The organism is Aromatoleum sp. (assembly GCF_032027225.1).
In the GTDB taxonomy this organism is placed as follows: domain Bacteria; phylum Pseudomonadota; class Gammaproteobacteria; order Burkholderiales; family Rhodocyclaceae; genus Aromatoleum.
On sequence record NZ_JAVSMM010000003.1, the window covers coordinates 1 to 110739 of the forward strand.

Genomic DNA, 110739 nt, shown 5'->3' on the forward strand with positions numbered 1-110739 from the left:
ATTGACGTAACTGAACAGAGCGTTCTGTTTGTGGTCGGTGCCACGCATCGAGATTATTGATTTGTTGATTCGAATGGAATTATATCAGCCCTGAAATACCCGCCAATACTAGGATTTATCGTAAATCAACACCCTGCTAGGGAACGGACGCGTTCGCCTTGCCATTCCGAGGATATCGCTTAGTACGCGCCCTGGCCCCAGTCGGTTGCAGCACTCAAAATCCGAAGCACGTCAGCGCCGTGGCCCGCGCGAATCTCGTCGAGGGGCATGCGGCCGGCCAGCAAAGGCTCCGGGTACGTCAAGAAATCGTGCGCCTGCCATGCCCGGTGCTTCCCGAAAGCCGCCAGGATGTCCGGCAAGACCCGCAGGACACCGGGTTCGAACTGCCACCCCGGGTAGCGAACGCCTGACCTCCCGCCGCGTATCGACAGCGCCAGGACGTGACCGGCGAAACGCATGCGACGGAGGGTTCGCTTCGGAATCCCGGAGAACCGGGCCGCTTCTTTCGGTGACAACATCCCTCGGGCGCGAAGTTGCGCTCGTTGTTGTCGTCGGCCGCGAGCCAGTAGCGCGCGCTCAAGCCTCTTGCAATCCTGGTCGTCCAGGGACTCCTCATCGAGGTCGGTCCGGTCATTGTCCAGCATGTCGGTCTCGCTCTCGTCTGGGATGGCTACCGGTGCAGCCACTCGAGCTTCTTGCGCAAGTCCGCTTGCGCGGCGTTCGTGCCGAGCCCGAGAAGAGGGTCCGTGAGGGCAAGGTTGGCACGGTGCTCGTCTGCCCACCCCGCGTCGTTATCATCGACAGCGAGCCAGCGGGTATGGCGATGTCGCTGGACCGCGTGTCGAATTTGTTCGTAACGGGTCAGGTTGTCCCATCGACGCGGAGCCGTTTCGTACCACGTTGCCCCGACGACACGGCGTAGCAGGGACTCGGGCAGGTGCGAACGAGCGGCTTCGAAGCCCAGCACCCGCGCCCACGAGGTCGAGAGCACAACCTGGAGCGCCGGGTAGGGCGTGAGGAGGTGCTCCAAAATATCGGCCCATTCGAAAAGCCAGAAGCCGTCTGCGCGCAGAACGATTCGCTCTCCCTCGCGGTACACGGCGTCCGGATGGAGCACCCCGTCGTAGTCGAGGAAGAGCGTCGGGCGTTGTGGTTCTCGCTGCCGTATTCCCCCTTTGCTTGCCATTCCGGGTTCCCTCCTCCGTCGACTCCCGCTGAGTGTGCGCGTGGGGTGTCGGGAAGGAAATGCGGGATTGTCCTAACGTATTGTTTAAAATGTGTTTTTGTCAAGCAGTCGGACGACTGGAGTGCAAAGGTCGCGCTACCGGGGTGTCCCGTAGTGCGGGGTACAAGCATGCCTGCGCGGACGTGTGGAGCCGTCTTCCGCTCATGAGGCAGGCCGCCATGTGATGCCGTCCCATCAGCAGTTACTATACAAAATGGCTTTTTGTATAGTAACTGTCGTGAGTCTTACTCACCTGCCAGGTTCCGCGCGGAGAAGGCACCGTCGCTGGCGGGATACGATGTTGCGTTGGTGGCGACCTCAAGAGACGCTGTAGCCGAGCTGACGCTCATGCTTGAGGGCAAGGAGCACGACCTCAGTGGCCGAATGGGCATAGAGCACCACATGTTGCTCGACGACATACTCGCGCAGCTCAGGCAGCCCCGCCTGGGCCGCCAACGCGAGCACGCGCTCCGCCCGCATCCGGGCCTGCACCGAGTGTCCCGATAGGAAGCGGGCGGGTCGGCCGCTGGCTGGCGCCCAGGTGAGCATAGCGACCATCTCGCGCAGGCGGCTGCGCAGCTGACGAAACCGCGCTGGGGCGGACGTCTCGTCCTGCTCAGTGAAAAAGTGTCGTGCGTCGTCGAGATTGGCGAGGAAGTTCGGCGCGGCCTCGACCTTGGCGCGTTGCGGCAGGGTCATCGGTCGGTGGAGTCGGCCAAGGCCTGCATCAGCTCCGCGGCCGACACCCGCTCACCTGAAAGCACCTGCCGCAGTCCTTCTTCTGCCTCCTGCAGCAGGACAAGCCCGGCGTGCTCCGCCTCGAGCGCATGGTAGTAGTCGAGCTTGCGGGCATCGACCAGCGCGACGAAGCTCGAACCGTTCTTCGTGAGAATTTTTTCGGCACCCGCACCGACAACCTCTTCGGCGAGCTCTGTCAGGCGCGCGCGGGCCTCGCTAATCGGGACAATATCGCGGCTTCGCAAATTCATTACAGTATCCGTTAATGAATCCATTGACCCATTATAGTGCCCCGGCCAACAAAGTGGGAGCCGCGGTCGAGGATGCCGTCGCCCAGCAGGTGGTCGTTGAGTTCGTGGCGGAGGACGGCGGGACCTACACGCGGGCGTCGGTCCGCGCTCGAATCTTCTTCGACACCACCGGGTAGAACGGTACCCGCGGCCGAACGTCCCGTTGAGCTTCTCGAGGCACGGCGGCCGAACTTGGAGCGGCTGTTCGGTACTTTTCAAGCGCCCCCTGCTGTTCCACTTAGCTTTGCAGCGTGGAGGGCGAAGCACGCGCGCCCGGTTCCAGTTTCGACGATTCGCCTGATGCCCCCTGACGCGTCGAATTCGCGAGACAATTTCCGCAGAGGAAGTGAGGACCTGCAGTGGGGAGGGAGGCGCCAATGAGGACCGCAATCGGCAAAACTCGAGCTTCTGGTCGGATGTTCGACCCGACCCCACCCCCGGCCCGGGACGAAGGAGCTCAGTCGTACACGGGCAGTCCGCCGGTGTGCCCGGGCAACGGGGCCGTTGAGTACACTCAGCGGGGGTTCGAACAAGAGCGGCTGCGGCAGGGGGCGAACGATAAGCTGTGCGCGGCGCTGAACCGCTTTCACGAGGAGCACGGTTCGTTTGCCGCCGAATATTCGAATCTATGAATCGGTCAGGTCCGTCACGGCGGGCAGCGTCCGGAGCACGTCCGCGGCGAGGCCCACCCGTCCTCTTCGCGGGGCACACGGTCGCCCGGTAGTCGCTCCGCAGTAGCCGAAGTCATTCTGGGGTTGTTGGTCACGGTAGGGGTGGGGCACACATCGCGATGAGGGCGCCCCGCGGGCGCCCGGCGGGGGGTTGAAGTTGCGCGCTCACCTTCGGGTTCGCCTGACCAGCAGTCCGCTTCTACTTCCGCAGTGCGAGGATGAAACTGTGACCAAGCCCCTCGACCTTCGGGTCAGGGGCGAATTGAGATAAGCTGTCTGGGTCGGGCGCCCCATAGCGGACACCGCGGTGGCGTCCCGTTCCCGCAGGTGTTGCGCGGACAGCTTGGTGGGTGATTGCGACGTGATGGTCGGTCGGCCCTCATGCGGTCGGAGACCCCTTGGCGTGACTTCCGGGAGCGCGCCTTCATCTCGTCGAGAACCAAGAACGGGGAAAAGCCACGTCGTTTCACGGAAATTTTTTTGGCCATGAATTGCTTTATTTCGTGCCGATTGGCCAGGTTATGGTTTTCGAGGTTCGGCGGCGTGGGTGGAAGTGACTCCTCAGTGCGTTTTCAGGCCCGTTGGTGGTCGCGAGTTCGGTAGTTCTTGGCCACTTTATGCTTTATTCCGTGCCAGGAAATGCTTAACGGCACACTGGCCTCAGTCATTTCCGCCGTAACCCCTAGTGTTGGCGCGGGTTTCAGCCACTTGCAGTGGCACGGTCGGACAATCTCGACGTCATTATTCGCTCGCTGGCGCGGCGAATCCTCTCTTTTCTCCGTTTGAGCTGTGGCTGCTCGCGGCAGTCATCCATTGAAAATCAATAGATTGCAGGGTGGCGTTTGCGTCAACGATGCCAGCCGGTCTGACGGGCAAGACGAACTTTCGCCGATCTTATGCTGATCGGCCAACTGCTGGCACTCGTCGTTCCCGCAAACCAGTCAGTTGAAAGGCAGCTTCACTGGGAAACCAGCCGGGCATCCTGCGCACAGTATTCTTACAGCACATGTTCCAGCAGAAATCGGCGGGCAGCCCGCGAGGCCGCGCTAATACTGCTCGGATGCTGAATTCGGTAGCACTGAATCTTGCGGCCCAGCCGAAACTGCCATAGCTGGTCAACAGCAATGCCTTGGGCTCGGTAGTCTGCAAACTCGCTGCATACGCTGTGATCGCCTTTGTATGGAAAATAACGCTGGCGAAACTGAGCACTGCTGGCGCCATTAGCGAATATTATTATGTCCGGCTCGAGAACCTCGATTTGCGCTTTTAGCAGCCGCTCCGAGATTTCCAGCAATTCAGGAAAGTTCGCCCAACGCATTGGCGACCTGCTATTCCAAGCAAAGCTAAACAAATTCGCCCAAGCGATCCCATCGCGCTCATGCTGAGACGCCAAGGCTCGAAGCAGGTTGAAAAAACTAGCTCCTTTGTCTGGCGGGGCCGCAAGACACCGGAGTAAATGGACTTGTTGTTTGGCCATTGCCGTCTGTATGTAGTCGTCTAGTGTCCGGAACGGGGCTTCGCTGGATACCACATTCCAGCGTCGAGTCTCACGTCCGACTACCATTATTCGTTGCCGGGAGCGCTCATAGGCCACCGAAGTGCCGGGCAGGAAAAGGCCCGAGAGCTTCGCGAACTCTGCTTCATGGACCCGACTGCGGTCGAACCAGTGAAGCGGAACCTCCGAGAGAATTTTACGGTAGGCTTGGGTGAGGTTTTTCTGCATGCTCTCCATCGCATAAGGCTCGTTGCGGCAAGATTACCTCAATAGCATAAGACATCCTTGCGATCCAGCGTATACGAGCATCGCCTTGATCCGTGGCAGGCTAACGTTGGTCTTTGTCGCCCTGCTGCTGGCGGTCGCCAGCAGCATGAGACATTCCTAACAGGAGCCGGCTTTGGTCGTTACGCGTCGTACTGATCGAACAACGCCTCCTGCGCCGCCCAGTCCTGCGGCACTGCATGATTCTTGAGCCAAAGGAGGCTGAGCGTCTTCGGCTGCCTGCCCTCCAGAATCGCCCGCACCATCCGCGGCGACAACAGCGTGAGCCGCAGCAGCTCGTTGACGGTGGTGTGATGCAGCCCCTCGCGCCGCGCGATGTCGGTTCCGCTCTCGACCACTCCCTCGTCGATCAGCCGCTGCCAGTGAAACGCCCGCGAGAGCGCGGTGAGAATTGGCGCGTCGTGCTGGGCCTCGGCGGCCGGCGAGTGCGCCGCCGGAATCACGTGCTTGCGCCCGCCACGCCGCTTGATGCGGATCGGCAGCACGGTGCGGATGCGAACCCCCTCGACACTTTCCTGCTGCGCCTGGCCCGCCTGCTGGATCCTGGTCATGCCGTCGCCTCCTGTTCTTCTTCGAACTGCAGCAACTCGCCGCCGATCGTGTTCGCGCGCAGCTCACCGACCAGATCCCGCCAGCCCGGTTCGCGCCAGACGATCTCCAGCGTGTCCTCAGTGACGACCACTCGCTCGATCAGCAGCTGCACGATGCGCTGCTGCTCGGCGGCGAAGAGTTGTCGCCAAACATCCGCGAGATTGCGCAGCGGCAGCACGATGTCCGGTTCCGTGAGCTGCGGGTCGGCGCGGCGCGCCGCATCGCACACCGCCTGCGTCACTTCCGGCGCGAGCAAGGCGGCCTGGACTTGCGCCAAGACCATGTCCTCGATGGGTGCGGCCGGCAGCATCCCGATGGGGTGCTTGCCAGCACCATAGCGGAGGGTCCGGCGCGGCACGTAGTAACGGTAGCGGCGCCCGTTGGCCTTGGTTGTGAAGGACGGCTGCAGGCGCTCGCCGTCGGCGGTGAAGAGCAGGCCCCGCAGCAGCGCCTCATCGACCCGGCGCGCCCAGGTGTCGGTGCGGCGCACGTTCAGGTTCTCGGCGAAGATGGCCTGCACCGAGTTCCACAGCGCCTCGTCGATGATCGCCGCGTGCTGGCCCGGGTAGCTCTCGCCCTTGTGGCTGATCTCGCCGAGGTAGAGGCGGTTGCTGAGGATCTTGTGCACCCCCTGCTTCGAGAAGGGCGTGCCACGGCGCGAGGTAATCTTCTCGGCGGCCAGCGCGCGCACGAGATCGGTGGTCGAGCGTAGTGCGACGAAGCGCTCGAAGATGCGCCGCACGAGCTTCGCCTCGCCGGGCTCGATCACGAGCTGCCGCGCTGCGACGCGATAGCCCAGCGGCACGACGCCCCCCATCCACATGCCCTTGCGTTTCGAGGCGGCAATCTTGTCGCGGATCCTCTCGCCGGTCACTTCGCGCTCGAACTGCGCGAAGGAGAGCAGCACGTTCAGCATCAGCCGACCCATCGAGGTCGTCGTGTTGAACTGCTGCGTCACCGACACGAACGACACGCCGTGGCGCTCGAAGACTTCGACCATCCGTGCGAAGTCGGTGAGGCTACGCGTGAGCCGGTCGATCTTGTAGACGATCACGATGTCGACGCCACCGGCTTCGATGTCAGCCATCAGCCGCCGCAATCCCGGGCGCTCCATATTGCCGCCGGAGAAGCCCGGATCGAGATAGTCGTCGGCCACCAGCGACCAGTTCTCGGTGCGCTGGCTCACGACATACGCCTTGCCCGCCTCGCGCTGGGCGTCGATCGAGTTGAACGACTGGTCGAGGCGCTCGTCGGTGGACACCCGGCAGTACACCGCACAGCGCTTCCTTGTGACGATCGCACTCATCGTGCACCTCCGGTCTTCTTCAAGCCGAAGAACGCCGGTCCCGACCAGTGCGTGCCGGTGATCGTGCGGGCGACCGCCGACAGGCTGCGGTAGCGCTTTCCGTCGAGCTCGTACTGGCCGTCGGCGGTGACGAGCACGCGGTACTCGCGCGCGTCCCATTCGCGCACCAGCACCGCGCCGGGCATCAAGCGCACCTGCGGCCCGCGTCCGGTCTTGATCTTCGAATGGCGCTCGCCGCAGTCGGCCAGATGCGCCTTGACCTCGGCGGGCAGCCCGCCGTAGGCGAGCTCCTGCAGGCGGTACGCAAGCCGCGCTTCGAGGTAGCCGCGATTGACGCGGTTGGGCCGGCGGGGAAAATGCTGATCCCACAATGCCCATAGCTCGGGCATCGACAGATTGGGGAGCACCGCCACCTGCGCGGCGACGCTCGGATTGGAGGAGGGGGCTTTCATCGTCGTTCCCGGTGGTGGAGACGTGTCCATGAACGCGCTGTGGCCGGCACAAGCCAAGTCACAACGCGCTCTGCTGCGGAAGGCTGTCAGCTGCGATCGGCCTGGTAGGTGATGCGCTCGCCGCTCGCGCGATCGTTGATCGCCATGAAGGTGACGCCGTTCTCCCAGCGGCCGCAGGCGACCTCGGTGTCCTCGGCATCGATAGGCATGATCCAGCCGGTGATGCCGGCCGGAAGGGTCAGCAGATCCTCAGGACGGGCGATCAACCAGCACGGCCCACTTGCCGCCTGCGCCTCGATGAGCACCGCAGGATCGACGTCCGGGAAGTTCTCGCGCGAGAAAATCGGCCGCCACACCAACGGTGCGCCGCGCTCGAACCATTGCCGCACGCACTGCTCCATGTCGTTGCCGGTCGGCGCGATCGTCTTCCATTCGTAATCATGCGTCGTTGCGTCTTGCATCCTCGTCTCCTTCCCGGTTCAGCGGCGCCGGCCCAGCCAGCGGGCGATGCGGCTACGCTGCAGGTGCACCGCGTAGCGCAGGTACTCACGCGTCTCGGCGAGTGCCCAGCCCAGTCGCATGAAGCGGTCGTCGGGCTTTTGCCGGCGTGGACGGGGCAGCACCGTCGGCAGCGTCTGTGGCGGCCGCTCGGAGCCGAGCGGGATCGGCGGCACCTCCGTGAAGTGGATCCCGCCGCCATCCTCCGCGGGCGTGGTCACCATGACGTCGAGGTCGGGGGGCTGCACTGCATCGAGGACACGCTGCAGATCGGCCGCCGAGGCGCGGCCGGCAAGTTGGACGAACGCCGCCCGACGCGCGAACGGGTTGGTCTGGTCGAACTGGTCTCGCTTCAATTCCATCTTGTCTCTCCGAATGTCGAGGGGTGCCGGCTTTCCGCGATGCCTTTCGCGGTTCGCGCCGGCGGGCGTTACGTGGCATGGCGCATGGAGAGGCGTGCCTGAACGAACGACACGCCTGGAGGGGCGGCGATATGCCACGACTGCCGCCGCCCGACCCTGCAAGTCAGTTCGCCGGAACCTCGGCGTCGAGGCGCGTCTGGATGGCGCTGACGAGCTCGTGCGGAATCTCTACTTCGTAGCAGTGGGCCGACTGCGCGCGGTCGCACTCGTGCCGGCTCACGGCCGCGCGGGCGATCAGCTCGATCAACGCGGGCAGTTGCTCCTGAACGTCGATCTCGGCCACCGCGGCGCGGGCATGGCGGAAGGTGCGGCGCGCTTCGCGCCATTGGTCGGGGAGGGACTTCAACTCGGCGTCGAGGCGCTTTGCCTTGTCACACAGATCGGCGAGCGTGACGCGTGCGACCCGCAGTTCGGTGTCCATGCGCACGAGCGCCTCGGGCATCACGAACTCGCCGTCGCCAGTGATCATCGACTGGCTCGCTGCCTGCGTTTCCGCCGAGACGCCCGCCTCGATCTCGCCGATGTGCCGCTCGATCCGCGCGATCAGCGTGTGCGTTTTTTCGATCTCAGCCTGCAGGGCCTGCCGTTGCCGATTGAGACCGCCGAGCGCTTCCTTGGCCGCCGCGAGGCGGGCAGGGGCCTCGATGCGATCGCGCAGATCAGCCTGTTGCCGGTTCAGAGTCCACAGCGTGTGCTCCAGGTCACCGACGGCCTGCTGTGCGGCGTTTGCCGCAACACGTGCCGTCTTCTCGGTGGCGCTGATCGCAAGGCGCCCGGGGTGCTGCGCCTCCAGTTGGCGACTGGCATCCGCCCTGGCATCACGCTCATCCCTGGCCGATGCCAGTTCGGTTTCGGTAGCCTCGACCTGTTTACAAAGGTCGGCGTAGTCGGCCTGAAGCGTAGCGAGGTAGCCGGAAGTCTTCTTGCGAAAGGGATTGAGTTTCATCGGGTGACTCCTGTTCAGGGGGTGGGGTACTTGCGGGCGAGCAAGGCCTGCATCGCGCGCATCAGAACGTTGGCGGGGTTGGCCTTGACCGTGGGCGAGCGCCCGGTGGGCTGCACTGTGTGCAGGCGAAGAGTGCGAACCCCAGAGGGCTCGACGTACGGGCGGAGCGGGGTGCGATTACTCACGATGTTCTCCGTAGCGAATGCCGCGCTCTGCGCCGCGCGGCGTGGCGTTGGGGATGGATTCGGCAAGGGGGCGGCCCGCGACAATGCGCCAGAGCGCGCCTTCGCGGCCGTGGCCGAGGTGGGTGATTTCGATGCCCTTGGCGCGGTAGGCAGGGGCGATGCGGCGCAACTGATCGGCGAGCCCCTTCGGCGAACGAGGCCAAGTGCTGCGGTCGGCGATGTTCGGGTTGTTGAGTAACTCGTAGAGCTGGCCGGCGGTGCCCTGCCAGTTCCACGGCAAGATGCGCTCGGCCAGATACTTGTCGAGCACCTGAGCGACGGCATTGCTCTCGAGCGCCCGGTCGATGCCGGCCCGCACGAGTTCCGCGTACTGACGCTGGAACTCGCCCGGGGCGAAACCCAGTGCGCGGGCGACCGCTTCGCCGAGCCGCTCGTAGTCGGCCATGCGCTGCTTGTGGGTGAGCTTCACCGCGGGCAGGATCGCGAGCGCGGCCGAGAAGAGATCGAGCAGGGTGCCGAACACCTTGGGCCGGTCGCGCTCCCAGGCCGCCGCGGCATCGGCGTCATCCTTGCGCGCCTCGGGCGGGATGGTCGGCATGTCGATGTGGATGACCCGGTCGATGAGATCGGGCCGTGTGGCGACCACCGCGATGCCGTTGAGCACCACCGGGCGCTTGGTCTCCATCACGTGCTCTTCGCCGTTCGTATAGAGTTGGCGCGCCGCGAAGCCGCCGCCGGTGGCCAGGGTGCAGAAGGCATCCTGTTGCTCGGCGGTGAGGCCGGAGAGGTTCTCGTAGGAGACGAGCCAGCTGTTCGCGGCGGCGACGAAGATGTCCTCCACGGTTTTCGGGCGGCCGCGCAACATCACTTTGTTCGGATCGACGAGGCTCCGCAGGACGGACTGGGTGGTCGACTTGGCCGAGCCCTGTTCGCCGACGAGTTCCAGCACCGGGAACGGGGTGTCGGGGCGGAAGCAGTCGAGCAGCCAGGCGAGCACCATCACGCGGCGATCGGCGGGGACGTTCACATGGCGCCACAACAGGCCGATGTCGCCCTCCGGTTCAGGCATCGGTAGTGGCCGCATCGATTGCGTGCGGGTGAAGAGCACCGGCGAGCGATCGACGATTTGCCAGCCGTTCGGGGTCACCTGCACGGCCCGCCAGTGTTCGTCACATAGATCAATCAGGTAGCCGACCTCGTCGGCGGCGGCGCGCAGGTGGACTTCGACCTCGTCGCCATCGTTGATGCCCGCGGCGCACAGCGTGGCGAGCGCCGCCTTCATCGTCGTATCGGGCACCCCGGACTCGGTCGCCCGCCAGTAGGCGGCGCGCAGCCACGCCTCATAGCCGCTCGAGAGCACCCGCCACACTTCCTGGCGCTCAGCCATCGGGATCATCGCCACCGCCTTGCGGTCGGCATCATGGTGCAGGCGACAGTGCTGGCGCCCGAGTGCGACCAGTTCATCGATCGCCGAAGGCTCGTCACCGCCGTGTGGCAGTTCGTCGTGCACCAGCTTGTCGAGCAGCGTGATCGAGCAGTCGCGGTTGGTGGTCTTCGCCGCGTGCCGTAGCCGCAGGTAGGTGGGCAGATCGGAGGCCTTCAGCACGGTGAAGGCGCGGATGACGTCGTCTTCGGCGATCACACCGACGTCGTCTTTCAGGCGCATGAGCGCTTGCTCGATCACTTCGACCGGGTTGTCCTCGGGTGTGAGGGTGGCTTTGGCGGTGGGGCCTTCCGTGTTGGCCGCGTCCAACAGTGGGACATCACCGTCACCACCGTCACAAACATCACCGATGTGATCGTTGTGATGGTCGTGACGGTCGATCGCTACTGACTGGTCCGGGGAAAAGGGGGGCTCGGTCATGGCGCCATGCCTTCAGCGATCGCAGTGGATCCGCACGCTGCGATTCGTGACGCGCCCGGCAGCGACGGAGCAGGGTGCGGGAAACGACCGGATCATCGACGCACCTCGGCGCGCTTCGAGGCGGCGCGGCCGTGCGCTTCGCACGCTTCGATTTGTTCGAGCGGATACAGCACGCGGCCGACGACACGCAGGAAGCCCGGGCCGGTACCCCGGCGGCGCCAGCGCTCAAGGGTCTTCTCGCTGACCTGCCAACGCGCAGCGAGCTGTTGCGGGGTGAGATGCATGGATGTCCTCCTGGGCCGGTTTCATCACCCGTCGAGTGAGCCATCGATGGGGCTCGAAAGACGGTCGGTGATGCTCATGGAGTGACATTTTGAGGGCGGTTGGACTCGAAAAATAGTAGCCAAAACAACGCAATACGCTAGGTGTGCTCTCTGCTACCCGCCATTGCTATCCAGTTCGGACGGCCTGTGCGGTGGGCTCCTCTCAACACGACGCTTCGGTCGTGCTGCCGTTGGGAATCCACCGTCACGACCGTCACCGCTGAATGACGATCGATCTGCGAATCGTTTCAGCGAGGTGGGATATGCTCATGGCGCGTTCCGACATGGGCCGCAACGAAGGGCAGAACAGCGATGAATGACGACACCCACAACATCTTCACCGAGCCGCCGGATGGGCTCGGGGAGCGTGATTTCCATTTCGAGACCTTTGTCCCCGAAATTGGCTGCATGGAGCAGATCGAGGTGGGTCGTGCGTTTGCCGAGGCCGCCGATCGGCTCTTAGCGGCAGCGGCCGCGCAACGCGAATCGTGGGAAGCCGCGCACCCGATCTTGTTTTGTTACCGACACGCGCTCGAGCTGTACCTGAAGGCGCTGATGCCAAACACAAAACACGGTCATCGTCTGCGTGATCTCGCAGAATTGCTTCGACCACACATTGAGGTTCGCTACCCAGCGGATCAGGTAGCGTGGCTTCTGGACCGCATTGCCGAGTTCGATCGGCTTGATCCGAAGTCGACCGTGTTCCGCTACCCTGACGGTCCGCTGACCTCTTACAAGGCTGGCGAGCAACCCGATCCAGAACTCTGGGTCGACTTCAGACGCCTGCAGCGAACGACCGCAAGGATGTTTCAAGGCCTGGAACGGGTGCGTCTGCACCTATTGGAGTCTGGATTGATTCGATGAGCAGTGCGATGCGTGACCGTCGAGCGGTGTGACGATGGTGATGGTTGTGACGGTTGATCTCTACTGTCAGGGCGGCAAAAAGGGATACACGCCGGTCACGACGGGTCCTTCCGGGTGAGAAAGCCATGCGGGGGGCGCGCGCGCAGCATTTCGCTACCGACGGGGTGCAAATTGAGGTTTGCGCCGGTTTGCGGTTTGCGGTTGGCGGCCCGCGAGCGCGGAAAAACCGCCGATCGGCGGGGTTTGCGGTCAGGGATGTCGTGGCGTCACGCGACGTTGCGCGGCGCGCCTGCGGACGATCGGCGAAGGGGTAAATCGGAAGAAGAGAAAGGGGCGGAACTGAATTCCCACCCCTTGGGATGCAGCCTGCGCCGGAGCGCAGACCCCTGGCATCCGTCAGACGATTCGGTACGCGCGCTCGCCGTCGGCGCCCTTCTCGGAGATGATCGCGAGCCTGAGCTTCTTGCGCAGGGTGCCGGAGAGCGTGCCGCGCACGGTATGGGCTTGCCAACCGGTGCGGCCCATCATCTCGGCGATGGTCGCACCGCCGGGGCGCCTCATTGCGGCGACGATCTCCGCCAACTTGGTGCCAGGGCGGATGGCACGCAGGATGGGGGCCAGATTCTGGACCCCATCGGCGGCGTCATGATTCGTGACGGCGTCTCGCTGCCACGTTGCCTCCGCGGCGGCCACGGCGGCCTCGAGCTCGGGGTCGGGGACCACCGGTGCCGGCAACTTGCGCTTGCGTCCGATGGCGGCGTAGCCAGTGTCGGTCAGGTAGTACTCGACGTGGTCGGCATCCTGGAATGTGGTGATTAGTTCCCGGGCGAGCATGCCGGCGATCACCTTGGCGCGGGCACCGCCGCGCAGGGTGGGCGGCAGGGGTTCGATGTTGCCGTCCGGGCGGCCAGCAGCGGCTTCGAGAATGGCGATTTGGGTGTCGGTGAGTTTGGCGTTCATTCTTGACTCCTGGTGTGGTTGATGACGACACCATGAACGCGCTGTTCGATCACGAAGCCAAGCTGATTAGTGGAGTGGCATCACCCTGGCCCGGGGAGGAGGACAACGGTAGACTGGCCATTTTTCGCGCCGCCCATACAAGGACAGGTAATGGCAGAGCAGGACAACAAGAACCTTGAGCAGTGGATCTGGGATGCCGCCTGCTCGATCCGTGGCGCCCAGGATGCCCCCAAGTACAAGGACTTCATCCTGCCGCTGGTGTTTGCCAAGCGCTTGTGTGACGTGTTCGACGACGAGATCGACCGCCTGGCCGAAAGCTATGGCTCGCGCGAGGTGGCATTCGCTTTCGTCGACAAAGCCCCGAAGCTGGTGCGCTTCTACCTGCCGTTCCGCCCCAAGGAGCTGGGAAAGCCGGTTTGGAGTGTAATCCGCGAACTGTCCAGCAAGATCGGTGAACAACTCACCAGCTACCTGGCCGACATTGCCCGCTTCAATCCGCTGCTCGACGGCATCATCAACCGGATCGACTTCAACGCCACCACCCACGGCCAGCGCGACCTCGACGACGACCGCCTCTCCAACCTGATCGAAGCCATCAGCAAGAAGCGCTTGGGCCTCAATGATGTCGAACCCGACATCATTGGCCGCAGCTACGAATACCTGATTCGCAAGTTCGCCGAAGGCTCGGGCCAGAGTGCCGGCGAGTTCTACACCCCGGCCGAGGTCGGCCTGGTGATGGCGCGCATCCTGGCGCCTACGCCAGGCATGGAGGTGTACGACCCCACCTGCGGCTCCGGCGGCCTGCTGGTGAAGTGCGAAATCGAGCTGGACCGGCGCATGCACGCGGCAGGGCAGGCGCAGTACGCGCCGCTTAAACTGCACGGCCAGGAGTTCACCCCGGCCACTTGGGCGATGGCCAACATGAACATGATCATTCATGACATGGAGGGCAAGATCGAAATCGGCGACACCATGAAGTCGCCCAAATTTATCGAACGCAGCCAGCTCAAGCGCTTCGACCGCGTGGTGGCCAACCCGATGTGGAACCAGGACAGCCAGAGCCTGCCCTACCTGGGCGAAAACTTCTTCGCCAATGATCCCTACGAGCGCTTTGCCGATCCCGGCCACAAGGACGAGCGCGGCAACCCGCGCATTCTCACCGTACCGTCCAGCAGCGCCGACTGGGCCTGGATGCTCCACATCCTGCATTCGCTGAACGACACCGGCCGCGCCGCCGTGGTACTGGATACCGGCGCCGCCTCGCGCGGCAGCGGCAATGCCAACCGCAACAAGGAAAAGGAGGTGCGCAAGTGGTTCGTCGATCACGACCTGATCGAAGGCGTGCTCTACCTGCCGGAGAACCTGTTCTACAACACCAGCGCGCCGGGCGTGGTGATCTTCCTGCGCAAGAACAAGCCGCAAGCGCAGAAGAACAAGCTGTTCCTGCTCAATGCCAGCCGCTCCTTCAAGAAGGGCGACCCCAAGAATTACGTTCCCGATGAGGAAATCGCTCGCATCGCCGACACCTTCGCCGCCTGGCGCGAGGAGGAACGCTTCTCGCGCATCGTCGAAAAGGCCGAGATCGTCAAGAACGACTACAACATCTCGCCGTCGCGCTACATCCATGTGGCCGACGACGAGGACTACCGGCCGCTGTCGGAAATCGTCGAGGACCTGCGCGAGTTGGAAAAGGAGGCACGCCTTACCGATCAAGCGATGCAATCCGTGCTGGCGAGGCTTGGGCTATGAGTCCGGTTTGGCCGCAAGAGGCTTTCGACAGTGCAATCGTCCGTAACTCCATTGGTCGTCAGAACCAGATTGCTGCCGGCGATTACAAGTCCGAAGGCACGTACCCGATTGTCGATCAAGGGCAGAGCTTCATCGCGGGCTATACAGACGACGATAGCAAGGTGGTTTTCGAAGGGCTGCCGTACGTGATCTTCGGCGACCATACCCGTTGTTTCAAGTACGTCGATTTCCCATTTGTACTCGGCGCTGATGGCACGAAGGTCTTGAAGCCGAAAGCCGATGCCTTCGATCCGCGCTTTTTCTACTTCACATTGCTTGGCCTGAACATTCAGAGTCGCGGCTATAACCGCCATTACACGCTGCTGCGGGAAAAGAAGCTTCCACGACCAGAACCCGATGAACAACGCCAAATCGCTCGCGTGCTGGCGACGGTGCAGCGGGCTATCGAGCAGCAGCAGGCCATCATCGCCACCACCCGCGAACTCAAGCGCAGCCTAATGCACAAGCTGTTCACCGAGGGCCTGCGCGGCGAGGCGCAGAAGCAGACCGAAATCGGGCTGGTGCCGGAGAGTTGGGCAGTGAAGCGTATCGGCGAAATCGCTACGCTGAAGTCCGGCGGTACGCCGTCGCGTACCAACGAGGATTATTGGAAGGATGGCACGATCCCTTGGGTCAAGACCGGCGAAGTGGATTACTGCGTCATCAACGATACCGAGGAGAAGATCACCCAAGCCGGGTTGGATGGCTCATCGGCCAAGATTTTCCCTGCCGGCACATTGTTGATGGCGATGTATGGTCAAGGCATCACGCGCGGCAAGGTGGGTATTCTTGGCGTTGACGCTGTCACGAATCAAGCCTGTGTCGCTTTCTTCCCGAAGCCAGAAGTGCGGACCGGTTTCCTGTATCAGCTGTTTGCATTCAAGTACGACTACATCCGAAACCTCGGGCACGGAGCCAACCAGAAGAACCTGAGCGCGGACATCCTGAAGACTGTACAGATTGCATATCCCGAAGATGCCGATCAGCAGGATGAAGTCGTGGCCTCGCTTTCGGCGCTTGATGAGAAGCTGATCTTGGCCGAACGCAAACGCAGCCATTACACCGACCTGTTCAAAACCCTGCTGCACCAACTCATGACCGCTCAAATCCGCGTGCACGATCTGGACCTCGATGCACTGGGCGTGCCGGCGCTGGAATGATCGGCGCTCAGCCGCGCAGCGTGGTCAGCAGCTTCACCAGATCGACGATGGCGGTGTAGGGCTCGGGCGCGGTATCGGCGGTGAACCTGGCGGCCAGGGCTTCCGCCCGCTGGGTGGCGACAGCCAGGCGCTCGCGGGTGACAGCGAAGGCACGGCCCGCGCCCTTTTCATAACCAGGAATGTGCTGCTTCAGTCGCTGCATGACCTCATCGCGGTGCAGCGGCGCCTGGATGTCCTCGTAGTGCAGCAGCAGCCACAACTCGAAGCTTGGCACCGAGGCGATGGCCTTGAAGCGGATGAACTGCTTGGCATCGTTCTTCAGCCTGCGATCCAGCGATTCGGCCAGCCGCAGCGCGTTGAAATAGCTGTCGTGGTCGTCGCGGTCGAATACAGCGTAGACCTGCTCGAAGGCACGGGGCTGGATGTTTTTGTGCCGGTCGCCGTTCTCGAACAACTCCTTGGCGTACTGCACCACCTGAATTGGCGCCGTGCCCAGTTCACTGGGCCGCACCTCGACATTGGCCGTGTGTAGGCGATAGGCAGCGCGAATCTCGCTGAAGTAGTTGGGCTCGGTCTTGCTGCCTTCCGAGACGATCAGGATGCGGTCGTAACTGGCACGCCGGCCCAGTTTGCGTTCGAGCTGCTTCTTCTGGCGCTCTCTTGGGGAGTTGTCGCGCGCCATCAGTGTTTCAGCCCCAGGGTCTGATCCAGAAGTGGTACTGCGCCGTAGCGACCCATCAGGTAGCCGCGCTCCAGCGCCTCGTTCTTGCGCGGGCTGAATTCAGACAAGCTGACCAGCGCCGAGGCCTGGTCGCGGTCTTTTTCCACAAACCAGACCTGGTCGCGCCGGAAGAGGCCGGGGGCATCCAACAGCGAGGTGTCGTGCGTGGTGAAGATCAGTTGCGCGCCGCCCGTATTGGCCTCGGGACGATGGAACAGGCGCACCAGTTCTCGCACCAGCAGGGTGTGCAGGCTGGTATCGAGCTCGTCGATGATCAGAGTCACCCCCTTGCGCAGGATGTCCATCACCGGGCCGGTAAGGAACAGCAAGTTACGTGTGCCGTTCGATTCGTCCATCAGGTCAAATACGGCTTTGCCTTGTTCGGTGACGTGGGAAAAGCGCAGTTGGTGCTCTTCCATCTCCTCGGTGCGCACCTCCGTCTTGCCGGCCACCAAGTCGAAATGCACCGCCTGGCCCGGCACCTTGCGGGTGACCACCTCGATGTCGGCGATGCTGATGTCGGCGGCCGTGAGGAAGTCGCAAATCTGTTTGCGGCCGTCGGCCTGCTTGAGCATCTGAATCGACGTTTGCGGGCTGAGCTGGGCTTGCTCGTTGAAAATCACCAGACCATTGGCGAACCAGTCGAACACCGGCCGCAGGGCTTCGCTGTTGAGCTGAACCGCCATCGACAGGAACAGGGAGTTAGGACGGGTGGCGCCTTCCCACAGGTTCTTTGGACCTTTGAGGCCGGGGCCGAAGTCGTAGACGTCCTTGCCGATGCCGGCGTCAAAATGGCGCTCGAACCAGCGCTGCGGCTTGAATGCCTTGTACACCAGGAGGTGCTCGCTGACGATACGCTGCGGCGTCATGGCAAAGCCGTATTGGTAGCGCACGCCGTCCAGGATGAAGGTGATTTCGAATTCGGTCGCCTCGCTGGCGGACTCGGCATCGAGCCGGAAGGGCTGAACCGCAAAGGTCTGGCCGGGCTGGATTACGGTGGCCGACTCCATCACCACGCCGCGCATGTATTGCAGCGCCTTGATGAGGTTGGATTTGCCGCTGGCGTTGGCACCGTAGATCGCGGCGCTGCGCAGCAGGCTGGGTGCAGCCTTGAGGCCGGTGGCTAAGGTGTGGGTATCCTCGAGAGTCTTGTCCTTGGACGCCACAAGACTGAGCACCTGCTCGTCACGCAGGCTGCGGAAGTTCTTGACGCGGAACTCGACCAACATCGCACTCACCTTGGCAATCGACAATATACGGAAATTATGCGCGATATGCGCAAAAACGCAAGTTATTTTGTATTCATGGCTATGTTCTGATAGGATATCAAGCTCGCATTGACCCCCACGCGATACGGAGTTCCGGCATGGCCATCCCGACCGAACACAAGACCGTTCAGGCCCGCATCCTCGACTACGCGCAAGCCGTGGGCTGGACCTTTGTGCCCAGGACGGACGCCGAGACCCGGCGCGGCTTCGACAAAGCACAGGCCAAACCGGCGGATCGGGCCAAGTGTGCCTCCCCTTTCTTCGTTGCTACCTTGTACGAGCGGGTGAAGGCGCTGAACCCGGGGTTTGCCGATACAGCCGAGGAACTGGCGCGGAAGCTGGCAACATTTCCGGCCGGAATCCGGGGCAATCGCGATTTCTTGCGGGCATTGCGCGGGCAGATGACCTTCTTTGAGCCCACCGAAGTACGTGAGCGCGATCTGCGCCTGATCGACTTCGACTACTGGGCCGGCAACCGCTTCGAGGTGACCGAGGAGTACTACTTCCACAATGGCCGCTACGGCAATCGGGCCGACGTGGTGTTCCTGATTAATGGCATTCCGGTGCTGCTGATCGAGTGCAAGAACGCCACCAAGGACGAGGCCATAGCGCTGGGCGTGGACCAGATCCGCCGCTACCACAACGAGACGCCTGAGCTGATGGTGCCGCCGCAGTTATTCACCGCCACCGAGGCCATCGGATTTGTCTACGGCGTGACCTGGAACATCGTCCGCCGCAACCTGTTCAACTGGAAACATGAGGAACTCGGGCAACTCGAAGCCAAGATCAGGACTTTTTGCGACCGCCAGAACTTGTTGGCCTTCGTGCAGCACTACATCCTGTTCGCCGAGAAGGAGTCGGAACTCCAGAAGTTCATCCTGCGCCAGCACCAGACCGGCGCCGTGGAGAGGGTGGTGGAGCGTGCCCACCACCCGATGAAGCGGCGCGGACTGGTATGGCACACGCAGGGCAGCGGCAAGACGTTCACGATGATCAAGGCGGCGGAGATGCTGTTCAAGGCGCCGCAGTCGGAGAAGCCGACCATCCTGCTGCTGATTGATCGCAACGAGCTGGAGGACCAGATGGTGCGCAATCTGGAGGCGCTCGGCCTGCACAACGTTCAGCCTGCCACCAGTATCGACACGCTCAATGCGCTGTTGAAGGATGACTATCGCGGCATCATCGTCTCGACCATCCAGAAGTTCCGCGATATGCCAGCCGCCCTGAATGCGCGGGCCAACATCTATGTGCTGATCGACGAAGCCCACCGCACCACCCAGGGCGATCTCGGCAATTACCTGATGGCGGGTATCCCGAACGCCACCTTCATCGGGTTCACGGGCACGCCCATCGACGCCACCGCCCACGGCAAGGGCACGTTCAAGACCTTCGGCATCGATGATGACAAAGGCTATCTGCATAAGTATTCGATCCGCGAGAGCATCGAGGACCGCACCACGCTGCCGCTGTTCTACGCCCTGGCACCCAACGAGTTGCTGGTTCCCAAGGAGGTGATGGAGAAGGAATTCCTGGCTCTGGCGGAAACCGAGGGGATTGCCGACATCGACGAGCTGAACCGCATCCTGGAGCGGGCGGTGAACCTGCGCAACTTCCTCAAGGGGCAGGCCCGCATCGACAAGGTGGCGGCCTTCGTGGCCGAGCATTATCGCGAGAACGTGGAGCCACTCGGCTACAAGGCCTTCCTGGTGGCGGTGGACCGCGAGGCCTGCGCGCTCTACAAAGCCGCGCTGGACAAGGTGCTGCCGCCCGATTGGTCGCAGGTGGTCTATACCGGCAACAACAACGACACCGAACAGCTCAAGCAATTCCACCTCGCCAGCGAGGAAGAAAAGGCGGTGCGGCGGCAGTTCGCCAAGTTCGGCACGCTACCCAAGATTCTGATCGTGACCGAGAAACTCCTGACCGGCTACGACGCGCCGCTGCTCTACGCGATGTACCTGGACAAGCCGCTGCGTGACCACACGCTGCTGCAGGCCATCGCCCGAGTGAACCGGCCTTATGAGAACGAGGCCGAGGAGATGGTGAAGCCACACGGCTTCGTGCTGGACTTCGTAGGCATTTTCGACAAGCTGGAAAAGGCGCTGGCCTTCGACAGTGACGAGGTGTCGGCGGTGGTGAAGGACATCGCGCTGTTGAAGTCGCTGTTCCAGAGCAAGATAGACGCGACCCGAGGTGCTTACCTGCCGCTGGTGCAACACAACTTCAACGACAAGGATGTGGACGGACTAATTGAGCACTTTCGCGACAAGGACCGGCGCAAGGCCTTCTTCCGCGAGTACAAGGAACTGGAGATGCTCTACGAGATCATCAGCCCAGACGCCTTCCTGCGCCCCTTCATCGCCGACTACAGCAGCCTGTCGGCGATGTATGCGGTCGTGAGCAGGGCCTATGCCAAGCGCGTGTATGTGGACCGCGAATTCCAGCGCAAAACCAATACGCTGGTACAGCAGCACGTCGACACCACGGCGTTGGCACCGGTGGGCGAGATGGTGCAACTGGACGAGCACGCCATTGATCAGATCAAGGCCAAGCACGCCGGCGACGAGACCAAGGTGATCAACCTGGTGAAGAGCATCGAAAAGGCTGCCGAGGACGAATCGGACGATCCCTTCCTGGTTGGTCTGGCCGATCGCGCCGACGCGGTGCTGGAGCAGTTCGAGGATCGCCAGGCAACGACGCAGGGCGCGCTGGCTGAACTCATCAAGCTGCTTGAGGAAAACGAGTCGCGCAAGAAAGTGCAGGCGGAAAAAGGTTTCGACGGTCTGACCTTCTTCATTTACCGTACGTTGCTGGATGCCGGCTTGGCCGATGCTGAGGACGTGACGCGCAAGATTCGCGAGGCCTTCATTGCCCTGCCGACCTGGCGAGAAAGCGAAAAGGCACTGCGCGATCTCCGCAACAGGGTGACGGGCGCGATCTTCCCGGCAGTCGGGGATGTGGACAAGACAGTGGCCATCGTCGATGAACTATTCAACTTGCTGGCCAAGGCCTATCGGATTTGAGTGCATCTGGATGACCGACGATCTGAAACAGGCTTTTCGACAGCGGGTTAGCCAATGGGCTGAGAAGCTGAATGTTGGCACGCATACGGTGACACTGCGCCCGATGCGCAACAAGTGGGCCTCGTGTTCAACCTCTGGCCGACTGACCTTCAACAGCGAACTGCTGGCATTGGACGCCGACCTGTGGGACTACGTGATCGTGCATGAGTTACTGCATTTTTTTGTGGCCAACCACGGCAAACTTTGGAAGTCGCTGATGACGGCCTATCTGGGAGACTACCCTGCGCTGGAGGCGAAACTTCGAGGTGTAGCAACGGAGAACTTGGCGCGTGCACGATGACCAAATTGTCGCGCTGCGCGCTGAAAACGCTCGCCTGATCGCCCTGCTGGAATCCCGCGGCATCGAATGGCGCCTGCCGCCTGAGCCCGTCATGGCTGTTGCCGAACCGGAACCATCAAAGCTTTCCACCGACGAGAAGGTGGCTCTATTTCGTCGGCTGTTTCGCGGTCGTACCGATATCTACCCGGTCCGATGGGAGAATTCGACGACCGGAAAGTCAGGATATTCCCCGGTTTGCGCCAATGATCGGCGCCCCGGCATTTGCGAGAAACCGCGCATCAAGTGTGCGGATTGCAGTCATCGCCAGATGAAACCACTGTCGGACCAGGTGATCTACGAGCACCTCGCGGGCAAACGCACGGTCGGCGTCTATCCACTGCTAATCGACGACACTTGTCATTTCCTCGCCGCCGATTTCGACGAGGCTGAATGGCGGGAGGATGCCAGGGCGTTCCTTCAGTCGTGTCGCGAATTGGGTGTGCCGGCAGCGCTTGAAATATCGCGATCCGGCAACGGTGCCCACGCCTGGATATTCTTCGCCAGCAGCGTTTTCGCTCGGGATGCACGCCGCCTCGGTACCGCCATCATCAGCCACACCTGCGCCCGCACCCGGCAACTCAAGCTTGAATCCTACGACCGGTTGTTCCCCAATCAGGATTCGATGCCCAAAGGAGGTTTCGGTAATTTGATCGCGTTGCCACTGCAAAAGGCTCCGCGTGAGCGAGGATGCAGCGTCTTCGTGGACGGCGACTTGCGCCCCTATCGGGATCAATGGGCATTCCTCGCCGCTATCCAGCCGATGGCCGCGCACGATATCGAGCCCACCATTCTGCGGGCCACGGGCAACTCGCATCCACTCGATGTGACCTTCATTGACGAGGAAGATCAGAAGGAGCCGTGGAAGCGATCTTCGCCTTCCGCGAAGAAGCTGATCGGGCCGATGCCGAAGTCGCTCACGGTAACGGTCGCCAACCTGATCTATTTCGAGAAGGCACAATTGCCACAATCTCTGGCCAACCGGCTGATTCGCCTGGCCGCCTTCCAGAATCCCGAGTTCTACAAGAAACAGGCGATGCGCTTTTCCGTATGGGATGAACCACGGGTGATCGGCTGTGCCGAGAACTACCCCAATCACATCGCCCTGCCGCGTGGCTGTCTGGATGCCGCGCTGGAACTATTTCGTGACAATGCTATTGGCTGCGAGCTGATCGACGAGCGATACGCAGGGTCGCCGCTGGACGTCGCGTTTGCCGGTACATTACGGCTGGATCAAGAATTTGCTGTCGCCGCCATACTGCGTCACGACGCGGGCGTCCTGTGCGCGCCGACTGCTTTTGGCAAAACGGTTACTGCTGCTGCAATGATTGCGCGGCGAGGAGTGAACACGCTGGTGCTCGTACACCGGCGGGAACTGCTCAAGCAGTGGCAGGAACGTTTGCAATCATTTCTGGGCGTTGGCAAGGGCGTGCTCGGCACCATCGGTGGCGGCAAAGCCAAACCGACAGGGAAAATTGATATCGCCGTGATGCAGTCGTTATCGCGCCAGGGTGAAATCAACCCGTTGGTCGAAAATTACGGCCACGTCATCGTAGATGAATGTCATCACCTGAGCGCGGAGTCGTTCGAGGCGATCTTGAAGCAGACAAAAGCGAGATATGTGCTTGGCTTGACTGCCACACCGATTCGTCGCGATGGCCGGCAGCCGATTATTTTCATGCAGTGCGGGCCAACGCGCCATACCGCCGCGAAACCATTGAGTGCGCCACATGATCTGGCCGTCACGCCGTGCACACTGCACAAGCGGATTGATTTGCCGCAGGAAGCGGCCATTCAGGATGTTTTCCGGCACATCGCCGGTGATCCAGAACGGACCGCCGCGATTGCGACAGAGATTGAGAACGCATACAGGCAAGACCGGAAAGTCCTCGTGTTGACGGAGCGCACCGAGCATCTCGAATCCATCGAGGCTGCTCTGAACGGCAAAGTTTCAGCACTGACTGTTTTACATGGCCGGTTGGCAAAAAAGTTGCGTGCCACTTTGATCGCCGAGCTTGAGGCGCTACCCCCTGATGCACCTCGCGTACTACTTGCGACCGGGAAGCTGGTCGGTGAGGGTTTCGACCACCCACCGCTTGATACCCTGGTGCTGGCAATGCCGGTATCGTGGAAAGGGACGCTGCAGCAATACGCTGGCCGCCTGCACCGCGAGCACGCCACCAAGACCGATGTGCGCATTGTTGATTTCGTCGATACTGGCCATCCGGCACTGCTGCGGATGTGGGACAAGCGCCAACGTGGTTATCGGGCGATGGGATACAGAATTGCAGAATGATCTGCAGCGAACCGCAGGCACCCGCAGCAATACTCATTGGCTCCAATAGCGAGTAGTTCGGTAGTAAACTGTCCACCACCAGTATTCAATGCCCAACCGTTATCGGTTGGGCATTTTCATTTATGCATGGTGCACGACGCACGGGGCTACGGGTATTCCGTGCGTGCCAGCGCGCGCCGAAGTGCGGGCGGAGTCTCGCTCGATTGTCCTGCTGGCGCTGTCCGAGCGCCCCTACGGCCATGCCTTGAAGACTTCTTCGCCGGTCATTTCGCGCGTGGCGTTAGCAAACTGATAATTGCCCGGCTTTTCATCGACGAATATTTGCAGGTCGAACGGCCAGGTGCCACCTTCGTCGAACAGGCCCACCGGGATGGCGTAGAGGCCGCCTTGCTTGAGGCGGTAGAACAGGTGTGTGCCGCATTGCGCACAGAAGCCGCGTTCGGCCCAGTCCGACGAGGCGTAGGTCCGTACATGCTCCGCCCCCTCGATGCGCGGCGCGTCACTGCATTCGAGCGTGAGCGATGGACCACCGCCCCAGCGTCTGCAGATGTCGCAATGGCAGGCGCTGACGTGGGGTTTGTCGTGTTCAAGTTGAATTGATACCGCGCCGCACAGGCACTTGCCTTGAAACCTTGAAGCTGCTCGATATTCGGTCATGCGTCGCCTCCTTCGGGGTGGGCTGTTGGCGTTTCATCCTGTCTGATCGAGGCTAAAGACTTCTGATGCCCTGATCACGTGGCGCTGCCGCGCGCGCACAGCCGCGACCGAGAGCAGCGACGGAAAGGGCTTTCATGGTGCGGCGCTGCCGTGCTCGCACAGCCGCGACGCGCCGGCGGGGGCGTCAAGGTCGATCAGCCAAATGTCTCCGTGCGTCGAAAAGCTGTCACCCATGAGGTAGTTGCCGATCATCGGCGCCAGCAGCGCCTGCCGGCATGCCGCGACGGGCGGGCCGAGCGCCTGCAGGGATGTGGCGAAGCCCGCGGCGGCACCATCCACGTCGGGCGATATCGTATGCACGATGCCCCACCGGATGCCGGCATACTCGCGCGCCACACCCACGAATACCTGATCCGCACCCATCCGGTAAGGCGTGGACCAGAGGCGCACCGTGGTCAACGCCCTGCCGCGCGCACCTTCCACTGGACGCTCGAAGGCCAGGTCGTTCACCTTGCCGCGCCAGAAGACCGGCGCCAGCGGCGTAGTGGTGTAGTCCAGGCCGTCTTTTACAAGGCGCAGCATGTTGCGCAGGGATGGGTAGTCGGCGGCCTGCCAGCCGGCCCGCTGCAGAGCGACGACCAAGGCATGCTTGTCGGGGGCGACGATGGCGAACGCCAGCGGCTGTTCGGGCGCGCCGAGCAAGGTCGCAGTTTTCGACAGCGTATCGGCGTGCAGGATTTCGGGCAGCGGTCGAACGAGCTGCATGGCGGGCTCCGGCGGCGGAACCCGCACGGGCGGCTGGTGGATGGCCGCATAGCCGATAACCCCGGCGGTGGAAACGGCCGCCAGCGCAAGTGCGGTGAATCTTCTGCGCGGCTCGTTCGGCGCTCGCCACACGATGCGTCCGCTGGCGGCCAGCCATTCAACGAGGCTGATGCCCGCGATCAGCCATAGCGCCCCGACCAGATACCCGGCCCAGACATCGCTGAGATACTGAACCCCCAGGAGGATGCGGCTCAGGCCGATGAGCAGAACCAGCGCCGCCACGCCGAAGAACACGTGCACCCGCAGCTTCCAGCGCGTGGCGGCGCGGATCATCAGGTAGCCCAGAAAGCCGTAGAAGGCCACGGCTGACGCGGCGTGCTCGCTCGGAAAGGAGTAGGACGTTTCAAGTATTACTGCCTCGACGGGCCTGGGCCGATGAACGGCCAGTTTGCTCAAGCTGACAAAGGACGACGCGCCCAGCGTGGAAAGCAGCAGTCCCGCCGCCGCGTAGCTGCGGTTGAGTAGCCAGAGCAGCACGCATGCCGCAAGCAGCATCGCACCGACCAGTGGCAGCGCGCCCACATTGGCAATCCAGACAAAAGGAGGAATGACTGAGGGAGCGCGGAAAGCGGCGACCAACTCCGCCGTGGCGTGGTCAACCGCCACGATGGGATCGGAAGTGATGACGTCTTCGACGATGCCCGCAAACAGCGCGAGCACGTAGATGAACGTCAGCGCGAGCAGCGTGAGCGGCAGGCCGCGGAAGTGCGAGCGGTCCACGCGCCCCGCGAAAAACCGCACCGCCGCCGGATGACGGCGCACCCATCGGCGCGCATAGGGGTTGCGGCCGAGTGCAGCTCTGAGCGAACGGCCAAACGACACCACTACCCGCCACACTTCGCGCCCCTGGCGCACGATGAAGCGCTGTACCAGCCACATCAGTGCCCAGACCGCAAGCACCACCACCAGCAACATGCCGGCACGAGACATCCAGGTTTCCGCCACCTTGAGCGATTGCCCGAAGAAATAGCCGCCGCCTACCCACTGCAACCCCCAGCCGATGGCGCCGAGCACGTTCCAGATCAGAAACGTGCGGTAATGCATGCCCACCGAGCCGGCGATGAAAGGGGCGATCTCCTTGACACTCGGGATGAAGCGGCCAAGAAAGACGCTGCGCGCGCCGTGCCTGTCGAAAAACCGGCGCGCCTTCTCGAAATGATCGGGCGTCACAAACCAGACACCGTTGCGCGCCCATTTCTGGCCATAGCGCTGGCCCAGCCAGTAATTGACGTTGTCGCCCAGCACTGCGCCGGCCACCGCGAACCACAGCAGATCGGCAAAATCCAGGTACCCGCCCGCCGCGAGCGCGCCCAGCAACAAAAGGAGGGTCGACCCCGGCAGCAGAAAGCCCACCCCAAGTGCCGTCTCCAACAGCGCGGCGAGAAAGCCCACCCAGTAGCCGAGCAGATGGAAATGCTCGATCGAAGGCAGGATGGCTGTGAAGAGCTTTTCGATCACGAAGTGCCCGGCCTTTGAATGAAAATGCGCTGTAGTGGCGGTTTCGATACCAGTGACGGCCTTGTTCAGTAAATAGCCTACGTCGCCATACGCATCATTCAAGAAATTCCTGGCGGGACTTCGGCCGCACGGGGAAAGATTCCTTCAAGTACCAGCGCGAGCTTTCGGCAGACTGCCCGGCCTGTCTTCGCTCCTGCCACGGTCCGAGGCGGATCACTTCCTCGCGCCGCCGATCGAACACGCCAGCGCCGTCACGAATCGAATCCGCGTCCTTCCCCGGCTTCCTCGTGCGTCACGCCGTCACGGATGTGGTAGATCCGCCGGAAAGTCGGAATGATCTTCTCGTCGTGGGTGACGACGATGATCGCGGTCTCGAACTTGCGCGCCATGTCGTTGAGGAGGCGGATGACCGTCATCGCGCGCTCGGAATCTAGCGGCGCGGTCGGTTCGTCGGCGAGGATCACCGGTGGGCGGTTTATCAGTCCGCGGGCGATCGCGACCCGTTGCTGCTCGCCGCCCGACAGTTGTGACGGCATCGCACCGGCCCGGTGCTGCACGTCCAGCGCGCTCAGCAGGTCCAGCGCGCTGGCGCGTGCTTCGGCGTTGCGCGCGCCGGCGAGCATCGGCAGCAGCGCGACGTTGTCGGTGACGTCGAGGAAGGGGATGAGGTAGGGCGCCTGGAATACGAAGCCGATCTTGTCGCGGCGCAATGCGCGCAGGTCGCGCACTTTCCAGCCGTCGTCGTAGATCGTTTCGTCGCCCAGCGTCATGCGTCCGGCGGTCGGATCGATGACCGCGCCGAGGCATTTCAGCAGCGTGCTCTTGCCCGAGCCGGATGGCCCGATCAGGCCGACGACCTCGCCCGGGGCCACCGTCATGTCGACGCCCTTCAGCGCCTCGACCGCGGTGTCGCCCGAGCCGTAGCGCTTTCTCAAGCCTTCGATCCGTATGCCTTTGCCGTGCATCTCAACCTCCGATCGCTTCCGCCGGATCGACCTGCAGTGCGATGCGGATCGCGATGACGCTCGCCAGTGCGCAGATTGCGAGCACGGCGAAGAAGCCCGCGACGGAGTCCTGCGGCATCAGCAGCACGTACTTCGGGAAGAACGGCGCCGCGTAGGTCGCGCTGATCTTGCCCACGGCGAAGCCGATCACGCCGAGCGCGAGCGCCTGCTGCAGAATCATTGCGGCGATAGTCCCGTTGCGGGTGCCGATCAGCTTCAGCACCGCGATCTCGCGGATCTTGTCCATCGTCAGCGTGTAGATGATGAAGGCGACGATCGCGGCGCTGACGACGGCGAGGATGATCAGGAACATGCCGATCTGCTTCGCGGAGGTCGCGATCAGCTTGCCGACGAGGATGCCTTCCATCTGCGAGCGGGTGTAGACGGTCAGGCGCTGCCAGCGACGAATCGACTCCGCGACCCGATCCGGCGCGGCGTCGGGTCCGATGCGTACGAGAACCGCGTTGACGAGATTGTTGCTTGCCTGCGACGCGATGACCGCATCGAGCATACCGGGCACGCCGGGACGATTGAGGCCGGGGTTGGCTTCGGTGCGGCGACGCCCTTGCCGGATCGCGTCGTTGTCCTTCAGGAACTGCGCTTCCTGCGCGTCCTTCAGCGGAATGAACACCATCGGATCGCCGTTCGACGACACCATGCGCCGCGTCAGGCCGACCACGGTGAAGCGGTTGCGGCGGATCCGGATCTGGTCGCCGAGCGCGAAGCCGGTCGCTCGATCGGCCACCGCTTCGTAATGCCCGCGCGTGATCTGGCGGCCCGCGACGAGGTAGGGCGGCCAGCCCGGCACGGCGCGCGCGTCGCCGGGCACGACGCCCACCACCATCGCGCGCACGTCCTCCTCGCCCTTGCGCACCTGCATCGTCAGATAAGTCACGTTCGCGGCCTCGGCGACGCCGGGCATCGCAAGGATCGAGCGATACACGTCGTCGTTGATGCTGGACGATTCGGCGTAGGGGCCGAGCGTGTCCTTCTGCACCACCCACAGGTCGGCGCCGCTGTTGTCAAGCAGCGCCTTGCCATCGTCCACCATGCCGCGGTACACGCCGGCCATCGTCAGCGTAACGCCGATCAGCAGGCCGAGGCCGAAGCCGGTGAAGACGAACTTCCCCCACGTGTGGAGGATGTCGCGTCCGGCGAGGCTGATCATCGCGTCGCCCCGGCAACGCGTTCGACGATGCGTATGCGGCTGCTCGGGCCGAGCGCCTTTTCGCTGTAGGCGACGACGTGGTCGCCGGGCTCGAGTCCTGCGACGACCTGCACCTGACCGTCGAGGTCCGAGCGCCCGAGCGCGACCGGAACGAAGCTCGGCTCGCCGTCCGCGATCTGCCAGACACCGATCCGGTCGCCCTGGCGCTGCACGGCCGCGTTCGGAATCACCGGCGCTGCCGGCAGCGGCTGCAGGTCGACGGTGACTTCGGCGAGTTCGCCGAGCGGCGGCAAGATCGCGGGAGCCTCGTCGAAGCGCACCTTGGCGAGCGTTTCTTCAGTGATCGCATCGGCCTTCGGTTCGACTCGCAACACGTGCCCCTGAATGACTTCGCCGTTGCGCGAGCGCAGCACGATGCGGGCCGGCAGACCGGCGTCGAGCCCCGCGGCGCTGATCTGGTCGAAGCGGGTGTTGATCCACAGGCTCTTCGGGTCGACCATTTCGACGACCGCCTGGCCGGCGACGATCGTCGTGCCGGGGTCGGCGTCGCGCTGCGTGACGATGCCGGCGACCGGCGCGGTCAGCTGCAGATTGACGCGCTGCGCCCGCAGGCCCTCGAGGTCGGAAGCGGCGCGTGCGAGGTCTTCGCGCACGCCTGCGAGCGCGGCCTCCGCGACCTGCAGCTCCTGCCGCTTCGTCGTCAGCAGTTCCTCGCTGGTCGAGCGGACGGCGAAGAGTTGCTCGTACCGGCGTGCCTGCGCGTTTGCATAGGCTTGGCGAGCGCTCGCCTCGCGTATCGCCGCTTCGGAGCGTTTGAGCGCGGCTGCCTGGGACCGGATCCTGTCGTCGAGGTCGACCGGGTCCATTTCGCCGAGCACTTGTCCCGCTGTGACGCGGTCGCCGACATGCACATCGAGGCGTTTCACGCGCCCGGCGACCGTCGGGCCGATCCGGTACGTGTAACGCGCCTCGACGGTGCCGATGCCGAACAGCGCCGGACGGATCGCGCGCGACTCGACACGGACCTCCGCGACGGCCACCGGAGCGAGCGGCCCCGAGCGCAGGGCCACGTAAGCGAGCAGCACGACGAGCGGGACGATGACTGCGATCAGCGTCAGCATGCGGCGTTGCAAGGGGCGGATCTTCATCGGTCGCTCCCGATGCCCCGCAGATAGATCGCGAACACGCCCGGCGCGTCGCGCCGCATGCGCGCGACGTCGCCGGCGAGGAGCGACTGCATCACCAGTCCCTGGATCGTGCCGATGAAGAGCGTCGCCGCGGCTTCGGTATCGAGCGTGGCGGAGAGGTCTCTGGTCGCCTTGCCCTCGGCGAGGAGACGTTGCAGGCGTTCGCCGTAGCGTTTGATCAGCGTCTGCACGATGAGCTTCGGCGGCGTCGGTTCGGCGTGCTGCAGCTCGCCGAACAACATGCGCGGGACGCCGGGATGGCGGACGACGAAATCGACGTGGGCCATGAACATCGCCTCGATAGCGCCGACCGGTGAGGAGGCGGAACCGGCCGCCTTGTCCAGGCGTGAAAGGAGCTGCTCCGCGACCCAGTCCATCACCGCCTGCAGGATGGATTCCTTGGTGGGGAAATGCTTGAACAGCGCGCCCTGCGTGACGCCCATCTGCTGGGCGATCGCCGTGGTCGTGATCTCGCTCGGATTCCGGGATGCGGCGAGTTCGACGACGGCTTCGACGGTGACCGCGCGGCGTTCGTCGGAGGGCAGCTTCGGGCGAGGTTTCGTTGGCATCGACGGTTTGTGAAGAAAGTAAGTGGTTACTATCTTAGGCCACGAAACCCGCCTGTCAACCGGCGAGTTTTGGCGTCGCGGCGTCGAGCGCTATGCGGAAATCGCGCGAGTGCGCGCGAAAGTAAGGATGCGCGGTCGCCCTGCGCTCCGGCGAGCGCGCTTCAGACTCTTCCGGGTTGCAAGGCGATGATCGCCATGCCGACCAGCGCAACCCCGGCGCCGATGGCGTCCCAGCGCGTCGGCGTGATGCCGTCCATCGCCCAAAGCCAGGCCAGGGCTACGGCGACATACACGCCGCCGTAGGCCGCGTAAGTACGCGCGGCGGCGGACGGGTGCAAGGTCAGCAGCCACGCGAAAAGGGCGAGGGAAACCGCCGCGGGCAATAGCAGCCACGCCGACCGGCCGTCCTTCAGCACCATCCAAGGCAGGTAGCAGCCGAGAATCTCCGCAATCGCGGTGATCGCGAAAAGGCCTGTGGTCTGCAGCAGTTGCATCATTGCGGGTCTCCGGATTCGGGGTTGGGCACGTGCAGGCGCGCGGTGCGCGACGGCTGTCAGTCGGGGCAGGATGCCGCAATCGGCAGCCTCGGAGTCGGCAATGGGCCTTCTGTCTCGCTTTCGCCGCTGCCGGATCTATTCGGGCGGGGCAGGGTCCGAATCTCGCAGGTGGCGACTGGGCGGGTCCGGTCGGGTCGGCTCGACCGACAACGAAAGCTGGACCGGCGTCGCCGGATACAGAACGAGCAGTGACAGGAGGCGAGCATGGCACGCAATCAGGTGATTACCGGCGTCTTTTCGAGCACCGGCGAAGCGGAGCACGCAAGGCAGCGGCTGGTCGAAGCCGGCGTGGCGGAAAACCGTATCGGGGTCAGCACGGATCTGACGGCCGACGGAATCGCGGCCGAATGCCCGGGGCAGTCGTATTCGAACCAGCCTGGCCAGGATTCGCAGGGGATCGACGTCGACCCGAGCTCGGATGCCGTACATGGCGGGACTTGCGTCGTCAGCGTTGATCTGGGCGGAAGCGCCGACTCGGGCCGGGTCGAGCAGATCATGCGGCAGTGCGGCGCGCAGCCGCATACGTCCGTGCATTGAGGGATTGGCCGGGGCGATTGCTGGTTGACGAGCATCCGTGTGCGATGAGCAGCGGCGCACGGTCGTCCGTAGAAAGGAAAGGCGGCGTTCGGGGGCGGCTGCGCCGCGGAAGTACGAGCAGGCCGCAGCGTCTGCCGCGGCCGTCAGTCTTCCGACTTCCAGTGCCCCGACTTGCCGCCGAGCTTCTCGACGAGCCGGATGTCGTCGATCCGCATGCCGCGATCGACCGCCTTGCACATGTCGTAAATCGTCAGCAGCGCGACACTGGTCGCGGTCAGCGCTTCCATCTCGACCCCGGTGCGGCCGACGGTCTCGGCGGTGACGGTGCAGACGATCGTGCTGACCGCGCGGTCGGGTTCGAACTCGACGGCCACGCGCGTCAGCGGGATCGGGTGGCACAGCGGGATCAGTTCGGCGGTCCGCTTCGACGCCTGGATCGCCGCGATACGGGCGATGCCGAGCACGTCGCCTTTCTTCGCGTTGCCCGCCTCGATCATCGCGAACGTTTCGGGCTTCATCGTGATCGCGCCGCGGCAGACCGCGACGCGGCGCGTCTCGCTCTTGTCGCCGACATCGACCATGTGGGCCTTGCCGTCGACGTCGAAATGGGTGAGGGTCCGGGATTCCGTGGGCTGGCTCATGGGACGGGGCGCGGACCTACAGTGCGATACATTCCGCGCGGAACGGTAACGAACGGACCGGTATCATAGCACCCGATGATCAAACGACTTTTTATCCTTCTGCTGTGCGTCGCGATGGTACCGCGCCTGAATGCCGCAAGCCTTCCCGATCTTGGCGACGTCGCGGCGTCCGAACTCTCTCCGCAGGCCGAGCGCCGGCTAGGCGAGTCGATCATTCAAGAGATCCGCTTGCGCGACAACGCGTATCTCGATGACCCGGAAGTCGAGGAATACGTCGGACGATTGGGACAGCGGCTCGTCGCATCGGGGCCGGCGCCGAACCAGCAGTTCGACTTCTTCGTCGTCCGCGACGGCACGCTCAACGCATTCGCGCTGCCCGGCGGCTACATCGGCGTCCACACCGGGCTGATTCTCGCGGCCGAGTCCGAGTCCGAGCTCGCGTCCGTGCTCGGCCACGAAATCGCGCACGTGACGCAACGCCACATCGCGCAGCTCGTTGGCAAGCAGGGGCAGGCGAGCATGGTCATGCTCGCGTCGATGCTCGTCGCGGTCCTCGCGGCGCGCAGCAATTCGCAGATCAGCGAGGCCGCGGTCGCCGCAGGGCAGGCCGGCGTCATCCAGTCGCAGCTCGGCTATACGCGCGACTTCGAGCGCGAAGCCGACCGGATCGGCTTGCAGACGCTCGAGAGCGCGGGCTTCGATGTGCGCGGGATGCCGGGTTTCTTCGAGCGTTTGCAGCGCGCGGGCCGCCTGTACGAGAACAACGCGCCGAGTTATCTGCGCACCCACCCGCTTACCGCGGAGCGGATTTCGGACATGGGCAACCGCGTCGGTCAGATGCGTTACCGGCAGGTGCCGGATTCGCCCGAGTTCGGCTTTGTGCGCGCGAAACTGCGGGTCGCAGCGGCCGCGCCGCTCGACGCGGTGCGGGAGTTGGAGGCGCTGGTGGCGAAATCGCCGAATGTCGCGGCGCAAAACTACGGGCTCGCGCGCGCGTATTTCGCGGCGGGGCGGCTCGACGACGCGGAAAAGACGCTCGAACCCTTGCGCCGCGAGAAACCCGGATCGCCCTTCCTCGAGTCGTTCGCGGCCGAATTGCGGAGCGCACGCCGCGACGCTCCCGGCGCGGTCGAGATCCTGGACGCGGCAACGCGGCGTTTTCCCGACAACCGTTCGTTACGCTACGCGCGGATGGACGCGCTGCTGGAGGCGGGCCGGGCTCAGGAGGCTGCCACGTTGGCGCGTTCCGGGATCCAGGACCGCAGCGACGACGCGCGCTTGTGGACCTACGTTGCGCGTTCCGAAGCGGCGCTCGGACATCGCACCGCGCAGCACCGCGCGCAGGCCGAAGTTTACGTGCTGCAGGGGAGTCTTCTGGCGGCGATCGAACAGCTCGAGATCGCGCGCCGCGCGGGCGACGGCGATTTCTACCAGCTCTCGGCGGTCGACGCGCGGATGCGCGAATTGAAGGCGGAGGAGCGTCAGCGGCGCGAGGAGAAACGGAACGGGGGCTGAGATTTCCTTCGCCCGTTGCAGTAGCGAGAGCGCGGCCCCGCAGTCGACGACCGGGAATCCGCGTTTCCACTCCGCCTGGCGCCAGCGCGGGATTTCACGACAATCGTGCTGCCGACCAAGCCGATAAACACCGTCGCTTTCGATTCGCGCGGCTTCTCGGTCCCTCGCGCAGCCGTTAGAATCGCCGTTTTTCCGGGTCGGGGGTCGGGATGGAATTCGAGAGAGAAGTCGATGCGCGCGGCCTCACCTGTCCGTTGCCGATCCTGCGCACGAAGAAGATGCTGGCTGAAATGAAGCCGGGTCAGATCGTGCGCGTGCTGGCGACCGATCCGGGGTCGGTCAAGGATTTCCAGGCGTTCGCGAAGCAGACCGGCAACGAGTTGCTGAGCCAGAGCGAAACCGCGGACCAGGCGTTCGAATTCTTCCTGAAGCGCAAGTAGCAGGCCGGATCGGGCTGCGCGCGGGGTCCGTGCCAGATTCGCGCGAGGGCGCGGAGCTCGGACACTGTCTTGTCAGAGTGCTGGAGCCGCAGCGGCTCCGGGAGCGCGAGACCTTTGCGTGCGAATCGAGGGTGGAAACGAAACGGGCCGCGCCGTAGGGGGGCGGCCCGTTTTATTGGCGCTCGCGGCTCAGCGGTTCGCGAGTTTTTCGAGCTGCGGGCGCAGCTTTTCGAGCGTCACCCTGAAACCCGCGAGGCGGGCCCGCTCCTGATCGACGACGGCGGCGGGCGCGCGGGCGACGAAGCTTTCATTGCCGAGCTTGCCCTCGGCCTTCGCAACCTCACCTTCGAGGCGGGCGATCTCCTTCGCGACCCGCTCACGTTCGGCGGCGATGTCGATTTCGACGCGCAGCATCAGCTTGAAGGCGCCGGACACGGCGACCGGCGCGAGTTCATCGACGCCGATATCCTCGACTACGGCAACCTCCGACAGGCGCGCGAGGCCCGCGAGATAGGGCCGGTACGCGGACAGCGTCGCGGCATCGCCCGCCGCGACGAGCGGCATCTTCTGCGCCGGCGAAATTCCCATTTCGCTGCGCAGATTGCGGCAACTGCCTACGATCGCCTTAAGTTCGGCGATCTTCGCATCGGACGCCTCGTCGATCCGCCCGAGATCGGCCAGCGGATAGGGCGCGAGCATGATGCTTTCGACGTCCTTGCGGCCGGCGAGCGGCGCGACCGTCTGCCACAGCTCTTCGGTGATGAACGGAATCAGCGGGTGCGCGAGGCGCAGCACGGTTTCGAGCACGCGCAGGAGCGTCCGGCGCGTCGCGCGCTGCTGCGCGGGCGTGCCGTTCTGGATCTGGACCTTCGCGAGTTCGACGTACCAGTCGCAATACTCGTCCCAGACGAACTCGTAGATCGCCTTCGCGACGAGGTCGAAGCGGTAGTCCTTGAAATGCTGCGCGACCGCCGCTTCGGTGCGCTGTAGTTCCGACACGATCCAGCGATCGGCGAACGAGAAATCGAGGTTGGCCGCGTTGCATGCCGTGCTGCCCGCGGCGGCCTCGATGCCGCAGTCGTGGCCCTCGGTGTTCATCAGCACGAAGCGCGTCGCGTTCCAGAGCTTGTTGCAGAAGTTGCGGTAGCCCTCGCAGCGCGCGAGGTCGAACTTGATGTCGCGACCAGGCGTCGCGAGCGACGAGAACGTGAAGCGCAACGCGTCGGTCCCGAACGCGGGAATGCCTTCCGGGAATTCCTTGCGCGTCTTCTTCTCGATGCTCTGCGCCTGCTTCGGATTCATCAGGCCGAAGGTGCGCTTCTTCACGAGCTCGTCGATCGCGATGCCGTCGATGAGGTCGATCGGGTCGAGCACGTTGCCTTTCGACTTCGACATCTTCTGGCCTTCGGCATCGCGGATCAGCCCGTGCACATAGACGTCGCGGAACGGGATCTTGCCGGTGATGTGCTTGGTCATCATGACCATGCGCGCGACCCAGAAGAAGATGATGTCGAAGCCGGTGACGAGCACCGACGACGGCAGGTAGAGGTCGAGCGCGTCGTTCGACTTGGCCGGCCACTCCGACGTCCAGTCGAGCGTCGAGAAGGGCCACAGGGCCGACGAGTACCAGGTGTCGAGCACGTCCTCGTCGCGACGCAGCCGCCCGGTGTAGCCGTCCTTCGCGGCCAGTGCCTTCGCTTCGTCCTCGCCATGCGCGACCCACACGCGTGCGTCGCCTTCGGCGTCGGCGTACCAGGCGGGGATCTGGTGGCCCCACCACAGCTGGCGCGAGATGCACCAGTCCTGGATGTTGTTCAGCCACTGGTTGTAGGTGTTGACCCAGTTTTCGGGGTAGAAGCGGATCTCCCCGGACGCGACGCATTCGAGCGCCTTCTCGGTGATGCTCTTGCCGTCCGAGTTTGGTCCCTGAGCGGCCTTGCTCATCGCGACGAACCATTGGTCGGTGAGCATCGGCTCGATCACCGCGCTGGTGCGGTCGCCGCGCGGGACCATCAGCTTGTGCGGCTTGACGGCTGCGAGGAGGCCGAGCGCGTCGAGGTCCTGCACGATGACTTCGCGCGCGACGAAGCGGTCCATGCCACGATACTTTTCCGGTGCGTCGTCGCTGACGTGCGCGTCGAGGCGCAGGATGCTGATCGTCGGCAGCTTGTGCCGCAGTCCGACCGCGTAGTCGTTGAAGTCGTGCGCAGGCGTGACCTTGACGCAGCCGGTGCCGAACTCGCGGTCGACGTAGTCGTCGCCGATGATCGGAATGTCGCGGTCGCACAGCGGCAGGCGCACGGTCTTGCCGATCAGGTGCGCGTAGCGCTCGTCTTCCGGATGCACCATCACTGCGACGTCGCCGAGCATCGTCTCGGGACGGGTCGTCGCGACCGTCAGGCCCTTCAAGTCGCCAATCGGTCCGTCGGTGAACGGGTAGGTGATGTGCCACAGAAAGCCGTCTTCCTCCTCGGACACGACTTCGAGGTCGGACACCGCGGTGCCGAGCTTCGGATCCCAGTTCACCAGGCGCTTGCCGCGGTAGATCAGGCCTTCGTTATAGAGCCGCACGAAGGTCTCGGTGACGGTCTTCGACAGGCTGGCGTCCATCGTGAAGCGCTCGCGCTTCCAGTCCGGGGACGTGCCGAGGCGCCGCATCTGGCGCGTGATCGTGCCACCGGAGTATTCCTTCCACTCCCACACCTTCTCGACGAATTTCTCGCGGCCGAGGTCGTGGCGCGAGATGCCTTTCGCGTCCAGCTGGCGTTCGACGACGATCTGCGTCGCGATGCCGGCGTGGTCAGTGCCCGGTTGCCACAGCGTGTTGAAGCCGCGCATGCGGTGGTAGCGCGTGAGCGCATCCATGATCGTCTGGTTGAAGCCGTGGCCCATGTGCAGCGTGCCGGTGACGTTCGGCGGGGGCAGCACGATGCAGAACGCGTCGGGGATCGACTTGTCGAGACCGGCGTCGAAATAGCCGCGCGATTCCCATTCCGGATACCAGCGGGCTTCGATGTCCGCGGGCTCAAAACTCTTGGCCAGTTCCATGGTGTGCTCGGGGCGAGAAGGCAAAGCGCGGATTATAGCGGATGGGCGAGGGGCGCCCGGAGCGGCAAAACGGTGCAAACTGCCGAGCGGCGGGGACGCACCGGGCTGTGTAGAGTTCGGCCGCCCCAAGCGGCGAAATCATGAGCCGCGGCGGGCGGCGTGAATGGCTACGAGCCGGGTTACGTTCAGTGCAAATCGTCCGATTCGTCCTCGAGACGGCGCGAAATCCGCTCGGAAAGTGCCGGCAGCAAGGTCGCGCGTAGGTGCGCGAGAGTTTCTTCCTGCAGATGGTCGGAGAATTTGTCGAGTTCGCGCGAGAGGAGTTGCGGGAACTCCGTCGCGAACCAGGCTTCGACTTCGCGCGAGATTTCGGTGTCGAGTCCGACGAGCTGTTCGACAAGCCGGTTTTGCTCGCCGTGCGGCGGCGCGGCGAGCGGGGTCGTGGGCAGTTCGGCCGGATCGACGACGTCGGTGAGCACCGGCAGGTCTTCATCCTCGAGTGCGACGAAAACGTCCGGCTCCGACGGCTCGGTGCTCCGGTGGTGGCGACGCAGCAGCGCGTCCGCCTTGCCGAGCAACTCATCTGCCGCCTTCAGCTCGTCGTCCGGCTCGACTCGCGAACCCGGTGCCCACATGCTCACTGGACTACCCTCCGTGGCAAGACGCAGCGTGGAAAAGCGAAGCGCCTTCCGCCCAACGTGCGGCGTCGGAGGACCGGCATACCGCGGTGTGATTGGCAAATTCGGCCGCTGCGCCGCTCGTCCGCCTTATGGAATCGGTGCTCATAGCGCCTCCCGACGCACCGCGTCGAACGCCTGCAAGCGCAGATCCTGCTGCTTGTAGTGCTTCCAGCGCATGCGTGCAGGCTGTTTCTGCGTCTCGCTCTGACCGACGATCTCGACGAGCATCCGGAAACGCTCGAATCCTTCGGGGATATCGTCGGCGAGATTGAGCAGCATGTCGGTTTCCGGCCAGGGTTGCTGGGCGTCGGCCCGGCCGATCACGACCGGGGTCTCCGCGGCGAGCGGGGAGTCGGCCATCACGTGCGGGACGAATTCGAGCGGATCGAAGTTCCACAGCATCCGGTCGAGCTCGCGTGCCATCGGCTCGTCGGCCACCCGCAATGCGATCTTGCGGCCGCCCGCAACGGCGCGAGCGGCGAACTCGCAGGCGAGCGCGAGCGGGTGCTCGGCGTTGTGATAGAACTGCACCCGCGTCGCCATCGGCGTCAGGCCTCGGCGCTGCCGCAGCGGCCGATCAGGAACTCCGTGAGCAGCGGCACCGGCCGGCCGGTCGCCCCTTTCGCGTCGCCCGACACCCACGCCGTGCCGGCGACGTCGAGGTGCGCCCATTTGTACGCTTTCGTGAATCGCGCGAGGAAGCAGGCGGCGGTGATCGTGCCCGCGAAGCGTCCGCCGATGTTGCCCATGTCGGCGAAGTTGCTCTTCAGCAGCTCCTGGTATTCGTCCCACAACGGCAGCTGCCATGCGCGGTCGCCGGAGGCGGTGCCGCTGTCGAGCAGCTCGCGCGCGAGCGCGTCGTCGTTCGTCAGCAGCCCGCTCGCGATCTTGCCGAGCGCGACGACGCACGCGCCCGTGAGCGTCGCGATGTCGACGACGCACGCCGGGTTGAAGCGCTCGGCGTAAGTCAGCGCGTCGCACAGGATCAGTCGGCCTTCGGCGTCCGTGTTGAGGATCTCGATCGTCTGGCCGCTCATCGAGGTCACGACGTCGCCCGGCTTCGTCGCGCCGCCGCCGGGCATGTTCTCGGTCGCCGGAATGATGCCGACGACGTTGAGCGGCAGGCCGATGCTCGCGATCGCCTTGAAGGTGCCGAGCACGCTTGCGGCGCCGCACATGTCGAACTTCATCTCGTCCATTTCGGCACCCGGCTTGAGCGAAATGCCGCCGGTGTCGAAGGTGATGCCCTTGCCGACGAGCACGACCGGCCGATCTTTCGACTTTGCGCCCTTGTAGCGCATGACGATGAATTTGGGCGGCTGGTGCGAGCCGCGCGCGACCGACAGCAGCGAGCCCATGCCGAGTTTTTCCATGTCTTCGCGCTCGAGCACCTCGACCTTGAGCTTGTGCTGCTTGCCCAGCGCGAGTGCCGTCTCGGCGAGATACGTCGGCGTGCAGAAGTTGGCCGGCAGGTTGCCGAGATCTTTCGCCAGCGCCATGCCTTCCGCTATCGCCTGGCCGCGGCGGACGGCGACTTCCATGCCGGCCGAAATCCGGTTCGCGGTCAGCAGGACGACGTCCGTCACGCCGCGGCGCTTTTCGTCCTTCTTCGATTTCGTCGCGTCGAATCGATAGGCACCGTCGGCGATCGCGCGCGTGAGCTGCTGCAGTGCCCACTCGGCGTCGCGGCCTGGAACGATGCTGTCGGCGAGGCAGATAGCGGCGTCCGTCGCCGGCCCCGATGCGACGGCCTTTGCCGTCGCGTTGATCGCGTCGCGCCACGCCTTGTCGCCGAACTCGTCCTGTTTCCCGAGGCTGACGACCAGCACGCGTTCGCACGCGCTGCCCTTGAGGTCGTGAAGCATCAGCGTCGCGCCCGCTTTCTCGTCGAGATCACCGCGCGCGAGGATCGCCGCGAGCTTGCCATTCGCCGCGTTATCGAGCGCAAGCGCCGCGCCGTCGAGCTTGCCGCCAGCGAAAACGCCGACAACCAGCGTGCCGGTTTGCAGTTTTTCCGGGGTTCCGGTCTTTATGGTAAATTCCACGCGCTGCTCCTTTGATAGACGCGTCATTCCGATCGCCGCCGATTATGGCCCGGCCGCGACGAGCCCGTCAAAATCGCTCCCCCCAACGCATACCGAAGTCATTGCGCGATGATCTTCCGCCGCGCCCTCCAGCGTGAGTTCTCCCAATCGGCGGCCGGCGTCTTCGTCGCGCTGTTCGCGATCCTGATCAGCGTCGTCCTGATCCGCCTGCTCGGTCAGGCTGCGGGCGGGCGCGTCCCCGCGGACGCGGTCGTCGCGCTGATCGGTTTCGGCGCGGTCGCGCGCTTGCCGGTCGTCCTGTCGATGACACTCTTCATCGCGATCCTGCTGTCGCTGTCGCGGTCGTATCGAGACTCCGAGATGGTGGTGTGGTTCGCCTCCGGCCTTCCGTTGACCGCGTTCATCCGGCCGGTGCTGCAATTCGCGCTGCCTGTCGTGCTCGCGATCAGCGGCGTCACGCTGTTCCTCGCGCCATGGGCGAACCAGAAAAGCGAGGAATATCAGGCACGGATCGATTCGCGCGATGACACGTCGCGGATCTCGCCGGGCGTGTTCCGCGAATCGAGCGCCGGTCAACGGGTCTTCTTCGTCGAAATGGGGGCGGAGGAGGATGGCAAGGTTCGGAACGTGTTCGTGGCGAGCGAAAAGGACGGAAAACTCGGTGTCGTCGTCTCGGCGGAAGGCTCGCTGAGGACCGAGCCCAATGGAGACCGCTTCGTCGTGCTCGAGCAGGGGCGCCGTTATGAAGGCACTCCCGGGTCGCCGGAGTACCGTGTGCTCGAGTTCGAGAGCTATTCGGTCCTCGTCGAGGAGCGCAAGGCGGAGAGCGCCGCGGCGCGCGCCCGGACGCTGCCGACATCGCAACTGCTGCAAACGCCGACGCCGCGCGCGCTCGGCGAGCTCCTCGAACGGATCGGAACGCCCGTTTCGGCTTTGCTGCTCGCGCTGATGGCGATTCCGCTGTCGTTCGTCAATCCGCGCGCCGGCCGCACGAACAACCTGATGTTCGCCGTCCTCACCTATCTCGTCTACAGCAATGCGATCAGCGTCTTCCAGTCGTGGGTGTCGCAGGGGCGCCTGGGTTTCGAGCTCGCGGTATGGCTGCCGCACGTTGTCGTGCTCGCGGTGCTCGCGCTGATGTTCTATCGGCGGCTTGCGGTGTCGCCCTTCTGGCGGGCCCGCGCATGACCCAGATCCTGACGCGCTATCTCGCGCGCGAGATATACGGGGCGACCGCGCTGATGCTCGTCGCCTTCCTCGGCTTGTTCGCCTTCTTCGACTTCATCAACGAACTCGATGCGATCGGCGAGAACGGTTACCAGCTGCATCACGCTCTGATCTTCGTCGCGATGATTCTTCCCGGGCGCGTGTATGAGCTGCTGCCGGTCGCGGTGCTGATCGGCACGCTGTATGCGCTTACGACGCTCGCACGCCACTCCGAGATCACCGTGATGCGGGTGTCGGGGGTGTCAACGATGAAGATGCTGCGGACTCTCGCCGGCATCGGCTCGCTCTTCGTCGTGCTGACCTTCGTCTTCGGCGAGTACATCGCACCACCGGCCGAACGCGCCGCACAGCAATGGCGTTTGACCGCGACGAATTCCGCGGTCTCGAACCAGCTGCGCTCGGGGCTGTGGGTCAAGGACGGACCGCGCTTCGTGAACGTGCAGACGGTGCTGCCGGACCGCAGCATGGAGAAGGTGCGCATTTTCGAGTTCGACGAGCGTCACACGCTGCTGTCGATCAGCGAGGCCGCCACCGCCCGGTACGCCGCGGACGGGCAGGGGTGGCGGCTCGAAGGTGTGCGGCAGACGAGATTTCTCGGCGACCATACCGACGTCGTCCAGGTGCCCGAACTGCACTGGCGCTCGGACCTGACTCCCGACGTGCTCAGCGTGCTGATGGTCGCCCCCGAACGGATGTCGGTGACGACGCTATTCGCGTACGTGAATCATCTGCGGGAAAACCAGCAGAACGCCGATCGCTACGAGATCGCGCTGTGGAAGAAGCTCGTCTACCCTTTCGCCGCGCTCGTGATGATGGCGCTCGCGTTACCGTTCTCGTTCCGCCACGACCGAATGGGCGGGGTCAGCGTGAAGGTTTTCCTCGGTGTCATGCTCGGCGTCGGGTTCTACCTGCTCAACGGGCTGTTCTCGAACCTCGGCGTGATCAACAGCTGGCACCCCGCGCTCGCGGCGCTGACGCCGAGCCTGATTTTCCTCGCCGCCGCTGCCGTCATGCTGTTCTGGGTCGAACGCCGATGAGCGGTGCGGCGTCGAAGTCCCTCTCGCATCGCGGCGGGCGCTGACGGTCGAACGCCCCCTCGTCGAAGACACGACGAATCCGATGGATCGGTTCCCCGTCCTCAGAACTTTTCGATCGATCCGGCGCTGTCGTCCACGAAAAACGGACCCTGGCGGGTCCGTTGTCGTACTGCGAGCTGAAGTCGATCAGCTGTTCTTCGCGGCCGCGGCCTTGTAGTTCAGCTTTTCCTTGATACGCGCGGACTTGCCCGAGCGCTCGCGGAGGTAGTACAGCTTCGCACGACGCACGTCGCCGCGGCGCTTCACTTCGATCTTGTCGACGAGCGGCGAGTAGGTCTGGAACGTGCGTTCCACGCCTTCACCCGACGAAATCTTGCGAACGATGAAGTTGGAGTTCAGGCCGCGGTTGCGCTTCGCGATCACAACGCCTTCGTAGGCCTGCAGACGCTCGCGCGTGCCTTCCTTCACCTTCACGTGCACCACGACGGTGTCGCCGGGGGCGAACGCCGGAATGGTCTTGTTTTCGGTGAGGCGGGCGATTTCTTCCTGTTCCAGCTGCTGAATCAGGTTCATGTACGACTCCTGTCGATCCTATGGCACTTGGCCTTGCGTGCAGAGCAGGACTAATGCCTGGTGCATGCGGTTTGTATTCGGACTTTCAGGCGCTGCTGCCGCCTTCGGCCCGTTCTTGCTCCTGCCCGAATTCCTCGAGCAGTGACAATTCCTGCTTGCTGAGCTTGCGTCCCGCGAGCAGATCGGGTCGCCGGCGCGAAGTCGTCCCCAGCGCCTGCTTCAGCCGCCAGCGACGGATCGCGGCGTGATTGCCGGAGAGCAGCACCTGCGGCACGCGCTCCCCTTCGTAAATCTCCGGTCTCGTGTAGTGCGGGCAGTCGAGCAGCCCATCCACGAACGAGTCTTCCTGCGCCGATTCGGCATCGTTCAGCGCACCCGGCAACTGGCGCACGATCGCGTCGAGCAGCACCATCGCAGGGAGTTCCCCCCCCGACAGCACGAAGTCGCCGAGCGACACTTCCTCGTCTACGCAGCGGTCGATCAGCCGCTGATCGACGCCTTCGTAGCGTCCGCACAGCAGAGTCAGCGCCGGCAGCGCGGTCAGTTCCAGCACTTTGCCGTGATCCAGACGCCGACCTTGCGGCGACAAGTAGATCACGCGTCCGGCGGCCCCCAGCGATTGCTCTTGCGCCGCCCTTGCGCGGCCTATCGCCTTTTCGAGCGGTTCGGCCATCATCACCATGCCCGGTCCGCCTCCGTAGGGACGATCATCCACCGTCCGGTGCGGGTCCGACACGAAATCCCGCGGGCTGTGGAAGGCGATCTCGTAGAGGCCGCGATCCAGCGCGCGCCGGGTGATGCCGCTCGCGGTCAGCGCTGCGAACATCTCCGGAAACAGCGTGATCACATCGAAGCGCCTCGCGGCGGCTGGCGTGCTCACGCTGGCGTCACCAATCCTTTTGCCAATCCGCCCGGATCGTCCGCGCGGCGAGGTCAACGTCCAGCACATACGCGGCGACGAACGGAATCAGCCGTTCCTCGTCGCCGTCGCGGACCTGCAGCACGTCGTGGGCGCCGGTCGACATCAATGCTTCGACGGTTCCGAGCGGTTCACCGGCCTGGTTCGTCACCGTCATGCCGACGAGATCGCCCCAGTAGTACTCGTCCTTGTCCGGGGCCGGCAAGGCTTCGCGCGGCGCGCCGATGTAGCGGCCCTGAAGGGCCTCCGCACCGTTGCGGTCGCCGATGCCTTCGAACGATGCGACGAGTCCGGCTCCGTGTTCCTTGAAGCCGGTCAGCTTGACCGCCTGCCACGCGGACTCCGGCGCGTCGGCCGAGTCGGCAAGCCACCACTGCGCCATCTCGCGCCAGGACAGCGGATCATCCCCGAAAGGATGGAGCTTGACCCAGCCCTTGACGCCAAAAGGGGCGACGATGCGCCCCAGGATGACCATGACCGAAAGAATCGATCAGGCGGCGGCTTTCGCAGCCTGCTTGGCCAGGCGGAGCACCGTCGGCGACAGCTGCGCGCCGTTCTGCTTCCAGTATTCGAGGCGCTCGGCGTTGATCACCAGGCCCTTCTCGGACTCGGCGGCCATCGGGTTGTAGAAGCCGACGCGCTCGATGAAGCGGCCGTCGCGGCGGTTGCGCGAGTCGGCGGCGACGATGTTGTAGAACGGGCGCTTTTTGGCGCCACCACGGGCAAGGCGAATGACGACCATTTGGGTGTCCTGAGTTGGTATGCGAAAAGCCGGTGATTGTAGGGTAATTGCGGGGCAGCGACAAGCGCGACGTGCAGTGCGTCGTCCTGGGCACTGCGGATTGCGCGCGGCGGCGGGAGCGAAGGGCGGCTCCCAAGCGCGTGAATCTTGAATAGAATGCACGCGACCTCCCGCACGCGAACACCTCCGAATGCCCCTGCGCGAATCAGTCCCCGAGCAGCTCTTCCCTGTCCTGGCGTGGCTCGACGCCGAGCCGGACGCGGATCCGGTCGCGGACCTTGCCGCGCTGCGCGCGCATCTTACAGCGCTTCCGGCGTCGATTTCGTCGTCCCTGGAAGGGCGCGAGTGTGTCGGGCAACTGGCCGCGCGGGCGCTCGATGCGTGCGATCGGTTCAAGCCGCGCCTGCTCGATATCGCGCTGCCGCTGCCGCGACAGTTGAACGCCGCTTCGGTCGAGCTGGTTGCCGCGATGCTCGACCTTGCCGCGTTCTTCCTGTGCCTCGCCCCGTCAACCGGTGAAAGGCGTGTCCTTGCTCGTCGTGAGGATCCGTCAGGCTACGTGTCGCACGGTCTCCGCCTCGTTCGCGAGGCGTTCGTGGTGTCCGCGATGGGCGGCGCGGTCGTACCGCCCGGGCTGTGGTCGCGGGCGCACCAGCTGTACGCCGACGGCGTCCGCGACGTGCAGCCCGAGGGCGCGCAGAACGTCGCCGTGCTCGACTTCAAGCGCCTGCTCGCACTCGCGGCGCTGCAGCCGGAGAGTCTGACCGCGCGGGAACTCGTCTGGTCGAACGACTATCTCGAGGCCGCAGCCGACGCGGCCGTCATCTCCGGCACGCCGCTCCAGCCGACCGCGTCGGCTTTCTGGATCGATCCGTGCGAGGACGCCGGCCCGGTTGCGATGGTGCGTGAGAATCCGCCGGCGGTAGCCGGGGTGGTGTATTTTTCCGCCCACGGCATATCCCGTCGCGCCGCGGCCCACGTCGATTGGCTCAAGGCCAGGATGGCCGATGCGGAGACCGAGGGAGAGTGTCGCGGGACCGAATTGCTGACGCCGGACGCGGAAGGATTGCCGGTTGGCTTAACGCCGGCCGAGGCGCTGTCGCTGCTGGAGCGGATGCGCGACCGCTGGGCGTCGCCGCCCAACCGGGGCCAGCCGCGGCGGTCGCAGCAGTACACGATCCAGGTCTGCGCCGGCCTGCGGTTGATCTGGGAGGCGAGCCGGCGCGGTGCGGATTCGTCCGGCATCGTCGAATGGACCGTTCAAAACGAGAGCCCGGGCGGTTACGCGGTGATGGCGGTAGCGGGCGTGACCGGAACGCTTACCGCAGGCATGCCGGTCGCGTTGCGGCGCGACGCCGGCCAGCCCTGGTCGATCTGCCTCGTGCGCTGGATTCGGAGCGACCAGCCGGACCGCGCCGAACTCGGCCTGCAGCTTATCGCGCAGTCCTGCACGCCCGTCACGGTCGGATTCCGTGGCGGCGACGTGCGGATGACTGTCCCGGCGCTGATCCTTCCGCCGAAGGCTGCCTTGCGTCCCAATCAGGCGATACTCGCGCCCGCCGGCACTTACACGTCGCGGGCATTTTCGCTCGTTCACGACGGCGAGCGGGTCTACGTCGCGCAGGCGCGGGTGCTGAGCCTCGACATGCAGACGGCCAACGTCGAGCTGTTTCAGTACGAAATCGATCCTTATCCGGGTTGAACCGTCGCGGGCGGAGCGGCGTGCTTCGCGATCAGCGACGACAGCGGGAGGTCGGCCGCGCGAAGGGCCTCGGCGAGACGCTGGCCGACGACGTTCGCGCCTTCTCCGCCCGGTGCGGCAAGCCAGTCCGCCGGCGACAGTGCGAAGCGGGCGACGACCGCCGCGACGCGAATGTCGCCGGCATCGCGACTGAGGACCCAGCCGCCGTCTTCCGTGCGCACGACCCAGCCTGCATCGCACATCTCGCCGAGCAGGATCTCGCCTTCGTTGCTGGCGACGCGCGCCGAGCCTTGCAGCGGGCCGAACGACGACGCAACGCCGTCGCGCTGCCCTTGGGCGAGCGTGATCAGGATGTTCAGCGCTGCCCATGCACGGTAGCCGGGGAACGCCGGCAGGATCCGCGTGCGTTCGAAAAAACCCGGCAACGTCGCGGACAGCGCGGCGCCGAGCAGGATCACGACCCAGGAAAGGTAGAGCCAGACGAGGAAGATCGGCAGCACTGCGAAGGTGCCGTAGATCAGCGTGTAGGTCGGGATGCGCGCGATGAAGAGGCCGAACGACCGCTGCATCAGCAGAAAGACGACCGCCGCCGCGACGCCGCCCGCCAGCGCGTGGAGCGCGCGCACGGGATGGTTCGGCACGACGTAATAGAGGGCGCTGAACAGCGATGCGAGCAGCACGTGCGGGACGAGGCGGGCGGAAAAGTCGCCGATCAGCGAGCCTTCGCCGGCGAGCGCGATCGAGGTCGCGACGACGTGCCCGGTTGCCAGCACGATGCCGCCGAGCGCGAGCGGCCCGAGCGTCATCGCGAACCAGTGCACCATCAGGCGGCGCAGCAGCGGGCGCGGGCGTCGCACGCCCCAGATGTTGTTGAACACGCGATCGATCGTCAGCAGCAGCATCAGCGCGGTCAGCACCAGCAGCGCGATGCCGATCAGCGTGAGGCCAGCGGCCTTCTGCGAGAACTCGAACGCGTAGGTCGCGATGATCTGGCCGGCGCGCTCGGGCAGCAGGTTTTCGAGCAGGAACGCGCGCAGCGACGCCCCGACGCGCGCGAAGGCCGGGAAGTTGCTGAACAGCGAGAGGATCACCGTGACGAGCGGGACGATCGCGAGCAGCGTCGTGAAGGCGAGGCTTCCGGCGACTTGCGGGCAACGGGTGGCGACGAAACGTTCGGCCAGCAGGCGCAGAAAGTCTCGCGCGGAGTTCAGCAACATCTTGGAGGAGCCCCGGGGCGTCGAAGGTCGGCGCGTATAATCCGCGCATATTTTAGCCACGCGGCCCGCGATGAAAGAAATCCTCGTTCTCTACTACAGCCACCGCGGCTCGGTTCGTGCGCTGGCCGAGCACGTTGCGCAGGGCGTCCACCAGGTCCCGGGTGTCGGCGCGCGGGTGCGCACGGTGCCGAAAGTGTCGACGGTGTGCGAGGCGGTCGAGGACGACATCCCGGCGTCGGGGCCGCCCTACGTCGAGCCGCGCGATCTGCAGGAGTGCAGCGGCCTCGCGCTCGGCAGCCCGACGCGCTTCGGCAACATCGCGGCGCCGCTGAAGTACTTTCTCGACGGCCTCGCCGCCGACTGGGTCAATGGCACCCTCGCGGGAAAACCGGCGGCGGTGTTCACGTCGACCGCGAGCCTGCACGGCGGGCAGGAAGCGACGCTGCTGTCGATGATGCTGCCCCTGCTGCATCACGGGATGCTGATCGTCGGTCTCCCGTATTCGGAGGTCGAGCTCAACACGACCCGCAGTGGCGGTACGCCCTACGGCGCGAGCCACGTGGCCGGACCGGACGGCAATCCCGAACTTTCGCTCGAAGAGATCCGTCTTGCCGTCGCGCTCGGCCGACGGCTTGCGCAAAGCGCCGTCCGGCTGGCGCGTCCGCTATGAACACGCGTTCCCTGAACGTCGCGGCGAGCCTGCTGCTGGTCGCGCTGATCGCGCTGTGCGTGCTGTGGGAGGGCTGGCTCGCGCCGCTGCGCCCGGGCGGTTCCTGGATGATGTTGAAGGCGCTGCCGCTGATGGCGGCGCTGTTCGGCGTCCTCAAGGGGCGGCGCTACACCTACCAGTGGCTGTCGATGCTGGTGCTGCTCTATCTCGTCGAGGGCGTCGTGCGCGCGTCGGACCCCGGTCTCGGCGGGATGCTCGCCTGGGCCGAGGCGATCCTCGCCGCGCTGCTGTTCGTGACCGTCGTGCTCTACGCGCGGCTGAGCGCGCCGTCGCGGCAGGGGGCAGCGGGGAACTGAGCGCGCCTGTCCGCTGTTTCGGGTGCCGTATGCGGCGCCGCAGCCGTCCTCCGGCCGCGGCGCCGCAGCGATCAGATTTGCGGATTCAAGCGCTCGAACTTCCCGTGCAGCTTGTTCAGCGCGTTCAGATAGGCTTTCGCCGACGCGACGATGATGTCGGTGTCCGCGCCCTGGCCATTGACGATCTTGCCTTCCTTCGCCAGGCGCACCGTGACTTCGCCCTGCGCGTCCGTTCCGGTCGTGATCGCGTTGACCGAGTACAGCAGCAACTCCGTGCCGCTGTTCGCGAACGTCTCGATCGCCTTGAACGCCGCGTCGACCGGCCCGGAACCCTCGGCGGAGGTGCGGGTTTCCTGCCCGTCGACCGCTACCGTCAACTCGGCGCGCGGCGTCTCGCCGGTCTCGGAGTGAAAGCGCGACGAGACGAGGCGGTAGTGTTCCTGCTCGGGCGTGACGATCTCGTCGCTCATCAGCGCGTGCAAGTCCTCGTCAAAGATCTCGTGCTTCTTGTCGGCGAGCTCCTTGAAGCGAGCGAAGGCGTGGTTCAGATGTTCCTCGGACTCGACGACGATGCCGATTTCCTGCAGCCGGGTGCGAAACGCGTTGCGGCCCGAATGCTTGCCGAGCACGAGCTTGTTGGTCGTCCAGCCGACGTCCTCGGCACGCATGATCTCGTAGGTTTCGCGGTGCTTGAGGACGCCATCCTGGTGAATCCCCGACTCGTGGGCGAACGCATTGGCGCCGACGATCGCCTTGTTCGGCTGCACCGGGAAGCCGGTGACGCCGGAGACGAGCTTTGAGGCCGGGACGATTTGCGTCGAGTCGACACGCGTGTCGCACGGAAATACGTCCTGGCGGGTGCGCACTGCCATCACGAGTTCTTCGAGGGCGGCGTTGCCCGCGCGCTCGCCCAAGCCGTTCAGCGTGCATTCGACTTGGCGGGCACCCGCCATCACGGCCGCGAGCGAGTTCGCGACCGCGAGGCCGAGGTCGTTGTGACAATGCACCGACCAGATGACCTTGTCCGAGTTCGGAACGCGTTCGATCAAGGTGCGGATCGTCCCGGCATACTGGTCCGGCACGTTGTAGCCGACGGTGTCCGGGACATTGATCGTCGTCGCACCGGCGCGGATGACCGCGTCGAAGATGCGGACGAGGAAATCGATTTCGGAACGTCCGGCGTCCTCGGCCGAGAACTCGATGTCATCGGTGTATTCCTTCGCCCAGCCGACCGCGCGCACCGCCTGCTCGACGACCTGGTCGGGCGTCATGCGCAGCTTCATTTCCATGTGGATCGGGCTGGTCGCGATGAAGGTGTGGATGCGACCGCGTACCGCGGGCTTGATCGCCTCGCCGGCGCGGCGGACGTCGGTTTCGTTCGCCCGTGCGAGGGCGCAGACGGTCGATTCCTTGATTGCTTCGGCGATCGCGCGCACCGATTCGAAGTCGCCATTCGATGCCGCCGGAAAGCCCGCTTCGATGACGTCGACGCGCATTCGCTCGAGTTGCCGCGCGATGCGCAGTTTTTCGTCGCGCGTCATCGACGCGCCGGGGCTCTGTTCGCCATCGCGCAAGGTGGTATCGAATACGATCAACTGGTCTTTCATCGTCGGCTCCAAGGGAAATTGGACGTCAGGAAACGCATATGCCAAGACGCCTGCGCGTGATGCGCGGGCGGCGGACAAACGACAGGGAGGGGGGAAAGTATTTAGCGCGCGGGGCGCAGCAGCGGGCCGAGCAGCAGCAGGCCCGCCGGCAGGGGGCGAAGCGACAGGAGGGAGAGGTCGCGTTCGAAAGTCATGCGGCCGACTATAAAGCAGGCCCCGGAAATTGCGCAAGCGCGAGCCGATTGTTTTTGTCAATCCGTGCGATCGCGCCGACCTTCAGCGCAATTCGAACGCCTCCTGGTGGAAGCGCAGGCCGTTGATGCCGAGCGTGCGGTAGCCGTCACGCAGGGCGGCGGCGAAGCCACGCGGACCGCAGAACCAGATTTCCGCCTGCGCGCCGTGACGTTCGCTGAGTGTGAGCGCGGTCAGCGGCCCGTCGCGGTCGGTGCCGATCACGTGGAGCCGGATCGACGGCAGCGCCGCGCACAGCGATTCGAGGCGCGCGACGAACGGATCTCCCGCGCTTTCCCGCGTGCAGTAATAGAAGTCCGCGTTCGGGGCCGCGTCGGGCGTTTCCTGCAGCGACTCGAGCCACGCGAGGAAGGGCGTGACGCCGATGCCGCCGGCGATCCAGATCTGGGCCGCTTTGCGTGAGCGGTGGTAGTCGAAGCGGCCATAGGGGCCTTCGATCCTGACCGGCTGGCCGGGATGCAGGCGCGACGCAAGGCCGCGCGTGTAATCGCCCAGACCCTTGATCTGGAACGTGACGCGTCCGTCGCCGCGGTCGGCGGACGCGATCGTGAAGGGATGCGCGCCTTCGACGTGGTCGAAGGTCGCGAACGCGAACTGCCCCGGCTTGTGGCCGCGCCAGCCGTCGAGGTGGCAACGTACTTCCGTCACGCCCGCGGCCTGTTCCCGCAGTGACTCGACCCGTCCGGTGATCTGACGCGCATGGCCGATGCGGCCGAACAGCGAGTGCAGGCCGGCGTGCGTGCCCGCGACGATGAAGAGCGCGAGCAGCGCGCCGAGCGCGGTCGTCCAATAGCTCGGGGGCGCGAGGAAGGCCGCGTGGATCGCGAGCATGCCGTACAGCACCGGCATCGCGTGATGCAGCGAGCGCCACGGGCGGTACGGGAAGCGCTTCCACAGTGTGACGGCGAGCATCGCGAGTAGTGCGTAGATCGCCCACTCCCCGAACTCCTCGCCGACGTCGCGCATGATTTCGAGGAAGCCGCCTTCGTGGTCCTTCGGCAGCCGTCCTTCGCGGCCGAACACGCTCTTGATGACGTCGTCCGACATTTCGACGAGCCAGTGCAGCGCCGCGAACGAGATCGCGAGGATGCCGCTCCATTTGTGGAGGCGGTAGATGCGGTCCATGCCGCCGAGCGGACGCTCGAGCCACGCCGGCCGGGTCGCGAGAACGATCGCCAGCGACATCAGCGAGAACGCCCACAGTCCGGTGAGGTAAAGCGCCTCCTGGCGCACGATCCACGGCAATGCGGCGCCGCCGTCCGTGGCAGCAGGAGGAGTCAGCGCCCAGGCGAGCGTGACGAGCGAGAGAAAGCCGGCAAGTATCGTTTTCATCGTCGAGGGTTAGGCCCGAATGGTTGACGGGCGGCACCGCGGATGCGGTGCCGGATTGCGGCGCGCGGCCGAGGCCCGCAGGCAGCAGGGAGCAGCAGCTCAGTCGTCCTCGAAGTAGCCGAGCTTCGCATCGACGTGGCAGGCCGGGCAGTTCGCCTTCGAGCCCACGTCCTTGTCCTTCCATTCGCCGGGCGACACTTCGTCGTGCTCGTGGACCCATTTCGGCAGTTCGGTGATGCGCTGCGGCGACGCGTTGGCGCGCACGCCCTGCATCAGCTTGCGGCCGTACTGGCGACCGCCGGTGTCGGCGGCGTTGTCGACGAGGTAGCGGGTGACGCGGGCGGCCGTGTCGGCATCGAGGCTCGCGTCGTCGCCGAAATGGTTGTCGAGCTCGCTCATCATGCGGCGCCACGACGCCGCCGGCAGCATCGCCGCCGGAAAGGCCATGTGGCAGCCGCCGCATTCCTCGGCGGTGACTTTGTCGGCGACGGGCGGGAAGAAGTCGTCGCCGCCGGCGCGGGCCTTGCTCAGGACGGCGGCGGCCAGGCCGACGATCAGCAGGCCGGCGGCAACGGAACGGGTCGGGATGTTCATTGCGGATTTCCTCGGGAGTTTTTCGGTCGGTGGATCGCGTCGCTCACTGGCCCGCCATGTACGCGAGCCAGTCGCCTTTCTCGCGCGGCGTGCATTCGCGGCCGAGCACTTCGTTGCAGTTGCGCTTGAACCATTTCTCGACTTTGGCCGGATCCTGATAGCGCGCCGGCGACGCCGAAGCCGCCATCGGCTCGATCGCCTTGCCGGTCCGCGTCTTTCCGGGACCGCGGGCGTCCTTTCCGTGGCACGACGTGCAGGCCGGCGTGTCCGGCTTTCCGCCGGCGAATTCGGTGCGGTGGAGGGTTTCGCCGCGCGCCGCCGAGAACCCGGCGAATCCGGACCCTTCTGCTTTCGCCGCTGCCGCGTAGCCTTCGATCAGGCTCGCCGGCGGCGCGGCCGATACGGTCGTGGCGAGCGGGAGGACGCAGAGGAAGCCGATTGCATACCGTGTCACGGTCATGTTTTCATCCTTGTTCGTGGCGCCAGCGGGCCTGGCTTGATCCTGTTGCAGCCGACGGGCGCAGTTGTGAGGCCGTCGCTGGAGAGCACTTTGGGGGCCGCCGGCTGAACGAAGGCTGAAGCGGGCGTTCACGATTCGTTCACTTTCGCGCTGGTAGAACTTCTGGCATCGAACAACCACCGGAATCCGCCGTGCACTTATCCGCGCTTTTCGTTGCCGTCATCCTCGCCGCCGGGGTCGTCCCGTCCGCGAGCCTCGCGAGCGAGCCGGACCACGAACGCGCGCGCCAAGCGCTCGAACGGGGTGAAGTCCTGCCGCTGCGGGCGATCCTCGACAAGATCGCGCGCGACTACCCGGGCGAGGTCGTCGAAGTCGAACTCGAGCGCGAACGCGGGACGTGGATTTACGAGATCGAGCTGATCGGCGCGGACGGCCGACTCGTCAAGCTCGAGATCGACGCCGGTAGCGCCGAGGTGCTTCGCGCCAAAGGGCGCAGCGCTCGGCAGGAACGTCGATAAGAGGAGCAGGACCGATGCGAATTCTGGTCGTGGAAGACGAGCCGAAGCTCGCCGCGCAGCTCGTCGAAGGGCTGACGGAAGCCGGTTACGCGGTCGATCATGCCGACAACGGCCGCGATGCCCATTTCATAGGCGATGTCGAACCGCTCGACGCGGTCGTGCTCGATCTCGGGCTGCCGCTGATGGACGGGATCACGGTGCTGAAGAAGTGGCGCACGGCGGGCAGGACGATGCCGGTGCTGATCCTCACCGCGCGCGACAACTGGCACGAGAAGGTCGCCGGTATCGACGCCGGCGCGGACGACTACCTGACGAAGCCGTTCCACATGGAGGAGCTGCTCGCGCGCTTGCGAGCGCTGATCCGGCGTGCGGGCGGCCATGCGAGCGCCGAGCTGGTATGCGGCCCGATGGTGCTCGATACCCGGGCCGGGCGCGTCACCGTCGACGGACAGGCCGTGAGCCTGACGAGCCACGAGCTGCGGGTGCTCGCGTACCTGATGCATCACAAGGGCGAAGTCGTGTCGCGCAGCGAACTGACCGAGCACATCTACGCGCAGGACTTCGACCGGGATTCGAACACGATCGAAGTCTTCATCGGGCGGCTGCGCAAGAAGCTCCCGCCCGGTCTGATCGAGACCGTCCGCGGACTCGGATATCGGCTCGCGGACCCGACGTGAGCCGGCGTCCCGGCTCACGCGGTTCACTGCGCGTCCGGCTGCTCGCGGGCAGCCTCGTCTGGATTCTCGGCACGCTGACGGTGACCGGTTTCGTGCTGACGGACCTTTTCCGCCAGCACGTCGCATCGCGCTTCGAGGCCGAACTGCACCTTCATCTCGACCAGCTGACCGCGAACATCGAAACCGGCCCCGCAGGGGAACCGACGCTGCGCGCCGACTTGAGCGATCCCCGGTTGCTGAAGCCGTACTCGGGGCTGTACTGGCAGGTCGACGGTGTCGGCGATGCGGAACGGGCGGTGCTGCGGTCGCGTTCGCTGTGGGACGTGACGCTCGCGGTTCCGGCCGACAGCGTGCCCGACGGCGGCGTCCATGTTCACCGCATCGCGGGTCCGGACCGTCGGCGCGTCGTGATGATGGAGCGCGTCGTGCGGCCGGCCGACAGCCCGGACCGGCCGCTGCGGCTGATCGTCGCCGCCGACGAGAGCGGCATGACCGATCCGGTGCGCGAGTTCGTCGGCCTGCTGGTCGTCGCGCTCGGCGTGCTCGCGGCCGGCCTCGTCGTCGCTGTGGGCCTGCAGGTGTCGGTCGGACTCGCGCCGCTGCGCCGGCTGCGGGAGGCGCTGGCGACGGTGCGGGACGGACGCAGCCGGCAACTCGAAGGCGCGTTCCCGAACGAGGTCCAGCCGCTCGTCGACGAGCTCAATGCGTTGCTCGAGCACGACGCCGAAGTCGTCGCGCGCGCTCGCACGCAGGCCGGCAATCTGGCGCACGCGGTGAAGACTCCGCTCGCGGTTCTCGGCAATGCCGCCGCGCGCGAGCATGGCGCGCTCGCGGCGCTCGTCGCCGAGCAGGTCGACGCCGCGCAGCGGCAGGTCGATTACCACCTCGCACGGGCGCGCGCCGCCGCGGCGACGCGGGTGCCCGGGATGCGCACGCCGGTCCGACCGGCACTCGAGGCGCTGGTGAGGGTGATCCAGCGGCTGCATGCGGAACGGCGGCTGCAGGTCGTGATCGAACCGCCCGCCGCCGGGCAGGCCGAACCGGCCTTTCGCGGCGAAGAACAGGACCTGCAGGAGATGCTCGGAAACCTTCTCGACAATGCGTGCAAGTGGGCGGCGCATCGGGTGGACGTGCGGCTGTCGGGGGTCTCCGGACAGTTGCAGGTCGTCGTCGAAGACGATGGGCCGGGGCTTGCGCCGGACGAACGCGAAGCGGTGTTCGCGCGCGGTGTGCGGGCCGATGAGCAGGTGCCCGGGTCGGGCCTCGGCCTCGCGATCGTCCGCGATCTCGCCTGCCTGTACGGTGGCGACGCGCGGCTCGAAGAATCCGCATCCGGCGGGTTGCGTGCGGTGCTTGTGCTCCCCGCGGCCTGATCGAGAACGAACGGCCGGGATCGGGCCGATATATGCCAACCAACGGGAGAACACGATGAACCCTGAACAGACTCGCTCGCTGCTGACCGTCTGCCTGATGGCGGCCTTCTCGGACGGCCACCAGGATCCGCGCGAGCGCGAGCACGTGCGCAGCGTCGCGGAATCGCTTTCGGCGCAATCCGGCGCCGATTTCATGCGCCTGTATCAGGACGTGCTGCTGAAGCGGGTCACGCTCGAACAGGCCGTCGCGGGGCTCGATTCGCCCGAGCTGCGCCAGCTCGCGTTCGAGATGGCAGTCGGGGTGTGCGACGCCGACGGTGTCCACGACGCCGGCGAAACCGAGTTTCTCGATCGTCTAGGGGGCCTGCTCGGACTCGCGCGCGCCGCCGTGGCGCCGGTGGTCCGCGAGGCGGATGCGCTTGCGGCGGCGCCCGTCGAGGCACCCATTCCCGAATTGCCGGCCGCCGCGCCGGCGGACCAGCCCGAACTCGATCGGATGATCCTCAACGCGGCAATCCTCAACGGCGCGCTCGAACTCCTGCCGGAGACGCTCGCGTCGATGGCGATCATTCCGCTGCAGACGCGGCTCGTCTATCGCGTCGGCAAGGCGTACGGCTATGAACTCGACCGCGGCCACATCACCGACTTCCTCGCGACGGTCGGCGTCGGACTGACCTCGCAATACGTCGAGCAGTTCGGTCGCAAGCTCGTCGGCGGCCTGCTCGGCAAGGTGCTAGGTCGCAGCGGCCGCACGATCGGCAGCGAAGCGACCGGAGCGGCGTTCTCGTTCGCGACCACGTACGCGCTCGGTCACGTCGCGAAGCGCTATTACGCCGAGGGGCGCAAGCTCGACGCGGCGAGCCTGAAGGCGACGTTCGCGCAGACCGTGGACAGCGCGCGCGGTCTCCAGGCGCAGTACGCGCCGCAAATCGCCGAGCGCGCACGCACGCTGGACCTGAAGCGCCTGATGGCCGAGATCCGCGCGTAAGCGGACTTCCGTGGTCCGCCGCCTCGGACCGCGCTGACTTCAGCGAACTTCCGGCGGGTGGTCGGGAACGAGGGGGCAGCGCCCGATGCGCGGCGGGCGCCCCATGTCCTGATTCGCAGTTCGCGACGCTTTCGTGCGACCGGGCGAAATGACCGCCGTATCGGCATCGTTCGGACAGCGTTAGGCGGTATCCGCCTTCAATCGATCGGACGTTTCCAGGCGAAGCGGTAAGCTCGAATGGCGTCCGCGTCGTGGCAGCGGCCGTTGTCCGCATCGGCTTGCACCAGATACCAATCCTCTTCCTTCCCATCGCCGACGCGTCTGGCTTTGTCGGGCTCGAAGCAGCGCTGTAGTTCGGACGGTTGGATCAGCGCATGACTGTCGGGGTGGGCTCGCAGCCACTCGACGGCCTTTTCGGTCTGGTTCGCGGTGCCGACGCCGAAGTGCACCAAGGGCTGCCGAGCGAACAGCCACTGGCCTTCGCTCCAGTAGGTCAGTACCAGTTCGTTGCCTGCGGTAGCGTCGGCCACTTGCGCCATCAGGGTTTGACGCGGATTGACGCCTGTCACGATGGGCTCGATGAAGCCGCGCACGAACCACGCCAGGAACCAGACGATGGCCAAGCTGGTGAATATCTTCTTTCCGCGCGGACGCCGCGCGAACCAGCGGCGCAGTAGCCAGGGGACCAGCGGCGCGACCGCGAGCACCAGCCCCGGAAGGGCCGGGTAGATGTAGAGCTTGCGTTTGCCGCTACTGAGGCTGAAGAAGATCAGCACCAGCACGACCCAGCCCAGCAGTACCAGGTAGCGGCCGTCGCGCTTGGCGAGCTGGCGGCGCCACGCGGGGATCAGCCAGGGCAGGGCCAGCACCAGGGGCAACCAGTACTTGGGAATCACGGCAGTGAAGAAGTACCAGAAGGGCTCGCGGTGGTGCCAGGCGTTGGCGTAGCGGCGCGCGGTCTGGCGCAGGAGGATTTCGCTGACGTAGGCGCGACTGGCTTCGTCGCCGAAGAGCGCGACTTTCAGCAGCATCGGCAGCAACCAGGTGGCGATGGCGGCCAGGACCACCAGCAGGCCGAGCAGCCACGCGCGGCCTTCGCCGGGTAGCCGGACGACGCCGGACCAGCCCTGACGGGCTGCGTAAGCGTAGGGGATGAACATCAGTGCCGGCAGGAAGCCCACCCCCTTGCTGATGATGCCGAAGCCCATCGCGGCACAGGCGGCGTAGAACCAGCCCCAGGCCGGCCCGAGCAGCAAATGCCGGGCGATGCCGTAGAGGCCGAGCGCCGTCCACAGGCAGAGGAAGCCGTCGATCTGGCCGGCGCGCTGGATGCTGTAGGTCTGGTAAGTGGCGAGAAACAGGAGTCCGGCGATCAGTCCCACCCGGGGATTCCAGAGGCGGGTGGCGAGGTCGTGCAGGCAGGCGGCAGTGACGACGCCCGCCAGCAGCGCCGGCAGGAACAGGGCGACGTGCGGCGAGATGCCCAGCCGGATCAGGGCGGCAATCGCCCACATGAAAAGCGGCGGTTTGTCCGGGTAGATCTCTGCGGCGCGGTGAGGGATCAGCCAGTCGCCTCCCTGAAGCATTTCCAGGGCCACGCCGAGGAAACGTTCCTCGTCGACGTTCGAAGGCTGGCGCATGCCCAGGCCGGCACTGATCATGAGCGCGGCGAGCAGCATCAGGAACAGCAGCGAGCGGCGGGGGGTAAGGATCGATCGCACGGCCCGCCACCCTTGGTCCGGGACCGCGAAGGTCTGGGCCATGCTCAAGCTTCCAGTTCGCGAGCGGCGGTACCGAAGCGGGTGCGGCGAATCAGCCACCAGACGCCGAAGAGGTCCAGGATGCCCACCAGGGCGCGATCGAGATTGCCGTACTTGGATATGCCGGCCTGGCGCGGGCGGTGGTTGACCGGGTGGACCAGCATGTCTCCTCCGTGGCGCTGGATCAGCGCGGGGATGAAGCGGTGCATGTGGTCGAAGTAGGGCAGTCGGAGGAAGGCCTCGCGCTCGATCAGCTTGAGCCCGCAGCCCGTATCCGGCGTGTTGTCCTTGAGCAGGCGCCCGCGCAGGCGGTTGGCAAAGCGCGAAGCCCAGCGCTTGCTGGCGGTGTCGCGGCGGTTCACCCGATGGCCCGCGATGAGCTTGAGATTGATCGGCGCCTCCGGGGCCCGGACGATGGCGAGCATGCCTGGGATGTCGGCCGGATCGTTCTGCCCGTCGCCGTCCAGCGTGGCGAGCCAGGTTCCTTCGGCGGCTTGGGCCGCGTGGTAGATCGAGGTGCTCTGGCCGAGGGAGCGATCATGGCTGAGGATGCGCAACTGCGGATAGCCGGCGCGCTTCATCGCGAGCAGCCGCGCAGCCGTGTTATCGGTGCTGCCGTCGTCGACCACGATCACCTCGAAGGGCTCGCCCGATAGCGCCCGGCGAATCTCTTCCAGAAGCGCAGGCAGATTCTCGGCTTCGTTCTTGGCGGGGATCAGTACTGAGAGGTAAGGCCGGTTCGACATGCGGGGTCCGTCGTTGGAAGGGGTATTCGATTCATTCTATTCATTTCGGCTAAGGCGCGCAGCGCTGAGCGGCCAGTTCCATGAACTAAACGCCGTCGGGCGACGTTTCCCATTTTGCGCGTTCCAACTCGCCCAGCTCGACATCCACCTTGTCGTCGATGCCCAGGCCGTGCCGGTGACGGTGATACAGCCAAGCGCCGAGCGTGCCCGACCCCACGAACAGCAGGGCCGCGGTGCCAATGCGCAGCGCGGGGGCGACGTTGATGCCGCTACCGACCAGCGCGAACACCAGGGTTTGCGGCAGGAAGCCGACGAAGCTGGCGGCGAGGAACGGCACCAGGCGCGCGCTCGAGATTCCGGCGGCCAGGTTGGTCAGCACATTGCTGCCTACCGGCAGGATGCGGATCAGCAGCGTCATCGAGAAAGGGTGTTCATCGATGAAACGGTCGAAACGGGCGGCCCGCCTGCCGAGACGGGCGCGCAACACACTCCGGCCGAACAGCCGCGCATAGAGGAAGGTGGTCAGGCTGCCAAGTAGCGTCGCCAAGGTCCCGAGCAGGGTGCCCGAAACCAGGCCGAACGCATAACCGGCAAGGAAGGCGATGACCTGCCGGGGCAGTCCGATCGCTGTGAACAGCGCCCCCATGGCCAGAAACAGCAGCGTGCCTCTGAGGCCATGACCACGGACCTGCGCGTCGATCCAGGTGGCGTTGACCGCGTCGCCCAGGTGGCTTCTGTCGAACAGATAACCGATCAACGCGAGGCTGAGGATCAGTCCGAGTCCCTTGAGTATCACCCGCGGGGTCATCATCGACGTGCTCCGGCGTCGCCCAGAACCGTGCGGTTCGGGGAGCGAGTGCTGACTTCAGGCCAATAGGCTGCTCTCATTTCACATTGCTCCTCACCCAGCGGCCGACGCGTTCTGTGCGGCGCGGCCGGGCGAAAAAGGGTCCGAAGGGTGAGTGACGTGCCGCAATGTGCCGATATGTCGCAACCATTGTAGACGCCGATACGCCGGCTTTCGCGGATCATGCTCCGCCTCTCCGAAGCACATACACGCGCCCCGTGGCGTAGAGCGGCAAGAAGTCGAAATGACCGAGGATCTGGAAGCCCGATGCGCGGTACTCCTGCTCGATGACGTGCGTAGAAAGTGCGGCGCACTTGAGGGGAGTGTTTTCGCCGCGCTGCGCACGCTTTCGCTGCAAGCGCCTGTGCTTCCATGCCTTGTAGTTCCCATCGACCGGCAGCGAGAGGATTACCGTATCGCGCGCGACGCGATGAAATTCACGCAGCATCGCGAGGCGCTGCGCGGTGTCGCCGGCATGGTGCGCGACGCGCATCGAGAAGATGCAATCGACCGAGCGATCGGGAAGACAGATGTCGAGCGCGGATGTCTGCAGTGTGCGGACGCGATCGGTCAGCGATGGTGGATGCGCGGCGCGGGCGACGTCGAGCGCCGCAACCGAGTCGTCGGCGCCGATGATGACTCGACCGGGGTGTTCGGCGAGCAGCGGCCAGTAGCGTCCCCCGCCGCACGGAAGATCGAGCACGAGCGTGGGGGTGCCGGCGAGTGCGAGCGCCTTGCGGGCGAGTTGCTCCTCCCGCCACTTGGACAGGCGACGGGCCAGGCGGCCGCGGCGATTGCGGAGATGGCTCTGTGCGTGGTGGTCGCATTTTTCCGACGACAGGGGCGGGATCGGACCGGAGGCGTCTTGCATTCGAGGCTCCTGGAGCAATCTTCAAGCGTAGGTCGCGCGCGGTTAAGGCCTCGTTGGACGTGAGTCAAGAAAACGTCAAACGGGGTGAAGATCCACCCGGAACTCGCAGCCGCCGCCCGCGGGCTCCTCGAGCCGCACTGCCCATCCCTGGCGTTCGCAAATACGGGCGACGATCGAAAGACCGATGCCGATACCGTCACCGCGGCTCGCTTCACCGCGGGCGAAGGGCCGGAAGATCTTCGTGCGCTCGCCTTCGGGAATGCCGGCGCCCGAATCGACGACGCTGAAGCCGCCGGCGCGGATCACGAGGCGTACGAAACCCCGGTCGGTGTAATGGATCGCGTTGCGTAGCAGGTTCGTCAGCACTGCGCGCAGCAGCGGCCCCGGGTATACGTCGTCGTCCCCGGATTCGACCGCCAGCCCCAGCTCGAGCCCGCGGCGCGCCGCTTCCGGCTGCCAGCGGTGCAGTTGTTCGTCGGCGGCGTCGGCGAGCGAGGTGCCGGCGAGAGGGACCTGCTTTTCCTGCGGGGCGCGTGCGAGGCCGAGAAATGTTTCGACCAGTTCCTGCATCTCGAGGCAGGCTCGCGTGATCCGCTCGATCTGGCGCCGCTGGCTGTCGGATATCGACGGATGTTCGAGGAGCAGTTCGGCCGAGCTCGCGATGATCATCAGCGGGGTTCGCAGCTCGTGGCTGATGTCGCTGGTGAACAACTGCTCGCGCTCGAGCGCTTCGCGCAGCCGCCCGAGTGTCACGTCGAACGCAGCGGCAAGTTTGCCGACTTCGTCGTCGGCGTAGTCCGGTGCGAGCGGGGGGGCGAGCGGCAGCAATTGGTCGCGGTGCTGGACCTGGCCGGATAGCCTGACGACGGGAGCGATCACGGTTCGGGCGAGGGCTTTGCCGAGGAGCCATGCGACGAAAATCGAGAGCATGAAACCGAACGAGACGATGTGCAGCCGCGTCTGCTCGCGGCGTTCGAAATCTTCCTGGTTGAGCAGCAGCACGTGGCGCCGCCCGTCCTCGTCGCGGATCATCACGTGGTACGCGTCGTCGTCAGTTACTTCCTCGTACAGCCCGGGTTCGCGTCCCTGCAGCCAGGTGGGCAGCGTCGAAAGCTCTGCGACGGGAACGACGTACAGCGTCATGTCCGGTCCGGGGGCCGGATCGCGGCCGGCGCGCCGCTCGGCGATGAGAAAGTCGAGATGGCGGTTCATCGAGTCCGATACCAGCTCGAGTTCGACGCCGTCGACGGCGAGGATGATCGACACCGAGAACAGGCCCGCGACCGCCACTGCCATCAGCACGAAAGCCGCGACGATGCGGTCTGCTAGGCTCAGCCGGGAGAGCATGTCAGCGGGCGGTCAGGCGGTAGCCGATGCCATGCACCGTGTGCAGCAGCGCCGACGCAAAGGGCTTGTCGATCTGTTGGCGCAGGTTGTGGATGTGGCTGCGCAGGCTGTCGCTGTCCGGCGGCGAGTCGCCCCACAGCGTCGTTTCGAGCAATTCGCGGCGCACGACTGCGGGACTCTTGCGCATCAGCACCTCGAGCAGCTTGAGGCCGATCGGCCCGACATGAAGCGTCTGCCCGCCGCGGCGGACGTCGAGCGTGTCGAGGTCGTACTGCAGGTCGCCGACGACGAGCTGGCGCCGCCCGCCCGAGCGGCTGCGCTTCAACACCGCCTCGATGCGCGCGGCCAGTTCCGACAGCGCGAACGGCTTGGTCAGGTAGTCGTCGGCCCCGGCGCGAAAACCGTGCAGCCGGTCGTCGAGGGCGTCGCGCGCGGTCAGCATGATCACGGGCGTCTGATCCTGCTCGGTCTCACGCAGCCGCTCGCACAGCGCATAACCATCGACGCCGGGCAGCATCACGTCGAGCACGATCAGGTCGTAGCGCTGCGTCGCCGCGAGGTGGAGGCCCGTGAGCCCGTCTTGAGCACAGTCGACCACGTAGCCCTTGAGCGTGAGGTAGTCCGCCAAATTGGCGAGGATGTCGCGATTGTCTTCGACGAGCAGCAGTCGCATAGTTTCGGATCGGGTGGGGATGCGGCCGAATCGTTCAGTTTCGGCCGCTGAAGCGTGCGAGATTACCCATTATCTCGACCATCGACGAGCGGATCTTCCCGATCGCCACCGCGGGGTCGTCCAGCGGGTGGTCTTCGCCATCGGTCGCCTCATTGCGTCCGGCCCCAAGGGCGTTGATCGGGAATGTGACCTTGAAGTCTTCGCCGATATAACCGATGCGGTTCCAGTCCGCGACGACCGCGTAGCGTCGATTGAAAGCGGGGTCGAAGAGGTCCTGGCCGAGCGAATAGTCGGCTGCCGGGTTGCGAACGCCGAGCAGCGGCATCAGTGTCGCGGGAATGTCGAGGTGGCTGGTGATGCCGGTGATCACGGCCGGCTTGCGTCCCGGCACCCGGACCACCGCGGGCGTCCCGGTCTGGAAACGATTGAACTGTGCGCCATGACCCCACCGGCTGCGTTCCATGAATTCCTCGCCGTGGTCGCCGAGCACGATGATGACCGTGTTGTCGTACAGACCGCTCGCGCGCAAGTGCTCGACGACGCGGCCGATCTGCTTGTCCACCTGATGCGCCGCGTTGAGGTAGCGGTTCTTGATCAGCGGCATCTGCTCCGTGAAATCCGTGGTCAGGTAGTTGAAATCCTCGAGGTAGGGCCGGGCGATCGCGTCGGCGTCGGGGAAATCGTAATTTGCATGCGTCCCCTCGAAAAACATGTAGGTCATGAACGGCCGTGCCGGATCCCGGCCGTCGATGAAGCGGGCCATGTTGTCGATGTTGGTCGCGTCGCGTTGCCAGGCGCTGCCGCCGGTGTCGAGCGGGTGAAGATCGCCCGGGCGCATCCCGACGAAGACGGTCTTGTCGAATGCGGGGTAGGTGAAACGCTGGCTGGTGTGGAGGCTGAACTGATAGTTCTGCTGCTGCAGCACGTCCATCAGCACGGGCTGGCGACGGGCGGCGAGCATCGGAAACCAATAGTTTCCGTAGAGCCCGTAGAACATCGAGAACACGCCCATCTGCGTCATGTTCGCGCCGCTGTAATGGTTTTCGAGCCGCAGCGCGTCGTTCGACAGCGCCCACAGGTTCGGCATGATCTTCTGGTCGAGCATGTCGAAGCGCAGCGACTCGGCTACCAGCCAGACGATGTTCAGCGGGCGGCTCGGGGGCTCCACGGTCAGTGGGGCGAGCGGATAGGTCAGCGCGCCGGCGCCGACGTGCAGCCCCGCTGCCGGATTCTCCTGTGTTGCGACGCCCAGCCGCTTCGCGAGCCGCCGGAAGGTCAGCGGCTGGTACAGCGGGTAGCGTTCGCTCGCGAACAGGATGGGCTGGAAATTCGTCATCGCGCTGTAGCCGTAGGCCAGGCGCTCGCCGAGGGTCAGGACCACGAAGAGCGCGAGGGCGGCGCTCCATCGGCGGCGCCCCGAGTCGCTCGCGGACCGTCGATCACGCGTCGTCCATGCGTATGCGAGCGCGTGGACCACGACGAGGCCGAGCACGATCAGCGTCGCGGTCAACACGGTGCTGTTGCTTGCGCCGAGCGATTCGATGCCTCCCGGCGTCGTCACCAGGTCCAGGACGAACCCGTTGATGTGGAATCCGTACATCCGGAAGATCACGCGGTCCGCAAAGAGCAGGACGTGAGTGAGTCCGGCGAGTCCGACAGTCGTGATCGCGAGGATCGCAGCCGCCGCGCGCCCCTCACGAGTGCCGCCCACGACGCGTCGCAGCGCGTGACTGACGGCGAATGCGGGGAGGAGATAGAGGAATGCGTAGCTGAGCGTCGTCGCCAGCGACCAGGTCGCGACGGCGAATCCGGCGTATTGCGCGGACGTCTGGCCGCTCGCGAGCTGGGCGCAGGCAAGCAGCCAGGAGAGCAGGAAAAAGCGGTCGAGCTGAACGCGGCTCGGTAGCGAGGACATCGGAAACTCCGGTGACAACCGGCCGGCATCCTCGCAGTGGCGACGTCAAGCGCGCTTCAACGTCGCGTAAAAAAAATGTGAAACGCCATAAAAAACGGGGTTTTCCACCGGTCATTCGGTCGGTTCGTCGCGTCGCTCGCCGGACGCGACCGCTGCTTCGCGCCGGCGGCGCTTCTGTGCGAACCGCCAGAAGTAGATCACGTAGCCCGATGCCGCATAGACGAGGAACAGCGCGAACAGCACCCCGGGGGGGTAGCTCGATACCAGCGCGAACGCCATCACGAGCGCGATGACGACGATGAACGGGACGCTCTTGCGCAGATTGATGTCCTTGCCGCTCCAGAAGAGCACGTTGCTGACCATCGACACGCCCGCGAAGATCGTCAGCAGGGCCGCGAACCAACTCACGTCCTGACCGGTCAGCCCGTTGTCGATGACGACCCATACCAGGCCGGCGATCAGTGCGGCCGCGGCCGGACTCGGCAAGCCCTGGAAATACCGCTTGTCGATCACGCCGATGTTCGTATTGAAGCGCGCGAGCCGCAGGGCCGCGCCCGCGCAGTAGATGAACGCCGCGATCCAACCGAACTTCCCCATGTCCTTCAGCGCCCACTCGTACATCACGAGGGCCGGCGCGGCGCCGAACGACACCATGTCCGACAGCGAATCGTACTCGGCGCCGAATTCGCTTTGGGTGCGCGTCAGTCTCGCCACCCGCCCGTCGAGGCCGTCCAGCACCATCGCGACGAAGATCGCGACCGCCGAATGTTCGAAGCGAAGGTTCATCGCCTGCACGATGGCGTAAAAGCCGGCAAACAGCGCCGCAGTCGTGAACAGATTCGGCAGGATGTAGATGCCGCGACGACGTTTCTCGAGGGGAATCAGTGGCATGGAATGATCGTTTCCGCTATTGACCGGAAGTTCCCGGGCGTGCGTTCGATTTCAAAGCCGGCAGCGCGTGCGCCGCCGGCAGTCCTCACGGCAGTTCGGCAAGTATCGTGCTCGAGGCCGACACCTTGTCGCCGATCGTCACGCGTGCGCGGCTGCCCGGCGGCAGATAGACGTCGACGCGCGAACCGAAGCGGATGAAGCCGTAGCGCTCGCCGCGCCCGAGCCTCGAGCCCGCTTCAACATAGCAAAGAATCCGTCGCGCGATCAGGCCCGCGACCTGCACGCAGGTGACGTCCTGACCGTTGCCGAGCCGCAGGTGCAGCGCATTGCGTTCGTTCTCGACCGATGCCTTGTCGAGCGCCGCATTGACGAAACGGCCAGCGTTGTACCAGCGCTGGACGACCTCTCCGTCGACCGGGCTGCGGTTCGAATGAACGTTGAACACGTTCATGAACACGCTGATCTTCAGGCTGTCGCGGTCGAGGTACGGGTCGCGCACGGGCTCGATCGCGACGATGCGCCCGTCCGCGGGCGAGAGCACGTCCTTCTCGCCTTGCGGGATCGGTCGCGGCGGATCGCGGAAGAACTGCACGACGAAAGCGAACAGCACCCAGAAGGGCAGCGCCCAAGCGAAGCCCGCGGCGGTGCTGATGACCAGAGCCACGATGAGCGTGATCGCGATGAAGGGCCAGCCTTCGCGGGCCAGAATCGGATGGGGATAGTTATTGGGCATGGTGTATCCGGGACAAAAAAGGCCGGGTTCCCGCGCAGCGCGGAACCCGGCCCGTTGGGCGAGGTGAATCGGAGCCGCCGACCGGTGGGGGCGCCATCGGGCTCCCGGCGCGCCGCAAGCGGCGCGAGGACAGACCCGTCAGGATCGCGATCGACATGCGGCCGCAAGCCGCGACGCGCGCGGCTCCTTTTCGCCAGGACTCAGTTCTTCGTCTGGTCGACCAGCTTGTTCTTGCGGATCCACGGCATCATTTCGCGCAGCTGACCGCCGACCTGCTCGATCGGATGTGCGGCATTCAGGCGCCGACGCGCCGTCATCGACGGGTAGTTCGTGCGGCCTTCCAGAATGAACATCTTCGCGTATTCGCCGGTCTGGATGCGCTTCAGGGCGGCGCGCATCGCTTCGCGCGACTTTTCGTTGATGACTTCGGGTCCGGTCACGTACTCGCCGTACTCGGCGTTGTTCGAGATCGAGTAGTTCATGTTCGCGATGCCGCCTTCGTACATCAGGTCGACGATCAGCTTCAGCTCATGCAGGCACTCGAAGTACGCCATCTCGGGCGCGTAACCGGCTTCGGTCAGCGTCTCGAAGCCCATCTTCACGAGTTCGACGGCGCCGCCGCACAGCACGGCCTGCTCGCCGAAGAGGTCGGTTTCGGTCTCTTCGCGGAAATTCGTCTCGATGACGCCGCCCTTCGTGCCGCCGATCGCCGCCGCGTACGACAGCGCGATGTCCTTCGCCTTGCCCGACTGGTCCTGATGCACCGCGATCAGGGACGGCACGCCGCCGCCCTTCAGGTACTCGGAACGGACCGTGTGGCCGGGGCCCTTCGGGGCGATCATCACGACGTCGAGGTCGGCGCGCGGCACGACCTGGTTGTAATGCACGTTGAAGCCGTGCGCGAACGCGAGCGTCGCGCCCTGCTTGATGTTCGGCTCGACGTCGTTGCGATACACCTCGGGAATGTTCTCGTCGGGCAACAAGATCATGACCAGGTCGGCGCTCGCGACCGCTTCGGCGACTTCCTTGACGACGAGGCCTGCCCCTTCCGCCTTCTTCCACGACGCGCCGCTCTTCCGCAGGCCAACGGTGACCTTGCAGCCGGACTCATTGAGGTTCTGCGCGTGCGCGTGGCCCTGCGAGCCGTAGCCGATGATCGCGATCTGCTTGCCTTTGATCAGCGAGAGGTCGGCGTCCTTGTCGTAATAGACTTTCATGATTTTCCTTTCTGGTTTCGGTGGCTTCTGCGCCGGCGGCCGCCATGATAACGGCAGCGCTGCCAGCCGCAAACGGGGTTGGGGGTCAGACCTTCAGGATGCGATCGCCGCGGCCGACGCCGCAGACGCCCGAGCGCACGGTTTCGAGCACCAGCGCGGGGTCGATCGCATTGATGAAGGCGTCGAGCTTGGACTGGTTGCCGGTCAGCTCGACGACGTAGGACGTGTCGGTCACATCGATGATGTGCGCGCGGAAGATGTCGACCATGCGCTTCATCTCCTCGCGGTCCTTGCCGGTCGCGCGCACTTTCGTGAGCATCAGCTCGCGCTCGATGTGGGCGGCCTCGGAAATATCGACGACCTTGACGACTTCGACGAGCTTGTTCAGCTGCTTCGTGATCTGTTCGATGATGTCGTCCGAACCGGTCGTGACGATGGTCATGCGCGACATCGACGCATCCTCCGTCGGCGCGACGGTCAGCGATTCGATGTTGTAGCCGCGCGCCGAGAACAGGCCGGAGACACGCGACAGCGCGCCCGATTCGTTCTCGATCAGCAGGGAGATGACGTGTCTCATGTTGTTCTCTTGAGGGTCTACGGAGAGCCGGTGGTCCCGCGGACACGGACTGCCGGGGGCCGGCATCCGCGGTGACGAGGGGCCGGTGGGCGCCTCGCCGCCGGCGCGACCTTGGTGTCGCCGCGCCCCGCGAGAAAGATCGGTTGTTACAGGTCCTCGGCCGACAGGATCATCTCGGTGAGACCCTTGCCGCCCTGGACCATCGGATACACGTTCTCGGTCTGGTCGATCTGGAAATCGAGGAACACGAGGTCGTTCTTGCGCGCGAACGCTTCACGCAGCGCGCCTTCGACGTCGGCCGGTCGTTCGACCCGCAGTCCCACGTGGCCGTATGCCTCGGCGAGCTTCGCGAAGTCGGGCAGCGAATCCATGTAGGACTCGGAATAACGCTCGCCGTGGAAAAGCTGCTGCCACTGGCGGACCATGCCGAGGTAGCGATTGTTCAGGTTGCAGATCTTGATCGGCAGCCGGAACTGCTTGCACGTCGACAGCTCCTGGATGTTCATCTGGATCGACGCTTCACCGGTCACGCATGCGACCGGCGAGCCGGGATGCGCGAGCTGCGCGCCCATCGCGTACGGCAGGCCGACGCCCATCGTCCCGAGGCCGCCGGAGTTCAGCCAGCGCCGCGGCTTGTCGAAACGGTAGTACTGCGCGGCCCACATCTGGTGCTGGCCGACGTCCGACGTGATGAACGCGTCGCCGCCGGTGACTTCCCAGAGCTTCTGGATCACGAACTGGGGCTTGATGATGTCGTCCGAGTTCTTGTACTTCATGCACTCGCGGCGGCGCCACTCGTCGACCTGTTTCCACCAGGTCGCCAGCGCTTCGCCATCCGGACGCGCGGACGAGGCCTCGAGCTGACGGATCATCTCGTCGAGCACTTCCTTCACGTCGCCGACGATGGGGATATCGACCTTGACGCGCTTCGAGATCGACGACGGATCGATGTCCACGTGGATGATCTTGCGCGGTTCCTCGGCGAAGTTCTCCGGGTCGCCGATGACGCGGTCGTCGAATCGGGCGCCGACGGCGAGCAGCACGTCGCAGTAGTGCATCGCCATGTTCGCTTCATAGGTGCCGTGCATCCCCGGCATGCCGACGTACTGGCCGTCGCTCGCCGGATAGCCGCCGAGGCCCATCAGCGTGTTCGTGATCGGGAAACCGAGCAGGCGCGTGAGCTTGGTGAGCTGCTCCGCCGCGTCCGACAGCACGACGCCGCCGCCGGTGTAGATCATCGGGCGCTTCGCTTCGAGCAGCAGCTGCACCGCCTTGCGGATCTGGCCCTGATGACCCTTGACGACGGGGTTGTACGAGCGCATCGAGACTTCTTGCGGATACTCGAACTCGCACTTGTGCATCGACACATCCTTCGGGATGTCGACGAGCACCGGACCGGGGCGGCCGGTCTTCGCGAGGTAGAACGCCTTCTTGATCGTCGTCGCGATGTCGCGGACGTCCTTGACGAGGAAGTTGTGCTTCACGCACGGCCGCGTGATGCCGACCGTATCGACTTCCTGGAACGCGTCCTGCCCGATCGCGGCGGTCGGGACCTGTCCGCTGATGATGACCATCGGGATCGAGTCGCAATAGGCGGTCGCGATGCCGGTGATCGCGTTCGTCGCGCCCGGGCCGGACGTCACCAGCGCGACGCCGACCTTTTCGGTGCTGCGCGCGAAGCCGTCGGCGGCGTGGACTGCTGCCTGCTCATGGCGGACGAGTACGTGGCGTACCCGGTCCTGGTTGAATAGTGCGTCGTAAATGTAGAGGACTGCGCCGCCGGGGTAGCCGAACACGTATTCGACCTTTTCTTCCTGCAGGCACCTGATTACAATTTCCGCACCAGTCAGCACCATCGCAAACTCGCTCTTTATCACGTTCTAAACGACGAACGTTACCGGTCACTCGGCGTTTGGTCAAGATTGGCGCTGCGTCGCAACAAGACGCCGAACCGCCGCGATTCTCAAGGATTCACAGCTGGCTTCCCGGGTAGAACTGTCCGCCTTTCTCGAGGGCGTCGAAAAGCGTGCGTTCAAGCAGGCGGTCTATGCGCTGAGGACCGACGAGGCGGCCCTCGACGCGGTGCAGGATGCGATGCTGAAGCTGTCGGCGAGCTACGGCGACCGTCCGGCCGGCGAGTTCCCGATGTTGTTCCAGCGCATCCTCCAGAACGTCATCTACGACGCGCTCCGGCGCCAGAAGGTCCGCAACACGTGGACCGCGCTGTTGTCGTCCTTCGTATCCGAGGACGAGGACGAGACCGACGCGCTGGATGTCCTCACCGCCAATTCCGACGCGGCCAGCGCCGATGCGCCGCATCGGCAGTTCGAACGTGCGAGAACGCTCGCTGCGATCGAGCGGGAAATCGCTCGCCTGCCCAATCGTCAACGGGAAGCGTTCCTGATGCGTTACTGGGAGGAAATGGATATTTCCGAGACGGCCGCCGCAATGGGTTGCTCGGAAGGGAGCGTCAAGACGCACTGCTCGCGCGCCACGCAGACGCTGGCGGCAGCCCTCAAAGCGAAGGGGATCGTGCCATGAACGAACAGGATTTCGGCCGGAAGGTCGCTGGCCATCTCTCGGCGTCGGCGAGGGAACTGGATGACGGGCTGCTCGAGCGGTTGCGGGTCGCGCGCGAGCAGGCTCTCGCCGTCCAGAGGCCGACCGGGCGGCTTTCACAGATCTTCGGCGGAAACGCGGGTTTCCGGCTCGGCTTCCCGGGCCTGCTCCGTCCCGTGGCGGTCAGCGTGGCGATCCTGGCGGCCGTCGGCGTCGGCGACTATTGGTCGACCTGGGCGCGCGTTATCACGTTGCAGGAAGTCGACACTGCGCTGCTGAGCGACGACCTGCCGATCGATGCCTATCTCGATGCGGAATTCAAGGCATGGGTGCAGCAAGACTCACGGTCCTGATCCTGGCGTTGATCGCGAGCGGTACCGTCGCCGCAGCCGTGACGCCGATCGGGGCCCCGCGGTGGAACCGCTTGAGTCCGAGCGAGCAGCAGATTCTCGCGCCGCTCGCCGACGACTGGAACGGCATGAGCGACGAGCACCGACAGAAATGGGTCGGGATCGCGCACGAATATCGGCGTCTCACGCCGCAGGAACAGGCTCGGGTCCAGACCCGCATGAAGGACTGGGCGAATCTCCGGCCGGAGCAGCGCGAAGCCGCCAGGGACCAGTACCGCAGCTTGCGGAACATCCCGCCCGACAAGCGGGAAACGCTGCGCGAGCAATGGCTAAGATATCGCAGCCTCGCCCCCGAGGAGCGCGCGGTGAAGTCGGAGATCCGACCCCGAAGGGACGAACGGACGCCGCGCGGAAAAGGAAACGAATAAGGCGTCAAGAATGAACACCTCCTCCGGGCGGAAAGCCCCGATCAGCAAGCCCGCGCCGCAGCGCACGCTCGTCGAACTGGCGGGCCTGCGCCGGCGGCTCGCGAGCCTGCTTTACGAATCGCTGCTGATGCTCGGCGTTCTTGCGCTGACCTTCATGGTGCCGTACCTGATTCTCGGCGTCGTCTGGAACGTCGCGCCCGCCGGCTGGGTCGCGTGGCTGCATGTCTACCTCGTGCTCGGCGCGTATTTCGTCTGGTACTGGCGCCGCGGCGGCCAGACGCTCGCGATGCAGACCTGGCGGCTGCAGATCGTGCGCGCCGCGGACGGGCGATTGCCCGCCGCCTCGACCGGTTGGCTTCGTTACACGCTCGCGTGGCCGTCGGTGCTCTGCTTCGGCATCGGGCTCGCGTGGGCGCTCGTCGATCGCGACCGGCAATTCCTGCACGACAGGCTCGCCGGCACTCGGGTCGTGCTGCTGCCTTCGGTCGCGGGCCAGACGCGCTGACGCTCGGGCGGCGGTCCGTCGATTCCCGGACCCCTGCGGTTCGGGCCATTCAGAGTCAGCTGTGTTCGGGTTCGCGGTCGCGCCGCAGCGGCGCCCGCGCGTATAGTTCCGGTTTGCCCGAATGGATCCGACGCGATCGGAGACGACAATGAAAACCGAACACGCCCCAGCGATTCTCCGTGCCGATTATCAGCCGCTTGCCTGGCAAATCGAGCGCATCGAACTTCACTTTCATCTCGACCCATCCGCCACCCGCGTGACGAGCCGCCTGCACTGCGTTCGCGATGTACGCGTCCCGGCAGGTCCGCTGCGGCTCTGTGGCGAGGACGTCGAGCTGTTGTCTTTGCGGATCGACGGCGCCGAACCCGAATCGACGAGGGTAGTCCGCGACGCGGTCGGCATCGTTCTTCATCTCGACGGCGACTCGGCCGAGATCGAGATTGTCACGCGCATCGATCCGTCGGCGAACACGACGCTTTCCGGCCTTTACCAGTCCCGAGGGGGCTTTTTCACGCAGTGCGAGGCGGAAGGCTTCCGCCGGATCACGTTCTTTCCGGACCGTCCCGATGCGATGAGCCGCTACACGGTGACGGTGGAGGCAGACAAGGCGAGCTGTCCAGTGCTGTTGTCGAACGGCAATCTCGTCGAACAGGGCGAACTCGAAGGCGGCCGACACTACGCGAAATGGGTCGATCCTTTCCCGAAACCTTCGTATCTCTTCGCGCTCGTCGCAGCAAAGCTGGTCGCGCTCGAGCGCCGCGTCACGACGGCCTCGCGCCGTGACGTGCTGCTGCAGGTCTGGGTCGAGGACGGCAATCTCGACCGCGCCGGGCACGCGATGGATTCGCTCATGCATTCGATGCGCTGGGACGAGGAGACCTTCGGCCTGGAGCTCGACCTCGACCGCTTCATGATTGTCGCCGTCAGCGACTTCAACATGGGCGCGATGGAGAACAAGGGGCTGAACATCTTCAACTCGAAGTACGTGCTCGCGAAGCCGGAGACGGCGACCGACGTCGACTACGAGAACATCGAGAGCGTCGTTGCGCACGAGTACTTCCACAACTGGACCGGCAACCGCGTGACCTGCCGCGACTGGTTCCAGCTGACGCTGAAGGAAGGGCTGACCGTTTTCCGCGACCAGCAGTTTTCGGCCGACATGCTCGGCCGCATGGCGGAAGCGGGGGGCGAGGCCGCGGCCGCGTCGGCACGCGCGGTAAAGCGGATCGACGACGTCCGGGTACTGCGCGCCGCGCAGTTCCCGGAGGACGCGGGACCCATGGCGCACCCGATCCGTCCGGACCGCTATCAGGAGATCAACAACTTCTATACGGCGACGGTCTACGAGAAGGGCGCCGAAGTCATCCGCATGCTGCATACCCTGCTCGGCGCCGAAGGTTTCCGCAACGGCATGGATCTCTATTTCAGCTATTACGACGGGCAGGCGGTCACCTGCGACGATTTCGTCGACTGCATGGCCGAAGCGAACGGCCGCGACCTCGACCAGTTCATGAACTGGTACGCGCAGGCGGGCACGCCGCGGGTGAAGGCGGTGGGCAGCTACGACGCCGAGGGTCGCGTCTATACGCTGACACTGTCGCAGCGTACGCCGCCCACGCCGGGTCAGCCGGAGAAACAGCTGCTCGTGATCCCGGTGGCCGTCGGGCTGATCGGGCCCGACGGCGCCGATCTGCCCTTGCGTGTCGCGCACGAAAACAACGCCGGCGCGACGACGCGGGTGCTCGAGCTGAGCGAAGTCGAACAATCCTTCCGTTTCGTCGACGTTCCGTTCGAGCCCGTGCCGTCGGTGCTGCGCGGATTCTCGGCGCCGGTGATTCTCGAACTCGACGAGGACGACGCGCGGCTGGCATTCCGCATGGCGCATGATTCGGACGCATTCAATCGCTGGGACGCGACACAGCGCTACGCGGAGCGCGTCATCCTCGCACTCGCGGCAGACGCCGCGGCGGGCCGTCCGCTCGCGGTTCCGGACGGGTTCGTTGCCGCATTCCGCGCGCTGCTGACCAACGATTCGCTCGATCCGGCCTTCCGCGCGCAAGCCGCGGCGCTGCCGTCGGAAGGCTATCTGCTGGAGCGGATGGAGCCGGCGGACCCGGCGCCGCTGCGCGCAGCACTCGTATTCCTGATGCGCGAGCTGGGTTCCCGGCTCGCCGACGACTGGCTGAAGCTCGGCGACGCGCTCGCCGTCGACGGTCCGTATCGCTATCACCCGGCGGACGCCGGCCGCCGCGCGCTGGCGAATCTCGCGCTGAGATATCTCGCGGCCGCCGAAATCGAGCCGGGTCTCGTGCGTGCCCGGGATCAGTTCGAGCGTTTCGGCAACATGACCGAAGGATTCGGTGCGCTCGCCGCGCTCGTGCAGAGCGCGAGTCCGGCGCGAAAGGCTGCCCTGGAGTCTTTTCACGCGCGTTTTGCCAACGACGCGCTGGTGCTCGACAAATGGTTCGCGCTGCAGGCTGCGGCGTGGCGCTGGGATCCGAGCGAGGAGCCGGTGCTCGAGCGCGTCCGCGCGCTGATGCGGGATGCGGCTTTCAGCCTCGGCAATCCGAACAAGGTCTACGCGCTGCTCGGCGGTTTTTTCCGCAACAACCCGGCCGAATTCCATGCGGCCAACGGCAGCGGCTATGCGTTCTGGGCGGAGCAGGTGATTGCGCTCGACGCGAAGAATCCGCAAGTCGCGTCGCGGATCGCACGTTCGCTGGAAAACTGGCGGCGCTTCGCGCCCGCGCTTCAGGCGCGAATTCGCCCCGAGCTCGAAAAAGTCGCCGCGGCGCCCGGCCTGTCGCCGGACGTCGCGGAAATCATCGGGAAGGCCCTCGGCAACGAGGGCTGAGCGGACGGCGCCGGAGGTTCGAGGTCGCGAGGACCGCGGTCCTCGCAGGTTCCGGCGTCGGCGCGCGCCGCGGTATTGCGCGAGGATTCAGGTCGCGATGTCGCCCGCGATGTAATTCGACAAGTGATTGATCGTCTCTTCCTGCTGCACGATGATCGATTTGACGACGTCGCCGATCGTCACGATGCCGGCGATCCGTCCGTGCTCGACGACCGGCAGGTGGCGAAAGCGGTTTTCCGTCATCAGGTTCATGACGTCCTCGACCGTCTGCGACGGCGTCACCGTGCACAGATTCGCGGTCATCAGGTCGCCGACCTTCACGTCCTTCGAACTGAGGCCCTTCAACGCGATCTTTCGCGCGTAGTCGCGCTCCGTGAAGATACCGGCGAGGCGCTTGTTCTCGAGGACGAGGACTGCGCCGATGTCGAATTTCGCCATGATGGACAGGGCCTCGAACACGCTGACGCCCGGCTCGACCGAGTGCACGCCGGTTCCCTTCTGTTCGAGGATCTGCCGGACCGTGGTTGTCGCTGTCATCTCTGTTTCCCTCCTGAGGTTATCGCTTTGCACTGCAGGCGCCGGTGAGACGATGGCGTCATAGCTTGGAACGAAGACGCCGCCGACGCAAGCGCCCCGAGCGAGGGATCCGCGGCGGGCCCGCTACACCTCGATGTTGTCGATGAGGCGCGTCTGGCCGAGCTTGGCCGCGGCGAGGACGACGAGCGGATCGTCGGCGTGAACCGGAGGCTGAAGATCGCTGCGGCGGCGTACGGCAATGTAATCGGGATGCCAACCGTGTGCGGCGAGCTCCGCGATGGCCTCGGTTTCGAGCTTGAGGAAGTCGTGGTCGCCCAGTCGCACCGCGTCGCGGATCCGCGACAATTCGCGATGCAGCCGCGGCGCTTCCGCGCGCTCCTCCGCCGACAGGTAACCGTTGCGCGACGACAGCGCGAGTCCGTCGGGTGCACGCACGGTTTCCCCGGGGAGGACTTCGACCGGAATCGCGAGCTGGCGCACCATGTTCGACAGCACCATCAGCTGCTGATAGTCCTTCTTGCCGAAGAGCGCGACGTCCGGCTGCACGATGTTCAAGAGCTTCAGCACGACGGTGGCGACGCCGCGGAAATGCCCCGGGCGGAACTCGCCTTCGAGGATGCTGACCTGGGCCGGCGCGGGCTCGACGAAGTAATGCTGCGGCTGCGGGTACATCGCCGTTTCGTCGGGCGCGAAAAGGTGCGCGACGCCGGCTGCTTCGAGTCGCTCGCAATCGGCCTTCAAGGTGCGCGGGTAACGGTCGAAGTCGTCGCGCGGTCCGAACTGGAGGCGGTTGACGAAAATGCTCGCGACGATCGAGTCGGCGTGAGCAGCCGCCTGGCGCATCAGCGTGATGTGGCCTTCATGCAGGTTGCCCATGGTCGGCACGAGCGCAACGCGGCCGGCCGATGCGCGCGCGGCGCGCAGGGATTCGATGGTGGTGTGGATCTGCATGACGTGTCCTGACTGAAAGGCCGGCCGACTCAGTAGCAGTGCTCGGGGCCGGGGAAGCTGCCGTCGGCGACGGCCTGTACGTAGCGTGAGATCGCCTCGTCGATGCTCGCCGCACCGACCATGAAATTCTTGACGAAGCGAGCCTTCTTGCCGGGGTAGACGCCGATCATGTCATGGAGGACGAGGACTTGGCCGTCACAGTCCGGTCCGGCTCCGATGCCGATCGTCGCCATCGACGACAGGCTCGCCGTGACGTCCTTCGCGACCGCGGCCGGCACCATTTCCATGACCATCAGCGCGGCGCCGGCTTGCTCGAGCGCGAGCGCGTCGGCTTTCAGCTGCGCGGCACCCGCTTCGCTGCGTCCCTGCACGCGATAGCCGCCGAGCTGGTGCACCGATTGCGGCGTGAGCCCGATGTGTGCGCAGACGGGCACGCCGCGCTCGACGAGGAAGCGAACGGTTTCGGCCATGAAGGCGCCGCCTTCGAGCTTGACCATGTGTGCGCCGGCTGCGAGCACGCGTGCGGCGCTGCGCATCGCCTGGGCCGGACTCTCGTGGTAGCTGCCGAAGGGCAGGTCGGTCACGATGAAGGGGCGGGTGCAGCCGCGCGTGACGCATTCGGTGTGGTAGATCATGTGCTCAAGCGTGACCGGCAGCGTCGATTTCTGCCCCTGCACGGTGTTGCCGAGCGAGTCGCCAACCAGCACGACATCGACCCCCGCGCGCTCGAGCGCCGACGCGAAGCTCGCATCATAGCAGGTGAGCATGCTGATCTTGCGTCCTTCGGCGCGCATCTTGCCGAGTTCGAACAGGGTGACGGGTTTATCGTCCTGAAGGTAGCTCATCGGGGGTACTCCTGAGGAGAGCCGGGAGTTTTCCGCAAATTGCGGCGACGCACAAGCCCGACGGCGAAAAGTTCCGGAGGTCGAGTCGGTCAGGCCGCGTAGCCGAAGAACTCGCGGTAGCCGCGCATGTTGCGCAGGCGTTCGAGCAGGAGTTCGAAGTCGTCGTCCTGTTCGACCGGGTTGAGGACTTCGGCGTCGACGACGAAGAGCGGCGCGGCGTCGTACTGGTAGAAGAACCGCGCGTAGCGGTCGGCAACCTGTTCGAGGTAGCGCTCGGTGATGCGCCGCTCCACTTCTATGCCTCTGCGGCGGACGCGGTCGATGAGCGTTTCGGGTTTGGCTTGCAGGTAGATCACGAGGTCCGGCTGCGGCGGGGCGGCCGGTTTCGTGCTGTCGAAGATTCGCTGATACAGCGCGAGTTCGTCGTCTGCGAGGTTGAGCGCCGCGAACAGCGGATCCTTGTCGAGGATGAAATCCGACACGACGCGCTGCTGGGCACCGATCGTCTCGGCGACGCTCGCTAGTTGTTCCACCCGCTGGAAGAGAAAGGACAGCTGCGTCGGCAGCGCCCAACGTTCCGGCGCCTGATAGAAGCGTCCGAGAAAGGGGTTGAGTTCGGGCTGTTCGAACAGGACCTGCGCGTCGAGGCGCTGGGCGAGACGGCGTGACAGCGACGTTTTGCCGGCGCCGATCGGCCCTTCGACGACGATGTAGCGCGCCTTGTCGAGCATTGGGGTGCCTTAGTTGCGAAAGATGAAATACACCGCGCCAAGCATACACAACGCGGCCCAAAGGTAGTCAAGCTTGAGCGGCTGCTTCATGTAGAGCACGACGAAAGGGATGAACACGAGCAGCGTGATCACCTCCTGCATGATTTTTAGCTGCGCGAGACTCAATTCGGTTGCGCCGATCCGGTTCGCGGGCACCTGCAACAGATATTCGAACAGCGCGATGCCCCAGCTCACGATCGCGGCGACGAACCAGGCCTTCGACTGCATGTTCTTCAGATGGCCATACCACGCGAAGGTCATGAATACGTTCGCCACGGCAAGCATCATCGCCGTCTGGGCCCAGACGGGAACGGTCGGCAGTGCGATGATCAATGGGAATCCTGGGGAAACGGCGGGGCGGGTCAGTCGCGTGGAAGGCGTTCGATCTGCTGGGCCGACACGCCGCGCAGCAGATCGGCGACGGCGCCGTGGCCGGGAAGCGACAGCGTCGGCGCGATTTCGGCGAGCGGCATCAACACGAAGGCGCGAAGATGCATGCGCGGGTGCGGAACCTGCAGTGCGGGCAGGTCGATCACCCGGTCGCCGTAGAGCAGCAGATCGAGGTCCAGCGTGCGCGCGGCGAGCGGATACTCGCGCGTTCGGCCATTGCGGGCTTCCAGCGCGAGCAGCGCATCGAGCAGTGCTTCGGGCGACAGCGCGGTGTCGAGGGCAGTGACCGCGTTGAGGTAGTCCGGTTGGCCGGAGACGCCGATCGGGGCTGTCCGGTACAGCGAGGAACGCGCGACGAGCCGCGTGCCGGGCATTTCGTCGAGCGCCTTGAACGCGGCTTCGAGCGTCGCGCGCGCGTCCCCGAGATTCGCACCGAGCGCGATGTAGGCCCGCTCGACCGATCCTTGCTCGGTGAGCGGTGCGGAAGTCGGGCTGCTCATGATGCGTCGACGACCTCGCTCGCTCCCGCCTCGGAGGGCTTGCGGCGCCGCCGCCGACGCTTGCGCTCGGGCGCCTCGCCGGTGCCGGGGGCCTGGGCGAGCAGGGCTTCGCGGGCGTCGTGTCCTGCGTGCGAAAAGCGCTCCCACCACTCCGGCAGCGCCATCGGGATTTCACCCGACTGCGCGCGCAGGCGCAGGAAGTCCCATCCGGCGCGAAAGCGCGGCTGCTCGATGAGCCGGTAGGGTGCCTTGCCGGTGCACTTCTCGAAGCGCGGCTGCAGCGCCCAGATTTCCTTGATGTCGCCGACGATGCGACGGGTGATCGCGAGTTTGCCGGCCTGCGCGTCGAGCACCTCGTCCATCGCCGAAAACAGTGCCGGCTGGCTGTGCTCGCCACCGCGCTTGCGCGCTTCCCAGTTCGCGAGCACCTGGTGCCAGAGCAGCGTCGCGAAGAGGAAGCCCGGGGAGACCGATTTGTCCTGGCGCACCCGGTCGTCAGTGTTCTCGAGCGACAGCCACACGAAGCGCTCGCCCATCGGCTGCTCGAGGATCACGTCGAGCAGTGGCAGCAGGCCGTGATGCAGGCCTTCCTCGCGCAACTGCTGCAGGCACTTTACCGAGTAGCCTGAGAACAGCAGCTTCAACATCTCGTCGAAGAGCCGCGCGGCCGGCACGTTCTCGAGCAGCGAGGCCATTTCGCGGATCGGGTGGCGGGCGGCGGGGTCGAGCGTCAGGCCGAGCTTCGCGCCGAGGCGCACGCCGCGCAGCATCCGCACCGGGTCTTCGCGGTAACGCGTGCGGGGATCGCCGATGATGCGCAGCGTCTTCTGCTTCAGGTCGGCGACGCCGTGGTGGTAGTCGAGGATGTGCTCGGTCGTGGGGTCGTAATACAGCGCATTGACGGTGAAATCGCGCCGCGTCGCGTCCTCGGCTTGCGAGCCGTAGACGTTGTCGCGCAGCACGCGGCCATGTTCGTCGGTTTCGGTCGCCTCGGCGTCCTGGCTCGCGCGGAAGGTCGAGACCTCGATCGTCTCGGAGCCGCTCATCACGTGCACGATCTTGAACCGGCGCCCGATGATGCGCGAACGGCGGAAGAGCGCGCGCACTTCTTCGGGCGTCGCGCTCGTCCCGACGTCGTAGTCCTTCGGCGGATGGCCGACCAGCAGGTCGCGCACCGCGCCACCGACGACGAAGGCCTTGTGGCCGTTTTCCTGGAGGACGGTGCAGACCTTGCGCGCGACCGGCGAGAGCTGCTCGCGGCGGATGCCATGCTGAGCGACGGGGATCAGCGCGGGTTCGGGATTCACGGCGGTCGCGGCGCGGCGGAAAACCTTGCGCAGCAGCTTGCGGATCATGGAAGAGGAGAAAGCGGTGAACGTAAGCGCGCAATGATAACCGATACGCCGGCCGCGTCGAAGCGGAAGCGGCCGGTTCGGTCCGATTCGCGCCGCTGTCAGGGACGCAGCGAGATCACCGGCCAGCCGTGGGCGCGCGCATGGGCGCCGAGGGTGTCGTCCGGGTCGACGGCAACCGGATCGGTGACGCGCGACAGCAGCGGAAGGTCGTTGTGCGAGTCGCTGTAGAACCAGGTGCGTTCGAAACTTCCGAGGTACAGGCCGAGCGACTCGAGCCAGTTGTCGACGCGCTCGATCTTCCCGCCCTTGAACGCGGGCATGCCGCGCGGTTTGCCGGTGAACGCGCCGTTTTCCTGCGCGGGAATTGTCGCGATCAGGTGCGGGATGCCGAACTCGCGGACGATCGGCCCGGTGACGAAGCTGTTCGTCGCGGTGACGACGGCAACGAGTGCGCCGCTGTCGAGGTGTTCGCGGGCGAGCGCGCGCGACTTGGCGGTGATCATCGGCGCGACCGACGTGGCGAGGAATTCGCGGTGCCACGCGTCGAGCTGGGCGCGTGGGTGCCGCGCGAGCGGTGCGAGCTGGAAGTCGAGAAACTCGAAGATGTCGAGCGTGCCGTCCTTGTATTGCTCGTAGAACCCGACGTTCCGTGCTTCCTGCACTTCGCGGTCGAGGACGCCTTTCGCGATCAAAAACTGCGCCCACGCGAAATCGGAGTCGCCGTTGAGCAGGGTGTTGTCGAGGTCGAAGAGTACGAGGTCCAAAGCGGGTTTCCTTGTTGGGTTCGGGTTACGCGCCGCGAGCGTCGGATCGGCCGGACGCGCTCGTGCCGATTGGCGAGCCGGGTGCCGCGACGATCGCGGTGCCGTTCAAATTTCGAGTCCGGTCTGCATCATCTCGCGCAGCAGCGGCAGCGTGACCGCGCGCTTGCGCTCGAGAGACGCGGCGTCGAGCGCGTCGAGCACCGCGAGCAGGCTCGGCACGTCGCGCCGCCCGTGGCGCAGCAGGAAATCGGTGACGTCGTCGGCGAGCCGCAGGCCGCGGCGTTCGGCGAGGGTCCGCAGGATCGCCGCGCGCGCTTCGTCGTCGAGCGGGCGGACTTCGTAGACGAGGCACTGGCCGACCCGGGTGCGCAGGTCCTCGCGCAGCACGAGCTGTAGCGGCGGCGCGTTGCCGGCGAGCAGCAGTTTCTGGCCGTTGCGGCCCGCGCGGTTGAATGCATTGAAGAGCGCGACCTGCGCATCCGGGTCGAGCGCGTCGATGTCGTCGATGGCGAGCAGCGTGTCCGCGGTCTGCGGCAGCTCGCCGCCGGCTTCGGCGGCCGGGACATAGAGCGCAACCCGGCCCGCGGTTGTCGTGGCGCTCACCGCTGCGCGCAGCAGATGCGTCCGGCCGCTGCCGTGCGGACCCCACAAATACACATGACCCGGAAGCGTCGCGAGCGTGTCGAGCGCGGCGAGCAGTTCGTCGTTGCCGCCGGCGACGAAATTGCCGAGCGTCGGGGGCGCGTCGGGCCGGATGTCGAGCACGAGCTGCTTCATTTGCGCGCCTCTTCGATCTGGATCGCGTCGGTTTCGTCGCCCAGGTAAAGCCGGCTCGAAATCCACGCGGCGCGTACCTCACGCAGGCCGACGAGGATCGCGGCGCTCACCGGCAGCGCGACCAGTACGCCGACGAAGCCGAACAGCTGCCCGAAGGCCATCAGCGCGAAGATCACGACGACCGGATGGAGCCCGATGCGCTCTCCGACGAGATAGGGCGTCAGCACGAAGCTTTCGAGCGCCTGGCCGAGACTGTAGACGATCGCGACGCCGACGAGCGGGGACCAGCCTTCGCCCTGCAGCAGCGCGGTCAGGATCGCGAGAACCAGCCCGCCGCCGAAGCCGACGTAGGGGATGAACACCAGCAGACCCGTGATCACGCCCACCGGCAGCGCGAACTTCAGGCCTGCGATCCAGAGCCCGACGGTGTAGAAGACCGCGAGCAGCAGCATCACCGACAGCTGCCCGCGCAGAAATTGCGACAGCACCGAGTCGATGTCGCCGACGATGCGCATCGCCCGCGGCAGCAACGGCCGGGGGATGATGCTGCGAGTGTTTTCGAGCAGCTGCGGCCAGTCCTGCAGCAGGTAGAACATCACCACCGGGACGAGAAACGCCATCGCCAGCAGGCCGATCAGCGCGCTGCCGCCCTGGCGCAGGTGGCCGAGGATGATCGGCACGAGATCCTGTGCGGTACTCCAGTTTTCCGTGATCCAGGTGCGTGCAAAGGCCGCGTCGAGCTGGAAATTGATGCCGAAGCGTTCCTGCAGCATCGGCGACACCCGGGCGTTGGCCAATTCGATCAGGTCCGGCAGCCGTCCGACGAGCGTGAATGCCTCGCGGTAGATCATCGGCGCGAGGATCAGCAGCAACAGCAGCAGCATCGCGCCGAGCCCGAGGATCACGAGCAGGACCGCGAGCGGGCGCGGAATGTGCCGCGCGACCATCCAGTTGACCGCGGGGTCGCAGATGTACGCGAACACCGCGGCGATCACGAACGGCGCGAGGATCGGGCCGAGCGCGTAGAACAGCGCGATCAGCGCGATCGCGACGCCGGCCCAGACGGCGGTTTGTATTCGGTCGGCGCGGGAAGGGGTCATTTCGAGTAAAATCGCGGACTTGGCGCGGCGGCTCGAAGACTTTTCGGGCATCCGCGAAACCCGTAAATGTAGCCACTTGATGTTGCGGCCTCAAGTTTCCCCGTGTCGCGGGGCGGCCGAAACACGCACTCCGTACGCCAGAGGACCAACCTTGAGCTCCCCGAAACCTTCGCTTTCCTACCGTGATGCCGGCGTCGATATCGATGCCGGCGACGCCCTCGTCGACCGCATCAAGCCGCTCGCGAAACGCACGATGCGCCCCGAAGTGCTCGGCGGCATCGGTGGATTCGGCGCGCTGTTCGAACTGTCGAAGAAGTACCGCGAGCCGGTCCTCGTTTCCGGCACCGACGGCGTCGGCACCAAGCTGAAGCTCGCGTTCCAGCTGAACAAGCACGATACGGTCGGCCAGGACCTCGTCGCGATGAGCGTCAACGACATCCTCGTGCAGGGCGCCGAGCCGCTGTTCTTTCTAGACTATTTTGCGTGCGGCAAGCTCGACGTCGACACCGCCGCCGCAGTCGTCGGCGGCATCGCACGCGGCTGCGAGCTGTCGGGCTGCGCGCTGATCGGCGGCGAGACGGCCGAGATGCCGGGCATGTATCCCGACGGCGAGTACGATCTCGCCGGCTTCGCGGTGGGCGCGGTCGAGAAATCCGAAATCATCGACGGCTCGAAGATCGTCCCGGGCGACGTCGTGCTCGGCCTCGCCTCGAGCGGCGCCCATTCGAACGGCTACTCGCTGATCCGCAAGATCATCGACGTCGCGAAGCCCGACCTCGACGCGGACTTTCACGGCCGCCCGCTGCGCGACGTGATCCTCGAGCCGACGCGGCTGTACGTGAAGCCGATGCTCGGTCTGATGGCCGCGATGCCCGGCGTCGTCAAGGGCATGGCGCACATCACCGGCGGCGGTCTGCTCGAGAACGTGCCGCGCATCCTCGGCGAGACGCTCGCCGCGCGGCTCGACGCGACGTCCTGGACGCTGCCGCCGCTGTTCCAGTGGCTCAAGGACGCCGGCAACGTCGATGCGCAGGAGATGTATCGCGTGTTCAATTGCGGCGTCGGCATGGTCGTGATCGTTGCCGCGGACGATGCCGACGCCGCGACGGCGAAGCTCGAAGCGGCGGGCGAAACCGTCTATCGCCTCGGCCGCATCGAAACGCGCGCCGCCGGCGAAGCGCAAACCACGGTCGCCTGAGCGAAGCTGCGGGGCCGCGGGAGCGGCCCGAAAGCGGCCGGGGCCACGCGGTCGCCGGAAGAGCCAGGGGCGCGTCACCGGCGCGCCCGATTTTCGAATCGTTCCCAGCTCCGTCGCGGGCTGTCACGTCACCAGTGCCCCGTCCTCCATGACCGCCCGCCGTCACCTGATCGCCGTTCTGAGTCTTGCCGGTGTCGTTGCGCTCGCCGGCTATGCGTACTACGCGAACCGAAGCCCCGCGACGCCGCAGCCCGCCGCCGCGGCGTCCGCCGCAGGGCAGGGCGGCGCGAGCCGCCCGGGTGCGCCGGCTGCAGGCGCCGCACCGGTCGGCGTCGAGACGGTCGCGGTGGTCGCGGAGACGGTCGCCGACGACGTCACCGCGGTCGGCACGCTGCGCTCGAACGAATCGGTCGTGTTGCGGCCCGAGGTCGCCGGCCGCATCGCGGCGATCCGCTTCCGCGAAGGGGCGCCGGTCAAGCGCGGCGAGATCCTCGTCGAACTGGACGCGGCCGTGCAGCAGGCGGAAGTGCAGCAGGCGAAGGCGAACCTCGCGCTCGCACATGCGAATTTCGGCCGCACGGCCGACCTCTTCAACCGCAAGTTCCTCAGCCAGAGCGCGCGCGACGAAGCGGCGTCACAACTCGAAGTGGCCCGCGCGAACATGGCGCTCGCCGAAGCGCGCTTCGAGCGCACCCGCCTTCGCGCGCCATTCGACGCCGTCGTCGGCATCCGCAACGTCAGCGTCGGCGACTACGTCAAGGAAGGCGACGACCTCGTCAATCTCGAGGACCTTGCGACGCTGAAGGTCGATTTCCGGCTGCCGGAGCTGTATCTCGCGAAGGTCCGCCGTGGCCAGTCGCTCGAAGTGACGTCGGATGCGATTCCCGGCGAACGCTTCCAGGCGACGGTCGCGGCGATCGACCCGCTGATCAACGAAGCGGGACGCTCGGTCGTGATGCGCGCGACGCTGCCGAACAAGGACGGCCAGCTGCGCCCGGGGATGTTCGCGCGGGTGCGCCTGATCCTGCGCGAGCGCGCCGATGTCGCGCTGGTGCCGGAGGAAGCGCTGGTGCCGGCGCCCGGGAACGTGCAGTTCGTCTACCGCGTCGTCGACGACAAGGCGCAGCGCGTCGCGGTCACGACCGGCGGCCGGCACGGCACGCGGGTCGAGATTGTCGACGGCTTGCGACCGGGGGACGTCGTCGTGACCGCCGGCCAACTCAAGTTGCGTGACGGTGCCGCGGTCAAGGTGCTGCGGTCGGGCGCCGAGAGCAAGCCGCCGGCGGCGGCCGGCGCCGGTCGCGCAGGCTGACGGAGGCGAGCGATGGTCCTGTCGGAAATCTGCATCAAGCGCCCGGTCTTCGCGACGGTGCTGTCGCTGCTGGTGCTGCTGATCGGGCTGATGTCGTACTCGCGGCTGACGGTGCGCGAGTATCCGAACATTGACGAACCGGTCGTCACCGTCGATACGACCTACAAGGGCGCGAGCGCCGAGATCGTCGAGTCGCAGGTCACGAAACCGCTCGAGGATTCGCTCGCCGGCATCGAGGGAGTCGATGTGATTTCGTCGATCAGCCGCCAGGAACGCAGCCAGATCACGATCCGCTTCCGCATCGAGCGCGACGCCGACAGCGCCGCGGCCGACGTCCGTGACCGCGTCTCCCGCGCGCGCCGCCAGTTGCCCGACGACATCGACGAACCGGTGATCGCGAAAGTCGAAGCCGACGCGAGCCCTATCATCTGGATCGCGTTCTCGTCGGATCGCCATTCCCCGCTCGAACTCAGCGATTTCGCCAGCCGCGTCGTCAAGCCGCGGCTACAGACGCTGTCTGGCGCGGCCGACGCGCGGGTGTACGGCGAGCGGCGCTATTCGATGCGCATCTGGCTGGACCGCGACCGGCTCGCGGCCTTCGCGCTGACGCCGCAGGACGTCGAGGACGCGATCCGGCGCCAGAACGTCGAACTGCCGGCCGGACGCATCGAGAGCCGCGAGCGCGAGTTCTCCGTCGTCGCGCAGACCGATCTCGACGAGCCGCAGGAGTTCGAATCGGTCGTCGTGCGCGAGCCGCAGACGCCGGACGGTCGGCCGGTGACGATCCGCGACGTCGGCCGCGTCGAAGTCGCCGCCGAGAACGAACGCACGCTCGTGCGCTTCATGGGCCGGCCGTCGATCTCGCTGGGCCTGATCAAGCAGTCGGTCGCGAATCCGCTCGACTTGAAGCGCGGGCTCGACCAGATGATGCCGGTGCTCGAGGCCGAACTGCCCGAAGGCATGAGGATGGACATCGCGAACGACACGACGGTGTTCATCGAGCGCTCGATCGAGTCGGTGTTCTCGACGATCTGGGAAGCGGTGCTGCTGGTCGCGGTGATCTGCTTCTTCTTCCTGCGCAACTGGCGCGCGATGCTGGTGCCGCTGGTGACGATCCCGGTGTCGCTGGTCGGCGCGTTCACGCTGATGCTGGTGTTCGGCTTCTCGATCAACACGCTGACGCTGCTCGCGCTCGTGCTCGCGATCGGCCTCGTCGTCGACGACGCGATCGTCGTGCTCGAGAACATCTACCGCCACATCGAGGACGGCATGGAGCCGGTGCAGGCGGCGTTCCGCGGCGCGCGCGAGATCGGCTTCGCGGTCGTCGCGATGACGATCACGCTCGCCGCGGTGTATGCGCCGGTCGCGTTCATGACCGGGCGCACCGGCAAGCTCTTCACCGAGTTCGCGCTGACGCTCGCGGGCGCGGTTATCGTGTCCGGCTTCGTCGCGCTGACGCTGTCACCGATGATGTGCTCGAAGCTGCTGCGCCACGAGCAGAAGCACGGTCGCGTCTACAACGCGATCGAGCGCTTTCTCGGCTCGCTGACGAACGGCTACCGCCGCGCGCTGACGACCGCGCTCGGGCTGCGCTGGGCGGTGATGCTCGCGTTCGTCGTCGTCGCCGGCACGTCGCTGGTGCTGCTGAAGGCGCTGAAGAGCGAGCTCGCGCCCGTCGAGGACCGTGGCCGCGTCGTCAGCATCTTCTCGGGGCCCGAAGGTTCGACGATCGACTTCATGGCGCGCTATGCGGCGCAGGTCGAAGCGATCTTCGCGAACACGCCGGAAGTCGATCGCTACCTTGTGATTTCCGGCAACCCGACGGTGTCGCAGGGCATCTCGTTCGCCGGCTTCCGCGACTGGTCCGAGCGCGAGCGCAGCGCCATCGAGATCTCCGCCGAATTGCGGCCGAAGCTCGCGGCGATCCCGGGCCTGCAGGCCTTCCCGGTGCTGCCGGCGGCGTTCGGCCAGAGCTCGCGCAGCCGCCCGATCAGCTTCGTGATCACGACCTCCGAGTCGTACGACGAGCTGGCGCGCCACACCGAGACGATGCTCGACGAGATCGCCAAGCACCCCGGCTTCGTGTCGCCGGACACGGACCTCAAGCTGACGAAGCCCGAACTCGCCGTCGACGTCGACCGCGAGCGCGCAGCCGACCTGGGTGTTCCGGTCGACGTCATCGGCCGCACGCTCGAGACGATGCTCGGCGGCCGGCAGGTGACGCGCTACAAGAAGGACGCGGAGCAGTACGACGTGATCGTGCAGGTCGAGGCGACGAGCCGCGCGGTCGCGCGCGACATCCGCGAGATCTTCGTGCGCAGCGCGAACGGCGGAATGGTGCCGCTCACGAGCCTCGTGAAGGTCCGCGAGACCGTCAGCCCGCGCGAACTGAATCACTTCGGCCAGCGCCGCTCGGTGACGATTTCGGCGAACCTCGCGCCGGGCTTCGCGATGGGCGAGGCGCTCGCCTACCTCGAAGAGACCGCCGGACGCGTGCTGCCGGCCGGCTACGTGATCGACTACGACGGCCAATCGCGCGAGTTCAGGACCAGTTCGGCGAGCCTCGCGCTGACCTTCGCGCTAGCGCTCGCATTCATCTATCTCGTGCTGGCGGCGCAGTTCGAGAGCTTCCGCGACCCGTTCATCATCATGCTGACGGTGCCGCTGTCGATGACCGGTGCGCTCGGTGCGCTGTATTTCACCGGCGGCACGCTGAACGTCTACAGCCAGATCGGCCTCGTCACGCTCGTCGGCCTGATCACCAAGCACGGCATCCTGATCGTCGAGTTCGCGAACCAGCTGCGCGACGACGGGGCCGCGCTGCGTGATGCGGTCATCGACGCGTCGGTGCTGCGGCTGCGGCCGATCCTGATGACGACCGGCGCGATGGTGCTGGGCTCGATTCCGCTCGCGCTCGCGACCGGCGCCGGCGCCGAGAGCCGGCAGCAGATCGGCTGGGTGATCGTCGGGGGCTTGCTGCTAGGCACCTTCTTCACGCTGTTCGTCGTGCCGACGGTCTACACGCTGCTCGCGAGCCGCGAACGGACCCGCATCGAGGAGGAAGCGCCGGCGCCGGAGGTCGCGTGAGCGGCCGCGCGCGGACGAGTGCGCGGGAGTCTCGGCGCTGGGGTCGCGCGGATCCGTCGGCTGCGGGTGCTCGGCCCGCCGCGAAGTGCCCGACGTCGGCGTTTTCGCGGGACTCCTCGCGTTCCCGCCGCAGGAGCGACCGCCGGGCTGAGTGAGCCGGCGTTGCGATCCGAACCTCCGCCGCGCCGATGACCGATCCCCGTTCCCAAAGTCTGTCCCGCCCGCGTTCGGTGGTCGCCGCGTGGCTGATGGTCGCGCTCGTGCTGCTGTCGCTCGCGTACGGTGCGGGGAGCGGTTTTCCCGCATGGCCGGCCGGGCTCGCGGCGTGGGGGGCGGGCGTCGCGCTGTGGCCGCGCCTCGACCCCAAGCAGCAGCGCTTCGCGCTCGTGCTGTGTGCCCTCGGCGGCATCGCGCTGGTCGCGGCGGTGGTTCGCGGAAATTCGCCGGCGTGGGCCGGGTTGTTGACGCAGAACACGCCGCTCCTCGGGATGCTCGCCGCGGTCAGCTTCCTGCAACTGGTCGGCATCGCCGGGGACGAGGAGGCGCGCCCGTTGCCGCGGGGGGCGCGCGCGTTGTGGCAGACCGTTGCAGGCGTCCACGTCGTCGGTGCGGTGATCAACATCTCGTCGGTGTTCATCGTCGTCGAGCGCCTCGCGCGGTCGGGGCGACTGACGCAGCGGCAGGCGGTCGCGGTCGCGCGCGGCTTCCTGTCGGCGGCGCTGTGGTCGCCGTTCTTCGCCGCGATGGCGGTCGCGCTGACCTATGCGCCGGGCGCACGGCTCGCCGACGTCGCGTTCGCCGGCGTGCCGCTCGCGGCCGCGGTGCTGTGGCTCGCGGTGCGCACGCTACCGGCGCCGAGGGCCGGCGAAGCGCCGGAGTTCGTCGGCTTCCCGATGCATCCGTCGGCGCTGTGGCTGCCGCTGCTGCTGACCGTCGTCGTCGGTGCCGGGCATTTTCTGCTGTCCGGCTGGTCGTCGCTCTCGATCATCAGCGGCGCCGCGCTCGCGATCGGGGCGCTGGCGGTGTTCGTCGCGAGCGGCCCCGCGGAGGGCATCGAACGGATCGGCAACCACGTCACGCACCGCCTGCCGGCGATGGCGGGCGAGTTGATGCTGTTCCTCGCGGCCGGAGTGTTCGCGACCGGCTTGCAGGCGGTGCTGCAGCTCGATCCGTGGGTCTTGCCCTTCACCCGTTTCGGCCCGCTGCAGGCCGCGCTCGTGCTCGCGGTGATGATCGCGTTCGCGGGCATCGGCGTGCATTCGGTGGTCACGATCGTGATCGCGTCGGCGTGGCTGGCGCCGCTTTCGCCGGACCCGACGCTGCTCGCGATGATGTTCCTCGCGAGCTGGGGCATCGGGCTCTCGGTCAATCCGATGGCGGGTGTGCATCTCGCGCTGCAGGGGCGCTTCGGGCTGTCGGCGCACGGCCTCGCCCGCGCGAACCTGCGCTACTGCGTCGCCAGCTACCTCGCCGCGGTCGCGTGGTTCTTCGTCGTCGCGTGGTGGCGGGGCGTGCTATGAGGCGTCGAGCAGTTTCTGCGCCGCGGCGGTGACGGCTCCCGCGAGGTCGGCACGCAGGCAGTCGATTTCGACGAGCTCCGGCCAGGTCTCACGGAACTGACGCTGCCAAGTGAGCTGCCGCTTCGCGAGCTGGCGGGTCGCGGCGATCCCTTTGAAGCGCATCGCGTCGTAATCGTCGAGGCCGTCGAGATAGTCCCAGACCTGACGGTAACCGACGCAGCGCATCGACGGCATCGTCGGATCGAGCCGGTAGCGCGCGCGCAGTCCGCGCACTTCGTCGATCAGCCCGTCGGCAAGCATCTGCTCGAAGCGACGCTCGATGCGGGCGTGCAGCACCGCGCGGTCCGACGGCACGAGGGCGATCGGCAGCAGCCGGAACGGCAGCGGCCCGGCGTCGCGGCGCGCGTAACTGTCCGCGAGCGGGCGGCCGGTCAGCCGCACGATCTCGAGCGCGCGCTGGATGCGCTGGGCATCGGTCGCTTCGAGCCGCGCAGCGGCGGCCGGGTCGAGCCGGGCGAGCTCGGCGTGCAGAGCCGGCCAGCCGGAGCGCGCGGCCGCGGCGTCGATCTCGGCGCGCAAGGCCGGATCCGCCTGCGGCAGCTCCGACAGCCCGTCGCGCAACGCCTTGAAGTACAGCATCGTGCCGCCGGCGAGCAGCGGGATGCGGCCGCGCGCACCGATTTCGGCGATCAGCCGCAGCGCGTCGCCACGAAATCGCGCGGCGGAATAGCTCTCCTCGGGGAATACGACGTCGATCAGGTGGTGCGGGCAGACGCTGCGTTCTTCGGCGGTCGGCTTCGCGGTGCCGATGTCCATTTCGCGATAGACGAGCGCGGAATCGACACTGACGATTTCGAGCGGCAGCGCGCGGGCGAGCGCGAGCGCGGAGGCGGTCTTGCCGCTCGCGGTCGGGCCGAGCAGGAGGAGGGCGGGGGGCAGCATGCGGATGGCGGGCGGCGGCAACGGCAGGGGGTGAGATTGTAGCCGCGGGCGTCCGCGGCGACGCGCCGTTGGAACCCGACGGGAGGCGCGGGCTCTGATCTCTCATGCGTTCGCACCGCCCGACCGTCCTGCTGCTGATCGCGGCGCTGTGCTGCGTCGTGCTCGTCGCGACGGGCTGCAGCATGGCGACTCTCGCTTATCGCAACGCGCCGACCCTGATCGGCTGGCGCGCGGGCAGCTATTTCGACCTCGACTCCGATCAGCGAGCCGAGTTCGAGCAGCGGCTCGAGCGGGTGCACGCGTGGCATCGGCGCGAGGAGCTGCCGCGCGTCATCGCGACGCTGCGCGAGGCGAGGCGGAGGATCGACGGCGAAGTCTCGATCGTTGACGCGAAGTGGCTGGCCGCCGCGGTGCAGGACCATTACCGCAAGGCGGCGGCGCGCATCGTCGACGAATCGGCGGACCTGATCCCGACGCTCCGGCCCGAGCAGTTCGCGGCGCTTGAGCGCAAGTTCGCGGAGGTCGACAAAGAGTTCGTCGAGGAGTGGATCGACGCGTCGCCCGAGGACATACGCGACGCCCGTATCGAACGCGTGACGAAGCGGGCGGAGGAGTGGCTGGGCCGTCTCGAGCCGGATCAACGCAAATGGCTGCGCGCGCGGCTCGACGAGATTCCGACCGACTACCGCGCGGCGCGTGCGGACCGGCTGCGGCGGCAGGCGGAATTTCTCGCGCTGTTGCGCGGCGATGCGGTAGCGATGCGGGCCCGGCTGGACCGCAGCACCGTGCTGGCGCCGCTGAAGCGCTGGGTGATCGATTGGGACCACGGCCGCAGCCCGTCGGAACTCGCGCGCATCGACCGTCTGATGGGCGACTACAGCGAGCTCTACGTCGAGCTCATCAACCGCGCGACGCCCGAGCAGCGGGATCATCTGCGGGGGCGGGTGGACGCGTACATCGAGGCGCTGTCGAAACAACTGCCCTAGGCGGCGACAGGCGGCGATAGAATGCGAACGTCATTTTATCGGCGTGTTGCCCCCGATGATCCCGTTCGTTTTTCGTGTCTTCCTGCTTCTCCCCGCGAGGCAGTCTATCGTGCCGGCCGTTTCCCGCGCGACGCGCGGTTCGCGGTTTGAGCGGCGGCATCTCGCGGTTCTCGTCGCCGCCGCGTTCCTGCTCGCGTCGCCTCCGGCGGCGTGCGGCGAACCGGCGTCCGCCCCCGCCCCGACGCTCGCCGAGGTGTATCGCGACACCATCGACCCGGCGGCGTTCTGGGTCAGCGAGAAGCTCGACGGCGTGCGGGCGTTGTGGGACGGACGGGTGCTTCGCTTCCGCAGCGGGCTTCCGATCGCGGCCCCGCCGTGGTTCGTCGCCGGCTTGCCGCCGCAGGCGCTTGACGGCGAGCTGTGGATCGCGCGCGGCGCATTCGAGCGGCTGTCGGGCGTCGTGCGCAAGCGCGAGCCGGTCGAGGCCGAATGGCGGCAGGTGCGCTACATGGTGTTCGAGCTGCCGCAGGCGCCGGGGAGTTTTACGGAGCGCCTCGCGGCGATCAGGTCGATCACCGCGGATGGGCCGCGGTGGCTGCAAGCGGTCGAACAGTTCCGGGTCGCGGACCGGGCGACGCTGCGCCGCCGGCTCGACGAGGTCGTCGCAGGCGGCGGCGAGGGCCTGATGCTCCATCGTGCGGACGCGAAGTGGGTCGGCGGCCGCAGCGACGTCCTCCTGAAACTGACGCCGTGGCTCGATGCGGAAGCGCAGGTCGTCGCGCATCGGCCCGGCAAGGGGCGGCTGAACGGGATGCTCGGCGCGCTCGAAGTCCAGTCGCCCGACGGCCGGCGTTTCCGCATCGGCACCGGCTTCACCGACGCGCAGCGCCGCGATCCGCCGGCGATCGGCGCGACGGTCACTTACCGTTACCGCGAGCTCACGGCGAAGGGAATGCCGCGCTTTCCACGCTTTCTGCGTGTGCGCGACCTGCCCTAGCAGGCGAAGGCCGGCCCGGGCGCTGCCTCGAAGCCGGCCCTCCGGCAGCGCTCGGAACGCGGTGCGGAATGCGACGCCGGCGAGCGCTTCCTGGTGGCCGCGCCCCCCGTCCCGCCGGCGCTGACGCATGCTCCGCGCGGCCTCGCCACCGCGCCCGGAGCGGGCGCAGCCGGTATAATTCGGCGGTTTCGCTTCATTCGGATCGATCCGGGGCAGGTATGGTTTCAGAAGCAGGTTCGCGCCGGATCACGGCCGGGGAGGGTCGAGGGCCGACGGCGACAGGAGCCCCCATTCGCGCCCGGACAGCGCTTGCAATGCTCGGCGCCGCCGCACTCGCGGCGGGCTTGTCCGGCCATGCCGGCGCCGACGAAAAGCCGTTGTGGGAGCTCGGCGCCGGCGTCGGTATGCTGCATTTTCCCGCGTATCGCGGCTCCGACGAGAGCCGCCAGTGGATTCTGCCGGTGCCCTACGTGATCTACCGCGGCGACTTCCTGAAAGCGGATCGCAAAGGCATCCGCGGCACTTTCTTCGACAGCGAACGCGCCGAACTCAGTTTCAGCCTCGCGGCGTCCCCGCCGGCCAGCAGCGACGACGTCGATGCGCGCGACGGGATGCCGGATCTCGAGCCGACCGTCGAGATCGGCCCATCGCTCGACGTCGAGCTTTGGAAGTCGCGCGACGAGCGGAACCGCCTCGGCGTGCGCCTGCCGCTGCGGGTCGGCGTCACGCTCGAGAGCAGCCCGCGCTCGACCGGCTGGCAATTCACGCCGCAGCTCAATTACGACTGGCGCAATCCGGCCGATCTCGAAGGCTGGACGCTCGGGCTCGTCGCCGGGCCGATCTTCGGCGACCGGCGCCAGCATCGCTATTTCTACGAAGTCGACCCGCGCTTCGCGACGCCGCAGCGCCGCGCATACGAAGCGCATGGCGGCTACGCCGGCACGCAGTTTCTCGCGGCGCTGTGGAAGCGTTATCCGTCGTGGTGGGTCGGCGGCTTCGTGCGTTACGACAACCTCGCCGGCGCGACCTTCGTCGACAGTCCGCTCGTGAAGACGCGGCACTACTTCGCCGCCGGTCTCGCCGTGACCTGGCTGATCGGCGAATCCTCGCAGCGTGTCGAGACCCACGATGTCGAATAAGCGCCCGGGGCGCCTCCGCACCCTGTACGAATACCTGCTGCTGTACGCCGGCCTCGGCTACCTCGGCGCGATGTGTCTCGCCTGGACGCCGTTCGCGATCGTGCTGCATCCGCTGCTGCCGGCCGCGCGCGGGCGCCGGCTGGGCCGTCTCGTAATCTCGACGGCGTTTCGCAGTTACACCCGCTTCCTCACCCGCATCGGCGCGTGCCGCTTCGATCTCGACGCGCTCGATGCGCTGCGCGCGGAGGGGCCGCTGATCCTCGCGCCGAACCATCCCTGCCTGCTCGACGCGGTGATGGTGATCTCGCGGCTGCCGAACGTCGCGTGCATCATGAAGGCCGGCCTGATGGACAACGTCTTTCTCGGCGCCGGCGCGCGGCTGGCCCGTTACATCCGCAACGATTCGCCGCTGCGGATGGTGATGAGCGCGAACGCCGACCTTGCTGCGGGCAGCCACCTGCTGATCTTTCCCGAAGGCACGCGCACGGTGCAGCCACCGGTCAACCCGATGATGAGCAGCGTCGGCCTGATCGCGCGGCGCGCGAAGGTGCCGGTGCAGACGATCTTCATCGAGACGCGCTCGCCCTATCTGTGCAAGGGCTGGCCGCTGTTCCGCAAGCCCGAAATGCCCGTGACCTATCGCGTGCGGCTCGGCAGGCGCTTCGACCCGCCGCGCGACGTCCACGGCTTCATGCGCGAACTCGAAAGCTATTTCGCGCGCGAACTCGCCGACGCGGACCTTCCCGACCTGCCGGTGCTGGCCGCCGAGGCACCGTCGTCCGCGACCGCATAAACGAAGCGCCGATCCGATGAATACGGCCTATCCGGCAACGACCCACCTGCTGCTGATCCCGAGCTATAACCCGGGGCCCAAGGTGTACCAGACGGTGCACGAGGCACGCCAGCAGTGGATGCCGGTGTGGGTCGTCGTCGACGGCAGCACCGACGGCACGGCCGAAGGATTGCGGACGCTCGCCGAGAGCGACCCGGGCCTGCGCGTGATCGTGCTGCCGCAGAACGTCGGCAAGGGCGCCGCCGTGCTGCACGGCATCGAGCTCGCCGCCGCCGAAGGATTCACGCATGTGCTGACGATGGATTCGGACGGACAGCATCCCGCCGACCTGATCCCGCAATTCATGGCCGCTTCGGTCGCGCGGCCCGAAGCGATGGTGCTCGGCCTGCCGGTTTTCGACGCCAGCGCGCCGGCGCTGCGCGTGCGCGGACGCAAACTGTCGAACTGGTGGGCGAACCTCGAGACGCTGTGGATGGGCATCGGCGACTCGCTGTTCGGCTTCCGGGTGTACCCGATCCTGCCGCTGATCCGCGTGATGCGCGGCCAGCGCTGGATGCGCCGCTTCGACTTCGACCCGGAGGCCGTCGTCCGCATGGGCTGGCAGGGCGTGCCGCCGGTGAATATTCCGGCGCCGGTGCGGTACTTCCGCGCCGACGAAGGCGGGGTGTCGCATTTCAACTACGCACGCGACAACCTGCTGCTGACATGGATGCACACGCGGCTTTTCTTCGGCTTCCTCGCGCGGCTGCCGCTGCTCGCCGCGCGCCGGTTCGTCAGATCATCCCGCCGTTGATCGAGATGACCTGGCCGCTGATGTAGGCGGCCTGCTCCGACGCGAGAAAACCGACGAGGTCGGCGACTTCCTCGGGGCGCCCGGCGCGCTTCATCGGCACGATTCGCGCGACCGCGGCCGCATCGAACACGTCGGCGCTCATCGTCGTGTCGATGATGCCCGGCGCGACGACATTCACGGTGATCCCGCGGCTCGCGAGCTCCTGCGACAGCGACTTGCTCGCCGAATGCAGCGCGCCCTTCGCGGCGGCGTAGTTCGCCTGGCCGCGGTTGCCGGTGATCGCCGCGACCGAGGAAATCGTGATGATGCGGCCCCAGCGCGTGCGCATCATCGGCATCGTCAGCGGCTGCGTGACGTTGAAGAAGCCGTTCAGCGATACGTCGATGACGCGCTGCCACTGCTCCGGCCGCATGCCGGGGAACACGGCGTCGTCATGGATGCCGGCGTTGTTCACGAGGATCTGGATCGGCGCGTCGGCCAGCAGGGTCTCGAGCGCGGCGGTCGTCGCCGCAGCGTCGGTGACATCGAACGCGAGCGCGGCCGCGCTGCCGCCGGCCGCCCGGATTTCTTCGGCAAGCGTCGCCGCGTGTTCGAGCTTGCGATTCGCGTGGATGATCACGTGGCATCCGTCGGCAGCGAGGCGGCGACAGATCGCGGCGCCGATGCCGCCGCTGCCGCCGGTGACGAGGGCGTGTTTCAAGGCTGGCTCCCGGACATCGCGTCGATGCGCGCATCGGCATCGAGAACCACCGCGGCGCGTCCGGAGACGAGCGGGTTGCCGGCGGCCTCGACGGTGAAGGTGTAAAGAATGCTGTGATCGTCGCCGGTGACGCGCTCCGCGCGCACGTCGAGGTCGTCGGCGATCGTGTCGAGACGGGCGACATGAAGCGTCACGCCGCGCACGCTCGCGAGAAAACCGACGCACGGCGCGCCGGTTGCAGACGCGAGCAGCGCGCCGTGCAGCGCCATCGCTTGCGCGGCGTATTCGATCCCGCTCGTCGTCGGCAGACCCGATGGCTCGCGCAGCGGATTGTCCGCGTCGCGGTGGCTCGTCGCGCAGCAATGAATCGCCCCTTCGTCCCACGCCAGCGCCCGGTCGAGCAGGCACATTCGCCCCTGATGCGGAATGCGTGCCGCGATCGCGTCGCGATCCAGCGTTTCGGGCCGTCCGTTCATGCGCGGAAATCGACTTCGAGTCGGGCGTGGTCGAGGTAGTCGAGCACGACGCGGCCCGTTTCGCGGCGCGCGATCGCGCCGAGCAGCGGCAGGCTGCGTGCGGCCGGAATCGAGCGGCGCAGCGCATCGAGTGCGGGATCGGGCATCGCGTCGGCAGCGGCGTCGGTCAGCGACGCCGAGATCCGACCCAAAGCCGTCGGCTCCGGCTCCGGTGTCAGCAGCAGCGCCGCGCCGAACGCGTCCGGCACCGGGCGTGTGGCGAACAGCGGCTCGGGGTAATCGGCGTCGTACGCGATCAGCAGACAGGGGATGCGGTCGACGGCGACCTGGGCGAGCGCTTCGAGGAGGCCGGCGCCGAAGCTGCCGTCGTACGCGCACAGCACCGCGGATGGCGCGGTCGCGCCGGTGGCGATGCTCCAGTACCCGGCCGCCGCGTTGTGCACCGAGTTGTGGAAGCGGGTCGGGGAGATCTGGCGGTCGTCGGACGCGAGCGTCTCGCACAGGTGATGGCAGTTGTAGCCGTCACCGCCGGAGGATGCGAACACCGTCGCGAGGTCCGCGGCATTCGCGTTCGCCGCGGCAACGGCTTCGAGGCCGACGCTCAATGCGAGCTTGACGACGCGAACCGAACGGCGGCGCTCGGCCGCGGGGAGCAGTTCGGGCGCGACCAGGACCGTCTTTTCGCGCGACCACGGTGCTTGGTCGGCGAGGATCGCCGCGGCGGCAGGCCAGTTCGGCAGACCCGGGCCGAGAATGCCGATGCCGCTGACGAACGCGGACAGAGAGGGGCGGGAAGCGCTCATTTCACGCTGCCGAGAATCAGGCTGCAGTTCGTGCCGCCGAAGCCGAACGAGTTGCTCAATACGCTGCGCACCGGCGCGGACCGCGTCGCGAGGAGGTAATCGAGCCCGGGTTCGGGTGCGCGCGTGTTCGCGCCGGCCGGCAGAAAGCCGCCGCGCAGCGCGAGCGCCGCGACGACCGCTTCGACCCCACCGGCCGCGCCGAGCGTGTGGCCGGTCGCGCCCTTCGTCGAGCTGCACGGCGTCGCCGCGCCGAACAGCGCGGTGACGGCTTTCGTCTCGGCCGCGTCGTTGCTCGGCGTCGCGGTGCCATGAAGATTGACGTAGTCGATGTCGTCCGCGGCGAGGCCGGCGGCCGCGAGGGCGGCTTCCATCGCGCGGCGGGCGCCGAGCCCCTCGGGGTGCGGCGACGACATGTGGTAGGCGTCGCTCGATTCGCCGACGCCGAGCAGCAGGACGGCGTCGTCGTCGATGTCCCTCGCGTCGTCCGGCACGCGTTCGAGCAGCGCGAACGCCGCGGCTTCGCCGATCGAGATGCCGTCGCGCTCGCGATCGAACGGGCGGCAGGCCCGCGCAGAGGTCAGCTCGAGCGAGTTGAAGCCGTACAGCGTCGTCAGGCACAGCGAGTCGACACCGCCGACGACCGCGGCGTCGATCAGGCCGGCGGCGATCATGCGGCCGGCGGACGCGAACACTTTCGCGCTCGACGAGCAGGCCGACGACACCGCTACCGCGGGTCCCCCGAGCGAGAAGAACGCGCGGACGAATTCGGCGACCGAATACGGATTATGGGTTTGCGCGTAGTGGAAATCGGCCGAGAGCGCCCCGGTGACGGGGTCGCGCCGGCGGTACGCGAGTTCGGTTTCGAGAATGCCGGCCGTGCTCGTGCCGAGGAAGACGCCGACCCGCTGCGGGCCGAAGCGTTCGACCGCATCGCGCACGGCGGCGCCGAAGCCGTCTTGCTCCAGCCCGAGCAGCGCGAGGCGGTTGTTGCGGCAATCGAAGGCCGAGAGCGCCGGCGGCAGCACGACGTCGTCGACGCCCTCGACTTCACCGATCCAGGTGTCGAGTTCGACGGTCTCGAAATCGCACGGCTTCAGCCCGGAACGGCCTGCAAGCAGCGCGTCGCGCAGCGGTTCCCGCCCCCGGCCGAGGCAGGTCGTGGCGGTGTAGCGGGAGATCAACAGCGGAGTCACGGAGCCTCGGAACTGCATGAAAGGGCGGCATTTTAGCAAAGGGCGGACGCGGGTCGGCCGCCGAGATGCAACCGTTCGGGGCGCCCGTCACGGAGGCCGTTCACCGGCGCGGGCAGGTCATCCCGCGTCGGAAGGGCGAGTCGGCGAGCTTTCGGGACGCTCGCGGTGCCTCCGCTACGCCGGCAACTGCGCGACGAGCATCACATTTGCAAACGGTTTCCCGTGGCTCATCGGCACTGCGCGCACCGAGAATCCGAGCCGTTCGAGAAGCCCGGTCCAGTCGCGCAGCGAGCGGCAACACATCGTCGGCAGGCGGAGTCCGCGCGAGAACGCGACGCACAGGTCAATCGCGTTGCCGGTGCGAAAGCGCCAGCCGCCGTTCGCGTCGCCGACGCGCGTGATCAAGCGCCCGCCGCGCGGCAGCGCGTCGCGCACGCGCCGCAGCACGTCTTCCTGCTCGTCGTACCCGAGGTAATGCAGCACGTCCAGGATCGTGACGGCGTCGACCTGGCCGAAATCGACTTCACGAATGTCGCCGCGGACGATCTCGACTTCGGGATGAGCGTCACCGAGCGCCTGGTGCGCGCGCTCGACGTCGCGCGGCATCAGCTCGACGCCGCGCAAGTGCGCAATGCGCGGTGCCGCTGCCCAGTCGTGCGGCCAATGCCCGGCGTCATACAGCTTGCGCGCCGCGAGCAGCCACGACGCGAACGCGGCCTGACCGCAGCCGAGGTCGAGGAGGCGCGCGTCCGACGGAATCAGCCCGTGCTGCAACACGTGGCGAAAGATCGGGTCGCCGCCGAGCTTGCCGCGAGCGCAGTGGTAGGCAAAGCGCCCAGCCCGACGGTAGGCGACCGTCGCGCGGTCGAGGAGGGCCGGGACGAAGGAGTCGGTCACGAGCGGGCTGCGTCGAGAGTGATTGGCGTCAGTGCGGCGTCTTTGATCGACGCGAGCAGCAGCGGCAATGCGTCGAGGATGACCGGCCTGCCGTGCGGCGAGCGTGCGGCGTTGCCGTCGTGCAGCAGCAGGATGTCGCCGGCGGCGAGATTCTTCCGCAGCGCGCGGACGACCGCTGCGGCGTCGCCGTTGCGCGTGTCGTAGCCGCGCCGCGTCCACGCGGCAAGCTGCAGGTCGAGGCGCGCGAGCACGGGTTCGAGGAAGGGATTGCGCAGGCCGGCCGGAGCGCGGAAGAAGCGCGGCGTGACGCCGCAGACCTGCGCGAGCGTCGATTGGGCGGCGCGAATCTCGCGTTTGAGTCCGCGCGGGCCGCGCAGCGAGAAGGTGTGAAGGTGATGCTCGCTGTGGTTCTCGATGCCGTGACCGCGCGCGACGATCTCGCGGGCGATTTCCGGATGGCGGCGGACGCGCTCTCCGATCACGAAGAAGGTCGCGCGGACGCCCTCTGCGTCGAGGACATCGAGCACTCGCGGCGTGACTTCCGGGTCGGGCCCGTCGTCGATCGTCAGCGCGACCTCGCCGCGCGCGGCGGCGGCCGGCGGAAGCCGCGTCCAGTTCGGGCCGAGGAGCCGGCTGCGCGGCAAGAGGCCGGCGGCCGTGAGCGCGGCGTGGTTCGCGGCGAGCGCGCCGGCAGCCCACGGCCACGCTTCCGGCCTCAGCAGCAGGCCGGCCGCGGCCGCGGCGTGCAGCACGGCGGAGACGCGGATCAGCGGAGTCGGCTTCCAGCGGCGCGGCATGGCGTCACTGCCGGGGCGTGGGCAGGTGGGCCGTGCTCCGCGATTCGGCGCGCCGATTCGCCCGTCCTCCGGCGAGGATCGCCGAGAACAGCAGCGCGAGCACCGCGCCGGGGCCGACCGTCCCGCCGATCGCCTGCAGCACCGGGACTGACGAAAACGCGAGCACGCCGAAGCCGACGACGGTCGTCAGGTTCGCGAACAGCATCGATGCGAGCGTGCGCGGCGACGGCCTCGCGAACGCGTCGGCGCTGTCGAAGAACAGCGCGTAATTCGAGCCGACCGCGACGATCAGCAGCAAACCGACGAGATGCAGGATCGTCAGCGCGACGCCGGCGAGCACGAGGCCCGCGACGACGACGATCACCGCGGCGACGAGCGGTGCGAGCACGCGCAGCACGCGACGCGTCGAGCGCAGCGCGAAGCCGAGCAGCACGACGACGGCCGCGACGCCGGCGAGTGCGAGCAGCACCGCCTCGTGCAGATAGTCCGCGTACAGGCGGTCCGATTCGCCCTTCATGTCGATCAGGAGCGCCTGTCCCGGTGCGAGCGGCCCGAGCGCGGCGCGCACCTTCTCGATGTCGAGTTCGCCGCCGTGCGCCCCGTCCGTCGGTGCGCGCAGCGGCAGCAGCGCGGTCCAGCGATCGTGCTGTTCGATGAGCAGCGAGTCGACGGCGAGCGCGAAGCTCGTGCCGTCGAGGTCGGCGCGCGTCAGCAGCGACGCAGCGCGCGCAGTCGCGATGTCGGCGACGAAAGGCGCGAGCCGCTGCGCTTGCAGCGGCAGGCCGGCCGTCGCCGTACCGAGACGGTCGGCGAGCGCGCCGGGTTCGGGCAGGCTCGCGCGCCGCGCCTGCTGCACCGCTTGCGGCGGAAGAAAGCGCGCCGGGCTTTCGAAACCGCCGATCGCGCCGTCCGCGACGAGCGGCTGCAGGCGTTGTCCGACCGCGTCGGCCGCTTTCAGTGCTGTCTCGGCGTCCGCGCCGGTGACGACGACCATGTAGCGGACGTCGGGTGCGCCGAGGTCGGCGCGCAGCGCGGCGTCGAGCGCCTGCTCCTCGGCCGGCACCGGACTGAGCGCCGCGAGTTCGTGGTTCCAGACGCCGTCGCGATGCAGCGGGATCACGACCACCGCGGCGAGTGCAAGCGCGAGCACCACCCAGCGCAGCCGGCCGGCGGCGTCGATGAGCAACTGGAGGCGCTCGCCGAGCGGGCTCACATCGCGGATGCGGAAGCCCGGCGGCACGAGGTGGGGCAGCATGAAGCGCGTCGTGGTGGCGGCGACGACGAGGCCCGCAATCGAGTACAGCCCGAGCTGCGCGAGGCCGGGAAAGCCCGAGAACATCAACGCCGCGAAGCCGCCGATCGACGTCAGCACGCCGAGCCGGATCGTCCGCCACAGCGCCGTACCGGTCTTGCCGCGCGGGTCCCCGGCGTCGTCGGCGTGCCCGGACTGCACGAACAGGTAGATCGCGTAGTCGACCGCTTCGCCGATCAGCGTCGTGCCGAAGCCGAGCGTGACGCCATGCACGACGCCGTGACCGAGGCTGACCGCGACGATGCCGGCGAGCGCGCCGGACACGACCGGCAACAAGCCCAGCACCAGCGCGGTCGCCGACCGATAGACGAAGAGCAGCAGCGTGACGATCAGCGCGGTCGAGACGAGCGCGAGGCGCAGGACCTCGCTTTCGATCGCGGCGCGCGACGCGACCGCGAACTTGCCGGGGCCCGAAACCAGCAGGCGCATGTCGGCGGCAGAAGCCGGGGCGGCGGCGAGCGCGTCCGCGAAAGCCTGTTCGATCTTCGCGATCGCGTCCTGCTGACGATCGAGATCCGAGCCGGCCGCCGCCGTCTGCGCGAGCAGCAGCGCGCGCTGACCGTCGTGCGACGCCCAGGTTCCGTCGAAGCTCGCCGGACGCCTGCCCGCGTCGAGCGCTTCGAGCAGTCGCACGGTTTCTCCGGTCGGGTCGCGCGGCAGCAGGGATTTCGTCAGCAAGCCGAGCGGGGACGCGAGCAGGTCGATCGATTCGGAGATCCCGCCGTGCAGGCCTTCGACCGTGAAGTGTTCGGGTGTGACCGCGGGACTCAGCAGGTAGCGGTTGTCGAACAGCAGCTTCTGGTCGCGCTCGCGATGGACCGGCTCGCCGTTCTCGATGACCCCGAATGCCGGGTCCGCCCGCAGGCTGCGGGCGAGGGCGCGCGACAGGTCGGCGCGTGCTTTCGCGTCACCGCCTTCGATGCCGATCAGCAAGAGCCGCGACACCATTCCGTCCTTCAGTTGATCGACGAGGACCTGCTGTTCGGCGGTTGGCGTGCGCGGCAGGAAGGCGGAGAGATCGCTGGTGAAGCGGGTCTGGCTGATCACCGCGACGCATGCGGCGACGAACGCGAGCCACGCGAGCAGCGCGATTGAAAAACGCCGCTTCATCGCGCGGTCGTCGCGACGATCCGCATCACCGAACGGTCGCCGTCGGCCTGCAGGATCTCGATTTCGCCGAGCTGCGCGCCGCTCCCGGTGATCGTGATGCGCACGACGATTTCAGCCATCGCCGGGTCGCGCGGCAGGAGCGTCAGCTTCCATTGCTCGGCCGTGCCGCCCAGCGTCAGCGCATAGGTGCGTTCGAGCGCGGCGCGGTCGCCGGCGAGTGTCGCGCGGATGCTGTCGACGAAGGCGGCGACTTCCCGGTAATCGGAGAGCTTGACGACGTGCCGGCGCTCACCGCGGGTGACCGTCAGCGTGTCGCCTTCGAGCACGAGCGACTCCGGGCGCGGTTTCAGCGTGATCTTCTCGAGGCGGTCCGGCGCGCGAAAACGCAGCTCCCCCGACGACTCGACGGGCGCGTCGAGCACTGCGAGGTACTTGCGCTCGGTGAAAGTCGCCCGGCCCTCGGTCTGTTTGCCGAGCAGAGCCATCAGGCGCTCGACGTTCCAGGCGTCGGCCGCGAGCGTCGGAACGGCGTGAAGCAGTCCGGGCATCGCGAGCACGGACAGGAGCAGCAGTCGGAAAAATCCGCCTCGGATCAAAGGGAACCCCGCAGGAACGATCAGGCGTCGCCGCTTTTCGCGGGCTGCCAGAAGTCAAAGAAATTGAACCAGTTGTACGGCGCGCTGCGGCCGTACTCGGCGAGCCGCGCGGCGTAACGTTCGATCGCATCGCGTTGCGCGGCCGCCCGCGTTTCGCGCGTGACCGCCGAGAAATCGGCGAGCCGCTCGAAATGGATGTCGTAGTGGTTGCCGCCCCGGTACAGGCCGACCATCAGGATCACCGGCCGTTTGAGCATTGCCGTGATGCGCCACGGACCGGCCGGAAAGTCGGCCGGCCCGCCGAGAAAATCCACCCGCTGCAGGCCGTCGTGCGCGAGGCTGCGGTCGCCGAGCATGCCGACAAGCGCGCCGTCTTCGAGGCGTTCCTTCACTTGCAGCATCGAATCGAGGCGGCCGAGCGGGATGATGTCGTGGCGCGCCGCGGGATTGATCGCGGCAAGGGCGTCGTTGATCTTGCGCGCGTTTTCCTCGTACATGACCATCGCGACGCGCAGGCCCGGCTGCTGGCGTCCGACCGCGCGCACGACCTCGAAGCTGCCCATGTGCGCGCCCATCAGGAACACTCCTTCGCCGCGCGCGACGATGTCGGTCACGAGCTCGGCTCCGTGGACGCGGATGTCGAAGAGGTCGAAACGCTCGTTGATCAGGTAGACGCGGTCGTGGATCGTCGACGCGAAGCTGTGGAAATGCCGGAAGACCTCCGCCACGCCGGGCTTGTGGCCGAGTGCGCGCGTGAGCCACGAACGCGACGCGCACCGCGCCGACGGCGAGAAGAGCAGGAAGTACGCGGTGACCAGCCACAGCACGACCCGCCCGACCCGGCGTCCGAGCCGCAGCGAAATCCACGTCATCACCCGCAGCGTCGCGTAGTTGCTGCGCTCCGGGCGCCGCGCCCATTCGGCCTCGACCGCGGCTCGGCCAGCGTCGCGCTGCGACGCCGACGGCGAGGAAGCGTCGGTCATGTCGAGGCTGTCCGCAGCGAGCCCGTCGCGACCGTCGCCGTGCCGTCGAGAATGTCGAAACGCCACGGTCCGCGCGGTTCGCCGGCAAGCCGGATCGACAGCTTCGCCCCGGGGCCGACGGGGCGCAGGAACTTCGCCGACGCGATTTCGCACTTCGGCAACGGACCGCCGAGCGCTTCCCCGAGCGTGTCGACCGCCCAGCCGAGCAGCACGACGCCGGGCAGGATCGGCCGGCCCGGGAAATGCCCGGCGAACGCCGGGTGGTCGGCGGCGACGGCGACTGCGCGCGCGTGGATCATTCGTCCGTTTCGCTGCGGCGCTGCAGTTCTTCGAGCGCGCTGCGTGTGAGCTTGCCGGTCGCGTTGCGCGGCAGCGCGTCGACGAGCACCAGCGGCCGCGGCAGGAACAGCGGGTCGATGCGCTCGCGCAAGGCCTGCAGCAAGGCCGTGCGATCGAGCCCGGGCGCGACGACGACCGCCGACAGTCGTGCGACGCCGTCCGCCGGCTCGTCGTCCGGCATGAAGAAGCTGCCGTCCTGCACGCCGGGAATCGCGTTCAGCTGGTGGTTCAGGTAGCCGAGCGAGCTGCGCTTTCCGGCGATGTTCACGAGGTCGGCGGAGCGCCCGTGCAGCAGGAAGCGGCCGTCGGCGGTCGGCTCGATGACGTCGCCGAGCGCGATCCGTTGCTCGACGTGGCCACCGTGCGCCCAGATTCGCCCGTCCTCGAGCGTCAGGTGCACGTCGCGGAAGAGCTGCCACTCGGCGGTCTGCGCGGTGCGCCGCGTCGCCGTCTGGCCGGTTTCGGTGCAACCGTAGATTTCGACGAGCGGACATTGCAGCCGCGATTCGACTTCGACCGCGAGGTTGCCGGACAGCGGTGCGGTCGCCGACACGACCAGATCGGCGCGGGGCAGCGGCAGGTCGGCGGCGAGCAGCGTGCGCAGGTGGAACGGCGTCGACACCAGCACGCGCGGGTGCGGCACCACGTCGAGCGCGGCTGCGATGTCCGCCGGATAGAACGGGCGCCCGGCCCAAAACGAGCCGCCGCTGAGCAGCGCAAGCAGCACCGTCGACTCGAAGCCGTACATGTGCTGCGGCGGAACGGTCCCGACGAGCGCATGCGGACGGTCGATCGACAGGCCGAGGCGGTCCGCCTCCGCGGCGATATTGCGCACGAGCGCGCCCCAGGTCTTGCCGTGCGGCAATGGCGTACCGGTCGAGCCCGACGTGAAGACCCACGCAACGAGACGATCCGGGGCGACCCGCGGGATGTCGCCGTCGTGCACCGCCGTTGGAAGCGCCGGGTAATGGAACTGCGGCAGGTCGATGTCGTACGGCAGGGTGTCGGTCAGGCAGAACGCATCGGGTGCGAACGCGACGAGTTGGCGGACCGTTTCGGGCGTATGCGTCGAGGGCAGCAGGTTCACCTTGCCCGCGAGCAGGCCGGCGACGAGCCCGACGGTGAATCGGTAGCGGTCGGCGCAGACGTTGAGCAGGTGGCGGCCCGGGGGCATCAGCTCGGCGACGCGCAGCACGTCCGCGAGGAAGTGCGCGACGGAGATGCGCTGGCCTTCGCGCCAGGCGAGGGCGGCGTCGAGCGACGCGTGGGCGAGCAGCGGAAGCGCCGCGGACACCGATGCCGTCATCGTTCGGCGGCCGAAAACGCTGCGGACGCGCGGGCCGCGTCGCCGGACGATTGCCGGTAGGCGCGCACCGCGTCGAGGATCGAGCCGCGGTCTTCGCGAGACAGCACGCGGCAGCGCACCACGTATTCGGCGGCGAACATCGTCGTGACGAGCGGAATCGTCAGCAGATTCGCGAACGTCGACCACGCGGCGAGCGGACCGAATGCGAACAGCGCGGCCGACGCGACAGCGGTCACGCCGAAGTACAGCGTCCACGCGACCGTGACCTGCCGCGTGTAGCGGGCGAGGGCTGCGCTGACCCGGCCGTGGGTGATCTCGGCAATGCGGGTGCACATCGGCACGTGCCCGTCGCCGAGCGTGCGGCCGAAGGCGATGCACAGCAGCGCGTTGGTGCCGGCATGCTGGACGAAATACATCCAGCCGACGTTGTGCGCGAGGATCGGCCACACGAGTGCGAGCGCCGCGGCGGCGACCGCGAGCAGCGCGAGGAGCAGGGCGCGGCGGGGCGAGCGCCACGCGAACCCGCCCGCGATGAGCGCGAACGGTGCGAGGCCGAGCAGGGCGCCCCAGGACGACGCGTCGACGAGCGCGGTCGTGTAATGCGCCGCGGCGGCCCACGCGACGACGAGCATGACGACCGCGAGACCGCGTGCCGCGCGCGCGAAATGCGGCTTCATTGCGTGCGGTTGGCGCCGATGTACTCGGTGAGGCTGCGCAGCGAGCCGAAGATGCGGACGTTGTCCTCGTTGTCCGCCCGCAACTGGAAGCCGTAGCGTTTCGATACCACGAGCGCGACTTCGAGGATGTCGATCGAATCGAGGCCGAGACCCTCGCCGAACAGCGAATCGTCGGCCGGAATCGAAGCCGGTTCGAGCTCGAGGTTCAGCGCCTCGACGATCAGGGCAGCGACTTCCAGCCGCAGGGCGTCGAGGTTGCCCGGAGCCGGGGAGGCAGCAGTGTCTTTCATGAATGCCGTGGTGAATGAGGTTTTTGATCGGGCCGCGCTGCGTTCGCCGGCGCGCCACGGACGGGACTTTCCGTCGCCCTCGGACCGCTGCGCGGCTTTCGTCCGGATATCGGCTCGCCGCGGCGGTGAGCCCGGCATTCTAGCGAAAAGACGTCTGCACGGGCAGGAGGGACAGATCACGGCGGACGCGAAAAAGCGCGCCGCGTGCCGGGTCAGCCGCAGACCGCGGCCAGCACGTGCTGCCGCTCGATCTTCGCGCGCTCGAGCACCGCGACCATCTCGGACCGCTCCGCGCCGATCGTCGACGTGTCGAGCAGCGCCGGTCGGCGCTGTATGCCGCGCAGCGTTTCGAACGGATTCGGAGTGTCGGCGGCCAGCGATGCGATGAAGACGAGGTCGGCGAGCGTCGCCGGAGGCCAGGCGCCGCCGTACGGGTTGTCGTAGTCGAACGCGTCGAGAATGATGTCGGGGAGCTCGAAGACTTCCAGAACCGTTCGGGCGACCGGCTCGCTCCACGTCGATATGAATTCGGCGAAGCGGTCGAGGTTGCTCTCGAGCGCCGGGTAATCGGCGGCGCGCGCGACGAGGAAAAACTGGCCGATGTCGATCATCATGCCGCTGAACATCGCGGTGTCCGGATTGACGACTTTCAGCTGCCGCGCGAGCGCGTAGGCCCACGCGGCGACATCGACCGAATGCATCCACAGGCCCGACGCGATCAGGCGCAGGTTCCGCGAACGATGGTCGGCGGCGAGCTGCTCGGCTGCGACCGCGAACGCGAGGCAACGCAGCGCCGACAGCCCGATCCGTCCGACCGCGTCCTGCACGTTCGTCGTCGGCGCGCCATAGGGATTCAGCGCGACCGCGTTGGCCATGCGGACGACTTTCGCTGCGAGGACGGGCTCGGCCTTGACGACGTTCGCGATCTCGTCGAGCGTCGAGGCCGAACTGTCGGCGAGGCGCTTGATCCGCAACGATACGTCGAGCGACGTCGGGAAGCTGAGCTGGCCCTTGTCGAGTTCCTGCTCGATGCGTTCGCCGAATGTGCGAACCTGAGCTTCGAAGTCGTGCATGTCTGTCCCCGCTGGATCCGTCTTGAAGGAGTTTAGCGCTGCCCGAAGCGCCGGAGGACGCATGGCTCCCCCCGGTCGATCAGTCGTTGTGCGCCAGGATGGCCTTGCCGTTTTCGAGCTTCTCGATCTGCGCCAGCGTCGCGACCGGCACGCCGAGCTGTTCCATCAATTCGTGGCCCTTCTTGAAGCGCTTCTCGACGATGAAGCCCGCTCCGAGCACTTCCGCGCCCGCTTCGCGCGCCATTTCGACCAGCGCGTGCGCGGTGCGGCCGTTCGACAGGAAGTCGTCGATGACGACGACGCGGCTTCCCTGCGGGATGTAGCGCTGCGACAGGACGAGCTTCGTGTCGCCGCCCTTCGTCGGCGACGGAATGATGCGCGACAGCGCGGGCGATTCGACCTGCGGCGCGTATTTCTTCGCGAACACCAGCGGCACGTTGAGGGCCTGCGCGACCGCGAGTCCCGGCGCGATGCCGCTCGCCTCGGCGGTCAGGATCAGCGTCGGCTGGTACGCGGACAGGCGGCGCGCCAGTTCGCGGCCGAGTTCGGCGATGAAGGCCGGTTCGATGCGGTGATTGAGGAAGTGATCGATCTTCAGGATCTGGTCGCCGATGATCGTCGCTTCGGTTTCGATGCGGTGGACGAGCGGAGGAAAAGCGGCGTTGAGTTCGGAAGGCGTGTTGTACATGAGGGTCCGTAGACGAATCGGCCCCCTCGACGGGGGCGGTGGCGCGCATTCTAGCCCAGCGGAAACCGGCGATGTGACGGCAATACGGCGTCTTCGCGCGGTCGGCGCGCCGGTCCGGGTTCGCGACCTTGCGCTGCCGTGGACAGCGCGAGTTCAGCCGGTGCGGGCCGGGACGACCGGCTCGGGGTGGCCGTCGAGCGCTTCGATCAGCGGCGCGAGATGAGGCAACGGATCGGCCTCCGCCTCCGCCTTCGCTTCGGCGCGCAAGTGCAGGTTGCGGGCGAGGTTGCGCATCCGCCAGTCGACTTCCTTGACGATCAGGCAGACTTCCGCGACCAGTTCGGGCTCGAACGCGTCCTTTCCGAGCGCGCCCGCTTCGATCGCACCCGTCGCCCGCAGCGACTTGTTGAGGTTCTGCAACTGCGCCAGCGCGAAGGCGGAAGCCTGGCGGACGACCGGATCGGGTGCCGCCTGAAGTGAGCGGGCGCGCTCGGTCGCGACCTGCAGCTGAGCGCAGGTGGCGGCGATCCTGTCGAAACAGCCGCAGTCATCCTGTCCGTCGAAGTGGTCGTCGTTCTTGCGCAGCGCCTGCGTCACCACGGCGACCGCATCCCGGTCGAATTCTTCGGGGACGATGCGCAGCGCCAGCGCTGCCCGCAGCGGCGCGCCGCAATCGCCGCGCGTGAGGATCGCACTGACCGAATCCGCGACCGCTAGCCAGCCGCCGAGCCGATGGTGCTTGCTCCGTTCGAGCTGGTTCGGATACCCGCTGCCGTCGAAGCGCTCGTGGTGATGCGCGACGCACAGGCCGACCGCGGCCGGAAGGGTCGTCAGTTCCTGGATCAGCAACTGGCCGACGCGCGGATGGCTCGCGACGTGCTTCCATTCGTGCGGCTGCAGGCGCCGGTCGCCTTGCAGGTAGTCGGGATTGATGTACATCTCGCCCAGGTCATGCAGCAGCGCGGCCATCAGCAGGTGCTGCGCGTCGAGCTCGCCGGCGTCGAGCCGGGACGCGATTCCCGCGCAGACGAGCATCGTCGACAGCGAATGGTGGTAGCTGCGGCTGCCGTTCGCGTGCGCGGTCGTCAGCAGCAGGCGCAGCGGCTGGGGTAGGGGCGTGTTGCGGAGGCCGATCAGCAGGCCGAGCGCGTCGCGATCGACGAGGCGGCCGAACAGCGGGTTCTGTTCGAGATGGGTCCGGCACGCGTCGATGATGTCCGGGAACCCAACCGCGCCTTCGACGGCGAGCGTTGCCTCGAGCGGCTTCGCGAGCTTGCGTCGCAGCAGCTTCTCCTGAAGGTCGGCAGGGACGGGCTTGCCCTTCGCCCACAACTTCGTGCCGCGCTCGTCGAAAATGTCCTCGGCCGCTTCGACCGTACGGGTTTCGGCGAGACGGACGATACTGTTCAGGCAGTGCTGGTTGACTGAATTGAATAGCATGATGAGCGGCTGGAGGATTCTCTCTGGCGGACCGTCGTGTGCATCGCACTCGCCGCCCCGTCTCGAACTGCCGGCGCCCGCCCGATCGGGCGAATCGCGCACCGTTGGAGCGAGTCCGCGTGATGCTATCACCGTTGCACGAGCCTACCCGTGCTCCCCGTCACGCCGGCGGCGCCCCTTATGGCATGCAAAGCGGATGGTCGTCCCCGCCCGTCGTGTTCCCATACGTCATCGCCGGGCGGCGGGAGGGCAATGCCGCTGTCGTGGGTCGAGCGTGCCCGGACTTCCGCAGATGTTGCGACGTTTTATCGCGATCGCTGGCGGATCATCTTTCCACTTATAATTCGCGCCACTTTTTCCAAGGGAGAGGGAATTATGGGTTTCGACCTCGTGAAGGCCGGCAAGGACGTGCCGAACGACATCAACGTCATCATCGAGATCCCGGCGCAGGCCGATCCGATCAAGTTCGAAGTGGACAAGGACAGCGGCGCGGTTTTCGTCGATCGCTTCATGGGCACGTCGATGCGCTACCCGATCAACTACGGCTACGTGCCGCACACGATCGCCGGCGACGGTGACCCGGTCGACGTGCTGGTCGTGACCCCGTTCCCGCTGCTGCCCGGCGTCGTGATCCGCTGCCGTCCGGTCGGCGTGCTGAAGATGGAAGACGAGTCGGGCATCGACGCGAAGGTCGTCGCCGTGCCGGTC

110 protein-coding genes (1 of these 110 only partly in view) are annotated in these 110739 nt (G+C 66.3%); 33 read left to right on the top strand and 77 right to left on the bottom strand.

Going from position 1 to position 110739, the window contains the following annotated elements; translation table 11 throughout:
* Positions 1-179 precede the first annotated feature (179 nt).
* From ROZ37_RS04780 to ROZ37_RS04845, 14 genes are all read right to left on the bottom strand, one after another.
* Positions 180-644 carry a hypothetical protein gene (locus ROZ37_RS04780; protein WP_312657932.1) on the bottom strand — a complete coding sequence of 155 codons (465 nt, stop codon included), beginning with the start codon at positions 642-644 and terminating at the stop codon, positions 180-182.
* Between the two features lie 26 nt (positions 645-670).
* Positions 671-1186 carry an HAD domain-containing protein gene (locus ROZ37_RS04785; RefSeq protein ID WP_312657933.1) on the bottom strand — a complete coding sequence of 172 codons (516 nt, stop codon included), beginning with the start codon at positions 1184-1186 and terminating at the stop codon, positions 671-673.
* 357 nt (positions 1187-1543) lie between these two features.
* Positions 1544-1924, bottom strand: a complete 381-nt coding sequence (locus ROZ37_RS04790; protein WP_312657936.1) for a hypothetical protein — start codon at positions 1922-1924, stop codon at positions 1544-1546.
* A complete protein-coding gene (locus ROZ37_RS04795; protein ID WP_312657938.1) occupies positions 1921-2214 on the bottom strand; it encodes a type II toxin-antitoxin system Phd/YefM family antitoxin in 294 nt (97 codons plus the stop codon). The genes ROZ37_RS04790 and ROZ37_RS04795 overlap by 4 nt, the downstream gene beginning before the upstream one ends.
* A 1707-nt stretch (positions 2215-3921) precedes the next feature.
* Positions 3922-4647 carry a hypothetical protein gene (locus tag ROZ37_RS04800; RefSeq protein WP_312657940.1) on the bottom strand — a complete coding sequence of 242 codons (726 nt, stop codon included), beginning with the start codon at positions 4645-4647 and terminating at the stop codon, positions 3922-3924.
* A 179-nt stretch (positions 4648-4826) separates the two neighbouring features.
* Positions 4827-5255 (bottom strand): site-specific recombinase resolvase, encoded by a 429-nt coding sequence (locus ROZ37_RS04805; protein WP_312657941.1) that lies wholly within the window; start codon positions 5253-5255, stop codon positions 4827-4829.
* Complete coding sequence (locus tag ROZ37_RS04810) at positions 5252-6601, bottom strand: recombinase family protein (protein WP_312657942.1); 1350 nt, start codon at positions 6599-6601, stop codon at positions 5252-5254. Before ROZ37_RS04810 ends, ROZ37_RS04805 begins: the two co-directional genes overlap by 4 nt.
* Entirely contained in the window at positions 6598-7053 is a 456-nt protein-coding gene (locus ROZ37_RS04815; protein ID WP_312657943.1) for a DUF2924 domain-containing protein, read from the bottom strand. The genes ROZ37_RS04810 and ROZ37_RS04815 overlap by 4 nt, the downstream gene beginning before the upstream one ends.
* Before the next feature lie 86 nt (positions 7054-7139).
* Positions 7140-7514 (bottom strand): hypothetical protein, encoded by a 375-nt coding sequence (locus ROZ37_RS04820; protein WP_312657944.1) that lies wholly within the window; start codon positions 7512-7514, stop codon positions 7140-7142.
* Positions 7515-7532: 18 nt separating this feature from the next.
* Positions 7533-7913 carry a hypothetical protein gene (locus ROZ37_RS04825; RefSeq protein ID WP_312657945.1) on the bottom strand — a complete coding sequence of 127 codons (381 nt, stop codon included), beginning with the start codon at positions 7911-7913 and terminating at the stop codon, positions 7533-7535.
* Between the two features lie 163 nt (positions 7914-8076).
* Positions 8077-8919 (bottom strand): hypothetical protein, encoded by an 843-nt coding sequence (locus ROZ37_RS04830; protein ID WP_312657946.1) that lies wholly within the window; start codon positions 8917-8919, stop codon positions 8077-8079.
* Positions 8920-8933: 14 nt separating this feature from the next.
* Positions 8934-9104, bottom strand: a complete 171-nt coding sequence (locus ROZ37_RS04835) for a hypothetical protein (RefSeq protein WP_312657947.1) — start codon at positions 9102-9104, stop codon at positions 8934-8936.
* Positions 9097-10968: a hypothetical protein gene (locus ROZ37_RS04840; RefSeq protein WP_312657948.1), complete on the bottom strand. Its 1872-nt coding sequence runs from the start codon at positions 10966-10968 to the stop codon at positions 9097-9099. The genes ROZ37_RS04835 and ROZ37_RS04840 overlap by 8 nt, the downstream gene beginning before the upstream one ends.
* Before the next feature lie 92 nt (positions 10969-11060).
* Positions 11061-11252: a helix-turn-helix domain-containing protein gene (locus ROZ37_RS04845; RefSeq protein WP_312657949.1), complete on the bottom strand. Its 192-nt coding sequence runs from the start codon at positions 11250-11252 to the stop codon at positions 11061-11063.
* A gap of 351 nt (positions 11253-11603) precedes the next feature.
* Here ROZ37_RS04845 and ROZ37_RS04850 point away from each other — a divergent pair, with 351 nt between their 5' ends.
* The gene (locus tag ROZ37_RS04850) at positions 11604-12155 is read left to right on the top strand and encodes a hypothetical protein (RefSeq protein ID WP_312657950.1); all 552 of its coding nucleotides are present in this window, start codon (positions 11604-11606) and stop codon (positions 12153-12155) included.
* A 396-nt stretch (positions 12156-12551) separates the two neighbouring features.
* Here ROZ37_RS04850 and ROZ37_RS04855 read toward each other — a convergent pair whose 3' ends face one another.
* Complete coding sequence (locus ROZ37_RS04855) at positions 12552-13115, bottom strand: DUF3489 domain-containing protein (RefSeq protein WP_312657951.1); 564 nt, start codon at positions 13113-13115, stop codon at positions 12552-12554.
* 150 nt (positions 13116-13265) lie between these two features.
* Between ROZ37_RS04855 and ROZ37_RS04860 the strand changes: the two genes are divergently transcribed.
* Complete coding sequence (locus ROZ37_RS04860; RefSeq protein WP_312657952.1) at positions 13266-14864, top strand: class I SAM-dependent DNA methyltransferase; 1599 nt, start codon at positions 13266-13268, stop codon at positions 14862-14864.
* Entirely contained in the window at positions 14861-16063 is a 1203-nt protein-coding gene (locus tag ROZ37_RS04865; protein WP_312657953.1) for a restriction endonuclease subunit S, read from the top strand. The genes ROZ37_RS04860 and ROZ37_RS04865 overlap by 4 nt, the downstream gene beginning before the upstream one ends.
* Before the next feature lie 7 nt (positions 16064-16070).
* Here the strand turns inward: ROZ37_RS04865 and ROZ37_RS04870 are convergent, their stop codons facing one another.
* Both ROZ37_RS04870 and ROZ37_RS04875 read right to left on the bottom strand, forming a co-directional pair.
* Entirely contained in the window at positions 16071-16745 is a 675-nt protein-coding gene (locus ROZ37_RS04870; protein WP_312657954.1) for an RloB family protein, read from the bottom strand.
* Positions 16745-18013, bottom strand: coding sequence for an AAA family ATPase (locus ROZ37_RS04875; protein ID WP_312657955.1), 1269 nt, complete (start codon positions 18011-18013; stop codon positions 16745-16747). Before ROZ37_RS04875 ends, ROZ37_RS04870 begins: the two co-directional genes overlap by 1 nt.
* A 137-nt stretch (positions 18014-18150) precedes the next feature.
* Between ROZ37_RS04875 and ROZ37_RS04880 the strand changes: the two genes are divergently transcribed.
* Genes ROZ37_RS04880 through ROZ37_RS04890 form a run of 3 tightly spaced genes read left to right on the top strand, consistent with a single transcriptional unit; the run spans position 18151 to position 23747 of the window.
* Positions 18151-21075 (top strand): HsdR family type I site-specific deoxyribonuclease, encoded by a 2925-nt coding sequence (locus ROZ37_RS04880; RefSeq protein ID WP_312657956.1) that lies wholly within the window; start codon positions 18151-18153, stop codon positions 21073-21075.
* A gap of 10 nt (positions 21076-21085) precedes the next feature.
* Complete coding sequence (locus tag ROZ37_RS04885; protein ID WP_312657957.1) at positions 21086-21415, top strand: M48 family metallopeptidase; 330 nt, start codon at positions 21086-21088, stop codon at positions 21413-21415.
* The gene (locus ROZ37_RS04890; protein ID WP_312657958.1) at positions 21405-23747 is read left to right on the top strand and encodes a TOTE conflict system archaeo-eukaryotic primase domain-containing protein; all 2343 of its coding nucleotides are present in this window, start codon (positions 21405-21407) and stop codon (positions 23745-23747) included. The genes ROZ37_RS04885 and ROZ37_RS04890 overlap by 11 nt, the downstream gene beginning before the upstream one ends.
* 231 nt (positions 23748-23978) lie before the next feature.
* On the opposite strand, the gene ROZ37_RS04895 is transcribed toward ROZ37_RS04890, so the two are convergent.
* The 7 genes from ROZ37_RS04895 to ROZ37_RS04925 all read right to left on the bottom strand — a co-directional run bounded on the left by ROZ37_RS04895 (position 23979) and on the right by ROZ37_RS04925 (position 31109).
* Entirely contained in the window at positions 23979-24404 is a 426-nt protein-coding gene (locus ROZ37_RS04895; RefSeq protein ID WP_312657959.1) for a GFA family protein, read from the bottom strand.
* 132 nt (positions 24405-24536) lie between these two features.
* Positions 24537-26789 carry an LssY C-terminal domain-containing protein gene (locus ROZ37_RS04900; protein WP_312657960.1) on the bottom strand — a complete coding sequence of 751 codons (2253 nt, stop codon included), beginning with the start codon at positions 26787-26789 and terminating at the stop codon, positions 24537-24539.
* Positions 26790-26938: 149 nt separating this feature from the next.
* Positions 26939-27652: an ABC transporter ATP-binding protein gene (locus tag ROZ37_RS04905; protein ID WP_312657961.1), complete on the bottom strand. Its 714-nt coding sequence runs from the start codon at positions 27650-27652 to the stop codon at positions 26939-26941.
* A 1-nt stretch (position 27653) separates the two neighbouring features.
* On the bottom strand, positions 27654-28859 hold the full coding sequence (locus ROZ37_RS04910) for an ABC transporter permease (RefSeq protein WP_312657962.1): 1206 nt from the start codon (positions 28857-28859) through the stop codon (positions 27654-27656).
* Complete coding sequence (locus ROZ37_RS04915) at positions 28856-30007, bottom strand: efflux RND transporter periplasmic adaptor subunit (RefSeq protein ID WP_312657963.1); 1152 nt, start codon at positions 30005-30007, stop codon at positions 28856-28858. Before ROZ37_RS04915 ends, ROZ37_RS04910 begins: the two co-directional genes overlap by 4 nt.
* The gene (locus tag ROZ37_RS04920; RefSeq protein WP_312657964.1) at positions 30004-30615 is read right to left on the bottom strand and encodes a TetR/AcrR family transcriptional regulator; all 612 of its coding nucleotides are present in this window, start codon (positions 30613-30615) and stop codon (positions 30004-30006) included. Before ROZ37_RS04920 ends, ROZ37_RS04915 begins: the two co-directional genes overlap by 4 nt.
* A 161-nt stretch (positions 30616-30776) precedes the next feature.
* Positions 30777-31109: a YnfA family protein gene (locus tag ROZ37_RS04925; protein ID WP_409449932.1), complete on the bottom strand. Its 333-nt coding sequence runs from the start codon at positions 31107-31109 to the stop codon at positions 30777-30779.
* A gap of 267 nt (positions 31110-31376) precedes the next feature.
* Between ROZ37_RS04925 and ROZ37_RS04930 the strand changes: the two genes are divergently transcribed.
* Positions 31377-31709 carry a hypothetical protein gene (locus ROZ37_RS04930; RefSeq protein WP_312657966.1) on the top strand — a complete coding sequence of 111 codons (333 nt, stop codon included), beginning with the start codon at positions 31377-31379 and terminating at the stop codon, positions 31707-31709.
* Between the two features lie 143 nt (positions 31710-31852).
* Here the strand turns inward: ROZ37_RS04930 and moaC are convergent, their stop codons facing one another.
* Positions 31853-32350 (bottom strand): cyclic pyranopterin monophosphate synthase MoaC, encoded by a 498-nt coding sequence (gene moaC / locus ROZ37_RS04935; protein ID WP_312657967.1) that lies wholly within the window; start codon positions 32348-32350, stop codon positions 31853-31855.
* Between the two features lie 75 nt (positions 32351-32425).
* Here moaC and ROZ37_RS04940 point away from each other — a divergent pair, with 75 nt between their 5' ends.
* Both ROZ37_RS04940 and ROZ37_RS04945 read left to right on the top strand, forming a co-directional pair.
* Positions 32426-33865 (top strand): M48 family metalloprotease, encoded by a 1440-nt coding sequence (locus tag ROZ37_RS04940; protein WP_312657968.1) that lies wholly within the window; start codon positions 32426-32428, stop codon positions 33863-33865.
* Between the two features lie 209 nt (positions 33866-34074).
* Positions 34075-34305: a sulfurtransferase TusA family protein gene (locus tag ROZ37_RS04945; RefSeq protein WP_312657969.1), complete on the top strand. Its 231-nt coding sequence runs from the start codon at positions 34075-34077 to the stop codon at positions 34303-34305.
* A 189-nt stretch (positions 34306-34494) separates the two neighbouring features.
* Here the strand turns inward: ROZ37_RS04945 and ROZ37_RS04950 are convergent, their stop codons facing one another.
* The 4 genes from ROZ37_RS04950 to ROZ37_RS04965 all read right to left on the bottom strand — a co-directional run bounded on the left by ROZ37_RS04950 (position 34495) and on the right by ROZ37_RS04965 (position 40078).
* Positions 34495-37353 carry a valine--tRNA ligase gene (locus ROZ37_RS04950; RefSeq protein WP_312657970.1) on the bottom strand — a complete coding sequence of 953 codons (2859 nt, stop codon included), beginning with the start codon at positions 37351-37353 and terminating at the stop codon, positions 34495-34497.
* A 185-nt stretch (positions 37354-37538) separates the two neighbouring features.
* Positions 37539-37988: a hypothetical protein gene (locus ROZ37_RS04955; protein ID WP_312658313.1), complete on the bottom strand. Its 450-nt coding sequence runs from the start codon at positions 37986-37988 to the stop codon at positions 37539-37541.
* A 147-nt stretch (positions 37989-38135) separates the two neighbouring features.
* Positions 38136-38576 (bottom strand): DNA polymerase III subunit chi, encoded by a 441-nt coding sequence (locus ROZ37_RS04960; RefSeq protein WP_312657971.1) that lies wholly within the window; start codon positions 38574-38576, stop codon positions 38136-38138.
* 5 nt (positions 38577-38581) lie between these two features.
* Entirely contained in the window at positions 38582-40078 is a 1497-nt protein-coding gene (locus ROZ37_RS04965; protein ID WP_312657972.1) for a leucyl aminopeptidase, read from the bottom strand.
* Between the two features lie 108 nt (positions 40079-40186).
* Between ROZ37_RS04965 and lptF the strand changes: the two genes are divergently transcribed.
* A complete protein-coding gene (gene lptF / locus ROZ37_RS04970) occupies positions 40187-41266 on the top strand; it encodes an LPS export ABC transporter permease LptF (RefSeq protein ID WP_312657974.1) in 1080 nt (359 codons plus the stop codon).
* Positions 41263-42342 carry an LPS export ABC transporter permease LptG gene (gene lptG, locus ROZ37_RS04975; RefSeq protein WP_312657975.1) on the top strand — a complete coding sequence of 360 codons (1080 nt, stop codon included), beginning with the start codon at positions 41263-41265 and terminating at the stop codon, positions 42340-42342. The genes lptF and lptG overlap by 4 nt, the downstream gene beginning before the upstream one ends.
* A 186-nt stretch (positions 42343-42528) precedes the next feature.
* On the opposite strand, the gene rplS is transcribed toward lptG, so the two are convergent.
* The 4 genes from rplS to rpsP form a co-directional block, all read right to left on the bottom strand.
* Positions 42529-42915 (bottom strand): 50S ribosomal protein L19, encoded by a 387-nt coding sequence (gene rplS, locus ROZ37_RS04980; protein WP_312657976.1) that lies wholly within the window; start codon positions 42913-42915, stop codon positions 42529-42531.
* Between the two features lie 85 nt (positions 42916-43000).
* Positions 43001-43795: a tRNA (guanosine(37)-N1)-methyltransferase TrmD gene (trmD, locus tag ROZ37_RS04985; protein ID WP_312657977.1), complete on the bottom strand. Its 795-nt coding sequence runs from the start codon at positions 43793-43795 to the stop codon at positions 43001-43003.
* Between the two features lie 7 nt (positions 43796-43802).
* The gene (rimM, locus tag ROZ37_RS04990) at positions 43803-44309 is read right to left on the bottom strand and encodes a ribosome maturation factor RimM (protein WP_312657978.1); all 507 of its coding nucleotides are present in this window, start codon (positions 44307-44309) and stop codon (positions 43803-43805) included.
* Positions 44310-44324: 15 nt separating this feature from the next.
* Positions 44325-44576, bottom strand: a complete 252-nt coding sequence (gene rpsP / locus ROZ37_RS04995) for a 30S ribosomal protein S16 (RefSeq protein ID WP_312657980.1) — start codon at positions 44574-44576, stop codon at positions 44325-44327.
* 190 nt (positions 44577-44766) lie between these two features.
* Between rpsP and ROZ37_RS05000 the strand changes: the two genes are divergently transcribed.
* Positions 44767-46278: a hypothetical protein gene (locus ROZ37_RS05000; RefSeq protein ID WP_312657982.1), complete on the top strand. Its 1512-nt coding sequence runs from the start codon at positions 44767-44769 to the stop codon at positions 46276-46278.
* On the opposite strand, the gene ROZ37_RS05005 is transcribed toward ROZ37_RS05000, so the two are convergent.
* The gene (locus tag ROZ37_RS05005) at positions 46266-47495 is read right to left on the bottom strand and encodes a YihY family inner membrane protein (protein WP_312657984.1); all 1230 of its coding nucleotides are present in this window, start codon (positions 47493-47495) and stop codon (positions 46266-46268) included. The two genes, ROZ37_RS05000 and ROZ37_RS05005, sit on opposite strands and share 13 nt — an antisense overlap.
* Positions 47496-47565: 70 nt before the next feature.
* Here ROZ37_RS05005 and wrbA point away from each other — a divergent pair, with 70 nt between their 5' ends.
* Entirely contained in the window at positions 47566-48165 is a 600-nt protein-coding gene (wrbA, locus tag ROZ37_RS05010) for an NAD(P)H:quinone oxidoreductase (RefSeq protein ID WP_312657985.1), read from the top strand.
* Positions 48162-48521 carry a DUF2069 domain-containing protein gene (locus ROZ37_RS05015; protein ID WP_312657987.1) on the top strand — a complete coding sequence of 120 codons (360 nt, stop codon included), beginning with the start codon at positions 48162-48164 and terminating at the stop codon, positions 48519-48521. Before wrbA ends, ROZ37_RS05015 begins: the two co-directional genes overlap by 4 nt.
* Positions 48522-48592: 71 nt before the next feature.
* Here the strand turns inward: ROZ37_RS05015 and ROZ37_RS05020 are convergent, their stop codons facing one another.
* The 4 genes from ROZ37_RS05020 to ROZ37_RS05035 all read right to left on the bottom strand — a co-directional run bounded on the left by ROZ37_RS05020 (position 48593) and on the right by ROZ37_RS05035 (position 52766).
* The gene (locus ROZ37_RS05020) at positions 48593-50128 is read right to left on the bottom strand and encodes a 2-isopropylmalate synthase (protein ID WP_312657989.1); all 1536 of its coding nucleotides are present in this window, start codon (positions 50126-50128) and stop codon (positions 48593-48595) included.
* A gap of 276 nt (positions 50129-50404) precedes the next feature.
* Positions 50405-51712: a ferric reductase-like transmembrane domain-containing protein gene (locus ROZ37_RS05025; protein WP_312657990.1), complete on the bottom strand. Its 1308-nt coding sequence runs from the start codon at positions 51710-51712 to the stop codon at positions 50405-50407.
* A 99-nt stretch (positions 51713-51811) separates the two neighbouring features.
* The gene (locus tag ROZ37_RS05030) at positions 51812-52306 is read right to left on the bottom strand and encodes a diheme cytochrome c (protein ID WP_312657991.1); all 495 of its coding nucleotides are present in this window, start codon (positions 52304-52306) and stop codon (positions 51812-51814) included.
* Positions 52307-52349: 43 nt separating this feature from the next.
* Positions 52350-52766, bottom strand: coding sequence for a DUF1924 domain-containing protein (locus tag ROZ37_RS05035; RefSeq protein WP_312657992.1), 417 nt, complete (start codon positions 52764-52766; stop codon positions 52350-52352).
* 191 nt (positions 52767-52957) lie between these two features.
* Here ROZ37_RS05035 and ROZ37_RS05040 point away from each other — a divergent pair, with 191 nt between their 5' ends.
* From ROZ37_RS05040 to ROZ37_RS05055, 4 genes are read left to right on the top strand one after another with little or no spacing between them, the layout of a single operon-like run.
* Entirely contained in the window at positions 52958-53284 is a 327-nt protein-coding gene (locus tag ROZ37_RS05040; RefSeq protein WP_312657993.1) for a PepSY domain-containing protein, read from the top strand.
* 14 nt (positions 53285-53298) lie between these two features.
* Complete coding sequence (locus tag ROZ37_RS05045) at positions 53299-53961, top strand: response regulator transcription factor (RefSeq protein ID WP_312657994.1); 663 nt, start codon at positions 53299-53301, stop codon at positions 53959-53961.
* A complete protein-coding gene (locus ROZ37_RS05050; RefSeq protein WP_312657995.1) occupies positions 53958-55334 on the top strand; it encodes a sensor histidine kinase in 1377 nt (458 codons plus the stop codon). Before ROZ37_RS05045 ends, ROZ37_RS05050 begins: the two co-directional genes overlap by 4 nt.
* Positions 55335-55389: 55 nt before the next feature.
* Positions 55390-56322 carry a DUF533 domain-containing protein gene (locus ROZ37_RS05055; protein WP_312657996.1) on the top strand — a complete coding sequence of 311 codons (933 nt, stop codon included), beginning with the start codon at positions 55390-55392 and terminating at the stop codon, positions 56320-56322.
* Positions 56323-56519: 197 nt separating this feature from the next.
* On the opposite strand, the gene ROZ37_RS05060 is transcribed toward ROZ37_RS05055, so the two are convergent.
* From ROZ37_RS05060 to ROZ37_RS05115, 12 genes are all read right to left on the bottom strand, one after another.
* On the bottom strand, positions 56520-58085 hold the full coding sequence (locus ROZ37_RS05060) for a glycosyltransferase family 39 protein (protein ID WP_312657997.1): 1566 nt from the start codon (positions 58083-58085) through the stop codon (positions 56520-56522).
* 2 nt (positions 58086-58087) lie between these two features.
* Entirely contained in the window at positions 58088-58828 is a 741-nt protein-coding gene (locus tag ROZ37_RS05065) for a glycosyltransferase family 2 protein (RefSeq protein ID WP_312657998.1), read from the bottom strand.
* Positions 58829-58913: 85 nt separating this feature from the next.
* Entirely contained in the window at positions 58914-59639 is a 726-nt protein-coding gene (locus tag ROZ37_RS05070) for a VTT domain-containing protein (protein WP_312657999.1), read from the bottom strand.
* A 217-nt stretch (positions 59640-59856) separates the two neighbouring features.
* Positions 59857-60546: a class I SAM-dependent methyltransferase gene (locus ROZ37_RS05075; protein ID WP_312658000.1), complete on the bottom strand. Its 690-nt coding sequence runs from the start codon at positions 60544-60546 to the stop codon at positions 59857-59859.
* A 75-nt stretch (positions 60547-60621) separates the two neighbouring features.
* Complete coding sequence (locus ROZ37_RS05080; RefSeq protein ID WP_312658002.1) at positions 60622-61893, bottom strand: HAMP domain-containing sensor histidine kinase; 1272 nt, start codon at positions 61891-61893, stop codon at positions 60622-60624.
* A gap of 1 nt (position 61894) precedes the next feature.
* Entirely contained in the window at positions 61895-62566 is a 672-nt protein-coding gene (locus tag ROZ37_RS05085; protein ID WP_312658003.1) for a response regulator transcription factor, read from the bottom strand.
* A 34-nt stretch (positions 62567-62600) separates the two neighbouring features.
* Positions 62601-64481 carry a sulfatase-like hydrolase/transferase gene (locus tag ROZ37_RS05090; RefSeq protein WP_312658004.1) on the bottom strand — a complete coding sequence of 627 codons (1881 nt, stop codon included), beginning with the start codon at positions 64479-64481 and terminating at the stop codon, positions 62601-62603.
* Between the two features lie 111 nt (positions 64482-64592).
* Positions 64593-65372 (bottom strand): CDP-diacylglycerol--serine O-phosphatidyltransferase, encoded by a 780-nt coding sequence (gene pssA / locus ROZ37_RS05095; RefSeq protein ID WP_312658005.1) that lies wholly within the window; start codon positions 65370-65372, stop codon positions 64593-64595.
* An 85-nt stretch (positions 65373-65457) separates the two neighbouring features.
* Positions 65458-66105 (bottom strand): phosphatidylserine decarboxylase, encoded by a 648-nt coding sequence (locus ROZ37_RS05100; RefSeq protein ID WP_312658006.1) that lies wholly within the window; start codon positions 66103-66105, stop codon positions 65458-65460.
* Between the two features lie 200 nt (positions 66106-66305).
* Positions 66306-67322, bottom strand: coding sequence for a ketol-acid reductoisomerase (gene ilvC, locus ROZ37_RS05105; RefSeq protein WP_312658008.1), 1017 nt, complete (start codon positions 67320-67322; stop codon positions 66306-66308).
* Positions 67323-67407: 85 nt separating this feature from the next.
* Positions 67408-67899 carry an acetolactate synthase small subunit gene (gene ilvN / locus ROZ37_RS05110; RefSeq protein WP_312658010.1) on the bottom strand — a complete coding sequence of 164 codons (492 nt, stop codon included), beginning with the start codon at positions 67897-67899 and terminating at the stop codon, positions 67408-67410.
* Between the two features lie 146 nt (positions 67900-68045).
* Positions 68046-69755: an acetolactate synthase 3 catalytic subunit gene (locus ROZ37_RS05115; RefSeq protein WP_312658011.1), complete on the bottom strand. Its 1710-nt coding sequence runs from the start codon at positions 69753-69755 to the stop codon at positions 68046-68048.
* Positions 69756-69894: 139 nt separating this feature from the next.
* On the opposite strand from ROZ37_RS05115, the gene ROZ37_RS05120 reads away from it, so the two are divergent.
* From ROZ37_RS05120 to pepN, 5 genes are all read left to right on the top strand, one after another.
* Positions 69895-70440 (top strand): RNA polymerase sigma factor, encoded by a 546-nt coding sequence (locus ROZ37_RS05120; protein ID WP_409449933.1) that lies wholly within the window; start codon positions 69895-69897, stop codon positions 70438-70440.
* The gene (locus ROZ37_RS05125; RefSeq protein WP_312658012.1) at positions 70437-70811 is read left to right on the top strand and encodes a DUF3619 family protein; all 375 of its coding nucleotides are present in this window, start codon (positions 70437-70439) and stop codon (positions 70809-70811) included. Before ROZ37_RS05120 ends, ROZ37_RS05125 begins: the two co-directional genes overlap by 4 nt.
* A complete protein-coding gene (locus tag ROZ37_RS05130) occupies positions 70784-71236 on the top strand; it encodes a DUF3106 domain-containing protein (protein ID WP_312658013.1) in 453 nt (150 codons plus the stop codon). The genes ROZ37_RS05125 and ROZ37_RS05130 overlap by 28 nt, the downstream gene beginning before the upstream one ends.
* Positions 71237-71246: 10 nt before the next feature.
* Positions 71247-71741 (top strand): RDD family protein, encoded by a 495-nt coding sequence (locus ROZ37_RS05135; protein ID WP_312658014.1) that lies wholly within the window; start codon positions 71247-71249, stop codon positions 71739-71741.
* Positions 71742-71889: 148 nt separating this feature from the next.
* A complete protein-coding gene (gene pepN, locus ROZ37_RS05140; protein ID WP_312658015.1) occupies positions 71890-74595 on the top strand; it encodes an aminopeptidase N in 2706 nt (901 codons plus the stop codon).
* 87 nt (positions 74596-74682) lie between these two features.
* Here the strand turns inward: pepN and ROZ37_RS05145 are convergent, their stop codons facing one another.
* From ROZ37_RS05145 to ROZ37_RS05190, 10 genes are all read right to left on the bottom strand, one after another.
* Positions 74683-75132, bottom strand: coding sequence for a CBS domain-containing protein (locus tag ROZ37_RS05145; RefSeq protein ID WP_312658016.1), 450 nt, complete (start codon positions 75130-75132; stop codon positions 74683-74685).
* A gap of 123 nt (positions 75133-75255) precedes the next feature.
* On the bottom strand, positions 75256-76083 hold the full coding sequence (panC, locus tag ROZ37_RS05150; RefSeq protein WP_312658017.1) for a pantoate--beta-alanine ligase: 828 nt from the start codon (positions 76081-76083) through the stop codon (positions 75256-75258).
* 29 nt (positions 76084-76112) lie between these two features.
* A complete protein-coding gene (gene panB / locus ROZ37_RS05155; protein ID WP_312658019.1) occupies positions 76113-76928 on the bottom strand; it encodes a 3-methyl-2-oxobutanoate hydroxymethyltransferase in 816 nt (271 codons plus the stop codon).
* Between the two features lie 89 nt (positions 76929-77017).
* On the bottom strand, positions 77018-77659 hold the full coding sequence (locus ROZ37_RS05160; RefSeq protein WP_312658021.1) for a deoxynucleoside kinase: 642 nt from the start codon (positions 77657-77659) through the stop codon (positions 77018-77020).
* Positions 77660-77668: 9 nt separating this feature from the next.
* The gene (locus tag ROZ37_RS05165) at positions 77669-77986 is read right to left on the bottom strand and encodes a DMT family protein (RefSeq protein ID WP_312658315.1); all 318 of its coding nucleotides are present in this window, start codon (positions 77984-77986) and stop codon (positions 77669-77671) included.
* A gap of 74 nt (positions 77987-78060) precedes the next feature.
* The gene (gene folK, locus ROZ37_RS05170) at positions 78061-78588 is read right to left on the bottom strand and encodes a 2-amino-4-hydroxy-6-hydroxymethyldihydropteridine diphosphokinase (RefSeq protein ID WP_312658023.1); all 528 of its coding nucleotides are present in this window, start codon (positions 78586-78588) and stop codon (positions 78061-78063) included.
* The gene (gene pcnB, locus ROZ37_RS05175; protein WP_312658025.1) at positions 78585-79943 is read right to left on the bottom strand and encodes a polynucleotide adenylyltransferase PcnB; all 1359 of its coding nucleotides are present in this window, start codon (positions 79941-79943) and stop codon (positions 78585-78587) included. Before pcnB ends, folK begins: the two co-directional genes overlap by 4 nt.
* Before the next feature lie 98 nt (positions 79944-80041).
* Positions 80042-80707: an HAD family phosphatase gene (locus ROZ37_RS05180; protein WP_312658027.1), complete on the bottom strand. Its 666-nt coding sequence runs from the start codon at positions 80705-80707 to the stop codon at positions 80042-80044.
* A 105-nt stretch (positions 80708-80812) separates the two neighbouring features.
* Positions 80813-81484 carry a DnaA regulatory inactivator Hda gene (hda, locus tag ROZ37_RS05185; protein ID WP_312658029.1) on the bottom strand — a complete coding sequence of 224 codons (672 nt, stop codon included), beginning with the start codon at positions 81482-81484 and terminating at the stop codon, positions 80813-80815.
* Entirely contained in the window at positions 81481-82584 is a 1104-nt protein-coding gene (locus ROZ37_RS05190) for an AI-2E family transporter (protein ID WP_312658030.1), read from the bottom strand. The genes hda and ROZ37_RS05190 overlap by 4 nt, the downstream gene beginning before the upstream one ends.
* Positions 82585-82735: 151 nt before the next feature.
* Between ROZ37_RS05190 and purM the strand changes: the two genes are divergently transcribed.
* The 4 genes from purM (at position 82736) to ROZ37_RS05210 (ending at position 89701) form a co-directional block, all read left to right on the top strand.
* On the top strand, positions 82736-83782 hold the full coding sequence (purM, locus tag ROZ37_RS05195) for a phosphoribosylformylglycinamidine cyclo-ligase (RefSeq protein WP_312658032.1): 1047 nt from the start codon (positions 82736-82738) through the stop codon (positions 83780-83782).
* A 148-nt stretch (positions 83783-83930) separates the two neighbouring features.
* Positions 83931-85094, top strand: a complete 1164-nt coding sequence (locus ROZ37_RS05200; RefSeq protein WP_312658034.1) for an efflux RND transporter periplasmic adaptor subunit — start codon at positions 83931-83933, stop codon at positions 85092-85094.
* A gap of 12 nt (positions 85095-85106) precedes the next feature.
* A complete protein-coding gene (locus tag ROZ37_RS05205) occupies positions 85107-88181 on the top strand; it encodes an efflux RND transporter permease subunit (protein ID WP_312658036.1) in 3075 nt (1024 codons plus the stop codon).
* Positions 88182-88369: 188 nt separating this feature from the next.
* A complete protein-coding gene (locus ROZ37_RS05210) occupies positions 88370-89701 on the top strand; it encodes a hypothetical protein (RefSeq protein WP_312658038.1) in 1332 nt (443 codons plus the stop codon).
* Here ROZ37_RS05210 and miaA read toward each other — a convergent pair.
* Entirely contained in the window at positions 89696-90643 is a 948-nt protein-coding gene (miaA, locus tag ROZ37_RS05215) for a tRNA (adenosine(37)-N6)-dimethylallyltransferase MiaA (RefSeq protein ID WP_312658040.1), read from the bottom strand. The genes ROZ37_RS05210 and miaA overlap by 6 nt on opposite strands.
* A 104-nt stretch (positions 90644-90747) precedes the next feature.
* Between miaA and ROZ37_RS05220 the strand changes: the two genes are divergently transcribed.
* The 5 genes from ROZ37_RS05220 (at position 90748) to ROZ37_RS05240 (ending at position 95351) form a co-directional block, all read left to right on the top strand.
* Positions 90748-91629, top strand: coding sequence for a DUF6279 family lipoprotein (locus ROZ37_RS05220; protein WP_312658041.1), 882 nt, complete (start codon positions 90748-90750; stop codon positions 91627-91629).
* A 109-nt stretch (positions 91630-91738) separates the two neighbouring features.
* Positions 91739-92626: a DNA ligase gene (locus tag ROZ37_RS05225; RefSeq protein ID WP_312658042.1), complete on the top strand. Its 888-nt coding sequence runs from the start codon at positions 91739-91741 to the stop codon at positions 92624-92626.
* A 314-nt stretch (positions 92627-92940) separates the two neighbouring features.
* On the top strand, positions 92941-93765 hold the full coding sequence (locus ROZ37_RS05230) for a MipA/OmpV family protein (RefSeq protein WP_312658044.1): 825 nt from the start codon (positions 92941-92943) through the stop codon (positions 93763-93765).
* Positions 93755-94558 carry a lysophospholipid acyltransferase family protein gene (locus ROZ37_RS05235; RefSeq protein ID WP_312658047.1) on the top strand — a complete coding sequence of 268 codons (804 nt, stop codon included), beginning with the start codon at positions 93755-93757 and terminating at the stop codon, positions 94556-94558. Before ROZ37_RS05230 ends, ROZ37_RS05235 begins: the two co-directional genes overlap by 11 nt.
* Positions 94559-94574: 16 nt before the next feature.
* A complete protein-coding gene (locus ROZ37_RS05240; protein WP_312658049.1) occupies positions 94575-95351 on the top strand; it encodes a glycosyltransferase family 2 protein in 777 nt (258 codons plus the stop codon).
* Here the strand turns inward: ROZ37_RS05240 and fabG are convergent.
* The 16 genes from fabG to ROZ37_RS05320 all read right to left on the bottom strand — a co-directional run bounded on the left by fabG (position 95332) and on the right by ROZ37_RS05320 (position 110031).
* Complete coding sequence (fabG, locus tag ROZ37_RS05245) at positions 95332-96051, bottom strand: 3-oxoacyl-ACP reductase FabG (RefSeq protein ID WP_312658051.1); 720 nt, start codon at positions 96049-96051, stop codon at positions 95332-95334. The two genes, ROZ37_RS05240 and fabG, sit on opposite strands and share 20 nt — an antisense overlap.
* The gene (locus tag ROZ37_RS05250; protein WP_312658053.1) at positions 96048-96527 is read right to left on the bottom strand and encodes a hotdog family protein; all 480 of its coding nucleotides are present in this window, start codon (positions 96525-96527) and stop codon (positions 96048-96050) included. The genes fabG and ROZ37_RS05250 overlap by 4 nt, the downstream gene beginning before the upstream one ends.
* Complete coding sequence (locus tag ROZ37_RS05255; RefSeq protein WP_312658056.1) at positions 96524-97330, bottom strand: beta-ketoacyl synthase chain length factor; 807 nt, start codon at positions 97328-97330, stop codon at positions 96524-96526. Before ROZ37_RS05255 ends, ROZ37_RS05250 begins: the two co-directional genes overlap by 4 nt.
* Positions 97327-98523 carry a beta-ketoacyl-[acyl-carrier-protein] synthase family protein gene (locus tag ROZ37_RS05260; RefSeq protein WP_312658057.1) on the bottom strand — a complete coding sequence of 399 codons (1197 nt, stop codon included), beginning with the start codon at positions 98521-98523 and terminating at the stop codon, positions 97327-97329. Before ROZ37_RS05260 ends, ROZ37_RS05255 begins: the two co-directional genes overlap by 4 nt.
* A gap of 174 nt (positions 98524-98697) precedes the next feature.
* The gene (locus ROZ37_RS05265; protein WP_312658058.1) at positions 98698-99420 is read right to left on the bottom strand and encodes a class I SAM-dependent methyltransferase; all 723 of its coding nucleotides are present in this window, start codon (positions 99418-99420) and stop codon (positions 98698-98700) included.
* On the bottom strand, positions 99417-100217 hold the full coding sequence (locus ROZ37_RS05270) for a polysaccharide deacetylase family protein (protein ID WP_312658060.1): 801 nt from the start codon (positions 100215-100217) through the stop codon (positions 99417-99419). Before ROZ37_RS05270 ends, ROZ37_RS05265 begins: the two co-directional genes overlap by 4 nt.
* Before the next feature lie 4 nt (positions 100218-100221).
* Positions 100222-102639, bottom strand: a complete 2418-nt coding sequence (locus ROZ37_RS05275) for an MMPL family transporter (RefSeq protein WP_312658061.1) — start codon at positions 102637-102639, stop codon at positions 100222-100224.
* Positions 102636-103187, bottom strand: a complete 552-nt coding sequence (locus ROZ37_RS05280) for a LolA-related protein (RefSeq protein WP_312658063.1) — start codon at positions 103185-103187, stop codon at positions 102636-102638. Before ROZ37_RS05280 ends, ROZ37_RS05275 begins: the two co-directional genes overlap by 4 nt.
* Before the next feature lie 68 nt (positions 103188-103255).
* Positions 103256-104218, bottom strand: coding sequence for an acyl-CoA synthetase (locus ROZ37_RS05285; protein ID WP_312658064.1), 963 nt, complete (start codon positions 104216-104218; stop codon positions 103256-103258).
* Positions 104215-104517, bottom strand: coding sequence for a 3-hydroxylacyl-ACP dehydratase (locus ROZ37_RS05290; protein ID WP_312658065.1), 303 nt, complete (start codon positions 104515-104517; stop codon positions 104215-104217). Before ROZ37_RS05290 ends, ROZ37_RS05285 begins: the two co-directional genes overlap by 4 nt.
* Positions 104514-105863 (bottom strand): AMP-binding protein, encoded by a 1350-nt coding sequence (locus ROZ37_RS05295; RefSeq protein WP_312658066.1) that lies wholly within the window; start codon positions 105861-105863, stop codon positions 104514-104516. The genes ROZ37_RS05290 and ROZ37_RS05295 overlap by 4 nt, the downstream gene beginning before the upstream one ends.
* Positions 105860-106540 carry a hypothetical protein gene (locus tag ROZ37_RS05300; protein ID WP_312658068.1) on the bottom strand — a complete coding sequence of 227 codons (681 nt, stop codon included), beginning with the start codon at positions 106538-106540 and terminating at the stop codon, positions 105860-105862. Before ROZ37_RS05300 ends, ROZ37_RS05295 begins: the two co-directional genes overlap by 4 nt.
* Complete coding sequence (locus ROZ37_RS05305) at positions 106537-106830, bottom strand: phosphopantetheine-binding protein (protein WP_312658070.1); 294 nt, start codon at positions 106828-106830, stop codon at positions 106537-106539. Before ROZ37_RS05305 ends, ROZ37_RS05300 begins: the two co-directional genes overlap by 4 nt.
* A gap of 212 nt (positions 106831-107042) precedes the next feature.
* Entirely contained in the window at positions 107043-107903 is an 861-nt protein-coding gene (locus ROZ37_RS05310; RefSeq protein ID WP_312658072.1) for an HDOD domain-containing protein, read from the bottom strand.
* Positions 107904-107982: 79 nt separating this feature from the next.
* The gene (locus tag ROZ37_RS05315; protein WP_312658073.1) at positions 107983-108591 is read right to left on the bottom strand and encodes a xanthine phosphoribosyltransferase; all 609 of its coding nucleotides are present in this window, start codon (positions 108589-108591) and stop codon (positions 107983-107985) included.
* Positions 108592-108744: 153 nt separating this feature from the next.
* A complete protein-coding gene (locus ROZ37_RS05320) occupies positions 108745-110031 on the bottom strand; it encodes an HD domain-containing protein (protein ID WP_312658074.1) in 1287 nt (428 codons plus the stop codon).
* A gap of 375 nt (positions 110032-110406) precedes the next feature.
* On the opposite strand from ROZ37_RS05320, the gene ppa reads away from it, so the two are divergent.
* Positions 110407-110739, top strand: the 5' portion of a protein-coding gene (gene ppa, locus ROZ37_RS05325; RefSeq protein ID WP_312658075.1) for an inorganic diphosphatase. 195 nt of this gene lie beyond the right edge of the window; only the first 333 of its 528 coding nucleotides appear in the window; its start codon is at positions 110407-110409; its stop codon lies off the right edge, out of view.

Excerpts from the sequence above, each read along its gene's own strand:
- ROZ37_RS04780 (WP_312657932.1), bottom strand. The coding sequence starts at position 644 with ATGCTGGACAATGACCGGACCGACCTCGATGAGGAGTCCCTGGACGAC.
- ROZ37_RS04785 (WP_312657933.1), bottom strand. The coding sequence starts at position 1,186 with ATGGCAAGCAAAGGGGGAATACGGCAGCGAGAACCACAACGCCCGACG.
- ROZ37_RS04790 (WP_312657936.1), bottom strand. The coding sequence starts at position 1,924 with ATGACCCTGCCGCAACGCGCCAAGGTCGAGGCCGCGCCGAACTTCCTC.
- ROZ37_RS04795 (WP_312657938.1), bottom strand. The coding sequence starts at position 2,214 with ATGAATTTGCGAAGCCGCGATATTGTCCCGATTAGCGAGGCCCGCGCG.
- ROZ37_RS04800 (WP_312657940.1), bottom strand. The coding sequence starts at position 4,647 with ATGCAGAAAAACCTCACCCAAGCCTACCGTAAAATTCTCTCGGAGGTT.
- ROZ37_RS04805 (WP_312657941.1), bottom strand. The coding sequence starts at position 5,255 with ATGACCAGGATCCAGCAGGCGGGCCAGGCGCAGCAGGAAAGTGTCGAG.
- ROZ37_RS04810 (WP_312657942.1), bottom strand. The coding sequence starts at position 6,601 with ATGAGTGCGATCGTCACAAGGAAGCGCTGTGCGGTGTACTGCCGGGTG.
- ROZ37_RS04815 (WP_312657943.1), bottom strand. The coding sequence starts at position 7,053 with ATGAAAGCCCCCTCCTCCAATCCGAGCGTCGCCGCGCAGGTGGCGGTG.
- ROZ37_RS04820 (WP_312657944.1), bottom strand. The coding sequence starts at position 7,514 with ATGCAAGACGCAACGACGCATGATTACGAATGGAAGACGATCGCGCCG.
- ROZ37_RS04825 (WP_312657945.1), bottom strand. The coding sequence starts at position 7,913 with ATGGAATTGAAGCGAGACCAGTTCGACCAGACCAACCCGTTCGCGCGT.
- ROZ37_RS04830 (WP_312657946.1), bottom strand. The coding sequence starts at position 8,919 with ATGAAACTCAATCCCTTTCGCAAGAAGACTTCCGGCTACCTCGCTACG.
- ROZ37_RS04840 (WP_312657948.1), bottom strand. The coding sequence starts at position 10,968 with ATGACCGAGCCCCCCTTTTCCCCGGACCAGTCAGTAGCGATCGACCGT.
- ROZ37_RS04845 (WP_312657949.1), bottom strand. The coding sequence starts at position 11,252 with ATGCATCTCACCCCGCAACAGCTCGCTGCGCGTTGGCAGGTCAGCGAG.
- ROZ37_RS04850 (WP_312657950.1), top strand. The coding sequence starts at position 11,604 with ATGAATGACGACACCCACAACATCTTCACCGAGCCGCCGGATGGGCTC.
- ROZ37_RS04855 (WP_312657951.1), bottom strand. The coding sequence starts at position 13,115 with ATGAACGCCAAACTCACCGACACCCAAATCGCCATTCTCGAAGCCGCT.
- ROZ37_RS04860 (WP_312657952.1), top strand. The coding sequence starts at position 13,266 with ATGGCAGAGCAGGACAACAAGAACCTTGAGCAGTGGATCTGGGATGCC.
- ROZ37_RS04865 (WP_312657953.1), top strand. The coding sequence starts at position 14,861 with ATGAGTCCGGTTTGGCCGCAAGAGGCTTTCGACAGTGCAATCGTCCGT.
- ROZ37_RS04870 (WP_312657954.1), bottom strand. The coding sequence starts at position 16,745 with ATGGCGCGCGACAACTCCCCAAGAGAGCGCCAGAAGAAGCAGCTCGAA.
- ROZ37_RS04875 (WP_312657955.1), bottom strand. The coding sequence starts at position 18,013 with ATGTTGGTCGAGTTCCGCGTCAAGAACTTCCGCAGCCTGCGTGACGAG.
- ROZ37_RS04880 (WP_312657956.1), top strand. The coding sequence starts at position 18,151 with ATGGCCATCCCGACCGAACACAAGACCGTTCAGGCCCGCATCCTCGAC.
- ROZ37_RS04885 (WP_312657957.1), top strand. The coding sequence starts at position 21,086 with ATGACCGACGATCTGAAACAGGCTTTTCGACAGCGGGTTAGCCAATGG.
- ROZ37_RS04895 (WP_312657959.1), bottom strand. The coding sequence starts at position 24,404 with ATGACCGAATATCGAGCAGCTTCAAGGTTTCAAGGCAAGTGCCTGTGC.
- ROZ37_RS04905 (WP_312657961.1), bottom strand. The coding sequence starts at position 27,652 with ATGCACGGCAAAGGCATACGGATCGAAGGCTTGAGAAAGCGCTACGGC.
- ROZ37_RS04910 (WP_312657962.1), bottom strand. The coding sequence starts at position 28,859 with ATGATCAGCCTCGCCGGACGCGACATCCTCCACACGTGGGGGAAGTTC.
- ROZ37_RS04915 (WP_312657963.1), bottom strand. The coding sequence starts at position 30,007 with ATGAAGATCCGCCCCTTGCAACGCCGCATGCTGACGCTGATCGCAGTC.
- ROZ37_RS04920 (WP_312657964.1), bottom strand. The coding sequence starts at position 30,615 with ATGCCAACGAAACCTCGCCCGAAGCTGCCCTCCGACGAACGCCGCGCG.
- ROZ37_RS04925 (WP_409449932.1), bottom strand. The coding sequence starts at position 31,109 with ATGCAACTGCTGCAGACCACAGGCCTTTTCGCGATCACCGCGATTGCG.
- ROZ37_RS04930 (WP_312657966.1), top strand. The coding sequence starts at position 31,377 with ATGGCACGCAATCAGGTGATTACCGGCGTCTTTTCGAGCACCGGCGAA.
- moaC (WP_312657967.1), bottom strand. The coding sequence starts at position 32,350 with ATGAGCCAGCCCACGGAATCCCGGACCCTCACCCATTTCGACGTCGAC.
- ROZ37_RS04940 (WP_312657968.1), top strand. The coding sequence starts at position 32,426 with ATGATCAAACGACTTTTTATCCTTCTGCTGTGCGTCGCGATGGTACCG.
- ROZ37_RS04945 (WP_312657969.1), top strand. The coding sequence starts at position 34,075 with ATGGAATTCGAGAGAGAAGTCGATGCGCGCGGCCTCACCTGTCCGTTG.
- ROZ37_RS04950 (WP_312657970.1), bottom strand. The coding sequence starts at position 37,353 with ATGGAACTGGCCAAGAGTTTTGAGCCCGCGGACATCGAAGCCCGCTGG.
- ROZ37_RS04955 (WP_312658313.1), bottom strand. The coding sequence starts at position 37,988 with ATGTGGGCACCGGGTTCGCGAGTCGAGCCGGACGACGAGCTGAAGGCG.
- ROZ37_RS04960 (WP_312657971.1), bottom strand. The coding sequence starts at position 38,576 with ATGGCGACGCGGGTGCAGTTCTATCACAACGCCGAGCACCCGCTCGCG.
- lptF (WP_312657974.1), top strand. The coding sequence starts at position 40,187 with ATGATCTTCCGCCGCGCCCTCCAGCGTGAGTTCTCCCAATCGGCGGCC.
- lptG (WP_312657975.1), top strand. The coding sequence starts at position 41,263 with ATGACCCAGATCCTGACGCGCTATCTCGCGCGCGAGATATACGGGGCG.
- rplS (WP_312657976.1), bottom strand. The coding sequence starts at position 42,915 with ATGAACCTGATTCAGCAGCTGGAACAGGAAGAAATCGCCCGCCTCACC.
- rimM (WP_312657978.1), bottom strand. The coding sequence starts at position 44,309 with ATGGTCATCCTGGGGCGCATCGTCGCCCCTTTTGGCGTCAAGGGCTGG.
- rpsP (WP_312657980.1), bottom strand. The coding sequence starts at position 44,576 with ATGGTCGTCATTCGCCTTGCCCGTGGTGGCGCCAAAAAGCGCCCGTTC.
- ROZ37_RS05000 (WP_312657982.1), top strand. The coding sequence starts at position 44,767 with ATGCCCCTGCGCGAATCAGTCCCCGAGCAGCTCTTCCCTGTCCTGGCG.
- ROZ37_RS05005 (WP_312657984.1), bottom strand. The coding sequence starts at position 47,495 with ATGTTGCTGAACTCCGCGCGAGACTTTCTGCGCCTGCTGGCCGAACGT.
- wrbA (WP_312657985.1), top strand. The coding sequence starts at position 47,566 with ATGAAAGAAATCCTCGTTCTCTACTACAGCCACCGCGGCTCGGTTCGT.
- ROZ37_RS05015 (WP_312657987.1), top strand. The coding sequence starts at position 48,162 with ATGAACACGCGTTCCCTGAACGTCGCGGCGAGCCTGCTGCTGGTCGCG.
- ROZ37_RS05020 (WP_312657989.1), bottom strand. The coding sequence starts at position 50,128 with ATGAAAGACCAGTTGATCGTATTCGATACCACCTTGCGCGATGGCGAA.
- ROZ37_RS05025 (WP_312657990.1), bottom strand. The coding sequence starts at position 51,712 with ATGAAAACGATACTTGCCGGCTTTCTCTCGCTCGTCACGCTCGCCTGG.
- ROZ37_RS05030 (WP_312657991.1), bottom strand. The coding sequence starts at position 52,306 with ATGAACATCCCGACCCGTTCCGTTGCCGCCGGCCTGCTGATCGTCGGC.
- ROZ37_RS05035 (WP_312657992.1), bottom strand. The coding sequence starts at position 52,766 with ATGACCGTGACACGGTATGCAATCGGCTTCCTCTGCGTCCTCCCGCTC.
- ROZ37_RS05045 (WP_312657994.1), top strand. The coding sequence starts at position 53,299 with ATGCGAATTCTGGTCGTGGAAGACGAGCCGAAGCTCGCCGCGCAGCTC.
- ROZ37_RS05055 (WP_312657996.1), top strand. The coding sequence starts at position 55,390 with ATGAACCCTGAACAGACTCGCTCGCTGCTGACCGTCTGCCTGATGGCG.
- ROZ37_RS05060 (WP_312657997.1), bottom strand. The coding sequence starts at position 58,085 with ATGGCCCAGACCTTCGCGGTCCCGGACCAAGGGTGGCGGGCCGTGCGA.
- ROZ37_RS05065 (WP_312657998.1), bottom strand. The coding sequence starts at position 58,828 with ATGTCGAACCGGCCTTACCTCTCAGTACTGATCCCCGCCAAGAACGAA.
- ROZ37_RS05070 (WP_312657999.1), bottom strand. The coding sequence starts at position 59,639 with ATGATGACCCCGCGGGTGATACTCAAGGGACTCGGACTGATCCTCAGC.
- ROZ37_RS05075 (WP_312658000.1), bottom strand. The coding sequence starts at position 60,546 with ATGCAAGACGCCTCCGGTCCGATCCCGCCCCTGTCGTCGGAAAAATGC.
- ROZ37_RS05080 (WP_312658002.1), bottom strand. The coding sequence starts at position 61,893 with ATGCTCTCCCGGCTGAGCCTAGCAGACCGCATCGTCGCGGCTTTCGTG.
- ROZ37_RS05085 (WP_312658003.1), bottom strand. The coding sequence starts at position 62,566 with ATGCGACTGCTGCTCGTCGAAGACAATCGCGACATCCTCGCCAATTTG.
- ROZ37_RS05090 (WP_312658004.1), bottom strand. The coding sequence starts at position 64,481 with ATGTCCTCGCTACCGAGCCGCGTTCAGCTCGACCGCTTTTTCCTGCTC.
- pssA (WP_312658005.1), bottom strand. The coding sequence starts at position 65,372 with ATGCCACTGATTCCCCTCGAGAAACGTCGTCGCGGCATCTACATCCTG.
- ROZ37_RS05100 (WP_312658006.1), bottom strand. The coding sequence starts at position 66,105 with ATGCCCAATAACTATCCCCATCCGATTCTGGCCCGCGAAGGCTGGCCC.
- ilvC (WP_312658008.1), bottom strand. The coding sequence starts at position 67,322 with ATGAAAGTCTATTACGACAAGGACGCCGACCTCTCGCTGATCAAAGGC.
- ilvN (WP_312658010.1), bottom strand. The coding sequence starts at position 67,899 with ATGAGACACGTCATCTCCCTGCTGATCGAGAACGAATCGGGCGCGCTG.
- ROZ37_RS05115 (WP_312658011.1), bottom strand. The coding sequence starts at position 69,755 with ATGGTGCTGACTGGTGCGGAAATTGTAATCAGGTGCCTGCAGGAAGAA.
- ROZ37_RS05125 (WP_312658012.1), top strand. The coding sequence starts at position 70,437 with ATGAACGAACAGGATTTCGGCCGGAAGGTCGCTGGCCATCTCTCGGCG.
- ROZ37_RS05130 (WP_312658013.1), top strand. The coding sequence starts at position 70,784 with ATGGGTGCAGCAAGACTCACGGTCCTGATCCTGGCGTTGATCGCGAGC.
- ROZ37_RS05135 (WP_312658014.1), top strand. The coding sequence starts at position 71,247 with ATGAACACCTCCTCCGGGCGGAAAGCCCCGATCAGCAAGCCCGCGCCG.
- pepN (WP_312658015.1), top strand. The coding sequence starts at position 71,890 with ATGAAAACCGAACACGCCCCAGCGATTCTCCGTGCCGATTATCAGCCG.
- ROZ37_RS05145 (WP_312658016.1), bottom strand. The coding sequence starts at position 75,132 with ATGACAGCGACAACCACGGTCCGGCAGATCCTCGAACAGAAGGGAACC.
- panC (WP_312658017.1), bottom strand. The coding sequence starts at position 76,083 with ATGCAGATCCACACCACCATCGAATCCCTGCGCGCCGCGCGCGCATCG.
- panB (WP_312658019.1), bottom strand. The coding sequence starts at position 76,928 with ATGAGCTACCTTCAGGACGATAAACCCGTCACCCTGTTCGAACTCGGC.
- ROZ37_RS05160 (WP_312658021.1), bottom strand. The coding sequence starts at position 77,659 with ATGCTCGACAAGGCGCGCTACATCGTCGTCGAAGGGCCGATCGGCGCC.
- ROZ37_RS05165 (WP_312658315.1), bottom strand. The coding sequence starts at position 77,986 with ATGATGCTTGCCGTGGCGAACGTATTCATGACCTTCGCGTGGTATGGC.
- folK (WP_312658023.1), bottom strand. The coding sequence starts at position 78,588 with ATGAGCAGCCCGACTTCCGCACCGCTCACCGAGCAAGGATCGGTCGAG.
- pcnB (WP_312658025.1), bottom strand. The coding sequence starts at position 79,943 with ATGATCCGCAAGCTGCTGCGCAAGGTTTTCCGCCGCGCCGCGACCGCC.
- hda (WP_312658029.1), bottom strand. The coding sequence starts at position 81,484 with ATGAAGCAGCTCGTGCTCGACATCCGGCCCGACGCGCCCCCGACGCTC.
- ROZ37_RS05190 (WP_312658030.1), bottom strand. The coding sequence starts at position 82,584 with ATGACCCCTTCCCGCGCCGACCGAATACAAACCGCCGTCTGGGCCGGC.
- ROZ37_RS05200 (WP_312658034.1), top strand. The coding sequence starts at position 83,931 with ATGACCGCCCGCCGTCACCTGATCGCCGTTCTGAGTCTTGCCGGTGTC.
- ROZ37_RS05205 (WP_312658036.1), top strand. The coding sequence starts at position 85,107 with ATGGTCCTGTCGGAAATCTGCATCAAGCGCCCGGTCTTCGCGACGGTG.
- ROZ37_RS05210 (WP_312658038.1), top strand. The coding sequence starts at position 88,370 with ATGACCGATCCCCGTTCCCAAAGTCTGTCCCGCCCGCGTTCGGTGGTC.
- miaA (WP_312658040.1), bottom strand. The coding sequence starts at position 90,643 with ATGCTGCCCCCCGCCCTCCTCCTGCTCGGCCCGACCGCGAGCGGCAAG.
- ROZ37_RS05220 (WP_312658041.1), top strand. The coding sequence starts at position 90,748 with ATGCGTTCGCACCGCCCGACCGTCCTGCTGCTGATCGCGGCGCTGTGC.
- ROZ37_RS05230 (WP_312658044.1), top strand. The coding sequence starts at position 92,941 with ATGCTCGGCGCCGCCGCACTCGCGGCGGGCTTGTCCGGCCATGCCGGC.
- ROZ37_RS05235 (WP_312658047.1), top strand. The coding sequence starts at position 93,755 with ATGTCGAATAAGCGCCCGGGGCGCCTCCGCACCCTGTACGAATACCTG.
- ROZ37_RS05240 (WP_312658049.1), top strand. The coding sequence starts at position 94,575 with ATGAATACGGCCTATCCGGCAACGACCCACCTGCTGCTGATCCCGAGC.
- ROZ37_RS05250 (WP_312658053.1), bottom strand. The coding sequence starts at position 96,527 with ATGAACGGACGGCCCGAAACGCTGGATCGCGACGCGATCGCGGCACGC.
- ROZ37_RS05255 (WP_312658056.1), bottom strand. The coding sequence starts at position 97,330 with ATGAGCGCTTCCCGCCCCTCTCTGTCCGCGTTCGTCAGCGGCATCGGC.
- ROZ37_RS05270 (WP_312658060.1), bottom strand. The coding sequence starts at position 100,217 with ATGCCGCGCCGCTGGAAGCCGACTCCGCTGATCCGCGTCTCCGCCGTG.
- ROZ37_RS05275 (WP_312658061.1), bottom strand. The coding sequence starts at position 102,639 with ATGAAGCGGCGTTTTTCAATCGCGCTGCTCGCGTGGCTCGCGTTCGTC.
- ROZ37_RS05280 (WP_312658063.1), bottom strand. The coding sequence starts at position 103,187 with ATGCCCGGACTGCTTCACGCCGTTCCGACGCTCGCGGCCGACGCCTGG.
- ROZ37_RS05285 (WP_312658064.1), bottom strand. The coding sequence starts at position 104,218 with ATGACCGACGCTTCCTCGCCGTCGGCGTCGCAGCGCGACGCTGGCCGA.
- ROZ37_RS05290 (WP_312658065.1), bottom strand. The coding sequence starts at position 104,517 with ATGATCCACGCGCGCGCAGTCGCCGTCGCCGCCGACCACCCGGCGTTC.
- ROZ37_RS05295 (WP_312658066.1), bottom strand. The coding sequence starts at position 105,863 with ATGACGGCATCGGTGTCCGCGGCGCTTCCGCTGCTCGCCCACGCGTCG.
- ROZ37_RS05300 (WP_312658068.1), bottom strand. The coding sequence starts at position 106,540 with ATGAAGCCGCATTTCGCGCGCGCGGCACGCGGTCTCGCGGTCGTCATG.
- ROZ37_RS05305 (WP_312658070.1), bottom strand. The coding sequence starts at position 106,830 with ATGAAAGACACTGCTGCCTCCCCGGCTCCGGGCAACCTCGACGCCCTG.
- ROZ37_RS05310 (WP_312658072.1), bottom strand. The coding sequence starts at position 107,903 with ATGCACGACTTCGAAGCTCAGGTTCGCACATTCGGCGAACGCATCGAG.
- ROZ37_RS05315 (WP_312658073.1), bottom strand. The coding sequence starts at position 108,591 with ATGTACAACACGCCTTCCGAACTCAACGCCGCTTTTCCTCCGCTCGTC.
- ROZ37_RS05320 (WP_312658074.1), bottom strand. The coding sequence starts at position 110,031 with ATGCTATTCAATTCAGTCAACCAGCACTGCCTGAACAGTATCGTCCGT.